Below are 88,202 nucleotides of genomic sequence, written 5' to 3'. Positions count from 1 at the left end.
GGGTACCCCTTGGGGTTTTTTGGGCGGTTTGGGCCGGGGTTCGGGGGGGGGCGGGGGGGGGGGCCGCCCGGGGGGGGGGGGGGGTTGGCGGGGGGGGGGGGGGGGGGGGGGGGGGGGGGGGGGCCCCCCCCCCCCCCCCCCCCCGTCGCCGTTCGGGCCCGGACCAACTGTCAGCTCCCGGACATCACTACCGGCGGGTTGTGGATAACCCGCCGAATCCTGTGGACAACGCTGGATAGCAGCCTGGCCACCTGTGGACAACGATCCACCGAGAGCAGGGAAGTGGTCACGATTCGTCAACATGAGTCGTACCGCGTTGCCCCGGCCCACCCTGCTGCCCGGCCTGCACCGCCTCTGGCGCGACAGGCACACCCTGCAACTCGGCGTCGGTCCCGGGCCCGCCGTGCTGCTGGAGCTGGCCAATCCCCGGGCCGCAGGTCTGCTCGACCTGCTCGACGGCAGCCGTAGCGAGCGGCAGGTGCTTGCCCACGCGGCCAGCGCCCGGGTCACCGCCGACGATGCCCGTACCCTGCTTGCCACTCTGCGCGCCGCGGGCCTGCTGGTGCCCGCGCACAGCCTGCTCCCCCGCGACCTGGCCGGCCCGCTCAGAGCGCGGCTCGCCGCCGAGGCGGGAGCGCTGGCCCTGGCCGCGGCCCGACTGCCCGGCACGCCCGCCCAGGTGCTGCGACGCCGACGAACCGCCCGGGTGCTGCTCACCGGCCCCGGTGCGCTCGGCGCGGCACTGGCCGTGGCGCTTGCCCAGTCCGGTGTCGGGCAGGTGATCCCGCACCTCAGCGGCCCGGTACGCCCCGTCGACCTGGTCGGCACCGGCATCACGGCCGCCGAACTGGGCGACCCGCTCGCCCCGGCGGTACGGGCCGCGATCGGCAGGGCGGCACCGAGCACCGGCACCCGCCCAGGCCGGGCCGCCCGCGTCGACCTGGTGATCCAGCTCGGCACCGACCGTCCTCCGGCCCTGCTCGCCGCCGGTCTCGCCCAGCGTCGCCAGCCGCACCTGTTGGTCACCCTGCGCGAGGGCGTACCGGTCGTCGGGCCACTCGTCCGCCCACCCGCCGGGCCCTGCCTGCACTGCGTCGAGTTGCACAGGGCCGACCGCGACCCGGCGTGGCCCCGGCTCGCCGCCCAGCTCGCCGCCGTCGCGCCGGCCCCCGCCGGTGCGACAGGCACGCTGCTCGCGGCGACCGGCTACGCGCTCGCCGAGGCGCTCACGCAGCTCGACGGCGGCAGTCCGGAGACCCTCGGCGGCGCGATGGAGATCGTCGGTGCCGGCCGGTTCCGCCGTCGGGGGTGGCCACCACATCCCGCGTGCGGGTGCTCGGAACGCCGGGTGAGTGCACCAGCCCGGCCGCACGGCAGCAGCGGAGCCCTCCGGTCGGTAACAATGACCGGGTGACCGACATCCCACGCCGGGCCGTGTCCCGGACCGCCAAGCTCGCCGCTCTGCCGCTCGGCTTCGCCGGCCGGACCGTCCTCGGCATGGGAAAGCGTGTCACCGGGCTCGCCTCCGACGTGATCTCCGCAGAGATCCAGCAACGCACCGCCGAGCAGTTGTTCAGCGTCCTGGGCCAGCTCAAGGGCGGTGCGATGAAGTTCGGCCAGGCGCTGTCGGTGTTCGAGGCGGCCCTTCCCGAGGAGATCGCGGCACCGTACCGCCAGGCGTTGACCAAGCTCCAGGAGGCGGCGCCGCCGCTTCCGGCGGCCAGCGTGCACAAGGTGCTGGCCGAGCAGCTCGGCCCCGACTGGCGGGACCGGTTCGTCGAGTTCGACGACACCCCGGCCGCCGCCGCCAGCATCGGCCAGGTGCACCGGGCGCGGTGGCGGGAACCGGGCTACGACGCATCGGGTGCGCCGCACGGCCGCGACGTGGCCGTCAAGATCCAGTATCCGGGTGCCGGCGACGCGCTCCTGGCCGACCTCAAGCAGCTCTCCCGGCTGGGCGGGATGTTCCGGGCCATCCAGCCCGGCCTGGACGTGAAGCCGCTCCTGGTCGAGCTCCGCGAACGGATCACCGAGGAGTTGGACTACGAGCTGGAGGCCGAGTCGCAGCGCGCCTTCGCCGCCGCGTACGCCGACGACCCGGAGATCTACATCCCGGCGGTGGTCCACGCGGCACCCCGGGTGCTGGTCACCGAATGGGTGACGGGCACCCCGCTTGCCGACATCATCCGGGAGGGCACCGAGGAACAGCGGGACGAGGCGGGCCGGCTGATGGCCACCCTGCACCTCTCCGCGCCGCAGCGGGCCGGGCTCCTGCACGCCGACCCGCACCCGGGGAACTTCCGGCTGCTGCCCGACGGCCGGCTCGGGGTGATCGACTTCGGCGCGGTGGCCCGGATGCCGGAGGGCACGCCGGAGCCGATCGGCCGCATCGCCGCGCTGGCCCTGCGCAACGACGCCGCAGGGGTGGTGCAGGGGCTGCGGTCCGAGGGCTTCATCGGCGCCACCGACGACATCGACGCCGAGGGGGTCCTCGAGTTCATCCGGCCGATGCTGGAGCCCATCGCCACCGACGGGTTCCGCTTCACCCGGGCGTGGCTGCGCGGCGAGGCTGCCCGTCTGGCCAGCCCCCGCTCCCCCACGTACCAGCTGAGTCGGCAGCTCAACCTGCCGCCGTCGTACCTGCTCATCCACCGGGTGACCCTCGGGTCGATCGGGGTGCTCTGCCAGTTGGAGGCGAAGGCCCCGTACCGGGGCATCCTGGAGCGCTGGCTGCCCGGCTTCGCACCGGTGGCCTGAACGTCACGAAGGGCGGGTGCCGGTCGGCACCCGCCCTTCCTCGTGGGGTGGTACTAGAGAACGCCCAGGTCGCGTGCCGACTGGTTACGGCTGTTCATGGCGACGGTACGGGCGGATCGGGTTGCCTCAGTGCTCGTGGTGGTACGACCGGCCTGAGGCCGGCGCATTCGAGCCCGGGACAACGCTTCGTGGAGTAGTTGCATCTCGAAGGCTCCAGTCGGGACGTTCAACATCGTCTTCTCACTAACTGCCTGTGTGCCACAGGCGTCGTTGGTACGGAACGGGAACATGTCAGGCTGCCAGCCGGACCGCGCCACGCACCTCGGACAGCCCACTGGCTGCCAGGCGCGCCTCGGCCTCGACCCGGAGCGCGGCGTCACGGGCGACGTCCTCCTTGCGCGGGCGGCCACGGGGCCGCTTGCGCGGGACGACCGCGCCACGCTCGAAGATCTCGCCGCCCCAGACGCCCCACGGCTCCGCTCGCTCCACCGCCCCGGCCAGGCACTCGACGCGCAGCGGGCAGTCCCCGCAGAGCGACTTGGCCAGCTCGAGCTCGGCAGGCGAGTCGGAGAACCACAGGTCGGGGTCGAACTTCCGGCAGGGCAGGTTCGCCTCCAGCTCGACGCTCACATCGAGGGGGGCCAACGCCAGACTCATCTCCCGGTCACCTCTCTCTCACTTCGATCTCGTGGATCGCATTCCGACGTACTTCGGCGGGGCAAAAAACTGAGGCCGCGGATCCCGGTAAGCGGGTTCCGCGGCCTCGAGGTGAGCCGGTGTCTGATGATCAGACCGGTTTACCTCGAGGTGGAACGCCGCGGACATCCGTGCGCTTCTTGACGCCATTGATGTCCATGCCCGTGATGCCACTGGTCCCGTTGACTCCGGTGGGCGCGACGGCCAGGGTCAGCTCGGCCTGAACCTGGTGCACCTGCGGAACCGACGGTCGTGCGGCCGCGAGGGCCACCCGGACAGCCGACAGCGGAGCGTGGACAGACGGCATCGCCGTCAGACGCTCATAGGTGAAGATCTCCACGGTGGCCACCTCCCTCACGTTCCTCGAATCGACTGGACCAACCCCCGTGAGCAGCCGGAATGGCGCCGCTCGCGTGGTGTGTCCTGAGGCTATTCCTCGCCTGGGGGCGAGGGCAAACGAATTTACGACTGGATTTCGAAAGTTTTCTCCGGGCAGACGTCGTCCACCCCGGCGCCTCCCACGAGCGCCAGCACCGACTCCCCGTACAGCCCCAACTTGCGTGGGCCGATACCGGCGATGGCGATCAACTCCTCCGGCCGGCCGGGACGCCGCTCGGCCAGCGCGGTGAGCGTGGCGTCGGTGAAGACCACGTACGCCGGAACCTTCTGCGCCCCGGCCACCCGCTGCCGCCACTCGCGAAGCCGTTCGTGCAGCTCATCGTCGATGTCGGAGGGACAGGTCGGACATCGGCCCAGTTTGCGGTCGGGGCCGGCGAGCAGGGTGGCGCCGCAGATCCGGCAGGACACGATCTGCGTCCGGCGCCGTTCGGGACGGCGGGCCGGACCAGTGCCGGCGGCCGCCCGCTCGGTGCCGCCGGAGCGGTCGAGCTGGGGCAGGAACCGCGACGGCCGCCGGGCCCGCCCACCCGGCGAGCGCGCGGCGGCGTACGACAGCCACAGCCACTGCCGGGCCCGGGTGATCCCCACGTAGAGCAGCCGGCGTTCCTCCTCTACCTGCTCGACGGTCTTGGCGTACGTGGTGGGGAGGGTGCCCTCGGCGAGACCGACCAGGAATACCGCGTCCCACTCCAGCCCCTTGGCCGAGTGCAGCGACGCAAGCGTCACCCCGTCCACGGTCGGCACGTGCTGCTGGGCGGCGCGGTTGGCCAACTCCTCGGTGAAGTCGGTGAGGGTGACCTGGCGCTCCACCGAGGCGGCCTCGCCGATCGGCACCACCTCGGGGGTTGCCGCGTACTCCTCGGCGAGCTGGACCAGCGCGGCCAGCGCCTCCCAGCGTTCGCGGGCCGCGCCGCCGGCCGGGGGCGCGTCCGGGGACCATCCGACGGCGGTGAGCGCCTCGACGACGGCGGTCGGCAGCGGCGTTTCCCCCGGGATCGAGCGGGTGGCGGAGCGCAGCGCGACCATCGCCTGGCGTACCTCGGCCCGCTCGAAGAAGCGCTCCGCGCCCTGCACCACGTACGGCACCTCGGCCTCGGTGAGCGCCTTCTCGTACGCCTCGGACTGCGCGTTGACCCGGAACAGCACGGCGATCTCCTTCGCCGGCGTGCCCGCGTCGATCAGGGACCGGCAGCGTGCGGCCACGGCGTTCGCCTCGGCCGGCTCGTCGGTGAAGATCCGCAGGTCCGGTTCCGGTCCCGGCGGGCGCTGGCCGCTCAACTCCAGGCGCAGCCGCGCCTCGGTGCCCCGGGCCTGGGAGATCACCGCGTTGGCCAGGCCCACCACCTGCGGCGTGGAGCGGTAGTCGCGGACCAGCCGGACCACTGTGGCGTTGCGGTGCCGGCGCGGGAAGTCGACCAGGTACGACGAGGTCGCCCCGGTGAACGAGTAGATGGTCTGGCTGGCGTCGCCGACCACTGTGAGGTCGTTGCGGCCGCCCAGCCAGGCGTGGAGCAACCGCTGCTGGAGCGGGTTGACGTCCTGGTACTCGTCGACCACGAAGTGCCGGTACTGGCCCCGGACCTGCTCGGCGACGTCCGGGTGCTCCTCGACGCCCCACACGGCGGCGCGCAGCATGTCCTCGAAGTCGATCACGCCGTTGGAGCGCTTGAGCTGCTCGTACGCGGTGAACACGTCGGCCACCTTCGCCGGCTCGTGCGGCGTGTCGCGCAGCGCCCGTGCCGCCGCCACCACGTACTCCCCCGGTTCGACGAGCGACGACTTGGCCCATTCGATCTCACCGGCGAGGTCCCGGGCGGCGGCCCGGTCGGTACGCAGACCGACCCGGGCGGCCGCGAGGGTGACCAGCCGCACCTTGCTGTCCAGTAGCTCGGGCATGGCGCGGCCGGCCAGCAGCCGGGGGGCGAAGTACCGCACCTGGCGCAGCGCGGCGGCGTGGAACGTCCGCGCCTGCACGCCCCGGACCCCGAGCAGCGAGATCCGGTGTCGCATCTCGGCGGCGGCCCGGGCGGTGAAGGTGACCGCGAGCACGTGCCGGGGGGAGATCTCGCCGGAGAGCGCCCGGTGGGCGATCCGGGAGGTGATCGCGCGGGTCTTGCCGGTGCCGGCGCCGGCAAGGATGCAGACCGGGCCGGCGGGTGCGGTCACCGCGGCGCGCTGCTCCGGGTCCAGCCCGGCGAGCACCTGTTCCGACGCTGAGTGAACCACCACAACCAGGAATCATCTCAGCTCCTCCGGACGTTGCAGCGAACAGCCTCGGCTTGATCCGCAAGCCGGCGGTCAGAGGAGTTGGAGGATCCGACCATGCTGACGATGTATTCCACCCCCTGGTGCGGCTACTGCCACCGGTTGAAGTCGCAGCTCGACCGGGAGGGCATCGGGTACGAGGTGGTCGACATCGAGCAGGACCCGAAGGCCGCGGAGTTCGTGATGAGCGTCAACGGCGGCAACCAGACGGTGCCGACGCTGCGCTTCGCCGACGGCAGCGCCCTGACCAACCCCTCGATCACCCAGGTCAAGCAGCACCTGGAGACCCTCACCGCCTGACCGGCCGGTTCACCCTCGACGAGCGGCCGCCCCCACCCGGGGCGGCCGCTCGTCGTGTCCGGCGCCGGTCAGGGCGGGGGTGGCCGGCGAAGGCCGGTGGCCACCGGCGTGTCGGCGTCCTCGGCGGGGCGTCGGGGCGCGGGCAGGGTCGGCGGTGTGGGCGGGCGGGCACCCGTCGGGGCGCTCAGGTGCCGGCCCCGCCACAGGTAGCCGCCGGCGGCGAGGGTGGCCACCCCGATCAGCGCGAACAGCATCCGGTAGTCCAGGAGGCCGACGAGCAGGGCGCCCGCGCCGATGGAGAACGCCTGCGGCCCGCTGATCACCGCCTCGGTGGCGGCGGCGACCCGACCGACCAGCCCGGGTGGGCTACGCCGCTGGATCAGCGTGTGCAGACCCACCATGGTCAGCGGCAGCGACACGCCTGCCAGCAGCACCGCCACGAACCCGAGGCGGAGGTCGGGGTACGCGAGCGCGAGCGCGGCCGGCCCGAAGAGCGCGACCCCTGTGGCGAGCGTGCCGACCTCCCCGAGCCGTCGGACCACCGCCGGTGAGCAGAGCCCGCCCAGTAGGCCACCCACTCCCTGCACGGTGACCAGCACGCCGACGAACGCGGCGTCACGGCCCAGCCCCTGGTCGACGTAGGCGAAGATGAGCGACTCGCTGAGACCCATCGCCAGCGATCCCAGCCCGTACCCGAACAGGGCCCGGCGCAGGGCCGGCTCACCGGCCAGGTGCCGCAGCCCGGCGCCCAGCTCGGCCGGCCAGCGCAGGCGCACCGTCGGCGGTGGGGGCTGCGGGGTGGGCAGCGCGCTCACCACCGCGGCAGCGGTCAGGAAGCCGACCATGCCGATCGCGGCCAGCGCCCAGCCGCCGATCGCCGCGTAGAGCGCCGCCCCGGCCAGCGGACCGATCAGCCGCAGACCCTGGCGTACGGTCTGGAGCAGCCCGTTCGCCTCGGCCAGCAGCTCCACCGGGACCAGTTGCCGGATCAGCCCGCTGAGCGCCGCGCTGAGCGTGATGTACGACAGGCCGTACAGCGCGGCCACCAGGTAGACGACCCAGACGTCACCGGCGTCCCGGACGGTGAACAGCGGGGTGAGCAGCACCGCGGTGACCAGGTTCGCGGCCACGAAGAACTGTCGGCGCGGGTAGCGGTCGACGAACCAGCCGACCAGGGGCGCCAGCGTCATGGGCGCGATGACGGCGAAGATCGTGGCGCCGGCGAGCCCGTCGGAGCCGGTGAGGTCCTTGACCCAGATGGCGAGCGCGAGCAGCAGGATCGACTCGGCGGTCATGCTGGCCAGCAGGCCGACGAAGAGCAGGCGGAAGTCGGGTCGGCGCAGGACGGTGCGCATGGAGTCCCTCCGGCGGGATGGCGCGCCCGGGGTGGGCGGGGTCGACGGACTGCGACCGGGGGTCCGTCGTGCTCCGGCGTACCCGTGGTCCATTTTTCGCGAGACACGCCCCCGCCGGAACCTCCGACGCCGGCCGCGCCGTCCATACTGACCGTGGGGGCCGAATTTCATACAGTTACCGTCGCGTCTGCGTCGGTCGACGGGAAAGAGGACACCGTGCCTCCTGCCGCACCCAGCCCGATCCTGCGTCGTCGCCGGTTGGGCGTCGAGTTGCGCCGCCTGCGCGAGACCGCGGGCCTCACCGGTGACCAGGTCATCGAGCGGATCGGTTGGGCCTCCGCGTCCAAACTGTCCCGACTGGAGAACGGGCGCAGTCGTCCGGACCCGCAGGACGTGGGCGTCCTTCTCGACCTCTATGGTGCCGACGCGGCGCTGCGCGAGGAGCTGCTCGGGATCACCGGCGAGGCCGGCGACATGCGGGGCTGGTTGAAGAACTTCCCGGTGATGACCCTGCAACAGCGCAGCTGGGCGGAGCTGGAGGCGGGCTGCGCGGAGATCTCCGAGTACAACCCCGTGCTGGTGCCCGGGCTGTTGCAGACGCCCGGGTACGCCCAGGTGCGGATCGTCTCGGCCCGCCGGGTCGGCGCCGGGGCGGGCGAACCGGAGCCCGGCGACGAACCCGAGACCGAGGTGCAGGCGCGGTTGGCCCGCCAGTCGCTGCTGACCCGGGAGCCCGACGCTCCGCGCTACACCGCGGTGCTGGAGGAGGCGGCCCTCGGTCGCCGCGCGGGGCCGCCCGAGGTGCTGCACGAGCAGCTGCTCCAGCTCTGCGATCTGGCCCTCCTGCCCAACGTGACGCTGCACGTGCTGCTGCGGGACACCCAGATCGGCGATTGGTACCTTCCGCCGACCGCGTTCTCCCTCTATCGGTTCGCCGATCCGCTCGATCCGGAGACGCTGGCCATCGAAGGGGGCTTCACCGACGTCATGTCGTCCGAGGCAATCGCTCTAAATCGCTATAAAGTGGTGTTCGAGTGGTTATGCACGGCGGCACTTAACGAATCGGACACCCTCTCCTGGCTGATCGAGGCGACGGGACGGCTGACCGAGGCGGCGCCTCCATCCACAGTGGCGTTCGGCCCGGCAACGGCGCCGGCTCAACGCCGCCGAGCTGCGGGGCGGCTGACGGATCGGTGATCCACGGGGGACCTCCGTCGGGGCGTGCGGCACCACTCGTCCCATCGGATCGGTTCACACCAGGAGCAGAACCATGAACGACATCCGCAACACGCCGTCCGTCTCCGCGCACTCGTTCGCGGACGCCCCGTGGCGTACCAGCACACGGAGCCAGACCTCCAACTGCGTCGAGGTCGCCCCGCTGGGCACCGGCCCGTCGGCGGTCGCGCTGCGCGACAGCAAGGACCGGGGTGGTCCGGTGCTGCTGTTCAACCGGGCAGGCTGGCTCGGCTTCATCAGCGGAGCCAAGAAGGGCCAGTTCGATCTGAGCTGATCCGGTGACCGCAGCGGGGCCGTCGGCGAATCGCCGGCGGCCCCGCTGTCGTACGCGGGGCCAACCCCGCTGAGCAGCCATCGGTTGATCGGACGAGGCTCGAAACCAATAGGCGCGTTTCAGTTGCTGAGATGAATACGCGGCGTAACATGGGCTCTCGGGTACGTGGAACTTCCACACTGGCTCATCGCGGTTCATCCGGAGACCCTCATGCGGTTCCTGATCGTTCGCACCGACATCCGCGCCTTCGCCGACGGGGACCTCGCCGCCGCCTGGGCGGACGGCCACCGCCTCCGCGACGAGACGACCCAGCCTGAGCCGCGCCGGCAGATCGTGCACGCCGAGGACCGGGACGCGGCGTTACTGCTGGCCCGCGCGCTCGCCACCGTCGGCGCGGTCCGCGCCGGCCGGCAACGCGTCAAGGTCCTGCCGCTCAGCGAGCCCCGCACCGCCTTCCGACACAGACCGGGCCGCACCGGCCCCTGACCCACCAGACGTCCGTCGTGGTCGGATCGGCTCCCCCGCCGTGTTCCTTGCCTTCGACCACGACGGCCCGTGTTCCCGGCCCGTGACCGCCGCGGCAACGGCGGCCACGGGTCGGGACCGTGCTCACCGGTCGCCGTCCACCCAGCCGTCCAGCCAGCGGTGGATGAGGAACAACGCGATCGACGACGCTGGCGGCAGGATCAGCCGGGCCCCGTCGCCGACGTCGACGGTCCGCCCGGCCAGCGCCGCCCCGATCTCCCGGCGGGAGAACCACCGGGCGTACGCGATCTCCGAGGGGTCGACCCGGACCGGGTCCTCCGGGTCTGCGGTGGCCAGGAAACCCAACATCAGCGAGCCGGGGAACGGCCACGCCTGGCTGCCCGCGTACCCGATCCGCTCGACGGCGATGCCCACCTCCTCGCGGACCTCGCGCAGCACCGCGGCCTCCGCCGACTCCCCCGGCTCCACGTAGCCGGCAAGGCAGGAGTAACGCCTACCACCCGGGGTGCCCGGCCAGCCGGCGTTGTTGCCGAGCAGGCAGCGACCGTCCGGCCCGTCGACCCCGTCGTGCACCAGCACGATCATCGCCGGGTCGGTACGCGGCCAGATCCGCCCGCCGTTGCGGTCCACCCGGGACCAACCAGCCTCGTCCATCGCCGTCGGAGCGCCGGTGCTCGCCGAGTAGCCGTGCCTGGTGTGCCAGTTCACGAGCGCCAACGCGGTGGTGAAGATGCCCGCCTCCCGGTCGGCGAGCAGGTGCCCCACCTCGCGCAGGTTCACCGCCCGGGTGCCGGGCAACGCCGGCAGCGGCGCGTCGACCGCGAAGACCGGCACCCCGTCCGGCTCGACGCCGAGGAACATCGCCATCGCCTCGGACCCGGCCGGCACGTCCGCCGCGCCGAACAGCACGAGCGTCGGAGGCGACGCGCCGGCACGGGCCAGCGTCCGCCCCTCGTTGGTCGAGTCGAGCAGCAGGATCCGCCCCCGCAACCAGGCCTCGGTCAGCCACTGCGAGTCGCCCCGCCGGTGCGCGGCCCGGTCCAGTGTCGACCGGGCCAGGGGTGGCGCCGCCTCCCCGCTCACGGCAGCGACTCGGTACGGATCGTGGTCAGCGCGGACAGCCCCGGGGTGACCCGCTCGGCGTCACCCAGCACCACGAGCGCGGCCCGGGACGGCGCCAGGTAGCGGGCCGCCGCCTCCGCGACGTCGTCGATGCTCGCCTTGGCCAACCTCGACGCGTACTCGGCGAGGAAGTCCAGGCGCAGCCCGTTGCCGGCGTACGCGCTGGTCAGCGCGGCGAGCCCGGCCTGGGTGGACATGCCGAGCTGGAGGGTGCCGAGGGCGTACTGGCGTGCCTGCTCAAGCTCCTCGGGCTTGGGCGGCAGCGATGCCAACCGGCCCAGCTCGTACGTCGTCTCCAGCAACGCCGGGCCGGTGACCTCGGTCGCCACGTCGGCGCCGGCGACCAGCACCGACCCGGCCACCGAATGCTCGATCAGCGAGTGCGGCCCGTACGTGTAGCCCTTGTCCTCGCGGATGTTCTCCACCCAGCGGGAGGAGAAGTAGCCGCCGAAGATCAGGTTGGCCAGTTGCAGCGGGGCGTGGTCGGGATCGGTGCGCGACACGGCCGGCAGCGCGACACGCAGCGAGGACTGCACCGAGCCGGGCCTGTCGACAAGCAGCAGCGGCCCCGGCTCCAGCGGCGGTGTCGGCGGCAGCTCGGCCGTACGCCCGGCACCGGTCCACCCGGCGAGCGCCCGCTCGGCGGCGTCCAGCGCCTTCTCCGGCTGCACGTCGCCGACGAGCACCAACTGCGCGCCGGTCGGGTGCACCCGCTCGGCGTGCAGGGTACGCAGCGCGGCCGGCCGGACCGCGCGGATCTGGTTGGGCTCGGGGGTCTGCGTCGCGTACGGGTGCCGGCCGTAGATCCGCTTCAGCAGCGCCTCGCGGGCCAGGTGCGCCGGCTGGCTCTGCGCCACCTGGATCCGGTCGACCAGCCGGTCCCGTTCGGTGGTCACCTCGTCGGTCGGGTAACTCGCGCCTGTCAACACCTCGGCCAGCAGCTCCAGCATCCGGTCCAGGCCGGTGACCAGGCCGGCGCCGGAGAGCATCAGCCGGTCCGGGTCGACGCCCGCGGAGAGCCCGCCGCCCACCTTCTGCAACTCGGCGGCGATCTGCACGCTTGTCATCGACCCGGTGCCGGAGAGCATGGTCTGCGAGAGCATCGCACCGCGGGCCAGGTTCGCCCGGCCGAACGGGATCCAGAGACGCAGCTCGACAAGGGGCACGGCGGGCCGGCGTACCGCGATCACGGTGAGGCCGTTGCGCAGCGTGCGTTCGGCCTGCTTCGGCACCTTGAGCTTGCGGTTGGGGCCGAGCGCGGGCAGCGTACGCGGAGCGGTGGTGGTCGTCGCGCTCATCGGGCACCTCCGGGGATGACCTCGACCACGGCGCGGCGCTCCGGTCGCAGGGCGGCGGCGGCGATCTGGACCTGTTCCTCGGTGACCTCGCCGACCAGCTTCGGCAGGTCGTTGAGCAGGCCAGGCTCGCCGCGTTGCTGTTCCAGTACGGCCATCCGCAACGCCCGGCCGAGCACCGCATCGGTGTCGCGCAGCAGGTGGGTGGCCATCCGGGCCTGGGTACGGGCCAGCTCGCCGTCGGTCAGGCCGTCGGTGGCCAGCCGGTCCAGTTCCTCGTCGAGGGTGCGCAGCACCTTGTCCACGTCGCCGCCGGGCGGCAGGTGCGCCTGGAGCAGCAGCGCGGTGGGGTCCCGCACGTCGAACGGGTCACCCATGAAACCGAGGTAACCGCCGAGGCTTGTCACCGAGCGGTCGCGCTGGACGAGCCGCTCGACGAGCCGCGACGCGTCGCCGTCGGTGAGCACCTCGGCGAGCACCACGTACGGCAGGTACCCGGCGAAGTCGGTGATCGGGTCGGGCACCCGCCAGGCCCCGGCGACCGCCGGCAGCGGCGCCAGCTTGTCGGTGTACGAGGTGCGCCGCTCGGCGGTCAGGTCGGGCTCGGTGAAGTCGGGTCGTTTCGGCGCGGGGCGGGCCGGCACGTCGCCGAAGTGTCGGGTGACCAGTTCGGTGGCCTCGGCCACGTCGATGTCACCGCTGACGGCCAGGACGGCGTTGCCGCTGGCGTAGTAGTGGCGGAAGAAGTCCGCAGCGTCGGCGACAGTCGCCGACTCCAGATCGTCGAAGGAGCCGTAGCCGTCGTGCGCGTTGGGGAAAGTGTCGAACATGACAGGCGGCAGCGTCAGCCACGGAAACCCGCCGTACGGGCGGTTGAGCACGTTGACCCGGATCTCCTCCTTGACCACGTCGACCTGGTTGCGCAGGGTCTCCTCGGTCAGTCGGGGCCCGCGCATCCGGTCGGCCTCCAGGAACAGCGCGCGTTCCAGCGCGTTGCTCGGCAGCGTCTCGAAGTAGTCGGTGTAGTCCAGGTGGGTGGAGCCGTTGAAGGTGCCGCCGGCGCCCTGCACGTGCCGGAAGTGGGCAAGCTTCTCCAGGTTCTCCGAGCCCTGGAACATCAGGTGCTCGAAGAGGTGGGCGAAGCCCGTACGCCCCTCCGGCTCGGAACGGATGCCGACGTCGTAGACGACCGCCACCCCGATGACCGGAGCACTGCGATCGGGGGTGAGAACCACCCGCAGGCCGTTGTCGAGGGTGAACCGCTCGACCGGGTACTTCGTCGCTGGAATTCTGGATCTCCGCGCCGCCACGGGACTGACCCTAGCGCGTCGGAACTCGCGCCACCGGCGACCTCCACGGAGCCGCCGCCACCGCGGTGGATTGGCGTCCGCGACCGGCGGGAAGCCTGCGGTACGGGGACAATGGGCGGATGAAGCGAGAGGTACGCCTGATGCGGTTGACCGGGGCGCGCGCGAACGGCGCGGCGGCGACAGGCGCGCGCGTCGCGGGCGCGGAGGCTGTCGGCGCGCGGGCTGCGGGCGCCGCGTCGCTCGGTGCGCTCGCCGTGGGGGCGCTTGCCTTCGGGGCCGTCGCCGTCGGGGCGCTGGCCATCGGGCGGCTGGCGATCCGCCAGGCGATCGTGCGGGAGCTGCGTGTCGGCCGGTTGGAGATCGACGAACTGGTGGTGCACAACCGCTCCACCACCGAGGAATGACCCGGCCCATTTAGGCGGGTGGGCTCGTCACCTGAGGCGTACTGCGCCTGCGCGATCTCCCGCAGGCTCGCGCCAGGCGTGGACGAGGGGCAGCACCTCGGCGCCGGCGCCTACTTGGTCGCCGTCTCCGAAGGTGGGCAGGAACCATAAGAAGCTCATCGATCAAGTCGCCCCGCCTGCCCTAGCGAACAGGTAGGAAATACCGACATATCTGAGACGCGCCTTCCCGGCATGTGGATGGGTCTTGACGCTGGCCCTGGCCTGGCCCACTCTTCCTACCAACTAAGTAGGAATACTGCGGATTGGATGGACGATGAGACGGCTTCCCTTGCGCCGGCTGGTCACCCTGGCCACCCTCACCGCCCTCGGCGCGGCGACCCTGGGCAGCACCGCCGCGTGCGGCGACGACAGCGACGGTTCGGGCGGCAGCTCCGGTCCGGTCACGCTGCGCCTCGGGTACTTCCCCAACATCACCCACGCCCCGGCGGTCGTCGGCGTCGAAAAGGGCATCTTCGCCGAGAAGCTCGGCAGCAACGTCAAGCTGGACCCGAAGACCTTCAACGCCGGCCCGGCCGCCATCGAGGCCGTCTTCTCCGGCGCGCTCGACGCCACCTACATCGGTCCGAACCCGACAGTGAACGCGTTCTCCAAGTCCAAGGGCGAGGCCGTCCGGGTCGTCTCCGGCGCGGCGTCCGGCGGCGTGGCCCTGGTGGTCAAGCCGGGCATCACCGGCGTCCAGGACCTGAAGGGCAAGAAGATCGCCACCCCGCAGCTGGGCAACACCCAGGACGTGGCGATCCGCTACTGGCTCAAGCAGCAGGGGCTCACCACCACCAAGGAGGGCGGCGGCGACGTCAAGATCGTCCCGCAGGAGAACGCCCAGACGGTGGAGACGTTCAACAGCGGCGCGATCGACGGCGCCTGGGTGCCCGAGCCGTTCGTGTCCCGCCTGGTCAACGCCGGCGGCAAGGTGCTCGTCGACGAGCGCGACCTGTGGCCGGACAAGAAGTTCGTCATCACCAACCTGCTGGTCAGCACCAAGTTCCTCAAGGCGCACCCGGACGTCGTGCAGAAGCTGGTCGACGGCCAGGTCGCCGCGAACGAGTTCGTCAACAGCAAGCCCGACGAGGCCCAGCAGGCGATCTCCGACGCCATCGGCAAGATCACCGGCAAGCCGCTCGACCTGAAGCTGATCAAGCAGGCGTGGCCGACGCTGGAGTTCACCAACGACCCGATCGCCACCTCGCTCAAGGCCGGCCTCGACCACGCCGTCGAGGTGGGGCTCACCGAACCGGTCGACCTCAAGGGCCTGTACGACCTGAAGTACCTCAACACCGCGCTCAAGGCGGCCGGCAAGCCCGAGGTCACCCAACCATGACGTCGACCACGACGACGCCGCAGAGCGCGACCACCGCGGTCGCGCTCTCCGGCGTGACAAAGGTGTACGGACGCGGGGCGAACGCCGTACTGGCCCTGGACGGGGTGTCCCTGAACGTCGCGCCGGGCGAGTTCGTCTGCCTGGTCGGCGCCTCCGGCTGCGGCAAGAGCACACTGCTCAACCTGGTCGCCGGGCTGGACCGGCCCAGCGGCGGACAGATCGCCCTGGCCGGCGACGCCAACCCCGGGCTGATGTTCCAGGAGCCGGCGCTGTTCCCCTGGCTGACCGTCGACGGCAACGTGGAGGTGCCCCTCAAGCTTCGCGGGCTGCCCCGGGCCGAACGACGCGAGCGGGTCGCCGAACTGCTGCGGACCGTGCACCTCGGCGACTTCGGCCGCAAACGCCCGCACGAGCTGTCCGGTGGCATGCGGCAACGTGTCGCGCTCGCCCGCACCCTGGCCCTGGACACCCCGGTGCTGCTGATGGACGAACCGTTCGGCGCGCTCGACGCGATGACCCGCGACATCCTGCACGACGAGCTGGAACGGATCTGGTCCGAGCGCAAACTCTCGGTGCTCTTCGTCACGCACAACGTCCGCGAGGCCGCGCGGCTGGCCGACCGGATCATCCTGCTCTCCAGCCGCCCCGGCCGGATCATCTACTCCGCCGAGGTGGACATCCCACGCCCGCGACGGATCGACTCCCCCGAGGTCGCCGCCATCGCCGCCGAGGTCACCGAACGGCTCCGCACGGAGGTGGGCCGCCATGGCCAGTGACACCCTCACCAGCGCGGCGCGTACCGACGCGCAGATCTCCGGCCTCGACGCCCTGGAGATCGCCGGCCGGGACAAGGAGGTCTCCCGGGGCGCGCGGTTCTGGGCAGCGACCTGGCCGAAGCTCGCGGCGCTGGCCATCGCCATCCTGGCCTGGCAGCTGGTCGTCTGGTCGGGGTGGAAACCGCCGTACTCGCTGCCAGGGCCACTGGAGGTCGGCCGCGAGCTGGCGGCCCAGGCCCAGGGACCGCAACTCTGGGAGGGTCTGCTCACCACGCTTCGTCGGGCCGCCGTCGGGTACGTCTTCTCGGTCGCGGTGGGCCTGCTCCTGGGCCTCGCCGTGGCCCGGTCCACCGTCCTGCGGGCCGCCATCGGCTCGATGATCACCGCGTTGCAGACCATGCCCTCGATCGCCTGGTTCCCCCTGGCCATCCTGCTGTTCGAGCTGAGCGAGAAGGCCATCTTCTTCGTGGTGGTGCTCGGCGCCGCACCGTCCATCGCGAACGGGGTGATCTCCGGGGTGGACTACGTACCGCCGCTGCTGCTGCGCGCCGGACGCAACCTCGGTGCCCGAGGGCTCAACCTTTACCGGTACGTCATCGCTCCGGCCGCCCTCCCGGCGATCGTCGCCGGGCTCAAGCAGGGATGGGCGTTCTCCTGGCGCAGCCTGATGGCCGGTGAGCTGATCGTCGTCGGGATCTCGCAGACCTCGCTCGGGGCGCAGCTCACCTACTCCCGCGAACTGTCCGACGCGCCCTGGTTGCTCTCCACGATGATCGTCATCCTGGTGCTCGGCCTCGTCGTGGATGCCGCGTTCGGGGCTGCCGACAAGGCGATCCGGCGGCGCTGGGGCGTACTGGACCAGGCTGGTCAGTGACGTGTACGTCTCCGCGCGCAGCGACTACGCGCTCCGGGCCATGCTCGCCGTCGCCGCCGCCAGTGAGGGCGACGGCGACGGCGGTGCCGGCGAGCTGGTGAAGGCGGCCAGCCTGGCCGAGGTGCAGGAGATCCCGCTCAGCTTCCTCCAGGGCATCCTGCTCGACCTGCGCCGCGCCGGACTGCTGCACAGCCACCGTGGCGCCGAGGGCGGGTACGCATTGACCCGACCAGCCGCGGAGATCACTGTCGGGGACGTGCTGCGGGCGGTGGGCGGCTCGCTGACCACAGTGCGCGGCCTGCCGGCCGAGCGGGCCGGCTACCACGGGGTGGCCGCCGGGCTCACCGACGTCTGGCTGGCGGTGCACGGGGCGATAGCCACAGTCGTCGACAGCACGAGCCTGACCGACCTGCTCACCCGCGACCCGAGCGGCCACGCCCGCAGCACGCCCTGAAGGACCGCGAGATCGAGCACGATCCTTGGGCGAGGCGGAGGCAACGACAGGCGGAGGCGGTGTGGTCGGGCTGGTGCCCCGCCGGCCCGACCACACCTCGTACCGATCCTGACCGGGCCTGCCCCTCCGCCGGCACCGGTCGGCCGGTCGCTGCTCAGCCCCGGTGTGCGACGGTCGGGCCGGAGCCCGGGTCGCCGGGGCTGCGCAGCTCCACCAGACCGGCGGGAGCGTTACCCGCCGGGGTGGCATGCCAGGGTGCGAAGGCCGCAACCATGGCGAGCAACAACCCGGCGAGCGCGACGGCGACCACCAGGATCAGTTCGCGCAGCGCCCCCGAGCCGGCTTCGCCCGCCATGGTCACCCCTCCCGTGCCGGGCCCCCCGCCCGGCTGCCCCCGTTGGCCAGCTTCGGCCACCCGGGGTGCGGGCGCAGTCGGCCAGCCGACCGCACCGAGGCTGATTACCGACTCGGATGTGCAGTCGGGCGGTTTGACCCGACCGGCCACAGCGTCGTCTCCGCACGCCGATTCATCGCTCCTGGCGACAGACCGGGACCAGGGTCGGCGCCGCCACCCTGCCCGTCGCCTTTGCTCTGCTTCAACGGACGCAACACCATCCGTCCGCTATCCGGACAGTGCCCGTTGCGTGGGTTGAAGCAGAGCAAAGGGAGTCACGAGGGTCGGTGCCCGCGGCTTGGCCGCCTGTGCGACCGCCGCCGCGTCCCAGACAGACGAAACCGACCCGCCCCGCCGAGGCGGAACGGGTCGGTCGAAGTGCGGAAGATCAGACGGTACGGGGGCGGCGCGGGCGGCGGGACCGACCCGACGCGCGGTGCGCGGGCCGGGCGGCACCGTCGACGGCCGAGCCACCGGAGGCACGTACTCGACCGGCAGCCACCGGCGGCGCGGCGATCGTCACGGGCACACCTGACGGCTCGCGGGCACCTGTCACCCGGGCCAACGCGCCGTCGCCCGGGCGCACCTGGACCGACTCCGGCCGGATGCCGGCGACGGCCATCAGCCGCGACACGTCCCGGCGCTGCTCGGGCAGGACCAGGGTGACCACGCTGCCGGACTCGCCGGCCCGGGCGGTACGCCCACCCCGGTGCAGATAGTCCTTCGCCTCGGTCGGCGGGTCCACGTTGACCACCATGTCCAGGCCGTCCACGTGGATGCCCCGGGCGGCGACGTCGGTGGCGACCAGGGCGGTCACCTGGCCGTTGCGGAACTGCTCGAGGATGCGGGTGCGCTGCGGCTGGGACTTGCCGCCGTGCAGCGCGGCCGCGCGTACACCCTTGGCGAGCAACTGGCGCGCGAGCCGGTCGGCGCGGTGCTTGGTGCCCATGAACAGGATGGTGCGGCCCTCGCGGGCGGCGATCCGGGTCAGCGCGTCGGGCTTGTCGACCGCGTCGACGTGCAGCACGTGGTGGGTCATCGCGGTGACCGTTGCGGTGCCCGGGTCGACCGAGTGGGTGACCGGGTTGCTCAGGAAGCGGCGGACCAGCCGGTCCACGCCACCGTCGAGGGTGGCGGAGAAGAGCATCCGCTGCCCCTGCGGCGCGACCTGCTCCAGCAGCTTGGTCACCTGCGGCAGGAAGCCCATGTCGGCCATCTGGTCGGCCTCGTCCAGCACGGTGATCTCGACCTGGTCGAGCCGGGCGTCGCCACGGTTGATCAGGTCGTGCAGCCGGCCGGGGGTCGCCACGACGACCTCGGCGCCGGCGCGCAGCGCGTCCGCCTGGCGCTGCAACGACAGGCCGCCGACGACTGTGGCGCAGCGCAGCCCGACGGCGCGGGCGTACGGGGCGAGCGCGGTGGTGACCTGCTGGGCCAGCTCACGGGTAGGCACCAGCACCAGGGCCAGCGGACGGCCCGGGCGGGCCTTGCGGCCGGCGGTGCGGGAGAGCAGCGGAAGCCCGAAGGCGAGCGTCTTGCCCGAGCCGGTGCGGCCCCGGCCGAGCACGTCGCGGCCGGCGAGCGAGTCGGGCAGCGTCGCCGACTGGATCGGGAACGGCTCGGTGATGCCCTGCGCGGTCAGCGCGGTGAGCAGCGCCGGTGCCAGCCCGGTATGAGCGAAAGAAGGAATAACTGTGGTCATGCGGAAGCCTTCCTCGACGCGGCACGTGTCGAGGGAGGGCGCCGAGATCGGCGCTGTCACCGGCGGCCAGAGGCAGCCAGGACTCACAAGCACGAACCGATTGGAGTACAGGCCGGCCCGCCGCCGGGCCGCCGCCTGCGGAGGCAGGCGGCGGCGGGGCGGGCCGGTCCCGTCACCGTCACACCCGGAGGGCGCGACAGGTAATGCTGACCGATCCGAAGATCAGAGCGGGCGGATGTTCTCCGCCTGCGGGCCCTTCTGGCCCTGGGTCACCTCGAACTCGACCCGCTGGTTCTCGTCCAGGCTCCGGTAGCCGGAGGACTGGATCGCCGAGAAGTGGGCGAAGACGTCAGCGCCGCCGCCGTCCGGGGTGATGAAGCCGAAGCCCTTGTCAGCGTTGAACCACTTCACGGTGCCAATAGCCATGTGTTTCGTCTCCTTGACGGAACGTCGGACGCGCACTTGTTGCGCGCCCGAAGAGGAGCGCTCCGCGCGGGAATGCGCGAATCGCCTGTCGCTTCTGGTCGCCCCGCCCGGAGAACTCCGGACACAACAAAGAGCGCCTGGGGCCACAATCCCGCCAGGCGCACACAGAGTCTCTGGTAACCAAAACTGCAACCCGATCAACCTACCACGGTTTTCCCGCCAGCGGTCAAGCTTGGGCGGAATCTTCGGGCAACTGGGCGATCATGGCGGTGAGCCCGGCCACATCCAGCAGGTCGGTGGGGCGCACCGTCGCCCCGTCGCGGACGTAGTGGAACGCCGCGCCCACCCGGTCGACAGGCACCCCGGCCAGCTCCGCCCAGGCCAGTCGGTACACGGCCAACTGCACCGCCGCCACCTGCGCCGCCGGGCCGGTGGGCTGCCGACCCGTCTTCCAGTCGACCACGTCGAACCGACCACCAGGCCTGGCGAAGACCGCGTCCATCCGGCCCCGGACCACCACCCCGGCGATCACCGTGGCGAACGGCACCTCCACCTCCACCGGTGCCCGGTCGGCCCACTCGCTGGCCAGGAAGCGCTCCTGAAGCTCCACAAGCGCCTCGTCCGGTGCCGCGTCCGCGTCCGCCGCGCCGGGCAGCTCGTCCAGATCGAGCAGCCGGTCGGCCCCGAAGCGCTGCTCCAGCCACGCGTGGAAGGCGGTGCCCCGACGGGCGTACGGGTTGGGTTCGGCGGGCACCGGACGGCGCAGCGTACGCGCCAGGGCCGCCGGGTCGTTGCGCAACGCGACGAGCTGGGTGACGCTCAACTGCCCCGGCAGGGCCACCTCTACCGCGCCGGAGAGCCGGGTCAGCTCGGCCCGCTCGGCGAGCAGCAGATCAGCTTCGCGCTGCCAGCGCGCCACCTCCGGATCGGGCTCCGGCTCCGTCGCTGCGACCACCGGCCCGACCGGCCCGACAGCCACCGCAGCCGGGCCGTCGGTCATCAGGCGGCGGACCAACCCGGCCGCCTCGGCCAGCGCCGGCCGTCGACCGCCCAACGGGTCGGCCGGCCACTCCGCGCGGAGCACCACCTCGGCCGTCGGGTTGGTGGCGTCCGGGGTGGGCTCGGGCGCCCACACGTCGACCAGGTGCCCCGGGCCGCCGTCCAGGCAGGCGTCGTACACCTCGCGCAGGAAGACCGACGGCCCGCGCGGCCGCTTCGTGCCCTCCCCCCACCAGTAGCCCGAGCAGAGCAGCAGCCGGCGCGGGCGGGTGACCGCCACGTACGTCAGCCGGCGTTCCTCCCGCTCGTCGTGCGCCCGCCACGCGTCGGTGAAGTCGGTGACCGCCCGGGCCACGGCCCGCTGGTCCCCCGCCTCGTCGAGCATCAGCTCCGGCAGGCCGTCGGCGTCGCCGCGCAGCGGGAACGGCAGCACACCCAGCCCGCCCAGCCAGTGATCGGAGTTGCGCGCCGGCCCCGGCCACGACCCGCGGCACAGCCCGGCGACCGCCACCACGTCCCATTCCAGGCCCTTCGCGGCGTGCGCGGTCACCACCTGGACCGCGCCCTCGACCACCTCGACCTCGCCGGGGGTCAGGCCGCGTTCCTCGTCCTCGGCGGCGGCCAGGTAGGACAGGAAGCCGGACAGGGTGGCGCCCGGCGTCTCGCCGCTGAAGCGGGCCGCCACGTCACCGAGGGCGTCCAGGTGGCCCCGGGCCAGGCCGGCGTCACCCGCGCCGTCCCGGCCGGCCCGCACCGCCACCTCCACGTCCAGGCCGATGGTCCGCTCGATGTCCGCGATCAGGTCCGGTAGCGCCTGGTCCAGCCGGTAGCGCAGCAGCGCCAACTCCATGCCGTACGCGCGCAGCCGCGCGAACCCCTCCGCCGAGTACGCCTGCGCCGGCCCCAGATCAGCAAGCGCCTCCACCAGGGTGGCCTCGTCCAACAGGTCGGGGGTGATCTCCGGGGTCTCGTCGGCGGCCACCTGCCGGCGGGCGTTGGCGATGGCCCGGGCCCGCCGGTGCAGCGCCACCAGATCCCGTGGCCCGATCCGCCAACGGGCGCCGGTGAGCAGCCGCAGCAGCGCGGCGCCGTCGGTCGGGTCGGCCAACACCCGCAGCGTGCACACCACGTCGCGGACCTCGGGAGTGTCCAGCAGGCCGCCCAACCCGACGACCTCCACGGGCAGGCCCCGCTCCCGCAGCGCCGATTCGATCGCCGGTATCTGGCTGCGGACCCGGACCAGCACGGCAGTCGTCGGTCGCTGCGCCACAGGGATGTGCTCGGGCGCCGCGCCGGGCATCCGGGCCGCGCCACGCCAGGCCGCGAGCACGCTGTCGGCGATCCAGGCCGCCTCGTCGGCGTACGTGGGCAGCAGCGCGCAGTGCACAGTGCCGCCCGCCGCCCCGCCGGGACTGCGGTGCGGGATCGGGTCCAGGACGGTGAGCGCCGAGCGCAGCTCCGGCACCCGGGCTCCGGCTGCGCGCAACGGGGTGGACAGCGCGTTCGCCACCCGGAGGATCTCGGGGCGGTTACGCCAGCTCGTGGTGAGCCCCAGCGCCCGCGCCGGCTGACCGTCGGACCGCGCGAACTCGGTGGGGAACCGTTCCAGTGTGCCCGCGCTGGCCCCCCGCCAGCCGTAGATGGACTGGCACGGATCACCCACCGCCGTCACCGGGTGCCCGCCACCGAACAACGCGTTGAGCAGCACCACCTGGGCGTGGCTGGTGTCCTGGTACTCGTCGAGCAGCACCACCCGGAACCGGTCCCGCTCGATCTCGCCCACCGCCGGATGGTCCCGGGCCACCCGCGCCGCCCGCGCGAGCTGGTCGGCGAAGTCCATCGCCTCGAAGTCCAACTTGCGCTTGGCGTACGCCCGCACCAGCGGCAGCAGGCGCAGCCGGGTCTGTTGCAGGGCGAGGGCCTTACGCACGTCGGCGTACACCCGGCCCGGCCGCGACTGCACCTCGGCGAAGAACCGGCCCGTCCACGCCGCCAGCTCGTCCGGGGCGACCAGGTGCTCGTCCAACTCCCCGGCGAGCGCCAGCACCGCGTCGGTGATGGTGCTCGGCATCCGGTCCACCTCGGACATGTCACCGTCGTAGTTGCGCACCAGCAGGTCGACCAACTGCCAGCGGGACGCCTCGGTGAGCAGCCGGGTGGACGGTTCGTAGCCGGCCCGCAGACCGTGCTCGGTGACGATCCGCCCGGCGTACGAGTGGTAGGTGGAGACGGTGGGCTCGCCGGCGAGCGGGTCGTCAAGCGGGTCGCGGCCCTGCCTGCCGAGTCGGCGGATCAGCTGGTCGAGCCGTGTACGCACCCGGTGGGCCAGCTCGCCGGCGGCCTTACGGGTGAAGGTCAGCCCGAGGATCTGCTCCGGCCGCACGTACGAGTTGGCGACCAGCCAGACCACCCGTGCGGCCATCGTCTCGGTCTTGCCGGAGCCGGCACCGGCCACCACCAGCAGCGGCTCCACCGGGGCGGCGATGATCGCGGCCTGCTCCCGGGTGGGTGCCGGCAGCCGCAGGAGTTTCGCCAGCTCGACAGGGGTGTACCGGGGGCCGGAGTCGGCGAGCCGGGGCGTCGGCGCGGGGCCGGCGCCGAACAGGGTGGGCTGGGTCACGGTGTCGCCTCGACTCCTGACACCGGCTCACTCCTCGCCCTCGGTGGCGCGTCGGACGGTCGGCGGCTCGACGACCTGGCGCCCCTGCCCGGAGACCGGGCAGCTGGTGCGCACCGGGCAGACCCGGCACTTCGAATTGGCCACCGCGGCGAAGGTGGCAGCGGCCATCGTATCGGCGGTGCGCCGGACCAGCGCGGTCGCCCAGCCGGCCGCCGGGCCTTCGCCCGCCGCCGGCTGGTTCTGCTCCCGGGCGTCCTTCGCGGACGTGCCGAGCTGCACCAGCGCCGCGCCTCCGGACTCGTCACCGAACTCGGCGAACGCGCCCGCCTCCACCGCCGCCTGGTAGGCGCCGAGCTGCGGGTGCTCGGCCAGCTCACTGCCGGTGACCGCCGTGGACTTGCCGGTCTTCAGGTCGATCACCACGAGCCGGCCGGCCTCGTCGACCTCCAGCCGGTCGACGCGGCCGGTCAGGTCGACCGGGCGGTGCGGGTCGTCCAGCCGGACGGCGAACTCGTGCTCGATGGCGAGCAGCCGGCGCGGGTTGGTGGCCAGCCAGCGCAGCAGCTTGTCGACCATCGCCTCGGCGCGTTCCCGTTCGGGGCCGGCCATCCAGCGGGCGGCCAACTCGATCGCGTCGAAGCGGGCGGCCACGTAGTCGAGCAACGCGCCCCGGTCGGCGCTGGCGTCCTCGGCGAGCATCGCGGCCGCGTGCACCAGGTTGCCCACGCCCTGCGCGGTGCTGGTCGGGCCGCTGCCGCCGTGCCGCTCCAGCAGCCAGCGCAGGCTGCACCGCAGCGCGCTCTCCATCGCCGACGGGGTGACGCGTACCGCCTCGCCGTCGTCGACGAGGGGCCTGTCGTCGGAGAGCGCCCGCAGCCCCCACCAGTCGTCCGGGTGCGCGCCGGGCACACCGGCGGCGGCGAGGCGGGCCAGTTCGGTCGCCGCCGCGCGCCGCCGGCTCGCCGGCACTGCCGGGTCGGTGATGGCGGTACGCAGTTCGGCGACAAGCGCCGGCAGGGTGAGCGCCCGGGGTGGTCGGGTCACCGGCAGCGCGCCGGGGGTGTCCGGCTCCTCGTCGCCGTCCTCGCCCGCCACCACGCCCTCGCCGGACGAGGGACCGTCGAGCGGGTCACCGGAGGGCGGGCCGGTACGCGGGCCGGGCGGAGGGGCGGCCGGCGGAGCGGGTGGCGCGGCAGGGGCCAGCTCGTGCAGGAACCGGCTCGGCTGCTCCTCGTGGTCGTCGCCGCCTACCGCCGCCGACGCCACCGCGCTGACCAGCAGGCGGTGCCGCGCCCGGCTGACGGCGACGTGGAAGAGGCGGCGTTCCTCGTCCAGCAACGCCGAGGTCTGACCCACCACGTTCGCCGCTGCCGCCCCGCCCACGGACCGGCCGGTCAGCACGTCGACCAGCCGCTCCGAGCCGAGCAGGCTGCCGCGCAGCCGCAGGTCGGGCCAGATGCCCTCCTGCACACCGGCCACCGCGACGAGGTCCCATTCCAGGCCCTTCGCCGCGTGCGCGGTGAGCAGCCGCACCGCCGCGCCCCGGTCGGCGGTCGGTGCGATGGTGTCGGCCGGCAGGTCCTGGGCGAGCACGTGGTCGAGGAAGACCTCGGTACGGGCACCGGGCAGCCGGTCGGTGAAGCGCGCCGCCGCGTCGAAGAGCACAAGTACCGCGTCCAGGTCCCGGTCGGCCGCCTCGGCGCGCCTGCGCCGGGCCAGGTCCCCCTCGCCTGCCGCCGGCCGCCCCTGGGCGATCGCGCCGGCCCAGCGTTCGGCGAGGGCACTGGCGTCCCAGACCTCCCAGAGCACCGTCTCGGCTGTCGCGCCGGGCTGGGCTGCCGCGTCCCGGGCGGTGGCGAGCAGCCCGGCGACCGCCTGCGCGGGCTCCGCCCACCGCCTGTCGATGCCGGCCAGCTCCGTCGGGTCGCGCAGCGCCTCGACGATCAGCTCACCGGAGGGGCGCCGGTCACCGCCGGCCAGCGCCAGGGCGCGCAGACCCTGCCGCAGCCGCCGCTCGGCGAGCGGGTCCGCACCGCCGAGGGGCGAGTGCAGCAACGCGACGGCCGCCTCCTCGTCCAGGTGCTCCGGCTCCAGGGCGCAGCGCAGCAGGAGCAGCAGCGGCGCCACCGCCGGTTGCAGGTGCAGCGGCAGGTCCTCGCCGTGCACCACTGTGGGTACGCCGGCAGCGTGCAACGCCCGTTGCAGGGTGGGCAGCTGCAACGCGGTGGACCGCACCAGTACCGCCATCCGCGACCAGGGCACACCGTCGAGCAGGTGGGCGGAGCGCAGCGCGTGGGCAAGCCAGGCGGCCTCGCTCGTCGCCGAACGGAACGTGTGCACCTCGACCACACCTGGCGGCGCGTCCGGCAGCGGGTGCAGCCGGCGGTGCGCCGCCGGGCCGCGCAGCCGACGACCCAGCCGGGCGATCGCGGCGAGCAACTCCGGTCCGGCCCGGTACGACGTGCTGAGCAGCACCTGCGCCGCCGGCGCACCGGACGCGGTCCGGAACCGGTGCGGGAAACTGCCCACCGCCGCCGGGTCGGCGCCCCGGAACGCGTACGTGGACGAATCGGGGTCGGCGAAGGCGACAAGCGAGGTGCCCCCGCCGGCGATCACCGAGAGCAGCTCCAGTTGGGCGGGGTCGGTGTCGGCCAGCTCGTCGACGTACACGTGGGCGAGGCGGCGACGCTCGGCGGCCAGCAGCTCCTCGTCGTCGCGCAGCAGACCGGTGGCCGCCCGGACCAGCTCGGCCGGGTCGTACGCGATCGAGCCCCGGTTGCTGACGTCGCGCAGCGCGAGCACTGCCACGTACTCCCGCAGGAAGCGGGCGGCGGCCGGCCAGTCGTCGCGGCCGAGTTTCTCGCCCAGCCGGGCCAGGTCGACCGGGCCGACGCCGCGTTCGGCGGCCCGCATGAGCAGGTCGCGCAACTGGCCGGCAAAGGCCCGGGTGCGCAGGGCCGGACGCAGGTCGTCCGGCCAGCCGACCGGGTCGTCGTCGGGCTCCTCGCCCACCACGTCCAGCAGCTCCCGGATGATCAGATCCTGCTCGGGGCCGGTGAGCAGGCGCGGCGACGGCTCGCCCCGCTCGGCGGCGGCCCGGCGGAGCAGCCCGAAGGCGTACGCCGGGAAGGTGCGCACGAGCGGCTCCCGCAGCACCCGGTGGCCGTCCTGCGCCACCCGGGCCTCGATGCGTTGGCGCAGCGCGGTGGCGCCCCGGCGGCCGAAGGTCAGCACCAGGACGCGTTCGGGGTCGACGCCCTCGCGGACCCGGGCGGCGACGGCCTCGACCAGCGTGCTCGTCTTGCCGGTGCCGGGGCCGCCGAGCACCAGCATCGGCCCGTCCGTGTGGCCGACGACCTCGGCCTGCACGGGGTCGGCCCGCCAACCGGCGGGACCGGTCCCGGAAGACGCGCCGCTGCCGGCGGCCACTACGGACCGCCGCACCAACCGGTACGCCTGCATCAGCTCATCCCATCAAACCGGTACGACACTCACCCACCCCAACCTCACCGCATCCAGCTCTGTCGATCATGACGTTGGCGGCGCGACACGCCGGGCGCGGTGCCGTCAACCTCATGATCGACGGGGAGGACGCAGGGCCGTGTTCAGGTCAGGGCGGACTCCAGCGCGTCCAGGGCCGCCGGGACGGACGGTGCCACGGTCAGGAGGCCGAGGCCCGCTGGTTTGAGGAAGTGCTCGTCGGTGAGGGTGGCGAGCCAGTCCAGCAGCGGGCGGTAGAAGCCGTCGGCGTCGACGAGCACCATCGGCTTGCGGTGCAGGGTGAGGGTGGCGGTCGTCCACACCTCGAACAGCTCGTCGAGCGTGCCCAGCCCGCCGGGCAGGGTGAGGAACGCGTCCGACTTCTCGATCATCAACGTCTTGCGGCTGGCCATCGAGTCGGTGACCAGCAGTTCGTCCGAGGCGAGGTCGGCGACCTCCAGGTCGACGAGCGACTGCGGGATCACGCCCAGGGTGCGCCCACCGGCGGCCCGGGCGCCGTCCGCGAGCGCGCCCATCATGCCGACGCAGCCACCGCCGCTCACCAGCGTGTGACCGCGTCGGGCCAGCTCCGCGCCGGTCTCGGTGGCCAGATCCAGGAAGCGCTGGTCGAGGGTACGGGAGGAGGCGCAGAAGACGCAGATCGCCGCCATCAGCCCTCCCGCGGGTGGTCGACGGTCTGCTCGGCGGCGGCCTGCTGGTCGGCCCCGGTGCGGGCGACCGCCTCGTCGCGGACCGCGTCCTGCTCCACGGAGAGCGCCGCCTCGGACTCGACGATGTGCCGGACGGCCGCGTTGACGTCGTCGGTGAGGCAGATCAGGTCCAGGTCGACCGGGCCGATCTTGCCGTCGGCGGCCATCGTGTCGCGCAGCCAGTCGAGCAACCCCTGCCAGTACGCGACACCCATCAGCACGACCGGGAACCGGGTCACCTTGCCGGTCTGCACAAGCGTGAGCGCCTCGAACAGTTCGTCCATGGTGCCGAAGCCGCCGGGCAGCACGACGAACGCCTGCGCGTACTTGACGAACATCGTCTTGCGGGCGAAGAAGTAGCGGAAGTCGATGGCCAGGTCGACCCAGTCGTTTATGCCCTGCTCGAACGGCAGCTCGATGCCGAGCCCGACGGAGAGCCCGCCGGCCTCGGTGGCACCCCGGTTGGCGGCCTCCATCACGCCCGGCCCACCCCCGGTGATCACGGCATAGCCGGCCCGGGCCAGTGCCCCGCCCACCTGCTCGGCGAGTCGGCACTCGGCGGTGTCCGGGCCGCTGCGGGCGGAGCCGAAGACACTGACCGCCGGCGGCAGGTCGGCGAGGGTGTCGAAGCCCTCGACGAACTCGGAGAGGATGCGTAGCGCCCGCCAGGCGTCCCTGGTCTTCCAGTCGCCGCGTCCCCGCGAATCCAGCAGTCGCTGGTCGGCGGTGCTGCTCGGGATCGCCCCTCGCCGCAGCGTCACCGCGCCCCGGTGCCGCTCCTTCGCTGGGCCGCGGCTGGCCTCCCGCCCGTTGCTGTCGCTCATGGAGCAACCGTAGTGCTCCACCAGGTGCTTGCCGGGTCGGGTCGCGGACGCTGAGAAATAAGTCCCGATCAAGGGCAACTATTCGGCTCGCTCGTACGTCTTACTATTCACATACCGGGTATGCCCCGGCGCGCGCCTTCGGGGGAGGAGACAGCGTGATCAGCAACAGCGAGATGATCCGGATCCGTCGCCAGATGCAGCGACGGATCCGAGATGTGGTGGCCGAACGCCGCCGCACCCGCCAGCAGGACCCGATCCCCCTGCTCGCCCCTCCCCCACCCGGAGCCGATCAAGAGGTTTGCGTCGCCGACAACGGGCCCGGCTGACGCAAACCTCTTGATCACCGGCGCGAACGGGCGGCCGGGGGGGTGCGGGGGTGGGGGTTAGGCCGGGGCCAGCCAGCGGTGCAGGGTTGCCGCGCCGTCGCGGATCTTGCTGATCTCGACGTGCTCGTCCGGGTGGTGGGCCAGGTTGGGGTCGCCCGGGCCGAAGTTCAGCGCGGGGATTCCCATGGCCGCGAAGCGGGCCACGTCCGTCCAGCCGAGCTTGCCGATCGGCGCCGCGCCGACCGCCGCCAGGAACTCCTTCGCCGGGGCGGCCTCCAGCCCGGGCGGGGCACCGGCCACCGAATCCGTCACCACCACCTCGAAGCCGTCGAACACCTCGCGCAGGTGCGCCTCCGCCTCGGCGGGCGTGCGGTCCGGGGCGAACCGGTAGTTGACCTCGACCTCACAGCGGTCCGGGACCACGTTGCCGGCGACCCCACCGTTGATGCGCACCGCGTTCATGCCCTCGCGGTAGTCGCAACCGTCGATGGTGACCCGGCGGGCCTCGTACGTCTGAAGGCGCCGCAGCACCTCACCTGCCGCGTGGATGGCGTTCACCCCGTGCCAGGAGCGCGCTGAGTGGGCCCGTACCCCGGTCGTGGTGACCACCGAACGCATGGTGCCCTGGCAACCCGCCTCGACGATGCCGTACGTCGGCTCCAGCAGCACCGCGAAGTCCGCCTCGAGCCACTCCGGGAACGCCTGGGCGACCAGGTTCAACCCGTTGTACCGCGACTCGATCTCCTCCGCCTCGTAGAAGAAGTACGTCACGTCGTACCGCGGGTTCGGCAGGGTCACCGCCAGGTGCAGGGCGTACGCGGTGCCCGACTTCATGTCCGAGGTGCCGCAGCCGTACATCAGGTCGCCGCGCATGGTCGACGGGAAGTTGTTGTTGAGCGGCACGGTGTCCAGGTGCCCGGCCAGCACGACGCGCTGCGACCGACCGAGGTCGGTACGCGCCATCACCGTGTTGCCGTGCCGGTGGGTGCTCAGGTGCGGTACACCGCGCAGGACCTCCTCGACACAGTCGGCGATCGCCTTCTCGTTGAGGGACACGGACTCGATGTCGACGAGAGCGCGGGTCAGCGCCACCGGATCGGCGAGGACCTCGGGGGTCAGCGGGTTCTCCATGGTTCGCACGGTACCTTCAGGTCTGTCAGCGCGAGGAGTGAGCTGAGGCCGGCGCGGCCCAGACCGAGAGGTGTAACAGTGACGTCCGCAGATTCCGCCTGGGGCATCGGCCTGGCCACGGTGACGGCAGACGGGCAGGTGCTCGACACCTGGTACCCGACCGGCAAGCTGGGCCTGGGCGAGCTGCCCCTGGTCGCCGGTGAGGGCGAGTCGGACGTGCTCGACCTGCCGCCGGGTGCGCTCGGCGACCGGGCGCTGCCCGGCCTGCGTACCGTCCAGGTCGTCACCGTGATCGGCTCGCTCGACGACCCGATCAAGGACGCCCCCGACGCGTACCTCCGGTTGCACCTGCTCTCGCATCGCCTGGTCCGACCCAACCAGCTCAACCTGGACGGCATCTTCGGCAAGCTCGCCAACGTGGCCTGGACGTCCGCCGGGCCGTGCCCGCCGGAGCGGGTGGACGAGCTGCGGGTGATCGAGCGCGCGGCCGGCCGGCACCTGGCGGTGTACGGGGTGGACAAGTTCCCCCGGATGACCGACTACGTGGTGCCCTCGGGTGTGCGGATCGCCGACGCGGACCGGGTGCGGCTCGGCGCCCACCTGGCCGCCGGCACCACTGTGATGCACGAGGGCTTCGTGAACTTCAACGCCGGCACGAGCGGCACCTCGATGGTCGAGGGGCGCATCGTGCAGGGCGTGCTTGTCGGCGACGGCTCCGACGTCGGCGGCGGCGCCTCGATCATGGGCACGCTCTCCGGTGGCGGCACCGAGAAGGTGAGCATCGGCGAGCGCAGCCTGATCGGTGCGAACGCGGGTGTCGGCATCTCCCTCGGCGACGACTGCGTGGTCGAGGCGGGCTGCTACATCACCGCCGCCTCGAAGATCACCCTGCCGGACGGCCGGGTCGTCAAGGCGCGGGAGCTGTCCGGCGTCGACGGCCTGTTGTTCTGGCGCAACTCGGTCACCGGCGCGCTGGAGGCGAAGCCGCGCACCGGCCGGGGCATCGAACTGAACGCCGCCCTGCACGCCAACGACTGACCCACCCCTTCCGGGTCCGCGGCACTGCGCCGCGGACCCGGAAGGGGTACGCCGAGCGTTGATATCGGTGGGGACGCATTGACTGCGGCCAGTAATGCATACCTGGTATGCAAAAAAGACGGCCAAAATATGACGGACCTGCCAACTCGCGGCGTGCCGGCCGGCATCATCGACCTGGTGACCTCCATGAAGGACAAGATGCTCGCCGGTGAGCCCTACCTCGCCGACGATCCCGAGATCATCGCTGACCAGGACCGGGCCGCCCGCCTGATGGAACGCTTCAACACCAGCCCGGCAGCCGATCCGCCGGCTCGACTCGCCGCACTGCGGGACCTCCTCGGCGAGCTGGGCGAGGACACCTGGATCCGCCCACCGTTCTACTGCGACTACGGCTGGCAGATCCGCATCGGCCCGCGCACCTTCGTCAACTACAACGCCGTCTTCCTCGACGTCGCCCGGATCACCCTCGGCGCGGACGTCCAGGTCGGCCCGAACGTACAGCTGCTCACCCCGACGCACCCGGTGGAACCCGCGCCTCGGCGCGACAAGTGGGAGGCCGCCAGACCGATCACCATCGGCGACAATGTGTGGCTCGGCGGCGGCGCGATCGTGCTGGCGGGAGTGACGATCGGCGCGAACACCGTCGTGGGCGCCGGAGCGGTGGTCACCCGCGACCTACCCGCAAACGTGGTAGCGGTCGGCAACCCGGCCCGACCGGTCCGCGAACTCGACTAGGAGGACAGCATGGGCACCATCCACATCGACCTGTTCGCGACACTCGACCTGGTCGCCCAGGCACCGGGCGGCCCGGAGGAGGACCCGGAAGGCTTCCCGTACGGAGGTTGGCAGGCGCCCCTGTTCGACGAGACGGGCGGCCAACAGGTCGAACAGGGCATGCGGGGCATGGACGCGCTGCTCCTGGGCCGCAGGACCTACGACATCTTCGCCGGATACTGGCCGCACCAGGTCGACGGCATCGACGGCGGCATAGCCACCCTGTTCAACAGCATCCCGAAGTACGTCGCGTCACGCGGCAACCCGGACCTGGACTGGGCCGGCTCGACGCAACTCGGACCCGACCTGGTGAGCGACGTGGCCGCCCTGCGGGACAGGCACGAGCACATCCACGTGATCGGCAGCCTGAACCTGGTGCAGACCCTCCTGCACGAGCGCCTCTTCGACAGGCTCAACCTGTGGATCTTTCCCATCGTGCTCGGCGTCGGCAAGAAGGTGTTCGACGGCGGCGCGGTGCCGAGCAACCTGACACTGCTGGAACCACCCGCCACCTCGGGCAGGGGTGCGGTGCTCCTGCGGTACGGGCTCGCCGAGGGAACGCCCACCACCGGGGACATGAGTCGCGAGGACCGGGGCGTCACGGGGTGAATCACCCGGACGGTCGGGTCAGGGCGGCGGCGGTTCGGAGAGGCGAAGCACCAGGTCGGCGCGGTCGGCGGTGGGGGTGATCAGGGCCGCGTTCGACTCGTCGCTGCCCAACGCCCAGGCCCGCGCCTGCTCCGGTGACCGCCCGAACGCCTCGTGCCGAGCGGTCAGCCGCCGCTGCCGCACCTCGGCGTCCAGGTCGAGGAACCACGCCTCGTGCAGCAGCGACCGGATCTCCTGCCAGGGGAAGTCCGGAAGCAGCAGATAGTTGCCCTCGGTCACCACCAGCCGGACCGAGGGCGGCACCTCGATCGCCCCGGCCACCGGGTCCTCCAGCTCCCGCCGGAACTCCGGCGCGTACACCGAGGTCGGCTCCAGGCGGCGGAGCCGGCGCAGCAGCGAGACGTACCCGTTGGCGTCGAAGGTGTCCACCGCGCCCTTGCGGTCCGCGCGGCCGAGCCGGACCAGCTGCGACTGGGCCAGGTGGAAGCCGTCCATCGGCACCAGCCGGGCGGCCGGCCCCACCTCGGCCACGATCAGCTCGGCGAGGGTGGACTTGCCGGCACCAGGCGCACCGGCGATGCCGAGCAGTTGTCGCGAACCCGCCTCGGCCAGCGCCGACGCCCGCGCCACCACCTCGTCGACGGACAGCACCCGAGCGGGAGGCATCAGCCCAGGACCGGGGTGCTGATGGTGAAGCGCGCCTGAACGGCCGCCTGCACGGTCTGCGGCTGCGGATCCAACTCCAGCTCCGGTGGCGCGTCACCCCCGGCGAACGCCGCGCGGGCGAACATCGGCCGGTCGGCCGGGCCTGCGTCGGCCAGCTCGATCAGCGCGGTGACCTGGGCACCGAGCGCCTCCGCGTACTCCCGGGCCCGCAGCAGGGCGTCGCCGATCGCGGCGTGCCGTGCCTCGCGGTGCGCGGGGCTGTCCGGATGCAGCTCCCACCACGGACCGGCCACCTCGACCTGATCCTGGTCGGCCAGCCGGAGCATCAGCTCGCCGAGCGCGGTGAAGTCGGTGACGGTGACAGTGGTGGTGACGCTGCCGTGCCAGGCGACCACCCGCTCGCCCGAACGCCGGGTTTCCGGGCCCACCCGCAGGTCACCCGTCTCCCGCCGGACCACCACCGGCCCGGCGCCCTCCAACAGCACCCGCACGGCGGCGGCCCGCTCGGCCAGCCGGGTCAACGTGACCTCCCGGTCCCGATCACGAGCCGTCGCGGTGACCGCGAAGCGCGCCAGCTCGGGCGGCACCTCCCGGTACGCCTCGCCGCGCACCTGCACCACCGGGCCGTCCACCGCCATGCCCTCAGCCTAGTCAGCAGTCGGGCGTCGCGCCGCGTAGCAGACGGTGTCGGCACCGACGCGCAGCCCGGTCAGGTGACCGCCGGCCACCCCCAGACCGCACAGCCAGGACACCTCGGCAGCGTGGTCACCGTCGAGGGGGAACCGCCTCTCGTACGCGTCGAACCGGCGGTCGCGCAGCGCCATCCGGGAGGCCCGCGCCTCGTCGTACCGCGCCGTGAGCGCCGGCCCGTCACCGGCGTGCAGCGCGGCGGCCAAGTCGTCCAGGAACGCGGTGACCTCGTTCAGCTCCCGCAGCACCCGCTGCCGGTTGCCGAGCAGCATGTTCGCGGTCCGGTCGGCCGGAGTCCCGGCGACCCGGGTGCCGTCGGAGAAGCTGCCCGCGGCGAGCGCCAGTATCGCGTCGCGCAGCGGTGCACGCTGCACGGCGCCGGCCAGCGCGCCGGCGAGCAGGTGCGGCACGTGCGAGGCGAGTGCGGCGGCCGAGTCGTGCTCCGCCGGGGACATCGGCACCACCCGGGCCTCGAAGAGGTCCACCAGCAGCCCGGCCAGCCAGCGGAACGCGGCAGTGGCCGGCCCGGGCGCGGGACAGAGCACCCAGGCGGCGCCGGTCAGCAGATCCGGCCCCGCGGCCGTCAGGCCCGCCCGGTCGGTGCCGGCCATCGGGTGCCCCGGCACGAACCGGTCCGTCAGGCCGCGTGTGGCGGCGAAGGCCGCCACCTCCTCCTTGGTGCTGCCGACGTCGGTCAGCACGCAACGCTCACCGGTCATCGCCGCCACCTCGACAAGCGTGGCCGGCAAGGTGGGCAACGGCCCGCACAGGAACACCACGTCCCGGTCGGCCACCGCCTCGACAAGCAGATCCGGAACGGGTACGCCCATCAGGCGGGCCCGTCGCCTGGTGTCCTCGTCCGGATCCCACCCGGTCACGTCGACGCCCGAGGCGTGCATCCGGAGCAGCACCGAACCACCGATCAGGCCGGTGCCGACCACCGCCGCCCGTACCCGTACACCGGGGCCGTCCACCATCCGCACACCTCGACGTTCCTGCTGGGGTGCGGGGCCGACGGCCCCGACCAGGTCCGGCGCCGAGGATATCCCCCGGCGCCGGCCCGGACGCCTGTCAGTCCTCGACGGCCATCGCGTCGTCGCGCCACGCGACGAACGGGATCACCGGATCGTTGTTGATGTACTGCCAGGGCCAGTTGGTCACCTGGTCGCCGATCATCTCGAACTGGCCGGCGGCGGAGCGCAGGTCCCCCACCTTCGAAAAGCCCATGGCGAAGGTGTTGTGGACGCTCGCCCAGCCCGGCCGGCGCCGGTAGTCCGGGTGGCGTACCGAGTGGTCCGCCGCGGCGTTGATCTCCGCCCGGAGCGCGTCGTCGTCCAGGTACTCCTCGTCCTCGCCGACGGGCAGGTCCAGCCACTTCTCCAGGTGGGCGACGACGACCAGGTGCCCCAGCGGCGAGCCGGCCGGCGACTTCGCCACCGCCTCCCGGGCGAAGTCGAACATCTCCTCGTGGCTGCCGAACCACTTGTGGCAGCGGTACTGGAGCATCTGCTCGTGCGCGATCCGGTGCCACGGGTGCCGGGTGACGACGTCGGCAAAGCGCCGGTCCGCCTCCTCCCGGTCCACCTGCCGCCCCCGCGCCGAGGTGACGAGGAAGGTACGCGCGGTGGTGTCGTCCGGGTCACGGTCGGCCACCTCGTCCAGGGAGTTCTCGGCGAGCCGCAGCCGTCGCCAGAACTCCTTGAACTGATCCTGGCTCACCTGCGAGGCCCGGGCGCTGCTGCGGGCCTCCCAGGCCCAGTAGACCGCGTGCGCCCCCCGCACCAGCACCGGCAGCGTCGACCGGGGTTCGGCCTCGACCCACTCGCCGATCCAGTCCTGCAGGCCGTCGGTGTTGGCGAGCACCGAGACGTAGAAGGCGTGGTCGTTCGGGTCGGTCACCGGGGTCAGGAGATCACGGATGGTGCCCCAGTCCCGACGCTCAACGGCCTCCCGCAGCGCCCGCGCGGTCGGGTCGCCCTCCGCCGGATCCACGATCAACGTGGGACCGGCCACCTGCCTGTTGTTACGCCGGAACGGCCACATGCCGCGTTTCCTCTCACCCCGTCGAAGACCCGGCAGATCGTAGATCTTGCCAAGGCCGGTCCGGAAGGGGGTTGTCCACTTCTGATCACCGTCGTACGGTCCGCTGCGCTGCCCGCCGTCTCGATGCGGGCTAACAGCGGGAGGAAATGAAATGTCCGCGACATACCGGGCCCTCGCCTCGGTGGTCATGTTGATCGGCTTCTACGTCGTCGCGCTCCTACAGCTCGCCGCCGTGGTCGCGCTCGGGGTCTGGCTGTACGGCCACACCAACGGGCTCGTCACCGGGAAGCTGCTGCTGCCCCTGGTCGTCGCGCTGGGCGCGGTGGCCGCCGGGCTGTGGCGCGCGATCCGTACGAAGAACGAGCCGGCGCCCGGCCTGGTCCTCACCGAGCGCGAGGCGCCGGACCTGTGGGCCACCGTGCGGGAGCTGGCCACCGCGGTCGGCACCCGCGCCCCCGACGAGATCCGGCTGGTGCCCGAGGTGAACGCGGCGGTCGCCGAGCAGAGCCGGTTCCTCGGCCTGGTCGGCGGGCGGCGCACCCTGTATGTCGGACTGCCGCTGCTCCAGGCGATGCGGATGGACCAGCTGCGTTCGGTGCTCGCCCACGAGCTGGGCCACTACTCCGGCAAGCACACCCGCCTCGGCGGCGTGGCGTACCGGGGTCGACTGGCCATCGCGGAGACGCTGGACCGGATCAGCCCGCGCAACCCGATCGGCTGGGTCTTCAAGGGGTACTCGAAGCTCTACCTGAGGGTGGACAACGCCGCGTCGCGGCGGCAGGAGTTGGAGGCCGACCGCTCCTCGGTGCTGCTGGCCGGGCACGACGCCGCCACCTCCGCCCTGCGGACGCTGCCGGCGCTCGGCGCCGCCTGGGGCTTCTACATGCGCCGGTACGTCGAGCCGGGCTGGTCCGCAGGGCTGGCGCCGGACGACCTCTTCGGCGGCTTCGGCCAGCTGCTGCGGGCCCGCCGGGACGAGTTGGCCGAGCTGCGGAAGAACGCCCCCGACCGGGAGCCGTCGCCGTGGGACACCCACCCACCGATCGGCGTCCGCGTCGCCGCGATGGTGGACCTGCCGGCGGGGACTGTCGCCTCGGACGAACGACCTGCCGCGCTGCTGCTCGCCGACATCGACGGCGCCGGCCGGCAGTTGCAGGGCGTCGTGGTCGAGCACGGCAGCCGCGAGGTGCTGCCCTGGCCGCAGTTCACCGCCTCGTCGGTGGCGGCAATGGTGCAGCAGCAGGCGGACGGCATCTACCGGGCCGCAGGGCGGTTCACGGGCGTCGCCGGGCCGGGCCTCACGACAGTGCTGGAGCTGGTCAGCTCCGGCCGGCTCGGCGAGTTCGCCGAGCAGTTCTTCGGCGACGCGACCCGCAAGGAGGCGGCCGCCCGGTTCGCCGGGCCGATGGAGACGCTGCTGGACAACGCGGCAGTCCGCTCCGGTCGGGCCCACTGGCAGCTCTCCTGGTCCGGCCCGGCCCGGCTCGTCGGCCCGGACGGGCAGCCGTGGGACCTCGCCGAGATCGCCAAACTGGCCGTCGCGCCGCAGACCCTTGACGTTGCGCTGGCCCGCCTGGCCGAGCTGGGTGTCGATCCGTCCGGCGCGACGGTGGTGGAGGAGCGGGTCTCCGGGCGGGACGCCGACCTGATCGGCGCGCTGGCCAACATCAAGATCGACGGTAGGGAGCACGACGTGCTCATCCTCGACCGGGGGCTGGTCCTGATCGCCGACCCCGGCAAGGCGAGCCAGGGCGAGAAGCGGCTGCGCGCGCTTGTCGACTCGGTCCCGATCGCAGAGCTGGCAACCACACACACGTTCCTGCCGTACGAGGAGGTCGCCTCCGTGAACGTCAAGCGGGAGGTGCCGTTGAAGGCGGAACTGACCCTGCACGACGGCCGGGTGATCGCCGTGCAGGAGCTGATGTCCAGCGAACTGCTGGAGAAGCAGAGCCGGAACACCCTGCTGCGGGTCTTCGCCCGGATCAGCGACTGACGCGGCCGGGCGGTCGACCCCCACGGGTCGGCCGCCCGGAAGGGCGGTCAGACCTCGGCGAGGCGGGCTGCGACCTCGGCGACGTGTGCGTCGGACTCGGTGAGCGCGACCCGGACGTGCCGGCCGGCGGTGGGGCCGTAGAAGACGCCGGCGGCGACCAGGATGCCCCGTCGGGCCAGCCAGTCGACCGTCTCCCAGCAGTCCTCGTCGCGGGTGAGCCAGAGGTAGAGACCGGCCTCCGAGTGCTCGACCGTGAACCCGGCGCCGGTGAACGCGGCCGTCAGCACCTCACGGCGGGCCCGGTAACGCTCCCGCTGCTCGTCGGCGTGTCGCTCGTCCCGCAGGGCGGCCACCATCGCCGCCTGCACCGGGGCGGGCACGATCATGCCGGCGTGCTTGCGGACCTTCAGCAGCTCGGCCACGAGCGCCGGGTCGCCGGCCACGAACCCGGCCCGGTAGCCGGCCAGGTTGGACCGCTTGGACAGCGAGTGCACGGCGAGCACACCGTCGTACGAGCCGCCGCAGACCTGCGGAGACAGCACCGACACCGGCTCCGCCGACCAGCCCAGCGGCAGGTAGCACTCGTCGCTGGCGACCACCGCGCCCCGTTCCCGGGCCCAGTCGACCACCTTGCGCAGGTGCGCCGCGGGCAGCACCCGACCCGTCGGGTTGCCCGGCGAGTTGACCCAGACCAGGCGTACCCGGGAGGTCGGCCCGACCGCGGTGAGCGAGTCGGCCCGTACGACCGTGGCGCCGGCCAGCCGTGCCCCGTCCTCGTACGTGGGGTACGCGACCGACGGCACGACGACCACGTCACCGGGGCCGATGCCGAGCAGCGTCGGCAGCCAGGCCACCAGCTCCTTCGAGCCGATGGTCGGCAGCACACCGAGACCGTCGACGCCGGCGCCGCAGGCACGGGCGACCCAGGCGGCGATCGCGTCGCGCAGCACCGGGGTGCCGGCGGTCAGCGGATAGCCGGGAGCGTCGGACGCGTCAGCGAGCGCCTGGCGGATCACCTCGGGCACCGGGTCGACAGGCGTACCCATGGAGAGGTTGATCAGGCCCCCCGGATGCGCCGCGGCCACAGCGGCCGCGGCGTCCAGGGAGTCCCAGGTGAACTCGGGCAGCCGCGACGAGACCGGCGCGGACCGGGTCAGTGGCCCTCGCCGCGCGGCGGCTGCGCGGCGACGAAGGTCGCGTCCTTCTCGACCTTGCCGATCTTCGAGGCGCCCCCGGGCGAGCCCAGGTCCTCGAAGAACTCGTAGTTGGCGCCGGTGTAGTCCTTCCACTGCTCGGGGACGTCGTCCTCGTAGAAGATCGCCTCCACCGGGCAGACGGGCTCACAGGCACCACAGTCGACGCACTCGTCGGGGTGGATGTAGAGCATCCGGTTGCCCTCGTAAATGCAGTCGACCGGGCACTCCTCGATGCATGCCTTGTCGAGCACATCCACGCACGGCTCGGCGATGATGTAGGTCACCGGTCTTCTCCTCCGCAAGACACGCCGCGATCACCGCGACGGTAAGAGCCTAGTATCTCGCCGGGGAGGGGGTCGATCGTGCTCCGACAGCAGGATGTGGGACACCGAATCGTGGTCCGCCGGATTGTGGGGATTCGCGAAGGCCGCCCGCTGTTCTCCGACGCCCTCGGCGAGCTGGTGGAGCTGAGCGAGACTCATCTCACGTTGGCCACCGCGCAGGGTCCGCTACGGGTTCCGGTGGCGCAGGTGCACCGGGCCAAACGGGTACCGCCGACCCGCCGGCCGACCGCCGCCGCCGTGGTGGCGCTGGAACGCGCCGCCGACGAGGCCTGGCCGGCGCCCACCCGCGGCCGCCTCGGCGACTGGCTGCTGAGATCGGCCGAGGGCTGGACCGGACGCGCCAACTCGGCGTTGCCGGTCGGCGATCCGGACCGCCCGCTGCCGGCCGCCGTGGACGCGGTCGAGCGCTGGTACGCCGAGCAGGGCCAGCCTGCGATGATCAACACACCGCTGCCGCTCGCCGCGCCCGTCGGCGCCGAACTGGACGACCGGGGCTGGGGCAGCCGGCCGCCCACACTGGTCCAGACCACACCCCTGCCCCTACCCGCCGCCGCCGACCCCTCCGCCGGCGTGGCCGTCGAGCTGGTCTCGGTGCCGAGCGAGGAGTGGCTGGCAGTTGCCGCCGGCCGCAAGGGCGGCCTCCCGGACGCCGCCCGGCACGTACTCACCGCCGTGGAGCAGGTCCGCTTCGCCCATGTGTACGCCGACGGCACGCTTGTGGCCACCGGCCGGGGAACGGTGACCGGTGAAGGCCGCTGGCTCGGGCTCAGCCTGATCGAGGTGGTGCCCGCCGCCCGCCGGCAGGGGTTGGCCCGACGGGTGATCCACGCGCTTGCCGACTGGGGCGTGTCGGCAGGGGCCACGCACGCCTTCCTCCAGGTGGAACAGCGCAACACGGCGGCGGTGGCGCTCTACCGCACCCTCGGCTTCACCACCCACCACACCTACCTGACCCGGGTCGCCCCGCACTAACCGCCCACCCCGCCCCCGCCCCCGCCCCCGCCGATCTTGCACTTTCTGTCCCGACGCAAGGGGCGAATCCACCCATGTCGGCGACCGAAAGTGCAAGATCGGCGGGGGCGGGGGCGGGGGCGGGGTTGGAGGTTAGCGGCGGACCACTCGGCGGGGCTTGGCGGTTTTGACCTCGGCGTACCGCTTGAGCTGCTGCGACCGGTAGTCCCGGCCGAGCGCGGTGAGCACCAGGTACCCGACCAGGATTCCCGCGCCCGTGGCGAGCAGGTAGAGCCAGATCTGGGCGAAGAACGTGCCCGCGCCGGCGCCGAACGGGTTGTCGCCCACCAGCAGCGGCCCGACCAGGACGGTCAGCGCCATGGCGATCCCCACCACCAGGGCCAGGTCGGCCGACCAGGCGGACAGTGGCCGGCGGCTGCCCCAGCGGAAGGCGACCACGGCCAGGATCAGACCGATCACCACGAACATCGCCAGCGACACCCGGTCGGCGGCGGTGTCGTCACCGTCGAAGCCGAGTTTGATGATCAGCCGGGCGGCCACGTTCGCCGCGAACAACGCTCCCGTGAGCACCCCTACGTCACGCCACCGTCTGTCCATCGCACGACCTCCTGCCGTACGCCCCATCGCGGGGCCGCATCCCTGGCAGGAATATCTACCACCCGCACCTGTGTGGCGTCATCAGCCGAGAAGGGCCGGCGGTGGGGTGAGGATCTGCCGGAAACCCATCACCGCGAAGGTCATCGCGCCGGCCACGATCATGGCCAGGCCTACCCAGTTGTCCCCGGCCAGCAGCAGGTCGCCCTCGGAGGTCCGGATGGCGGCCACCGCCATCAGGGCGAACCACGGCACGGCCGGCAGCGCCACCGCCCACCGCCGGCCCACCGCCTCGTGCGCGAACCAGCTCAGCACGATGTTGGCGCCGACGGCGAGCAGCACCGACACGCCGATCAGCTGACCGCCGACGCGGACCGTGGCGAGCAGCAGCTCCAGCACCCCGGTCAGCACACCTGCCACCACGACGACCACCGCGCCGGCAACCCGCAGACCCAGGTCCAGCAGACGCGGGGGCGGCCCCGCCTCCGGCGGGGTGCCCTGGTCCTGCACGACCGACATCGGCGCGGCGGGCAGGGTCACCGGAGGCCGGCTGCCGCGACCGGGCGGCGGTCGGTGGCGGATTCGTCGGGAAGCCCGGCGAACAGGTCGTCCTCCCAGCCGTACGGGCCGGAGCCCGGTCCCTTCGCACCGACCGCCAGGGTGAAGAACTCCACGCCCATGAACTCGCCACCGAAGTTGCCGGCGATCGAGTAGAGCCAGGAGGTGGCCGGGATCTGGGTGGCGTGCGCCCGCATCGCGGCCTCCTTGGCGGTGTGCTGGTCGGTGCCGTCGATCCGGGCGGCGATCTCGGCGTCCGGGGTGCCGAAGGGCAGCTCGGCGAGGTCGCGGATGCCGGCGAACGGGTTGTCCGAGGATTCGGCGAAGTGCTCCAGGCCGGCCTCCAGCACGCTGAGCGGCATGGCCGTCCAGTAGACCTTGGCCGGGGCGCAACCCTCGACGGCGGCCAGCTCGACCGCGCGCATCGCCACCCGGTGCGCCTGGATGTGGTCGGGGTGGCCGTAGAAACCGTTGGGGTCGTACGTGACAAGCACCTGCGGGCGTACCTCCCGCATGATCTCCACCAGGTGCCCGGCGGCCTCGTCGAGGTCGGCCTGCCAGAAGGCGCGGGGGTGCTCGTTGGTCGCGAGCCCCATCATCCCCGAGTCGCGGTAGCGGCCCGCACCCCCGAGGAAGCGGTGGTCGCTGACGCCGAGCGCCGCGCAGGCGGCGGCCAGCTCACCGATCCGGTACCCGCCGAGCTGGTCCGCCTCGGCGGCGGCGAGCTGGGCCAGCGCCGGTACGTGGATCTCGCCCTCCTCGCCGAGGGTGCAGGTCACGAGTGTCACGTGCGCGCCGGTGGCGGCGTAGTGGGCCATCGTCGAGCCGGTGCCGATGGACTCGTCGTCCGGGTGCGCGTGGACCAGCAGCAGGCGGCGATCGGGCAGCGTCGTCACGACGGTCACTCTAACCGGCGGTTCGGCCCTGCCGGCGCTGACGCGTCCGCCCAGGTCGGCCACATCACCCTCGCCACCGCTCTACGATTTGGCGGTGGACTTCCCGGAGCTGGCCGCCCGTACCCGCCGGTTCACCCACGGTGCGCCGCGCGCCGTCGCCGTGGCGGAGGACGGCTCCCGGGTGATCTTCCTGCGTTCCGCAGGTCCGGAGGATCCGGCGGACGCCCTGTGGCAGCTGCACGTGGCCACCGGCGAGGAGCAGCTGGTGGCGGACCCGGCGACAGTGCTGGACGGGGGCGGCGACCCCCGGGCGCTCTCCCCCGGCGAACGCGCGTTACGCGAACGGCTGCGGCTCAACGCCGGGGGCATCGGGTCGTACGCGCTCGACGCCGCCGGCCGGGTGGCGGTGTTCGCGCTGGCCGGGCGGCTCTTCCGGGCCGACCTGGTGCACGGCGACGTGGTGGAGGTGGCAGCCGTCGGCCCGGTGCTCGACCCCCGTCCGGACCCGACCGGGCACCGACTGGCGTACGTGACGGACGCGGCCGAGGGTGTCCGCCGGGGCGAGCTGCGGGTGATCGAGGCCGACGGCACCGACACCCTGCTGGCCGGCGAGGACGCCGGGGTGAGCTGGGGCCTGGCCGAGCACATCGCGGCGGAGGAGTTCGGCAGGTACCGGGGCTACTGGTGGGCGCCGGACGGGCGCATGGTGCTCGCCGCCCGGGTGGACGAGTCCCGGCTGGAACGGTGGCACCTGCACGACCCGGCCGACCCGGCGAGCCCTCCGACCGCTGTGGCGTACCCCCGGGCGGGCGGGCCGAACGCGGAGGTCAGCCTGCACCTGCTCGATCTGGACGACGGCTGGGTCGACGTGCACTGGGACCGGGAGACGTACCCGTACCTGACCGGGGTGAGCTGGGGCGAGGGCAGCCCCCTGATCACCGTGCTGCGCAGGTCGCAGCAGCACGGGCTGGTGCTCGCCGTGGACCCGCGTACCGGTGAGACGCAGGTGCACGCCGAGCTGGCCGATCCGCGGTGGGTCGAGCCGATCGCCGGCACCCCGGCGCACCTGCCGGACGGTCGGGTGCTGGTCGGCGGGGAGCTGGCCCACGACGGGTACGACGCGCGCTGCCTGTTCGCCGACGGCACCCTGCTCACGCCGCCGTCGCTGTACGTACGGCGGGTGGTGGGTCGGCTGCCGGCCGACTCCGGCCCGGCGGACCTGCTGGTCGAGGCGAGCGACGGCGAGCCGAGCGAGCGGCACCTGTTCCGGGTGCGGACCACCATCGGCGGCGGGGTGGACGCTCGCCGGATCACCACCGACTCGGGTTGGCACACCGCCGCAGTGGGCGGGGACGTGCTGGTCATCGGGGTCGCCTCGTTGGACCACGCCGGCGTGCGGTGGACGGTGCGGCGCGGCGACCGGGAGGTGGCCGAGCTGCGGTCGCTGGCGGCGCCCCCTCCGTACTCGCCGCTGCCGCTGCTGGAGCGGGTCACCGATCGGCGGTTGCCGGCGGCGGTGCTGTACCCGGACAACCACGTCACGGGCCGGCGACTGCCTGTGCTGCTGGACATCTACGGCGGGCCGGGCCACCAGGAGGTGGTGACCGCCCGCGCGGCCTGGCTGGAGCGGCAGTGGTGGGCCGACGCCGGGTTCGCGGTGGTCACCATCGACAACCGGGGTACGCCGGGAGTGGCCCCGTCGTTCGAGAAGGCGATCCACCGGCGGGTCGCCGACGTGATCCTCACCGACCAGATCGACGCGCTTACCGCGCTGGCCGGCAAGCATCCCGACCTGGACCTGGAGCGGGTGGGGGTGCGCGGCTGGTCGTTCGGCGGGTGGCTGGCCGGGTTGGCGGTGCTCCGGCACCCGGAGCTGTTCAGGTGTGGCATCGCCGGCGCCCCGGTGACCGACTGGGCGCTGTACGACACCGCGTACACCGAGCGTTATCTCGGCCTGCCGGAGGACGGCATGGACGTGTACGCGCACCACTCGCTGATCGAGCTGGCCGCCGAACCGGTCACCGTCCCGGAGCAGGCCCGCCCGCTGCTGCTGGTGCACGGCATGGCCGACGACAACGTGGTGGCCGCGCACACGCTGCGGCTCTCGGCGGCGCTGCTGAGCACCGGCCGCCCGCACGCGGTGCTGCCGCTGACCGGCGCCACCCACATGGCCGCGAACGGCACCGCCGAACGACTGCTCCCCCTGGAACTGGACTTCCTGCGTACGCACCTGGGGTGAGCGGCACGAGCCCTGCATCGAAAGGGCGCCAGGGATCCAGCTAGGGCTTTGAGCGCGCGCGAACGCTCAGGTCGAGGCGCTCAGGGGCGTGCGTCGTACCGGGTCCGGGCTTCGAAGACGCGGTCCATGTGCGTCTCGGCCCAGTTCTTGATCGCGATCATGACCGGGAACAGTTCGTGGCCGAGCGGGGTGAGTTCGTAGTCGACGCGGACCGGTACCGAGGCGGTGACCGTGCGGGTGACCAGGCCGTCGCGTTCCAGGGTGCGCAGGGTCTGGGTGAGCATCTTCTGGCTGACGCCGGCGACGCGTCGGGCGAGTTCACCGTGCCGCTGTGGGCCGTCGACGAGCGCTGGGATCACCAACGCGACCCACTTGTCGGTGAGCCTGCTCAGCAGCTCACGTGTCGGGCACTGGTCCAGGTATGCGTCGTAGTCGCGTTTGGCCTGCTCACGGCGTTGCGCCGCACTCGTCGTCGTCGCCATGCTGTCTCCTCCAGGTGCCCTAGGCACTTCAAGGTACCTACTTACCGACAGTGCCGACTACTCGTACGGTCGTGGTGATCACGAAATCCCACGAAGGAGACGACGATGCGCGCAGTCAGCTATGCGGAGTTCGGAGGGCCTGAGGTCCTGCACGTGGCCGAGGTGCCGGTGCCCGAGCCCGGGCCGGGACAGGTCCGGGTGCGGGTCGCGGCGTCGGCCGTCCACCCGGTCGATCTGGTGATCCGCTCCGGTCGGTTCCCCGCCCCGTTGCCGACCGGTCTGCCGTACACGCCCGGCTGGGACGTTGCCGGCAGCGTCGACGCGGTCGGCCCGTCGGTCGAGGAGTTCACGATCGGCGACGAGGTCATCGGCTTCTCGCCGTGGCTGCAGACCACCGTCGGCGCCCACGCCGAGTACGTGGTCCTCGACGCCGCCTGGCTGACCTCCGCGCCCGCCGGCGTCCCCGCCACCGAGGCGGCGACGCTGCCGACAAGCGGCCTCGCCGCCGCCCAGGCCCTCGACCTGCTCGCGCTCCCCGCGGGTTCGACAGTGCTCGTCACAGGTGCCGCCGGGCAGGTAGGCGGGTTCGTCCTGGCGCTGGCCCGGGCGACCGGTCTGCACGCCACGGGACTCGCCGGACCGGACGACAGTAAGTTCGTCGAGTCGCTGGGCGCGGCGTTCCTGTCGCGCGCCGACGACCCGACGGGAACGTTCGACGCGGTCGTCGACCTGGCTGTGATCGGCTCCTCGCTGCTGGACCTCGTCCGGGACGGCGGCGGCCACGTGGCCGCGTCACCTCCGCTTCGCCTGGAGCCGGTGCGGGGAATCCGGACCTTCGCGCTGGACGTGCTACCGGACGGATCCCGGCTGAGTGAACTGGTCACACTCGTCACCAGCGGAGACATCCCGCTCCGGGTAGCCGACGTGTACTCCTTCGCCGACGCGGCGGCCGCCCACGACAGGCTGGCCCGAGGCGGCGTACGGGGTGGCGTGGTGCTCGTCCCCTGACGGTCTCACCGCTCGGCGGCTACCACACGTCGCCGGCACAGTCCTTCACTCACCGGCCGTGCGGTCGTACGCCCGGCCGCCGCTAGCATCGTCGGCATGGCGACGCGGCTCGTGCAGATCAACATGAAGGCTCACAACGACGCCGCGCTCGGCGGTTTCTGGGCGCAGGTGCTCGGCTGGGAGGTCTCCAGCGAGGGGCCGGGCGTGACGAACCTCGAACCCGAGGGCTTCGTCTACCCCGACCCCGTCGCCGTCTGCATCGACCTCGTCGCCTACCCGGACCCGAAGACTGTCAAGAACCGGGTGCACGTCGACCTCGCCACCACCTCGGCGGCCCACCAGGCGGAGCTCGTCACGCACCTGAAGGATCTCGGCGCAACAGTCGCCGACGTGGGCCAGGGCGATGTCCCGTGGACGGTCATGGCCGACCCGGAGGGCAACGAGTTCTGCGTACTGGACTGGCGGGACACGGCCCACGACACCGGTCCGATCGCCTCGGTGGTGGTCGACTGCGCGGACCCGCGGGCCATGGCCCGTTTCTGGGGCGAGGCCACGGACTGGACGGTGCACAAGGTGACCGACGACAGCGCGCTGCTGCGCTCCGCCACCGGCGTCGGCCCCTATCTTCAGTTCCTCCGCACGCCCGATGTGAAGACCGGGTGGAACCGCGTCCACCTCGACGTGCGCCCCTACCCGGGCGACGACCTGAAGGCGGAGGCGGCCAGGCTGGAGTCTCTCGGCGCCACGGTCATCGACCTGGGCGGCGAGATCTCGTGGATGGTTCTCGCCGACCCGGAGGGCAACGAGTTCTGCCTCCTGACCCCGGCCTGACCCGCACGCTCACGTCACGCCGGCTCGATGGGCAGCCACAGTTCGCAGGTCGCGGTGCTGAAGTCCTCGGCGCGTTCGAGGATGGCGACCATCGAGGGGCCCGGCCGCAGTCGCCACGGGTTGGAGGGGAACCACTCGCTGGCGGTCGCCGCCCAGGTGTTCTGCAATGCCTGGGGATGCGGTCCGGAGGTACGGAAGACCGCCCACTGGCCCGCCGGCACGTCGATGGCGTCCAGGTCGTCGGGGACCTGGGTGTCCCGGGAGACCGCCACCCCGTGCAGGTAGGTCAGTTCGCTGCCCTCGGTGGCCTCGGCGTCGACGTCGTCGCTGACCTGGAGCAGCCCGCCGGGTTCGGTTTCGCTGAGGGCCTTGAGCCGACGATGCTCCTGCGGTGGCAGTCCGGCGATGTGCTGCTGGATGTGCGGGTTGACGCCCCGGTGGATGAGTGGGACCCGGGCGGCGTGTCCGACGAGCCGGAACGCGGGGCGGTCGACGATACGGGTGTCCATGGGGGTGCTCCCTTCGACGGTCAGGCGGAACCTGAGCTGCGGTTGTGTGCGAAGGGGGCCTCCGTCGCGGCGTACGTCACCGGGGCTGGCGCCGTGGACGGCCCGGAACGCCCGTCCGAACGCCTCGGTCGAGCCGTATCCGTGCCGGACGGCGATGCCGAGCAGATCGTCCTCGCCCCGAACGACGTCGGCGGCGGCGACTGTCATGCGGCGTCGGCGCACGTACTCGGACAGCGTCATCCCGGCCAACGACGAGAACATCCGGCGCAGGTGGTACTCGGTGGTGCCGAGCGTCCTGGCCACTCCGTTGACGTCGAACTCCTCGGTGAGGTGCTCTTCGATCTGGTCGACGAGCTTGTTGAGCGCCGCGATCACGAGGCCTCCCTTCGACGTCAAGCCTGGCCGAAGGACCCTGCCCCGCACCCGACCGTAGCGGTCCGATCCGATCAGGTCCCCGGGCTCCCGGACGACGACAGGGGTCCCCTCCCGACGGCGTTGTCGGGAGGGGACCCCTGTCTGTCTGCGGTGTGCCTTACGGCTTGACGTGCGCGTTGACGAACGACGGGTAGCCGAAGACGCTGGAGATGAAGATCCCGCCGGCCTTGGACCCGTGCACGTTGTAGGCCACGTCGACGTACATCGGAACGACAGGCGCGTGCTCCTTCATGATCCGCTCGTCGAGCTTGGCCCACTCCGGGCCCTGCTCGGCCGGGGCCAGCGCCAGGATGCGATCCATCTCGGCGTTGACTGCCGGGTCGTTGAAGTAGGACTGGTTGCTGTTGCCCTCGGCCTTGATGGTGCGGCCGTCGTAGAGCACAGGCAGGATCGACGCTCCGCTCGGCCAGTCCGCCGCCCAGTTACCGATGTACAGGTCCCAGGGGTTGTTCTTCTTCTTGACCTCGTCGAGCTTCGCGTCGTCCGAGATGTTCCGGACGGTGATCTTGAAGCCGGCCCGCTCCAGGTTGGCCTTGAGCTGGGCACCCTGCTGCTGCTCGGTCGTGTTGTCGGCGACACCGAGGACCAGCTCCGGCGTCTTGCCGCCGAGCAGTTCCTTGGCCTTGGCGACGTCGCCGTTCGCCCCGGCCGGGTACGCCTCGTACGCCTTGTAGCCGATGGTGGCCGGCGGCATCAGCGTGGTCAGCGGCGCGGCGACGGTTTGCCCGCCGAGCGCCTTGATCATGCCTTCCCGGTCGATGGCGTAGTTGAGCGCCTGACGCACCTTCAGGTCGGTGACCCGCTGGTTGTTGATGACGAGCTGGTTGGCGCTGGGGGTCGGCGAGAGGAGCGTCCGCGACTTGAGGGCGGTGTCCCCGGCGACCCTGGCGACAAGCGAGGCGGGCACGGCGTTGAAGGCGAGCGCGCTCTGGTCGGCGCCGTTGTCGGCGATCACCCGGTTGTTGGCGGCGTCCGCGGTCGGGCCGAAGGTCCAGACGAACTGGTCCGGGTACTGGTGCCGGACCGGGTCGGTGTTCGGGTCCCAGTTGGGGTTGCGCTCCAGGGTGATCTGCACGCCCACCTGGTTCTTGGCGACCTTGTACGGGCCGGACGAGAACGGCTGCTTGTCCACGTTGATGCCTGTGTCCTTGTCCGCGGGCAGCGGCGCGGTGGTCGGCAGCGAGGCCGCGAACGGCAGGTCACAACGGGGCTTGGCGAACTCGAAGCGCAACGTCTTGGCGTCCGGCGTGGAGAGGCCCGGCGGAAGCGACGTCTTGTTCTTCTTGAAGTCCCACTTGGTGTCGAACTGCGCGGTGTCGGCCAGCCACTCCTGGATGTAGGTCGGGCCGCCGGAGAGGTCCGGGTCGAAGGACCTGGCGATGCCGTACGCGATCTCCTTGGAGGTGATCGGCCGGCCGTCCTCGAACTTCACCCCGTCCTTGATGGTGAATTCCCAGACCTTGCAGTCGTTGTTGACGTTCTTGCCCGGAGTCTCGGCCAGGTCGCCGACGAGGACCAGGCCGCCCTTGCCGTCGTCCTTCCAGGTGGTCAGGTAGCGGGACCAGAGCGGGTTGGCCATCAGACCGGCGAACGAGTACGTCCGCTGCGGGTCGAGGTGGGAGATCGGCGTCTCCCGGATGACGGTGAAGGTGCCGCCCTTGTGCGCCCCGCTCACCTCGGCGGCCGGGCCCTGCGAGTCCTTGGGGTCGGTCGCGATGACCCCGGTCTGCTTGCGCTCGGTGTCCACTGTGGTGCCCTCGCCCGTGTTCTTCGAGCACGCACCCAGTGCCACCACCAGAGCTATCGCGCCGCCTGCGGCGGCCACCACGCGTGGTCTCATGAAGTACCCCCTTCACCCATGTGCCGTGCGGTTTCGTCGGGGCGAGAACCGCCGACGTCCCGAGGATCGTAAGGAAGAAAACCTACGAGTTGTGTAACAGTTGTCGATAAATTTCGCCATCGACAGGTGCGCCGGTCACCCGGCGGGTCAGCGCAGCCGCACCCGTGGGTCGATGGCCGCGTAGAGCAGGTCCACCAGCACGTTCGCCAACACCACGAAGACGGCGGCGATCAGCACCGTGGCCATGATCGTGGGTAGGTCACCCGAGCGCACGGCGTCCACCGCCGTACGCCCCAACCCCTGGATGCCGAACGTCGTCTCGGTGATCACCGTGCCACCGAGCGCCCCGCCCACGTCCAGACCGGCGATGGTCACCACCGGGGTGATCGCCGCGCGCAGCGCGTGCCGCCCGTACACCTTGGGTTTGGCCAGGCCCTTGGCCCGCGCGGTGCGGACGAAGTCCTCGGACAGCGTCTCCAACATCTGCGCCCGGGACAGCCGGGCGTAGATGGCCGAGAAGAGGAAGGCCAGCGCCACCCAGGCGAGCACCAGCCCGCTGGCCCACTTCGCCGGGTTGTCGAAGATCGAGGTGTAGCTCGGCACCGGCAGCCAACGCAGGTTGTAGACGAAGATCAGTAGCAGCACCGCGCCGACGAAGTAGAGCTGCAACGAGGCTCCGGTGAGCGAGAAGCCGATGGCGGCGCGGTCCAGCCAGGTGCCCCGACGCAGCGCGGAGACCATGCCGAGCCCCACGCCGAGCAGCAGCCACAGGATCGCCGCCGGGATGACGATGCTCAGCGTCACCGGCAGCACCCGGGCGATGGTGTCCGAGACGGCCTCGTTCGTGACGTACGACCAGCCCAGGCACGGCGCGTCGCACCTGCCGCCCTGGGCGCTGCCCAGGTCGCGTCCGGTGACGATGCCCTTCATGTAGCCGGCGTACTGACTGATCAGCGGATCGTTCAGACCAAGGTCGTCGCGGACCCGCTCCAGCCGCTCCGGGTTGCAGTTCTTCGAGCAGATGCTGGTGACCGGGTCACGCGGCAGTGCGAAGAACATCAGGAACGTCAGCACACTCACCGCGAACAGGGTCAGCGTGGCGGAGAAGAGTCGCTTGAGTAGAAATCGCGCCATGATTTGACCCCTACCGGGACGACTTCGGGTCGAGCGCGTCTCGCAACGCGTCACCGAAGAGGTTGAAGGCGAACACCAGCGCGAAGATCGTGATGCCCGGGAAGAACACGTACGCCGAGTCGGTCTGGAGGAAGTTCAGACTGCGGTAGATCATCCGGCCGAAGCTCGGCGTCTCGTCGCTCAGGCCGACGCCGATGAACGACAGGGCGGCCTCGCTGGTGATGAACTGTGGCACCGCCAGGGAGAACGACACCAGGATCGGCGCCCAGATGTTCGGCAGCAACTGCCGGAAGATGATGTGCCCCAGCCCGGCCCCGCTGGCCTTCGCCGCCTCCACGAACTCCCGCTCGCGCAGCGCGATCACCTGCCCGCGGACCAGGCGGGCCGTGCTGGTCCAGCCGAAGATGGCGAAGACGCCGATCAGCACACCCACGCCGAAGGCCGCCGACACCTGCCCCCGCTCGCCGTAGAAGCGCAGCGTGACAGTGGGGGTGAGCGCCAGCGCGATGATCAGGAAGGGCATGGCGAGCGTCAGGTCGGTGATCCAGTTGATCACCGCATCGAGCCAGCCGCCGAGGTAGCCGGCGAGCGCGCCGAGCACGACACCGATCGTCGCGGTGATCAACGCGGCGGCGAACGCGATGAACAGCGAGGTCCGCAGCCCGTACACCAACCGGATGAAGATGTCCCGGCCGAGCCCGGGCTCCACGCCGAACCAGTGGTCCCCGCTGACACCACCCGCGTAGCCCAGCGGCATCCCGAAACCGTCGAGCAGGTTCTGGAACTGCTCTCGCGGGCCGATCCCGTAGACCATCTCGATCAGCGGGGCGGACAACCCCAACACCATGAAGAAGACCAGGAGTACGCCGCTGACCAGAGCCGTCCGGTCGCGACGCAGCCGCAGCCAGGCGAGCTGACCGGGCGAGCGACCGACGACCCCCTTGGTCGCGGGCTCGCCCACGCCGTCGCCGGACTCGATCTCGGCAAGCGCCACACCCTCCACCGGAGACAGGCTCACGGCGACACCTCCTCGACCTGGGTGACCGACCCCTCGACCTCGGGGCTCGTGCCGGCTGCTCCCTCTTCCGGGAAGTGACACGCGGTGGCCTGTCTGCCCCCGTCGCGCGGGACCAGCGCCGGCTCCTCGGTGGCGCAGACGTCCTGCGCCTTCCAGCAGCGGGTGCGGAACCGGCACCCCGACGGCGGGTCCAGCGGGGTGGGCACGTCACCGGCCAGCCGGATCCGGCCCGCCGGGCCGAGCTTGGTGACGTCCGGGATCGCCGAGAGCAACGCCCGTGTGTACGGGTGCTGCGGCCGCTCGTAGATGTCCGCCCGGTCGCCGATCTCCACGATCCGGCCCAGGTACATGACCGCGACCCGCTGGCAGAAGTGCCGCACCACGGCCAGGTCGTGCGCGATGAACACGAAGGCCAGGCCGAGCTCCCGTTGCAGGTCGCGCAGCAGGTTGACGACCTGCGCCTGGATCGAGACGTCAAGCGCGGACACCGGCTCGTCGGCGACGATCAGCTTGGGCCGCAGGGCCAGCGCGCGGGCGATGCCGATGCGCTGGCGCTGCCCGCCGGAGAACTCGTGCGGGTACCTGTTGTAGTGCTCCGGGTTCAACCCGACCAGCTCCAGCAGCTCCTGCACCCGCGCCTTGATCCCACCCGGCGGCTTGATCCCGTTGACCTGCAACGGCATCGCAACGATCCGACCCACCGTGTGCCGGGGGTTCAACGAGGCGTACGGGTCCTGGAAGATGATCTGAAGGTCCTGACGCAGCGGGCGCAGCTCCCGGCGACCGGCGTGGGTGATGTCCCGACCGCCGAACTCGATGGTGCCGGCCGTCGGCTCCAGCAGCCGCACCAGCATCCGACCGGTGGTGGTCTTGCCGCAGCCCGACTCCCCCACCAGACCCAGCGTCTCGCCCGGTCGCACGTCGAAGTCGAGCCCGTCGACCGCCCGCACGAGGCCCGCGCCGCGCAGCCCCTGACGTACCGGGAAGTGCTTCGTCAGCCCGCGTACCCGCAGCAGTGGTTCGTCGGTCATCGGGCCACCCCCACGGATGCGACGTCCTCGGCGTAGCGCTCGGCGCGCTCCTCGGCGCTCAGGTGACAGGCGACCAGGTGACCGTCCGCGCCGGCGGGTCGCAGCTCGGGCACCTCGGTGCGGGACCGGTCGCCGTTGCGGTCCGCGTAGCGGCAGCGCGGGTGGAAGGCGCAGCCCGGCGGCAGGTTGATCAGGCTGGGCGGGTTGCCGGGAATCGGCACCAGGTCCGCGTCCGCGTCGCCGTGCAGCGACGGCACGCTGGAGAGCAACCCCCAGGTGTACGGATGCTGCGGCGAGCGGAGCACCTGCTCGACGCTTCCCCGCTCGACGGCACGTCCGCCGTACATCACCAGGACGTCGTCGGCGACCTGGCCGACCACGCCGAGGTCGTGGGTGATCAGGATGATCGCGGAGTGGAACTCGGCCTGGAGGTCGGCGAGCAGGTCCAGGATCTGCGCCTGCACGGTGACGTCAAGCGCGGTGGTCGGCTCGTCGGCGATCAGCAGCGACGGGTCGTTGACGAGCGACATCGCGATCATCGCCCGCTGGCGCATGCCGCCGGAGAACTCGTGCGGGTACTGGTCGAACCGGCGGGCCGGCTGCGGGATGCCCACCCGGTCCAGCATGTCCACCGCCCGCTGGCGGGCCTCACGCCGGTCGGCCCTCGGGTGGTGCACCCGGTACGCCTCGGCGATCTGCCGGCCGACCGTGTAGTAGGGGTGCAGGGCGGAGAGCGGGTCCTGGAAGATCATCGCCATGTCCCGGCCGCGCAGCCGGCGTACCTCCTCGTCGCCGAGGCCGACCACCTGCCGGCCACCGACGGAGATCTCGCCGGTGACTGTGGTCCGCTTGGGATCGTGCAGGCCGAGGATGGCGAGCGAGGTGACGCTCTTGCCGGAACCGGACTCGCCGACGATGCCGAGGGTGCGCCCCCTGTCGACGGCGAAGGACACCCCGTCGACCGCGCGCACCACGCCGTCCTCGGTGTCGAACCGGACCCGCAGGTCACTCACCCGCAGGTAGGCGTCCTCGTCGGAGCGCTGCGCCGGCACGGCGGGTCGGTCGTCCGGTTCCCCGGACGGCGACGGTTCCGAGCTGTCCACGGCCACCTCCCTCAGTGACGAAGGGAACTTACAGGAAAGTCCCGAGGGTGAAAATAAGCTACAAAGTCGGCACGTGTCAGCGGGGCCGAGCGTAACGAGTCGGCATCGGCCCTGAACACCCCTCACCTCGGGCATTCATGGCCTTGAGCGCACGTCAGGTGCGATCATTGGCCGAGCACTCAGCAGAGGATTCCCCCTGGCACGAGGTGGAGGTGACGATGACCGCGGCGGTGTTCAACCACGAAGGCCCGTGGACCGAAGAGGAGTACCTCGCCCTCGGCGAGACGCAGCAACGCGTCGAACTCTTCGACGGGAGCCTCCACGTGACCCCAGCCCCCACCCCCCGACACCAGAACATCTCCGGTGAACTGCGCGCGGCCCTACGGGCTCCGGCTCGCGAGGCCGGTCTGCACGTGTTGGAAGCCGTGAACGTCCGACTCAGGCCAGGCCGGATTCCCATCCCCGACCTCGTGGTCACCGGCCCGATCGACTTCGACGAACTCAACGTCGAAGCGGGTGACGTGCGGTTGGTGTGCGAGATCATCTCGGCGAGCAACGCATCCACCGACAAGGTGCTCAAGATGCATTACTACGCCTCCGCCGGGATCGAGTGGTACCTGCTGGTGGAGCAGGCGAATGGCACGCTGCACCTCTACCGTCGGCAGGGCAGCCACTACACCGAGCAGTCCGTGACCAGGCCGGGCGACCTGCTCGTGCTGACCGAGCCGGTGAAGGCCACCATCCGGCCGGAAGATCTGCTCCCCTGACGGGTGTCGGTCGACTGGCCTAGGGTCGGTCGCATGACCGAGTTCGACGCGGCCAGCGCCGCCGTCCAGGCCGCTCTCGACGCGGGGGCGCGGTACGCCGACGCGCGGGTGATGCACCGCCGCTACGAGTCGATGACGGCGCGCAACGGCGACGTGGAGGAGCTGACCCAGGACGAGAGCATCGGCCTCGGAGTCCGGGCGCTGGTCGGGGCGAGTTGGGGCTTCCACGCCGTACCCGATGTGTCGGACGCCGCCGCCCGCGACGCCGGCCGGCGCGCGACACGGACGGCCATGGCGAGCGCACGCGTGCCCGGCCCGGCGGTCGACCTGGTGCCGGTCGAGGCGGTGACGGCGAGCTGGGCCTCCGGCTGCCAGATCGACCCGCTCGGGGTTCCGCTGTCCGACAAGGGCGATCTGCTGGTCGGCGCGACCCGCACGATGACCGAGCACGGCGCTGACCTGGCCGAGGGCCTGTACCAGATCTGGGACACCGCCAAATGGTTCGTCTCCAGCGAGGGGCACCGGATCGACCAGCGGATCCGCGAGTGCGGCGGCGGCATCTCGGCCACCTCCATCGGCGACGGCGAGACGCAGCGGCGCTCCTGGCCCAGCTACCGGGGGCAGTACGGCACCACCGGATGGGAGCTTGTCGAGTCGCTCGACCTGGCCGCGCACGCCGCGCAGATCGCCGAGGAGTCCCGGGCGCTGCTCACCGCGCCGCCCTGCCCGGCCGGCGAGACCGACCTGATCCTCGGCGGCGAGCAGTTGGCCCTTCAGATCCACGAGTCGGTCGGGCACGCCATCGAACTGGACCGGATCCTCGGGTGGGAGGCCGCGTTCGCCGGCACGTCCTGGCTGGACCTGGCCCAGCTCGGCTCGCTGCGCTACGGCTCCGACCTGATGAACATCACAATCGACCCGACCATCCCGGGCGCGCTGGGCAGCTTCGGCTTCGACGACGAAGGCTCCCCCGCGGTCAAGCGGGACGCGGTCCGCGACGGTCGCTGGGTGGGTGTGCTCGCCGGCCGCGACTCGGCGGCCATGGCAAGCCTCGACTACGGCGGCAGCGTACGGGCCGACGGGTGGGCCCGGCTGCCGATGGTGCGGATGACGAACGTCGGCCTGGAACCCGGCCCGCACACCTTGGAGGAGATCATCGCGGCGACCGACGACGGTGTGCTGATGGACCTCAACCGGTCCTGGTCGATCGACGACAAGCGGCTCAACTTCCAGTTCGGCTGCGAGGTCGGTTGGGAGATCAAGAAGGGCCGGCGGGGGCGGATGCTGCGCAATCCCACGTACACCGGGATCGGGCCGCTGTTCTGGCGCTCGATGGACATGCTCTCCGGCGAGACGGTGCCCTGGGGCACCCCGAACTGCGGCAAGGGCCAGCCCGGCCAGATCGGGCACACCGGCCATCCAGCGGCGCCGGCCCGCTTCCGCAACGTCCGGGTGGGGGTCTCAGCGTGAGCGCGAGCGGACCTGGTGAGCTGGAGTTGGCCGGGCAGGTCGTCGAGCTGGTCCGGCGGCTCGGTGGGCCGGGCGCGCAGGCCGAGGCGGTGGTGACCCGGGCCGATCTGGCGCTTACCCGGTTCGCCAACTCGGCCATCCACCAGAACGTCTCCGAGTCGACAGTCGGTGTCCGGCTGCGGCTGTACCTGGACGGGCGGACCGCCGCCGGCAGCGGCAGCGTGGTGACCTCCGACGGGCTGCGCGCGCTGGTCGAGCGCACCCTGGCCGCCGCCCGACTCGGCCCGCTCGACCCGGCCTGGCCGGGGCTGGCGCCGCCCACGCCCGTGCCTGTGGCGCCGCCCGTCGACGAGGCGACCGCGTACGCCGAGCCGGATCAGCGGGCCGACCGGGTGGGCGCGTTCGTGGCCGCCACCGGGGGCCTGAGCACCGCCGGTTACTGCCGTACCGCGCACCGGTCGTCGGCGTTCGCCAACTCGGCCGGCCACTCGGCGTACGGCCGCTCCGCGGACGCCGCGATGGACGGCATCGCCCGCCGCGACGGCGCGGACGGGGTGGCACGGCGTTACGCCGACCGGCTGTCCGACCTCGACGGCGCCGAGCTGGGCGCGCACGCCGCCGCGAAGGCGCAGGCGGCGGTCGACCCGGTCGAACTGCCGCCGGGGCGGTACGAGGTGGTGTTCGAGCCGGCCGCCGTGGCGGACCTGTTGCAGAACCTGTCCTGGTACGGCTTCAACGGCAAGCGGTACGTCGAGCGGCAGTCCTTCGCCGAGCCGGGCGTGGCCCAGTTCGACAGGTCGGTGACCCTGGTGGACGACCCGTTGGGCGCGTCGGGGCTCCCGTTCGACGCCGAGGGCACCGGTCGGCGGGCACTGACCCTGGTCGAGGCGGGCACCACCCGCGCGGTGGCGCACGACCGGCGCACGGCCGTCGAGGCGGGTGCGGAGTCCACCGGGCACGCCGTCGCCGGTGGCGCCACCTGGGGTCCGATGGCCCACAACCTGCGCCTGTCCGGCGCGGTGGCTGGTCCGGTAAGCGCGGCGGGCCGGAGCACCACAGGCGCGGCGGCCGGCGCGGTCGGCGACGCGGACACCGCCGCGCTGGTCGCCGGGGTACGCCGGGGGCTGCTGGTGAGCGATCTCTGGTACACGAGGGTGCTCGACCCGAAGAGCCTGGTGATCACGGGGTTGACCCGCAACGGGGTCTGGCTGATCGAGGACGGCGCTGTCGTACGGGCGGTCCGTGACCTGCGGTTCACCGAGTCGTACCCCCGGGCGCTCGGGCCGGGCGCGGTGCTCGGGCTGGGCGCGCGGCCGGTGCTCCAACCGGACCGGGTGGACGGTGCTTGGTGGGCCGCGCCCCCGGTGCGGCTGGCGTCCTGGCACTTCACCGGGGGTGCCTCCGGGTGAGCCGGCCGGGCGGACAGTGACGTTCTTAACAACGGGCCATCGATCGGCGTGCCAGGGCTTTTCCGCAGGCCGGACACACGGGACACTCCCTTGCGCGGACGGCTCGGGAAGATCGGCGTAACGTGTGTCACTTAGCTGCGTCGGTCGATCCGGCGTGGTCGTTGGTGTGCGCATGACGTGGCAGCGGGTGCGGGTTCGCCGGTCCGCGTGCCGACCGGAGAAAGTTCAGCCCGCCCGTACGGGCCCGTCGAGGAGACGACTCGAATGACTTCAACGGCAACGAGGCCGCGGGGAGCGCGGGCGCGCGCCGCCATCGCGGCGAAGACGTTGCGTACCGACCGCTGGTGGTTCGCCCCGCTGATCACGGTGATCGGGCTCAGCGCCTGGGTCGCGTACGCGACGGTCCGGGTCTTCATGCACGACTTCTACTGGGTCGCGGATTACCACTACCTGACCCCGTTCTACTCGCCCTGCGTCACGGAGCGGTGCATCGAGGGCGCCTCGCACTTCGGCCGGTTCCTGCCCGGCTGGTGGATCATCCCGGACGCCGCGCTGACCCTGCCGTTCCTGCTGCTGTTCCGGCTCACCTGCTACTACTACCGCAAGGCGTACTACCGGTCGTTCTGGCTGTCCCCGCCGGCCTGCGCCGTGCCGGACGGGCACAAGGAGTACAGCGGTGAGACGCGTTTCCCGCTGCTCGGGCAGAACCTGCACCGCTACTTCTTCTACGCCGCCGCGATCATCTCGCTGATCAACACCTGGGACGCGATCCTCGCCTTCCACTCGCCGAAGGGCTTCGGCTTCGGGCTGGGCAACGTCATCCTCGTGCTCAACGTGGTGATGCTCTGGGCGTACACGATCTCCTGCCACTCCTGCCGGCACATCATCGGCGGTCGGCTCAAGCACTTCTCCAAGCACCCGGTGCGGTACAAGGCCTGGACGTTCGTCTCGGCGTTGAACGTCCGGCACATGCAGCTCGCCTGGATCACCCTCGGCACCCTGGCGCTCGCCGACTTCTACATCATGGCGCTCGCGGCCGGCTGGTTCTCCGACCTGCGGTTCATCAACTAAAGGGCCCCTGACATGACCACTACCACTCGCATCGAACGACACCACTACGACGTCGTCGTCATCGGGGCCGGCGGCGCCGGTCTGCGCGCGGCGATCGAGGCCCGGCTCGCCGGCAAGAAGACCGCGATCATCTCCAAGTCGCTGTTCGGCAAGGCGCACACGGTGATGGCCGAGGGCGGCGCCGCAGCCGCGATGGGCAACGTGAACAGCCGGGACAACTGGCAGGTGCACTTCCGCGACACGATGCGCGGCGGCAAGTTCCTGAACAACTTCCGGATGGCCGAGCTGCACGCGAAGGAGTCGCCGCAGCGGATCTGGGAGCTGGAGACGTACGGTGCGCTCTTCGACCGCACCAAGGACGGCAAGATCTCCCAGCGCAACTTCGGTGGCCACGAGTACCCGCGCCTGGCGCACGTGGGCGACCGGACGGGCCTGGAGCTGATCCGCACCCTCCAGCAGAAGATCGTCTCGCTCCAGCAGGAGGACCACCGGGAGTTCGGCTCGTACGACGCCCGGATCAAGGTGTTCTCCGAGACGACGATCACCGAGCTGCTGCTCGACGGTGACCGGGTCGCCGGGGCGTTCGGCTACTACCGGGAGTCGGGCGAGTTCATCCTCTTCGAGGCGCCGGCGGTCGTGTTGGCCACCGGTGGCGTCGGACGCTCCTACAAGGTCACCTCGAACTCGTGGGAGTACACCGGGGACGGGCACGCGTTGGCGCTGCGCGCCGGGGCAACGCTGATCAACATGGAGTTCCTCCAGTTCCACCCGACCGGCATGGTCTGGCCGCCGTCGGTGAAGGGCATCCTGGTCACCGAGTCGGTGCGCGGTGACGGTGGCGTCCTGAAGAACTCCGAGGGCAAGCGGTTCATGTTCGACTACGTCCCCGACGTCTTCCGCAAGCAGTACGCGGAGACCGAGGAGGAGGCGGACCGCTGGTACACCGACCCGGACAACAACAGGCGTCCGCCGGAGCTGCTGCCCCGCGACGAGGTCGCCCGCGCGATCAACAGCGAGGTCAAGGCCGGTCGGGGCTCCCCCGCCGGTGGTGTCTTCCTGGACATCGCGAGCCGGCGTTCGGCCGACGAGATCCGCCGCCGGCTGCCGTCGATGTACCACCAGTTCAAGGAGCTGGCCGACGTCGACATCACGGCCGAGCCGATGGAGGTCGGGCCGACCTGCCACTACGTGATGGGCGGCGTCGAGGTGGACCCGGACTCGGGTGCCGCCTTCGGCCACGTACGCGGGCTGTTCGCCGCCGGTGAGGTCTCCGGCGGTATGCACGGCTCCAACCGGCTGGGCGGCAACTCCCTGTCCGACCTGCTGGTCTTCGGCAAGCGAGCGGGCGGGCACGCGGCGAGCTACGCCGACGGGCTGGCCGCCCGGCCGAAGGTGGCCGTGGACGCGGTCGAGGCCGCCGTGGAGACCGCTCTGGCGCCGTTGCAGCGCGACACCGGCGAGAGCCCGTACACCCTCCAGCAGGACCTCCAGGCGGTCATGGGCGATCTGGTCGGCATCATCCGGCGCGAGGGCGAGTTGGCCGACGCGCTGGTCCGCCTCGCCGAGCTGCGCGAGCGGGTCGCCAAGGTGAGCGCGGTCGGTGGCCGGCGCTACAACCCGGGCTGGCACCTCGCCCTGGACCTGCGCAACATGCTCGTGGTCTCGGAGTGCACCGCGAAGGCGGCGCTGGAGCGGCAGGAGTCGCGCGGCGGGCACACCCGGGAGGACTACCCGGCGATGGAGCCGAAGTGGCGGCAGGTCAACCTGGTCTGCTCGCTGGACGGCGACACCGTACGGCTGACCCGCAAGCCGCTGCCGAAGATGCGACCGGAGCTGATCGGCCTCTTCGACCGGGCCGAGCTGGCCAAGTACCTCACCGACGAGGAGCTCGCCGACTTCGACGCTCTCGTCGCCGACGCTGGAGAGGCGGACAACCGATGAGCGCGAAGCGTCAGTTCCGGATCTGGCGGGGCGACGAGAGCGGCGGCGACCTGCAGGACTACATGGTCGAGGTGAACGAGGGCGAGGTCGTCCTCGACGTCATCCACCGCCTGCAGGCCACCGATGCGCCCGACCTGGCCTGCCGGTGGAACTGCAAGGCCGGCAAGTGCGGCTCCTGCTCCATGGAGATCAACGGCAAGCCGCGGTTGGGTTGCATGACCCGGATGTCGACCTTCGGTGAGGACGAGACCGTCACGGTCACCCCGCTGCGCACCTTCCCGGTCATCCGGGACCTGGTCACCGACGTCTCGTTCAACTACGAGAAGGCACGGGAGACGCCCGCGTTCGCCCCGCCGGCGGACGTCGCCCCTGGTGACTACCGGATGCAGCAGGTCGACGTGGAGCGCTCGCAGGAGTTCCGCAAGTGCATCGAGTGCTTCCTGTGCCAGACCGTGTGCCACGTGATCCGTGACCACGACGAGAACAAGCAGGCGTTCTCCGGGCCGCGGTACTTCATCCGGGCGGCCGAGCTGGACATGCACCCGCTGGACACCCGGACCGACCGCAAGGAGTACGCGCAGGCCGAACAGGGCCTCGGATTCTGCAACATCACCAAGTGCTGCACCGAGGTCTGCCCGGAGCACATCAAGATCACCGACAACGGGATCATCCCCATGAAGGAACGGGTCGTCGACCGCAGGTACGATCCCCTTGTGTGGCTTGGTAGCAAGATCTTCCGGCGGGGCGAGACGCCCCAGACCAGCGTGACCACCGCCCGTCAGGGCTCGGCGACGTCGTCGGGCGCGACCCGGGGCGGGGTCCACTCGCACGCGGGTGGCTCCCACGACCCCCGGGCCGAGGCGCAGGCACAGAGCGGCGTCAACTGGGATCGGGAGGTGCCCCACCCGACGGCTCCGGCGGTCGACGACCGGGGCAGGCTGCCGCTGACCGAGCTCACCTTCGACCGGGCCGCCGCGCCGTCGCCGTTCGGCGACGACGTGACCTTCCCGCTGCCTCCGGAGCACTTGAACTTCGCCCACCCGGAGCAGGACGACAAGCACTGATCACCCGAACGACAACGGGGGCCGCGGCACCAGCCGCGGCCCCCGTCCCGTTCCGGGAGGTCAGCGCTTTTTCAGGTGGGGGCGGAGGGCCGCGACGATGGGGGCGTCGGCGGGGAGCCAGGTGACCGAGCCCAACTCGTCGGCGGTGAGCCAGCGCAGCGCCTCGTGCTCCAGGGCCTGCGGTTCGTCAGTACCGACCAGGCGGGCCGCGTACACCTTGAGCACGGAGCGTCCGTGGGCCATCCGCACGTTGCGGCCGACCCGGTCGCCGATCTCGACGCGTACGGCAAGCTCCTCGGCGCACTCCCGGATCAGCGCCTCGGTCTCGCCCTCCCCCGGCTCGACCTTTCCGCCGGGGAACTCCCACATGCCCGCCACCTCGGGTGGGGCGGAACGCGCACAGGCGAGCACCCGCCCGTCCCGGATGATCGCCGCTCCCACGATCACCTTCAGGTCCCGTCGTTCGGTCTGCCCGCCGCCATTCGCCCGTTCGGTCCGCACGGGCGTCCAGGGTGCCAGATCAATCGGCGGTTTGGGTACCGTAACCGGCCGCTAGGCCAGGAGAACCCGGAAGTGTGGGCGTGGACACCCCTTCCGAGCGACGACAGACTAGAGGGCACCGACAAGGCACGGGATGGCGACGATTTGGCCACAAGCCGGCAACGACGCTTGGGGGGTGCGGTGATGCGCGTGCTGTTCAACAGCCGGTCCAAGCACGACTACCTTTCCGACGCGTTGACCTTGCTATCTGGTTGGACGCGGGAAGGCGAGCAGATCCGCCGGACTCTGGTGATCGACGATACCCAACACGCGGCGCTCACCGAACGCGTGAAGGTGGTCGCCGACGCGCTGCACCTGCGCCCCGAGATCAGTCGGCGGTCCGACAGCACCCAGATTCGCGTCGGGCACGGCAACGGGGAGCCGCTGACCGAGGGCGAGGTCCTGCTGGCCGCCCGCATCGAGGACGCGTACCGGGCGGTCACCGAGTCCTGAGTTTCCTGAGTTTCCTGAGTTGGTTGCTGAGATGTACAGGTTTCGCGAAAGGCGCCTGGGGTACCAATCTCGTGCGGGAGCAGACAACCGCCCCCATACCGGAGATACCCCTCTGATATAGCGCATTTCAGGAGCTGACATGACCACGCCCACGCAGAATCGCGCCAACGACCACGTCGAGCACGCCGGCCAGCACGACGTACGCCGCGTCCACCGCCACGGCGACGAGACCAAGCCGTCCTGGAAGACCACCGAGCTGGCCGTGTACGTGCTGGCCGTGATCGGCGTGCTGATCGCCTCGAACGCCGTCGGCGACGGCGCCGCGGACAACGGCGCCGACTACTTTGCCGCCGACAAGGCGTGGTGGTACATCACCCTGCTGACCATCGGTTACCTGGTGAGCCGCGGTCTGGCCAAGTCGGGCAGCCGCAGCGCGAGCCACGACCCCCGCAACGACCACTGACGTACCGCCGCTCCCTCGAAGCCCCGCGCTTCCCGCTCTCCGGCGGGTGGCGCGGGGCTTTCCCATCACCGCCGGCGTCCGCGAGTTCGTCCGCGCCGCGGCAGGCGCGAACCCCGATGAGGTACGGCGACCGGCTGGCGCCGGTTTCCTAACCTGGTTCGCATGGCGAACATCGCGTACGACCGCAAGGAGCAGGTCCAGCAGATCCAGAGCGGGCTGCTCGACGGTGAGCAGATCATCGCCGTCTACGACGCCGTCGGCACCGGCACCGGCTTCATCGGGCTGACCGACCGGCGCGTCATCATCCAGGACCGCTCGTTCGTCGGGAAGCGCTTCGCGATCACCAGCATCCCGTACTCGAAGATCACCAGCGTGAGCGTGGTCAGCAACAAGTCGTGGGGAGGCTCGTTCTTCTCCACCGGCGCCATCGCCATCCACGTCGGCACGCACACCTACGAGGTGGAGTTCCGTGGCGCGCAGAAGAGCCACCACGTGCACAACGTGATCCTGCACCACATCTCCTGACCGTACGACAGCTGAGGGCCCGGCCGGCGTAAATGCCTTGCCGGGCCCCGGCCGTCTCTGGTGTCCTCGGTCGACAGCCGCGCGAAGGGAGCAGCCGCCATGCCAGACACGACGAAGTCCCCCGAAACCATCGTCATCCGATCCGAGGAATCGAGACTTCGTGAGCAGATCTGCTCCCCTGACCACGGCGCGGTCACGCGCCACTGACACCAACCCCGGAGGCCGCTGATGTCGGTCTTCGACGATCCCGGCCTCTTCGGCCGGCTGTGGGCCGCCGACTACGACATCGGCAACCCCGACCCGACGTACGCTGTGGCCTTCCTGGCCGACCTGGCCGACGGCGGTCCGGTCCTCGAACTGGCGATCGGCACCGGCCGTGTCGCGTTGCCCCTTGCCGAACGCGGGCTCACCGTGCACGGCGTGGAGGCGTCCGAGGAGATGATCGCGCAGATGCGGGCGAAACCGGGTGGTGACCAGATCCCGGTGGTCGTCGGCGACATGGCGGACGTACCTGTGGAGGGTGAGTTCCGGCTCGCCTACCTGGTCTTCAACACGCTGTTCAACCTGGTGGACGCCGAGCGGCAGGCGGATTGTTTCCGCAACGTCGCGCGGGTGCTGTCACCGGGCGGAGCGTTCGTCATCGAGACGTTCGTGCCGGACCCGCGTAGCTTCGACTCGGACGAGCGGGTGCAGGTGTGGGCCGTCACGGAGGACTCCGCGACGATCCGACTGCATCAGTACGACAGGCCTGCGCAGCGGTTCATCAGGCAGACGATCACGTTCGACAGCGCGGGTGTCCACCTGAAGCCGTTCGCCATGCGGTACGCCTGGCCGCACCAGATCGACGAGATGGCGCAGCAGGCGGGGCTCCGGCTCACCGAGCGGTACGCCGACTGGCACCGACGGCCGTTCACCGCCGACAGCCCGTCGCACATCTCCGTCTACCGCGTCCACTAGCGGAGTGATCGACTCGGGTTCCGGAGACTCGGGTGTCATCGCCACGATGGCACCCCGACCTCAGGAACCCGAGTCGATCTCCCGCCGCCCGAAGGGTGAGATGCCATGAGCAGACGGGCCATCCAGGCGATCCTGGCCGTGTCGGTCGTTCTGATGGTGACCGGCATCATCCTCAAGGTGACCGGGGACGGCGGCGCCGACACCGCTGGCGGGGCAGCGGTGTCGCTCGCCTCGGTGGGTTCGATCGTGGCCGCCATCGGCTCGTCCTTCCGGGCCTCCCGTGACGGCGACAGCCGGGACCGGAAGTCCGGCTGAGGCCCGGCCCCGTACCGCTTGAAGCGGAATCTGCTGAGAGCAGCCTCCGCTGGCCCGCGACGGGCCACGTCAGGTCGACTGGGGGCATGTCGTCGAATCCGGTCCGCTTCCCGCGCACCTCGCCGTACTGGCCGGTGGTGAGTCACCCGCTGCTGCGGCGGGTCCTGCCCGGGTTGGCGGTGTCCGCGCTCGGTGACGGCATGGCCGTGGTTGCGGTTATCTGGCTCGCCGTCGAACTCGCCCCGTCCGGTCAGCGTGAAACCTGGATCGCGCTGGCCGTGGCGGCGTACACCCTGCCCAGCGCGGCCGGGACGGTCCTCTTCGCAAGGCTGCTGCGCGGCCGCGGCAGTCCCTGATCGCCGAACTGCTGCCGCAGCGCCACCACCTGCCGGCCAACGCGGTGCTCGGCACCATCGGAGGGTTCGCCACAATCGTCGGTCCGCCACTGGCGGCATCCTGATCGGCTGGGTCGGGGCGGTGTGGGTCATCGCCATCGACGCCGCCACCTTCGCCGCGCTGGCACTGACGTACCGCCTCGCCCTGCCTCCCGCAGGCAGCGTCGACGGGTACGAGCGCGGCGCCTCGCGTACCGCCGGTTTCGCCGTCATCCGCCGCAACCCCGCGCTGCTGGGTCTCCTGGTGCTGAGTCTGTGGTTCTTCTTCCTCTTCGGACCGGTGTACGTGGCCATGCCGATCCACATCGCCGACGACCTGCACGCGTCCGCGACACTGCTCGGCGCCTACTACACGCGTTCGGCATCGGCGGTCTCACCGGAGGCCTCATCGCCGGGTACCTTCGTCGCTGGCCGCTGCGCGCCACCACCATCGGCATCGTCGTCGCGTTCGGCGTCGCGATGCTGCCCCTTGGCCTGGGCGCACCGATCGGGGTGTCGTGGCCGGCGTTCGCCCTGGCGGGCCTCATCTGGGCGCCGTACATGTCGACGTCGATGGCGCTGTTCCAGAGCAGCGCGTCCGTCGCGCAACTCCCGGCGGTGCTTGCCGCGAACGGCGCCGTCCTCGTGCTGGCGGTGCCGCTGGGGACGATGCTCGGCGGCCCGCTCGTCGGTGCCCTCGGCGCACGCCCGACGCTGCTGCTCTGCGCGGCGGCGATCGTGGCGCTCGGCCTGGTCGCCGGGGGATCGCGCTCTCCCGGCGGAGCACGCGACCCTCCGGCGACCCGGCCCCCACAGAGGTCGGTGTCAGTCGCTGATGCGGGCGTCGTCCGGCGCCGGCCGGCCGCGTTCGATCGCCTCGGCGATCCGCTTGATCCGGCGCAGACGGGCGTCCCAGGTGGCGCCGACCGCCGACAACTGGGCGACCGCGCGGGCGAGTTGCGCCTCGTCGACCTGGTAGTGCCGCTCGCGGCCGGCCGGCTCGGCGTGGATGAGCCCGACCCGGTCCAGGACCGCCAGGTGCTTCGAGACGGCCTGGCGGGTGACGGGTAACCGCCTGCTCAGCGACGTCGCGGTGCCCGGCCCATCGGACAGAAGAAGATCGATCATCGTACGCCGGGTCGGGTCGCCGATCGCCGACCACAGCTCATCGTCGACGGCAGTGCTCATGCGGCGGCGACCAGCCGCGCGACGTACGCGCCCAGCTTCGGCATGTAGTGGTCCCAGCCGTTCACGTGGTCCCGGTACTGCTCCTCGAGGACGGCGATCTCCCAGCCCATCTCGCGGAACCCGGTCTCGGTCATCCGTACCTGGGTGCCCGCGCCGCTCGGCGTGAGGTCGAAGGTGACGAGCAGCGACTGCCCCCTGCGATCCGCGTCGGTGTAGCACCACCGGAAGGAGAACCGCCTCGGCGGGTCGACCTCGACGACGGCGAGCGCGACTGTCGTCGTCTCACCGGTGTCGCCGTTGCGCCACACCAGCTCGCCGGGTGCGCCCGCGACCGACTCGAACCGCGCGTCGTCGGGCCACCACTCCCGCATGTGCTCGGGTCGACTGACCACCTCGAAGACGACCTCGGGAGACGCGTCGACATGGATGTCCCGTTCGATGGTTCCCTGTTCCATGACCACAACCTTTCGCAACCTTTGGTTGCACTGAACCTACGACACTCGGGCGTGATTCGCAACCTTGCGTTGCGCCTCCCGGTGTTTGTCGGACCCGGCGCGCAGAATGCCTGCCATGTCTGAGCCAGCTCCGCACCGGCACCACGTCATCGACTACGTCGAGCTTCCGGTGACCGACATCGCCGAGGCCAAGCGCTTCTACGCCGACGCGTTCGGCTGGGAGTTCACCGACTACGGGCCCGGTTATGCAGGCATCCGCAGCCCGCACGGCGACGCCGCGCCCGAGGTGGGTGGCCTCCGTCTGGACCAGAACATCCGGAGGGGCGGCCCGCTCGTGCTGCTCTACTCCGACGATCTGGACCAGTCGGCGCAGGCCGTGAAGGACGCCGGCGGCCAGGTGACGAACGGGCCGTACGAGTTCCCGGGCGGGAGGCGATTCCACTTCACCGACCCCAGCGGCAACGAGCTGGGCGCCTGGGCGGAGCAGTAGCTGCCTGCCAGCCCGGCCGGTCCCACCGGTCGACGCGTTGGTCGACGAACGCGTGACGAGCGGCAGCGGACGACGCGGCTACGATTCTGACGTGGTAGCGACCAGCGGTGTCACGGATGCGGAGCGGTTACGCCGCATCGAGGCGGTGACCGACGCGACGCTGTCCCGGCTCGATGTCGCCGACCTCTTCGACGAGCTGCTCGACCGGGTCCGCGAACTGCTGCACGTCGACACCGCCGCCATCCTGCTTCTGGACGTGCACGCCCGACAACTCGTGGCCACCGCCGCCAAGGGGTTGGAAGAGGAGGTCCGGCAGGCCTTCCGGGTCTCGATCGGCCAGGGCTTCGCCGGCCGGATCGCCCTCACCCGCCAGCCGGTGATCATCGAGTACGTCACCGCCGACAAGGTGGTCAACCCGCTCCTACTGGAGAACGGGGTCCGATCCCTGCTCGGCGTACCGGTCTTCACGCGCGGTGAACTCATCGGCGTCCTGCACGTCGGGACCCTCACCCCGCGCAGGTTCGCCGCGGACGACGTCCGGCTGCTCGAACTGGTCGCCGACCGGATCGGCGTGGCAAGCCAGGCCCGGGCTCACAGCCTGAACCAGAACGCCGCCCTGGCCCTGCAACGAAGTCTGCTCCCCACCGAGTTGCCCAGGGCGCCGAATCTGGAGATGGCCGCCCGGTACGTTCCCGGTCACGTCTCCGGCGTCGGCGGCGACTGGTACGACGTCTTCACCCTCCCATCCGGATGGCTGGGAGTGGTCGTCGGTGACGTGTCGGGGCACGGGTTGCAGTCGGCTGTGGTGATGGGGCGGATCCGAAGTGCCCTGCGCGCGTACGCCCTGGTCTCGGACGACCCGGCGGAGGCGCTGACCCTCCTCGACCGGAAGGTCAACCACTTCGAGACCGGCAGCCTCAGCACCGCGATGTACGCGATGATCTCCCCGGACGGCGCGACCATCCGCATCTCCCTGGCCGGGCACCTGAGCCCCGTGCTGGTTGCGCCATCGCAGCCCGCCCGGCTGCTCGCCGTGCAGGTCGACCCACCGCTGGGCATCGGCTACCGGACGCCGCAGCGGCGCAGCACAACTGTGGACTTTCCGCCCGGCGCGGTCCTCGTCGGCTACACCGACGGGCTCGTCGAACGCCGCGGCGAACTGATCGACACCGGTTTCGCCCGTCTGACGTCCGCGGTTCCCCTCGCCTCTCCCGACACCGTCTGCGCCACAGTCATGACGGCCCTGGACACCGAGAACCCCAACGATGACGTCGCCCTGCTTGTCATCCGTCGAACAGCCCCGGACCCGACCGACCAGGTCAGCTGACCGTCACAGCCGCCGGGCACGCAGCACGGCGGTCAGCATCGGCAGGGTGAACTCGCCGTCGGCGGTTTCGGGCCTGCTGCCGAGGAAATCGCGGATCCGGCCCAGTACGGCTTCCCGGTCCGGCTCTCCCATGACCAGCAGGCCTGCCCGCGTCGCGAGTGTCGCGACGAGGGAGTCGGCGGTGCGGAGCTGCCCGTGCGGGAACTCGACATGCGTCGGAGAGTTGAACCGGGCGACCATGCCGGCGCCCGGTACCAGCATGTCCGCCGTCGCCGCGCGCCAACTGCTCACCGTATCACGGGGGCCGATGGCCGCGCTTCCGCTGACCCGTTGAAGGTCGGCGATCCAGTCGATCCGGTCGTCCAGGACGTTCCACAGCCCGGCCAGGACACCTCCGGGCGCGAGGACCCGGGCGATCTCCGGCCCCGCGACGGCCATGTCGAACCAGTGCATCGCGTTGCCGGCCAGTACGGCGTCGACTGACGCCTCAGGCAACGGGATCGCCTCAGCACTGCCCGGCAGGGCACGGACGGCCGGCAGCGCGTGGCGCAGCTCGGCGAGCATCGCCGGATCGGGTTCGACAGCGACAACCTCCGCACCCAGCGCGACAAGCGTTGCGGACAGTTTGCCGGTGCCGGCCCCGAGGTCGAGCACCCGAGGACCGGGCGCCGGCTCGAGCGCCCACCGCACCGCGTCCTGCGCGTAGTCCGGGCGGTGCTCGGCGTACGCGGTCGCCGCCGCACCGAACGAGGAGCTGAGCAGGATCCGGTCGTCCACGCGCTCACCCTACGTCGAGCACCACTGTGGTAGGTGCCCGACGCGAACGGTTCCGCTGGAGAGCGTCAGGATCAGGGACAGCCTCGCCGACTTCTGCGAGACGCACCACTCCCGCCTGCCCCACCAGTACTGGCAGGACCCCATCCCCCGGGCTCGTGAGTACCTGCGCCAGCACACCCCGCCCTGGGTGTAGTTCAGCCCTCCAACGCGCGGGCAGCGACAGCGGCCGGCGCGTGGCAGGCTCCCCGAGCATGATCGATGAATTCGCGAAGGAGTACCTGCACAGCGACCTGCGAGAGATGCGCGAAGCGCTGCTCTGGAAACTCGACGGACTGTCCGAGTACGACATCCGCCGTCCCCTGACCTCGACCGGAACCAACCTTCTCGGCCTGGTCAAACACCTGTCGATATGGGAGGCCACCTACTTCGGCGAGGTCTTCGACCGACCCTTCCCCGAAGCGCTTCCCCGGTGGGACGACGACGCCCTGCGGCAGGGTCTGGACATGTGGGCGACCGAGCAGGAGACGCGCGAGGACATCATCGACAGCTACCGTCGCGTGTGGCAGCACTCGGACGCCACGATCACGGCCCTCGCCATCGACGCACCCGGCCGCGCGCCCTGGTGGCCGCAGCCCGATGTGAAGCTGTTCGCCATCCTGGTCCACATGCTCATCGAGACCAGCCGGCACGTCGGGCACGCCGACATCCTGCGCGAACAGCTGGACGGATCGACCGGGACGATAGCCAGGAGGGCACCCGCCGAACACGACGCGGCCTTCTGGGAGGCCCGACGCGCAACCATCGAGCGAGCCGCCAGAGCCGCCGACCCCAGCACTGCCTGACAGCGCAGACGGCCGGACTCAGACGTTGAAGCGGAACTCCATCGGGTTCCGCCGTCACAGAGCGGCCTCATAACTCAGGGCACCCACTGCCGCCGGGGGCCACCGTCGACTAAAATGAACATTGGTTCACCAAAAGGAGGCGATGGGGTGAGAACGCCGGAACAGAATCAGGCCCTGAGGGCCGCGACGCGCGAATCGATCGAGCTCGCCGCCGTCCGAGCCTTCGCTCGACACGGTTACGCTGCATCAAACATCCGACAAATCGCCGAAGAAGCCTCGCTCAGCATCGGATCGATCTACCGACACCACGCGAGCAAGGAAGCCCTCTTCGAAGCGCTGCTCGAGCGCGCCTTGACCGGTCTCGCCGCAGCAGCCGGCGGACTCTCGAGAGATGGCGATCCGCTCGCACTGGCCCGCGGATTCACCCGCGCGTTCCTCACCGACCTCGCGAGCGACCACGGCCCAGCCGAGTTCTACCGGGTGATCAACCAGGGGTTTCTGACGGATACGCCGCCGGGCACTGCCGCACGGCTGGCGGTTGGCCAACAGGCGCTGTGGAACGCTTTCGCCGACCTGGTGCGGCGGGGCCAAGCCTCGGGACAGTTCGCGGCAGGCGACCCCGTTCAATTGACCGCGTACTACTTCGCGATGCTGTCCGGCATCGCGACCTTGCGCCTGGTCAGCGAGAAGACACCGATCGATTCAGGCGTCGACATCGCGCTGCGCCTGCTGAGCGCGGAGGGACGTCCATGATCGAGATCAAACGCGGTGACGAGCTCGGCGAGAATTCCCGCCGAGACATTGCCCGAGTCCTCGTCAACGGGTTCGCCGAAGACTTCGAGTACTTTTCAACAGACCCGGAGGTCCTCACAGACGCGTTCGCGCACATGATCATCCTCAAGCGCTTCTACGCGGCGCTCGTCGATGGCCAACCCGCAGGGATTGCCAGCGTTACCGAGGGGGATCAGGAATGCTTTGCACCTTCCCGCCGTGAAATGCAACGTGCACTGGGTCGCTGGCACGGACTGTTCAGCTATGTGATCGTCAGGAGCCAGTTCCTCGGGGCATTCGACGGTGCACGGCACGGCCTCGCGGAGATAGGCTTCGTGACCACCGCGCCGCAGCACCAGGGAAAGGGCGTGGCGACGGCCCTCATGAACCGCGTGCTGCAGCTGCCCTACGACGAGTTCGTGCTTCGCGAGATCAAGGACACGAACACGCCAGCGCTGGCCCTCTACCGCAAGCTCGGATTCCGGGAGTCGCACACGCGCCCGATGAAGTTCGCCAAGCGTGCGGGCTTCTCTGCGTACGTATCGATGAGTCTCAGGACCGGTGAGTAGCGCGAGGGTGCGGCGGGCGCGCCTGACCGCGGTCAGACGTTGAAGCGGAACTCCACCACGTCGCCGTCCTGCATGACGTACTCCTTGCCCTCGATGCGGACCTTGCCCGCCGCCTTGGCCGCCGCCATCGAACCGGCCGCGACCAGGTCGTCGTAGGAGACCACCTCGGCCTTGATGAAGCCGCGCTGGAAATCGCTGTGGATGACACCCGCGGCCTCCGGCGCGGTCGCGCCGACCGGGACGGTCCAGGCGCGTGCTTCCTTGGGGCCGGCCGTGAGGTACGTCTGGAGGCCGAGCGTGCGGAAGCCGACGCGGACGAGCTGGTTGAGGCCGGGCTCGTTCTGCCCGATCGACTCCAGCAGCTCGCGGGCCTCGTCCTCGGGCAGGTCCACCAGCTCAGACTCGATCTTGGCGTCCATGAAGACGGCCTCGGCCGGGGCGACCAGGGCGCGCAGCTCGTCGAGGAACGTCTCGTTGGCCAGTTCGGCCTCGTCGACGTTGAAGACGTACAGGAACGGCTTGGTGGTGAGCAGGTGCAGCTCGCGCAGGTGCTCCAGCTCGATTTTCGCGGCGGCGGCCCCGGAGTACAGGGTGGTGCCGCCGTCGAGCACCTCGATGGCGGCCTTCGCGGCGGCGACCGCGGCGAGGCGGTCCTTGCGGAGCTTCGCCTCCTTCTCCAGCCGGGGCAGCGCCTTGTCAAGCGTCTGCAGGTCGGCGAGGATCAGCTCGGTGTTGATCGTCTCGATGTCGTCGGCCGGGGAGACCTTGCCGTCGACGTGCACCACGTTCGGGTCGGAGAAGGCGCGGACGACCTGGCAGATCGCCGAGGCGTCGCGAATGTTGGCCAGGAAGGCGTTGCCCCGGCCCTGCCCCTTCGACGCGCCACGCACCAGACCGGCGATGTCGACGAACGACACAGGGGCGGGCAGCACCTTCTGCGACGAGAAGATCTCGGCCAGCTTGCCCAGCCGCTCGTCGGGCAGCCCGACCACGCCGACGTTTGGCTCGATGGTGGCGAACGGGTAGTTCGCCGCCAGCACGTCGTTCTTGGTCAACGCGTTGAAAAGCGTGCTCTTGCCGACGTTGGGCAGGCCGACGATGCCGATGGTGAGACTCACGACGGGCCAGCTTACGCCGGTCCCGACCGGGCCGGTCCAGGCGGCTCCGATTCCACCGGGCCGGACGCCGGCCCTGGTCACGACTCGACGGATCCCGACGCTGGAATCCCGTTGCTACCCTCTCTGTGTCGCGTGCGACGTGAGGGGGCGTTGTGGACCAGCTGACCGAGTTCGACAGGCTGTTCCAGCAGACCCGACAGGCACTGGCGTCGATGCGTTCCACCGGGCAGGTCCCCGACGGCCTGGACGTCGAGCCGGCACGGGGCACCGGCTCCGCGGCGGGCGGTCAGGTCGAGGTCGTTGCGGTCGGCCAACGCGTCGAGTCGGTGACGGTTGACCCGCGCGCCCTGCGGATGGGCGCCGAGATGCTCGGCGAGCAGATCACCCTGGCGGTAAACGCCGCGCTGGACGACCTGCGCCTTGCCGCAGGTGAGGCTACGGACGCGCCGGCGGTGGACCCGGTGGCGCTGGGCCAGCAGCTCGACGAGTTGCAGAACGAGTCGGTGCGCAGCATGGCGGCGATGACCGACGCGCTCACCGACGCGGTGCGGCGCATCCAGCAGGCAGCGAGGTGATGGCATGCGCGAGGACCTACAGGTGCACCCGCCCGCGCTGCGGCAGGGCGGCGGCCACCTGACGACTGTGGCCGAGCAGCTCGCCGCGCAGTGGGAGGCGCTCCGCGCACGGACGGCGTCGATGGGCGACATCTTCGGCGACGACGACGTCGGCGGCCTGATCGGCATGTCGTACCAGGTGGCCGAGGAGATCGCGGCCGAGTGCCTCGGGTCGGTCGTCGAAGGGCTGCGCGGCTTCGGTGACGGGCTGAGCCTGATGGCCGACCAGTACGACCTGGTGGAGCAGGACAACGACGCCCAGTTCACGACGATGAGCTGGTAGGCGGATCGATGGGAATCATGCTGCCCGGCGAACTCGCCGGCCTGCTGAACGAGCTGGGCTACACCTGGCCCAAGTCGGACGAGACGAAGATGTTCGAACTCGGTCAGATGTGGATGGAGATGGCCGAGTCGCTGAACAACGCGGCGGCGGAGGGTACGGCTGCCGCGCAGCGGGTGCTGGACGGCAACCAGGGCGACGCGCTCGCCGCGTTCCAGCAGCGCTGGGAGTCGGGCGGCTCGGCGATATCGGTGCTCCGCGACGGCGGCACCGGCGCGCAGATGGTGGCCGCGACGCTGTTCGTGTGCGCGCTGATCGTCCTCGCCCTGAAGATCAACGTGATCGTCCAGCTGATCATCCTGCTGGTGCAGATCATCCAGGCGCTCGCGACGGCCGCGCCGACGTTCGGCGCCTCGCTGCTGGAGATCCCCGTCTTCAAGAAGCTCACCGACATCGTCCTGAACATGCTGATCGACCAGGCCATCGGGGTGGTACTGGGATGACCTCTTCCCTGCCGGAGCTGTATGTCGGCGTCGACGTGGAGGCGGACGGGCCGATCCCCGGGCCGTACAGCATGATCTCGCTGGGCATGGCCGTGGCCGGGCGTCCGGACCTGACGTTCTACACCGAGCTGCGGCCCATCTCCGACGAGTTCGTGCCGGCCGCGCTGGCCGTGTCGGGTCTGGACCGGGACCGCCTGCTGCGCGAGGCGCCGACCGCCCCCGAGGCGATGGCATCGGCGGCGGCCTGGGTCAACGGGCTCCGCCGGATCGGTCGTCCGGTCTTCCTCGCCGCGCCCGCCGTCTGGGACGGCATGTTTCTGCACTGGTACTTCGTACGTTTCGTCGGCCACAGCCCGTTCGGCGCCACCGGGTCAGGAGTGGATCTGCGCAGCTACTGGATGGGGTTGACCGGCAGCGAGTGGGTCCAGACCCGCAAGGGCAAGATCAAGCACGAGCTGGGTCTGCAGGACGTGCCACACACCCACCACGCCGGCGAGGACGCCGCCGAGCTGGCGCAGGTCTTCGACGCCGTACTGCGCCGCCGGCAGTCGGGCGGGCCACGATGACCGGCCGTCGGCGGGACCTGCCGGACGGCGCCACCACTGCCGCCCGGGGCATCGTGGCGCAGGCCGCCCGGAGCATGATGCGGCGGGCCGACGACGTGGCGGGCGAGGCCGCCGAGACGGCGACCACCCGTGCCGCCCGCCAGATACCGCAGGGCTTCACCGAACGGCAGTGGACCCGCTTCGCCCGGGGCGCCCGGCAGACCCAACGGCAGGCCGGGCTGCCCGACGGGGACCTGGTCGCCCACGGCAGTCGGGTGAAGGGCACCGCCCGCCCGGACTCCGACATCGACGTGGCGCTCATCGTCGACGACAAGACCTTCTTCGACCTCGCCGAACGCTCCCTGTCCCGGGCGCCGGACGGCACCCGGCTGCGCAAGACGATGCTGCGCCGGATCAACGAGAACGGTCAGCTCGCCAGCTTCGATTTGGGCACCGACTTCACCCACCTGCGGCGCGAACTGATGGACACGCACGTACCGCACAAGGTGCAGTTCTCCGTGCTGCGCCGGGGCGGCAAGTTTGACAACGGCCCGTTCCTCCCGCTCGATTGAGCGGATTCGCATCTGGCAAGGTGGCAGACGTGCAGACGACGTTGCAGTTCCTCATCATGGTCGACGGCCCGCTCACGGCGGCGGAGCTGCTCGACCTGGTCCGCACCCGCCTGCCCGGCGCGGTGCCCTACCGCCGGGACTCGGTGGACGTCCGAGGCAACCTGCTGGAGATCAACCCCAACGAGGACGCCAACCCGCAGCTCGCCGCCACCGACGAGGACGACTACCTCTACTTCCGGTGGCGGGTGGAGCTGACTCCGATGGACCGGACGGTCGACGAGGCACACCAGATCGCCCTCGCCCGGGAGCTGCTGCGGGCGATCGAGGGACCACAGGTGCGGGCGACCGTGTGCGCCGCGTTCGAGGACCGGGTCTGACCCGCGCTCAGCCGAGCAGGCGGGGAGCGATGACCGCCTCCCGCACACTGCCGTCCGCGCCGCGGCTCACCTCGTACGCCGAGACGCCCTCGCGGTCCGCGATCGCCTCGACCAGTTGGGTGCCCCGGTAGACGAGGCCGACACCGTCGTCGGTGCAGTGGCTGGTGGGCAGCGTCCCGTCGCCGACCAGCTCGTGCATCAGCGGCCGCCGCTGGGCCTCGCTGTCGTAGTGCACCCCGTTGCCGTACGGCAGCCAGGCCAGCCCCTCCGTGAAGCCGCGCAGTCGGGGGCCGAAGCTGTCGGTGGCGCCGCCCACGTGCCAGCAGATCGAGCCGGCGGAGACGCCGGCCAGCACCACGCCGGCCTGCCAGCACTCGTGCAGGATCTCGTCGAGCCCGTGCACCCGCCAGACTGCCACGAGATTGGCCACGCTGCCGCCGCCCACCCAGACGACGTCCTGGGCGAGCAGGTGGGCGCGGACGTCGTCCACGTTCGGCATCGGGAAGAGGGCGAGGTGCGACAGCCGGAACCGGGTGTCGGCGAACGCGCCGTACACGGCTGTCAACGAGGTGGGCTGGTCGCCGACGGCCTGCCCGAGGTAGCACACCCGGGGCTGCTCCCCGGCCTGGGCCAGCTCCGCCGCCAGCTCGAAGACCGGGCTGGGACGCATGTCGTACGGCCCTCGGTCGCCCCGGAAGAAGCCCATGCTGGTGGCGATGATCGTCGGGTCGCTGGCGGGCATTCGTCGTCTCCTTCGTCGGTGCTGACGGCGTCCATCCTGCCGCAGCCCACACCCGGGCCGAGGGTGACGCCGCTCAGCAGGCCCGGCGCTGGCGGGGCACCACCACGGCGTCGGCCGGCAGCCCGTCGACGGGCGACTCACCCGCGGGCAGCTGCGCGGCTGCGGCGCGCGGCAGGGTGAACCGCTCGGGCGCGGCCGGACCGGCCGCGGTCGACTCCCGGAGCATCCACAGCACCTCGTCAGTCGTCCAGCCGAGGCTCGGGCGACGGGCAATCTCCCGGAGCAGTCGCCTGCCGACGCGGGTGTCGTCGTCGTAGAACCTCATGCACCAGTGGTGCGTCCACATGCCGAGCGCCCGCAGACCGGCGTCGTCGAGCGAGTGGGCCAGACGACCGCAGGCGGTGTCGGCGAATGGCCGCTCGATGTCGCCCGCCCGGTCCCGTTCGAGGGCACCGACCGCGGCCGGCCCGACGGCCCGCATCCGGCGGTAGAAGGACTGGGCCACCGCCCGGGGCAGCGGCGGGAACGCGCCAGGTGTCGACACCGCCGCCCGACCCGCCACGCTCGCCATCGCCGCACCCCTTCTTGAATTGGTGGCCGGACATTACCCGGGACGACTGACACTTCCGGGCGGAAACCTCCCCCGGATCAAGGGGTTCGCGGCACCGGAGACCCCGTCGTGACGCAGACCTCCTGATCACCGTGGCGGGAACCGGCCGCGGAGGTGGGAGGGTGGCGAGGCAGAGCAGAGGAGACAGCGATGACCACCCTGGCCCGGGTGCCCGACTCACTCACCGGGCAGCTCGTCACGCCCGGCGACCGTCGGTACGCGCAGCTGCGCTCGACGTACACGACCACCGCCTCACCGGCCGCCGTCCTGCTGCCGAAGACCACCGCGCAGGTGGCCGACGCGATCCGCTACGCCCGGGAGCAGCGGCTGCCGATCGCCGTCCGCAGCGGCGGGCACGGCCTGTCCGGCGTCTCCTCCAACAACGGTGGCCTGGTCATCGACCTGTCCATGCTCAACCGGGTGCGGGTGCTCGACGGGCGCGCCGGCCTGGTCCGGGTCGAGGCGGGCGCCCGCTGGGCGAACGTCGCGAAGGCGCTGGCCCCGTACGGCCTGGTGATCAGCTCGGGCGACCACGGCGGCGTGGGAGTCGGCGGCCTCGCCACCGGCGGTGGTGTCGGCTGGCTGGTCCGCGCCCACGGACTCACCATCGACCGCGTCCGCGCGGTGGAGGTGGTGCTCGCGGACGGGACGCTGGTACGCGCCGACGCCCAGCACGAGCCGGACCTGTTCTGGCTGGTCCGGGGCGCCGGTGCGGGGGCGGGGATCGTGGTGGCGTTCGAGATCGAGGCCGTCGAGCAGCGCAACGTCGGGGTGGCGCAGCTCGTCGTCAAGGCACACCCGGACGGCCGGACCCTCCGCGAGTGGGCGAGTTGTCTGGCGCAGGCCCCCCGGGAGCTGTCCGCGGCCGTCGTGCTGTTCGCCCAGGGGCGCTCGGCGCTGATGTCCGTCACCGCAGTGGTCGCCGCCGAGAGCCTGCGCCGGGTCCGCCCCGTGGTGGAGCCGCTGCTGGCCATCGGCAAGTTGCTCGAACACCGGACCGACCTGCTGCCCTACCCGACGTTGGTGCCTACCGCGCACCTGCATTCGAACGTCGGACAGCAGCGGGGCACGACCACGAACGGCCTGTTCAGCGCGCTGGACGATGGCGGAGCACGGGCGTTGATGCGGGCGGTGACCGGGCCGGGCCGGGCGGTGCTCCAGCTCCGCTCGCTGGGCGGGGCGGTGAACGACGTCGCCGCGGACGCGACGGCGTACCCGCACCGGCACCAGGATGTCCTGGTCGTGGCCTCGGTGTTCCCGCCGCAGGGCGACGCGGCGTTGGACACCGCCTGGCGGGGCGCCGCAGGTCGGGCCGACGGCTCGTACGTCAATTTCGAGAGCCGGCCGGACCCGGCGGCGTTCGCCCGGATCTACCCGGGCGAGACGGGCGCGCGGGTGCGGCGGCTCTGGCGACGGTACGACCCGGACGGCGTGTTCCGCTCGCCCCTGCTGACGGCGCGACCCCAACGGTCGGGACAGCAGGTACGGTCCGGCCGGCAGGCGCGATCCGGTCAGCCGCACCGGCGTCGCCGCTGAGCCTCGCCCGCCTGGCGGTACGCGCCGGGGGTTGGCCCACACCCAGGTCCGATTCCCGCCAGCCGACGGTCGGGTGAGCGGGGCATCATCGGTGACGTGGAGATGGACTTCGAGCGGTGCTACCGGGCCGTGGACAGCCGTGACCAGCGGTTCGACGGCTGGTTCTACACAGGCGTGACGTCCACCGGGATCTACTGCCGGCCGTCCTGCCCGGCGACCACACCCAAGCGGCAGAACGTCCGGTTCTTCCCGTCCGCGGCGGCGGCGCAGGGTGCCGGGCTACGCGCCTGCCGCCGCTGCCGGCCCGATGCCGCACCCGGCTCGCCGGAGTGGGACGTCCGCGCCGACGTGGTCGGCCGGGCGATGCGGCTGATCGCCGACGGGGTCGTCGACCGGGGCGGCGTACCGGGGCTGGCGGCCCGACTCGGCTACACCGAGCGGCACCTGCACCGGATGCTGCGCGCCGAGATGGGCGCCGGACCGCTCGCGTTGGCCCGTGCCCAGCGGGCGCAGACAGCCCGGATCCTGATCGAGACGACCGGACTCGGGATGGCCGAGATCGCGTTCGCTGCGGGTTTCGGCAGTGTGCGGCAGTTCAACGACACGGTCCGCGAGGTGTACGCGAGCGCCCCGTCCGAGCTGCGCGCGGCCCGTGGCCGGCAGCAGGCCCCACCCGGCGCGGGGACCATCTCGCTCCGCCTGGCGTACCGGCCGCCGCTGCACGCCCGGGCGCTGCTGGACTTCCTCGCGCTGCGGGCGCTGCCGGGCGTGGAGGAGGTCCGCGACGGGACGTACCACAGGGGGTTGCGGTTGCCGCACGGCGTCGGACAGGTGGCCCTGACCCCGGCGGACGGGTACGTGGCGGCGACGCTGCGCCTGGCCGACCTGCGCGACCTGGCGCCGGCGGTGGCCCGCTGCCGCCGGCTGCTCGACCTGGACGCGGACCCGGTGGCCGTCGACGGGACGCTGGCCGCAGACCCGGCGCTGGCGCCGGTGGTGGCGGCGGAGCCCGGAATCCGGGCCCCCCGGGCGGTGGACGGCTTCGAGATGGCAGTCCGAGCCGTGATCGGCCAGCAGATTTCGGTGACAGCGGCAAGAACGACACTGACCCGTCTACTGAAGCACGTTGATCATGAAGTTGCCGCAGGGGATGCCTCCATGTCGGGACAACAACTTCATGATCGACGCGTCGAGGGCCGGGGCGACCTGCGGGGGTTCCTGAGCGCGGAGGAACTGTTGTCGGTGCCGGACGCCGGATTCGGAATGCCGGCGGGGCGGCGGGAGACCCTGCGGGCGTTGGCCCGGGCGGTGGTGGACGGGTCGGTCGACCTGGCGCCGGGGGGCGACCGGGAGGAGACCGTACGGCGGCTGCTGACCCTGCCCGGCATCGGCCCGTGGACGGCCGGCTACCTGGCCATGCGCGCCCTCGGCGACCCGGACGTCTTCCTCGGCACCGACCTCGCCGTCAGGCGCGGCGCGGCGAGCCTCGGCCTGCCGGACGACCCCACGACCCTCGACGCGTACGCCGACCGCTGGCGCCCCTGGCGGTCCTACGCCACCATCAGACTCTGGAGAGCGGCATGAGCATCGACAGCACCGTTGTGAACACCCCGGCCGGCCCACTGAGCATCCTCGCCGGCCCGGACGGCGACGTGCGGGCGGCCGGCTTCACCCCGGACCCGGCGGCACTGCTGCCCCTGGTCCACCCGACGCTGCGGGCACCCCTGCGGCGGCGGGACGACCTCGGCCCGATCAGCACGGCCGTCGAGTCCTACCTGGACGGCGACCTGGCCGCTATCGACGCGGTGCCGGTACGGCAGCACACAAGCGGCGCGTTCATGGCACACGCCTGGCAGGTGCTGCGCGAGGTGCCCCCGGGCACCCCTGTCACCTACACCGGGTACGCGGCGCTGGCCGGTCGACCGCCGGCGGTGCGGGCCGCCGCGGCCGCCTGCGCCCGTAACGCCGCCGCGCTCTTCGTGCCCTGTCACCGGGTGCTGCGTACCGACGGGACGCTCGGCGGCTACCGCTGGGGGTTGGACGTGAAGACGTGGCTTCTCGGTCACGAGCGACGGCTGACAGCAAGCTGACACAGGCATCGACAGGTATTGACGCTACCGTCGGATAGTGCCTGCGGAGAACGACGGCGACCCGGCCGCCCGGGTCGCCGCGGGTCCCCACCCGGTGCACAACCTCTGGCGGCTGCGCCGCTACCTGCGCCCGTACGCCGTCGAGTTCGCCTGGCTGCTCGTCGCGGGTCTCGCCGGCACGGCGGCCGGGATCGCCGTACCCCTTGTGGTGCAGCGGGTGGTCGACGGCCCGGTGGCCGGGCGCGAGCCCGGTGCGCTGGTCCAGCTCGCCGGTCTGGCGCTGCTGCTCGGCGTGGTCGAGGCGGTGCTCATCTTCATCCGCAGGTGGGTGCAGTCCTCGTCGGCGGTCGGCATGGAGGCGGCCCTGCGCGCCGACGTGTACGCCCACCTGCAACTGTTGCCGGCGAGCTTCCACGACCGCTGGCAGTCCGGCCAGTTGCTCTCCCGGATCACAAGCGACCTGTCGGTGATCCGCCGGTTCCTCTCGTTCGGCGTGTTCTTCCTGCTGCTCAACGTCACCACCTACGTGGTGGTCGTGGCGCTGCTCGTGCATCTGCACCCGGCGCTCGGGCTGCTCGTCGCGGCCAGCGGGGTGCCGCTGCTGCTGATCAGCCGTCGGTTCGGAAGGCACTACCACACGGCGTCGCGCCGGATGCAGGACCAGCAGGGCGACGTGGCGACAGTGGTCGAGGAGACCGCGCAGGGGCTGCGCACCATGAAGGCGTACGGCCGGGGGCCCGAGCTGGCCGCCCGCTTCGCCGGTGGGGCGCGGACGCTGCACGACACAGGCGTGGGCAAGGGCCGGCTGCTGGCCAACACCTCGGCGCTGCTCGACCTGGTGCCTAACGTGACCCTGGGCGTGGTGCTGGTCGCCGGGGCTGCCGCCGCCGCGCGGGGCGCGCTCACCATCGGCGAGCTTGTCGCGTTCGTGAGTCTGCAACTGATGCTCATCTGGCCTGTGCAGTCGCTGGGTTGGATCATCGCCAACGGCCAGGAGGCCGCCACCGCGGCCGACCGCATCCAGGAGGTCCTGGACACCCCGCCGCAGATCGTGGACGCCCCCGACGCGCTGGCGCTTCCCCGCGACGCGGTGGTCGGCCGACTCCGCTTCGAGAGGGTCTCGTTCCGCTACCCGGGCGCCACCGCCCCGGTCCTGCGCGAGGTCGACCTGACCATCGAGCCGGGCGAGACCGTGGCACTGGTAGGCGCCACCGGCTGCGGCAAGAGCACCCTGCTCTCCCTGGTGCCCCGGCTGCACGAGGTGACCGGGGGCCGAATCACCCTGGACGGGCACGACCTGCGCGACCTGCGGCTGGACTCGCTGCGGCGGCTGGTCGGGATGGCGTTCGAGGAGCCGACGCTATTCTCCATGTCGGTCCGCGAGAACCTCACGCTGGGACGCCCGGACGCCGACGACGACGAGGTACGCGCCGCGCTCGCGCTGGCGCAGGCGGAGTTCGCGTACGACCTGCCGTGGGGGTTGGCCACCAGGGTGGGTGAGCAGGGGCTGTCCCTCTCCGGAGGGCAGCGGCAGCGGCTGGCGTTGGCGCGCGCCGTGCTCGGCCGTCCGGCGTTGCTGGTGCTTGACGACCCGCTGTCCGCCCTCGACGTGCACACCGAGGCGCTTGTCGAGGCGGCTCTGCGGCGGGTCCTGCGCAGCAGCACCGCGCTGCTTGTCGTACACCGCCCGTCGACCATCGCGCTCGCCGACCGGGTCGCCCTGCTGGCCGGCGGACGGATCACGGCGATCGGCAGGCACTCCGACCTGCTGGCCACGGTGCCCGCGTACCGGGCCCTGCTCGCCGCCGAACCACCGTCCGGGGAGCCACCGCCGGCCGCGTCCACGCCGGACGGATGGGGCCTGGTGCGCTCGTGACGCAGGAGGCCGACCCGCCACCCGCTGAAGAACCGGAGCTGACCCGGTGGCGCGGCACCGCCACCGACCCGGAGGCCGACCGGAGCCGCGCCGAGGACAGCAGCCCGGAGGCGGTGACACGGCTGCGCCGCCTCAGCCGCACCCTGCTGGGCGACCTGCTACGCCCACACCGGCGCCGGCTCGTCGCCGCCGTCGCTCTGCTGCTGGCGCAGAACGCCGCCGCCATGGCCGGCCCGTACCTGGTGATGGTCGGCATCGACAGGGGCATCGCGCCGCTGCGGGACGGGGACGCCGTCCCGCTGGCCGCCGTCGCGGGAGCGTTCGCCGCCGCAGCCGTCGGCGAGTACGCGGCCCGCCGGGGCTTTCTGACCCTCTCCGCCCGGATCGGCCAGGCCGTCCTGCTGGACCTGCGGCAGCGCGTGTTCGGGCACTTCCTGGGGCTGTCGGTGGGCTTCCACGAGCGGTACACGTCAGGCCGCATGGTCTCCCGGCTCACCAGCGACCTGGACTCGATCGCCGAACTCGTCAACGGCGGCATCGACAGCCTGGTGCTGGCCGCCCTGTCGATCCTCTCGGTGGCCGCCATCCTGCTCTGGCTGGACCTGCCGCTGGCCGCGGTGACACTGCTCGCGTTCCCGTTCCTGTTCCTGCTCTCCCGCTGGTTCGCCAGGGCGTCGGCAAGCGCGTACCGGCGGACCCGCGAGGCTGTCGCGCTGGTCATCGTGCACTTCGTCGAGTCGATGCGGGGCATCCGGGCGGTGCAGGCGTTCCGACGGGAGCCCCGCAACCAGCGGATCTTCGTGGCGCTCGGCGACGAGTACCGGCAGACCAGCCTGCACACGTTCCGGCTGATCGCCACCTACTCCCCCGCGATCAAGCTGATCGGCAACGTCACAGTGGCGGTGGTGCTCTGCTACGGCGGCTGGCGTGTGCTCGGCGGACGGACCGAGGTCGGTGTGCTCGCCGCGTTCCTGCTCTACCTGCGCCGCTTCTTCGAGCCGATGCAGGAGCTGAGCCAGTTCTACAACGCGCTCCAGTCGGCCACCGCCGCGCTGGAGAAGCTGGCAGGTGTCCTCGACGAACGGCCCGCCGTCGCCGAGCCGGCCCGGCCGGTGCCGCTGCCGACCGGCCCCGGTCGCGGCGAGCTGGCCTTCCGGGCGGTCTCCTTCGGCTACCGCCCGGACACCCCGATCCTCGACGGGCTGGACCTGACAGTGCCGGCCGGGCAGACCGTGGCGCTGATCGGCCCGACAGGCGCCGGCAAGTCGACGATCGCCAAGCTGGTCGCCCGCTTCCACGACCCGGACACCGGCACGATCCGCCTCGACGGGGTCGACCTGCGCGACGTGGCCGACGCCGACCTGCGCCGCGCGGTGGTGCTGGTGACCCAGGAGAACCACCTGTTCAGCGGGAGCGTGGCGGAGAACATCAGGTTCGGCCGGCCCGGCGCCGACGACGACGCCGTGCGGGCCGCCGCCCGCGCCATCGGCGCGCACGAGTTCATCGCCGCGCTCCCCGACGGGTACGCCACGCAGGTGCACAGGCGCGGCGGCCGACTCTCCGCCGGGCAGCGGCAGCTCGTCGCGTTCGCGCGGGCGTTCCTCGCCGACCCGACAGTGCTGATCCTGGACGAGGCGACGTCGTCGCTGGACGTGCCCACCGAGCGGCTGGTCCAGCGGGCGCTCGGCACCATCCTGCGCGACCGCACCGCCCTGGTGATCGCCCACCGACTCTCCACCGTGGAGACCGCCGACCGGGTCCTCGTCGTCGACGGCGGCCGGATCGTCGAGGACGGCCCGCCCGCCGTGCTGGCCGAGGCGGAAGGCCGGTACGCGGCCCTGCACCGCCAGTGGCGCGACTCGCTTGTCTGACCCGGCGATGCGCAACTGCGTGGCCCGGCCCCCTGGTGATGCCTACGATCGCAGGATGACCGACACGGCGAGAACGGCCCGCGCCGGTGTCCCCGACCGTCCGACCCTGGACGGGCTCGAGGAGACCTGGGCGCGCCGCTGGCAGGAGGAGGGCACGTACGCGTTCGACCGCGCGAAGCAGCGGGCCGACGTGTACGCCATCGACACCCCGCCGCCGACCGTATCGGGCGAGCTGCACATGGGGCACGTCTTCTCGTACACGCACACCGACACCGTCGCGCGGTACCAGCGGATGCGCGGCAAGGCGGTGTTCTACCCGATGGGCTGGGACGACAACGGTCTGCCCACCGAGCGTCGCGTGCAGAACGTGTACGGGGTGCGCTGCGATCCCGCGTTGCCGTACGACCCGGTGTGGCGGCCACCGGCGACGCCTGTCGACGACGCGGCACGCCGCGACCCCACACCGCTGTCGCGGCGCAACTTCATCGAGCTGTGCGAGCGGCTGACGGTCGCCGACGAGCAGGCCTTCGAGGCGCTGTGGCGGCGGCTCGGGCTGTCCGTGGACTGGTCCCTGACGTACACGACTATCGGTCGGGTGGCCCGGGCGACAAGCCAGCGGGCGTTCGTGCGCAACCTGCTGCGCGGCGAGGCGTACCAGGCGGAGGCGCCGACGTTGTGGGACGTCGGGTTCGCCACCGCTGTCGCGCAGGCGGAGCTGGAGGACCGGGAACGGCCCGGCGCGTACCACCAGTTGCGGTTCACCACTCCCGACGGGCGCGCGGTGCTCATCGACACCACCCGACCGGAGCTGCTGCCGGCCTGCGTGGCGCTTGTCTGCCACCCGGACGACGAGCGGTACGCCGACCTGGTGGGCGGCACGGTGCGCAGCCCGCTGTTCGGTGTGGAGGTCCCTGTGCACGCCCATCCGCTCGCCGACCCGGCCAAGGGCACAGGCATCGCGATGGTCTGCACGTTCGGCGACCTCGCCGACGTGACCTGGTGGCGTGAGCTGCGACTGGACACCAGGGTGGTGATCGGTCGGGACGGCCGTCTGCTGCCCGAGCCGCCGGCCGGGGTGCCGGCCCAGCCGTACGCGGCGCTGGCCGGGCAGACAGTCAACGCGGCCCGCCGCGAGATCGTCGGGATGCTTGCCGAGGCGGGCGACCTGATCGGCGAACCGCGCCCGATCACCCACCCGGTCAAGTTCTACGAGCGGGGCGACCGGCCACTGGAGATCGTCTCGACCCGGCAGTGGTACCTGCGCAACGGCGGCAGGGACGCCGACCTGCGGGCGACGCTGCTGGCCCGGGGCGGGGAGCTGCACTGGGTGCCGGCGCACATGAAGCACCGCTACGACAACTGGGTGGGCGGCCTGACCGGGGACTGGCTGGTCAGCAGGCAGCGCTTCTTCGGGGTGCCGGTGCCTGTGTGGTACCGGCTCGACGACACTGGCGAGCCGGACTGGTCCCACCCTCTCACGCCTGACGAGACGGCGCTCCCGGTCGACCCGTCCAGCGACCCGGCGCCCGGCTACGACGAGTCCGAGCGCGGCCTGCCGGGTGGCTTCATCGGCGACCCCGACGTGCTGGACACCTGGGCCACCTCGTCGCTGACCCCGCAGATCGTCGGCGGCTGGGAGACCGACCCGGACCTGTTCGCGCGGGTCTTCCCGATGGACCTCCGCCCGCAGGGGCAGGAGATCATCCGGACCTGGCTCTTCGACACCGTGATCCGGTCGCACTTTGAGCACGGGGTGCTGCCCTGGCGGGACACCGTGCTGTCCGGCTGGATCCTCGACCCCGACCACAAGAAGATGGCCAAGTCCAAGGGGAACGTGGTGACCCCGCTGGCACTGCTGGAGCAGCACGGCTCGGACGCCATGCGCTACTGGGCGGCCAGCGGCAAACCCGGCACGGACCTGGCGTTCGACCCGGCCCAGATCAAGGTCGGCCGGCGGTTGGCCACCAAGCTGCTCAACGCGTCCAGGTTCGCGCTCGGGTTGGGTGCCGCCGACGCGCTGCGCACCCCGGCGACGGCCCCGCTGGACCGGGCCATGCTCGCCGAGCTGTCCACCGTCGTCACGGCGGCCGGCGCCGCCTTCGACGCGTACGACCACACGACCGCGTTGCAGGTGACCGAGGCGTTCTTCTGGCGGTTCTGCGACGACTACATCGAGCTGGTCAAGGAACGCGCGTACGGCGCCGGAGCGGCTGCCGACTCGGCACGGGCGGCGCTGGCGTCGGCGCTGTCGGTGCAGTTGCGACTGTTCGCCCCGGTGCTGCCGTACGTCACCGAGGAGGTCTGGTCGTGGTGGCGGTACGGCTCGGTGCACCGGGCGCCGTGGCCCACCACGCACGAGGTGGCCCGCACGATCGAGGGGACGGGTGAGCCGGCGCTGCTGCGGCTCGCCGGTGACGCGTTGAGCCAGGTGCGACGGGCCAAGTCGGAGCGGAAGCTGTCGATGAAGGCCGAGGTGCCGCTGGCCGAGGCGCTCGGCCCGGCGGCGCTGCTGGAGCAGCTCACCCTGGTCGCCGACGACCTGCGGGCGGCCGGCCGGATCGGCAAGCTCGACCTGCTGCCGGACCGCACCCCGGAACTCGTCATCGCCTGCGCCTTCTGACGACCGCCGTCCGCCGCCGCCCACCCCCCGGGGCGGCGGCGGACGGGGAGTCACCAGCCGCGCAGGAACCGCAGGCCGAGCAGGATCGCGACCACGGCGGGCCCGACCAACAGGGTGATCGCCTGGAGCCGGTACGGCATCCGGTGCCGGGTCAGCTCAACCGCGTTGCCCAGCACTATCGCCCCGGCCAGCATCATGAACGCACCCCACCAACCGGTCTCCAGGTGGATCAGCTCCACCCGGATCAGCAGCAGGGTGAGGCCGAGCAGCGCGCCGGTGAGCGCGAGCAGCGCCACCGCCCGGTGCAGGCCGCGGGCCAGCGGATGGGCCGCCCGCCAGCCGTACGTGCCGGCCACCGCCAGGCAGGGCAGCACCACGAGCAGCGGCCATCCCCGACTCATCACGCCGAACATCAGCAGCGCGCCCACCGCGAACACCAGGGTACCCACGCAGGCGATGACGTACCCGGCGAAGGCCCGACCGCCACGGCGGGCCAGCAGCGGGCCGCCGCTGGCGGCGATCAACGCGGCCGGGATCAGGATGAAACCCGCCCACCAGTGGAACCGTCCGCTGCCCTGGGCGGCCGTCGCGACCGTGGCGCTGGCCAGCCCGGCGACCGCCAGGCTTGTCAACCAGGGCCGGCTGCTCCGGGAGTACGGGTCAGACAAGGACATCCGCTCCGCTTCGACGCTCACGCCCACCAGCCTGGCCCGGGGTGGCCCCGCCGGTCCATCCGGCCAGCCCTACCGTCCGAGGGTGGCTGGCCGGACCAGCGGCCCGCACGGTCAGCTCGTCTCGCCGGCCACGCTGAACGACCGCAGACGGTCGATTGCCAGCACTGTGAAGCCGACGCTCACCAGCGCGGTCATCACCGCCGCCACAGGCACCGACACGCTGGTCTCCAGCAGCCCGCTGGGGGCGAGCCGGTCGGCGAGGGCGATCACGTACTGCTGGATGGAGAGCACCTTGGTGCCGCTGACGAAGTTGCCCAGCAGCCCCTCCCAGATCAGCACGTAGACCAGGCCGAGCAGCACCGGCCGGCGGGTCACGAGGCTCAGGGCGAGGAACAACGCCGAGTACGCCA

The 88,202-nt window shown here is 71.7% G+C and carries 89 protein-coding genes (1 of these 89 cut by a window edge); 49 read left to right on the top strand and 40 right to left on the bottom strand.

Features of this window, described 5'->3' with window-relative positions:
- Positions 1-301 precede the first annotated feature (301 nt).
- Positions 302-1,414 carry a TOMM precursor leader peptide-binding protein gene (locus tag ACFY1S_RS12190; protein ID WP_387115947.1) on the top strand — a complete coding sequence of 371 codons (1,113 nt, stop codon included), beginning with the start codon at positions 302-304 and terminating at the stop codon, positions 1,412-1,414.
- Complete coding sequence (locus ACFY1S_RS12185) at positions 1,411-2,757, top strand: ABC1 kinase family protein (RefSeq protein ID WP_387115944.1); 1,347 nt, start codon at positions 1,411-1,413, stop codon at positions 2,755-2,757. The genes ACFY1S_RS12190 and ACFY1S_RS12185 overlap by 4 nt, the downstream gene beginning before the upstream one ends.
- 291 nt (positions 2,758-3,048) lie before the next feature.
- On the opposite strand, the gene ACFY1S_RS12180 is transcribed toward ACFY1S_RS12185, so the two are convergent.
- The 3 genes from ACFY1S_RS12180 to ACFY1S_RS12170 form a co-directional block, all read right to left on the bottom strand.
- On the bottom strand, positions 3,049-3,414 hold the full coding sequence (locus ACFY1S_RS12180; RefSeq protein WP_139582271.1) for a WhiB family transcriptional regulator: 366 nt from the start codon (positions 3,412-3,414) through the stop codon (positions 3,049-3,051).
- 130 nt (positions 3,415-3,544) lie between these two features.
- Positions 3,545-3,793, bottom strand: coding sequence for a hypothetical protein (locus tag ACFY1S_RS12175; protein ID WP_364375070.1), 249 nt, complete (start codon positions 3,791-3,793; stop codon positions 3,545-3,547).
- A 122-nt stretch (positions 3,794-3,915) separates the two neighbouring features.
- Positions 3,916-6,081 carry an ATP-dependent DNA helicase UvrD2 gene (locus tag ACFY1S_RS12170; protein WP_387115939.1) on the bottom strand — a complete coding sequence of 722 codons (2,166 nt, stop codon included), beginning with the start codon at positions 6,079-6,081 and terminating at the stop codon, positions 3,916-3,918.
- Between the two features lie 93 nt (positions 6,082-6,174).
- Between ACFY1S_RS12170 and ACFY1S_RS12165 the strand changes: the two genes are divergently transcribed.
- Complete coding sequence (locus tag ACFY1S_RS12165; protein ID WP_139582276.1) at positions 6,175-6,417, top strand: mycoredoxin; 243 nt, start codon at positions 6,175-6,177, stop codon at positions 6,415-6,417.
- A 68-nt stretch (positions 6,418-6,485) separates the two neighbouring features.
- Here ACFY1S_RS12165 and ACFY1S_RS12160 read toward each other — a convergent pair whose 3' ends face one another.
- A complete protein-coding gene (locus ACFY1S_RS12160; RefSeq protein ID WP_387115936.1) occupies positions 6,486-7,865 on the bottom strand; it encodes an MFS transporter in 1,380 nt (459 codons plus the stop codon).
- Positions 7,866-7,988: 123 nt separating this feature from the next.
- Here ACFY1S_RS12160 and ACFY1S_RS12155 point away from each other — a divergent pair, with 123 nt between their 5' ends.
- From ACFY1S_RS12155 to ACFY1S_RS12145, 3 genes are all read left to right on the top strand, one after another.
- Positions 7,989-8,969 (top strand): helix-turn-helix domain-containing protein, encoded by a 981-nt coding sequence (locus tag ACFY1S_RS12155; protein WP_387115933.1) that lies wholly within the window; start codon positions 7,989-7,991, stop codon positions 8,967-8,969.
- Positions 8,970-9,042: 73 nt separating this feature from the next.
- Positions 9,043-9,282: a DUF397 domain-containing protein gene (locus ACFY1S_RS12150; RefSeq protein ID WP_387115930.1), complete on the top strand. Its 240-nt coding sequence runs from the start codon at positions 9,043-9,045 to the stop codon at positions 9,280-9,282.
- A 210-nt stretch (positions 9,283-9,492) separates the two neighbouring features.
- Entirely contained in the window at positions 9,493-9,768 is a 276-nt protein-coding gene (locus tag ACFY1S_RS12145; RefSeq protein ID WP_387116068.1) for a hypothetical protein, read from the top strand.
- Positions 9,769-9,891: 123 nt separating this feature from the next.
- Here ACFY1S_RS12145 and nudC read toward each other — a convergent pair whose 3' ends face one another.
- Genes nudC through ACFY1S_RS12130 form a run of 3 tightly spaced genes read right to left on the bottom strand, consistent with a single transcriptional unit; the run spans position 9,892 to position 13,495 of the window.
- On the bottom strand, positions 9,892-10,851 hold the full coding sequence (gene nudC, locus ACFY1S_RS12140) for an NAD(+) diphosphatase (RefSeq protein WP_387115927.1): 960 nt from the start codon (positions 10,849-10,851) through the stop codon (positions 9,892-9,894).
- On the bottom strand, positions 10,848-12,188 hold the full coding sequence (locus ACFY1S_RS12135; protein ID WP_387115925.1) for a M16 family metallopeptidase: 1,341 nt from the start codon (positions 12,186-12,188) through the stop codon (positions 10,848-10,850). The genes nudC and ACFY1S_RS12135 overlap by 4 nt, the downstream gene beginning before the upstream one ends.
- A complete protein-coding gene (locus tag ACFY1S_RS12130) occupies positions 12,185-13,495 on the bottom strand; it encodes a M16 family metallopeptidase (protein WP_387115922.1) in 1,311 nt (436 codons plus the stop codon). Before ACFY1S_RS12130 ends, ACFY1S_RS12135 begins: the two co-directional genes overlap by 4 nt.
- A gap of 119 nt (positions 13,496-13,614) precedes the next feature.
- Here ACFY1S_RS12130 and ACFY1S_RS12125 point away from each other — a divergent pair, with 119 nt between their 5' ends.
- The 5 genes from ACFY1S_RS12125 to ACFY1S_RS12105 all read left to right on the top strand — a co-directional run bounded on the left by ACFY1S_RS12125 (position 13,615) and on the right by ACFY1S_RS12105 (position 17,381).
- The gene (locus tag ACFY1S_RS12125; RefSeq protein WP_364375095.1) at positions 13,615-13,899 is read left to right on the top strand and encodes a hypothetical protein; all 285 of its coding nucleotides are present in this window, start codon (positions 13,615-13,617) and stop codon (positions 13,897-13,899) included.
- Between the two features lie 313 nt (positions 13,900-14,212).
- Positions 14,213-15,277 carry an ABC transporter substrate-binding protein gene (locus ACFY1S_RS12120; protein WP_387115919.1) on the top strand — a complete coding sequence of 355 codons (1,065 nt, stop codon included), beginning with the start codon at positions 14,213-14,215 and terminating at the stop codon, positions 15,275-15,277.
- Positions 15,274-16,053, top strand: coding sequence for an ABC transporter ATP-binding protein (locus ACFY1S_RS12115; RefSeq protein WP_387115916.1), 780 nt, complete (start codon positions 15,274-15,276; stop codon positions 16,051-16,053). Before ACFY1S_RS12120 ends, ACFY1S_RS12115 begins: the two co-directional genes overlap by 4 nt.
- Positions 16,043-16,927: an ABC transporter permease gene (locus tag ACFY1S_RS12110; protein ID WP_387115913.1), complete on the top strand. Its 885-nt coding sequence runs from the start codon at positions 16,043-16,045 to the stop codon at positions 16,925-16,927. The genes ACFY1S_RS12115 and ACFY1S_RS12110 overlap by 11 nt, the downstream gene beginning before the upstream one ends.
- A gap of 1 nt (position 16,928) precedes the next feature.
- Positions 16,929-17,381, top strand: coding sequence for an Rrf2 family transcriptional regulator (locus tag ACFY1S_RS12105; RefSeq protein WP_357984205.1), 453 nt, complete (start codon positions 16,929-16,931; stop codon positions 17,379-17,381).
- Positions 17,382-17,535: 154 nt separating this feature from the next.
- On the opposite strand, the gene ACFY1S_RS12100 is transcribed toward ACFY1S_RS12105, so the two are convergent.
- The 7 genes from ACFY1S_RS12100 to ACFY1S_RS12070 all read right to left on the bottom strand — a co-directional run bounded on the left by ACFY1S_RS12100 (position 17,536) and on the right by ACFY1S_RS12070 (position 28,536).
- Entirely contained in the window at positions 17,536-17,736 is a 201-nt protein-coding gene (locus ACFY1S_RS12100) for a hypothetical protein (RefSeq protein WP_357984202.1), read from the bottom strand.
- Positions 17,737-18,163: 427 nt separating this feature from the next.
- Positions 18,164-19,477 (bottom strand): DEAD/DEAH box helicase, encoded by a 1,314-nt coding sequence (locus ACFY1S_RS12095; RefSeq protein ID WP_387115909.1) that lies wholly within the window; start codon positions 19,475-19,477, stop codon positions 18,164-18,166.
- A gap of 222 nt (positions 19,478-19,699) precedes the next feature.
- On the bottom strand, positions 19,700-19,903 hold the full coding sequence (locus tag ACFY1S_RS12090) for a cold-shock protein (protein ID WP_007464836.1): 204 nt from the start codon (positions 19,901-19,903) through the stop codon (positions 19,700-19,702).
- Positions 19,904-20,129: 226 nt separating this feature from the next.
- Positions 20,130-23,522, bottom strand: a complete 3,393-nt coding sequence (locus tag ACFY1S_RS12085) for an ATP-dependent helicase (RefSeq protein ID WP_387115906.1) — start codon at positions 23,520-23,522, stop codon at positions 20,130-20,132.
- A gap of 27 nt (positions 23,523-23,549) precedes the next feature.
- Positions 23,550-26,984 carry an ATP-dependent helicase gene (locus ACFY1S_RS12080; protein ID WP_387115903.1) on the bottom strand — a complete coding sequence of 1,145 codons (3,435 nt, stop codon included), beginning with the start codon at positions 26,982-26,984 and terminating at the stop codon, positions 23,550-23,552.
- A 143-nt stretch (positions 26,985-27,127) separates the two neighbouring features.
- Positions 27,128-27,673: a TIGR00730 family Rossman fold protein gene (locus tag ACFY1S_RS12075; RefSeq protein ID WP_357988040.1), complete on the bottom strand. Its 546-nt coding sequence runs from the start codon at positions 27,671-27,673 to the stop codon at positions 27,128-27,130.
- Positions 27,673-28,536: a TIGR00730 family Rossman fold protein gene (locus tag ACFY1S_RS12070; protein WP_387115899.1), complete on the bottom strand. Its 864-nt coding sequence runs from the start codon at positions 28,534-28,536 to the stop codon at positions 27,673-27,675. The genes ACFY1S_RS12075 and ACFY1S_RS12070 overlap by 1 nt, the downstream gene beginning before the upstream one ends.
- A 155-nt stretch (positions 28,537-28,691) precedes the next feature.
- Between ACFY1S_RS12070 and ACFY1S_RS12065 the strand changes: the two genes are divergently transcribed.
- The gene (locus ACFY1S_RS12065; protein WP_167517367.1) at positions 28,692-28,862 is read left to right on the top strand and encodes a hypothetical protein; all 171 of its coding nucleotides are present in this window, start codon (positions 28,692-28,694) and stop codon (positions 28,860-28,862) included.
- Between the two features lie 57 nt (positions 28,863-28,919).
- On the opposite strand, the gene dapE is transcribed toward ACFY1S_RS12065, so the two are convergent.
- Positions 28,920-29,993 (bottom strand): succinyl-diaminopimelate desuccinylase, encoded by a 1,074-nt coding sequence (dapE, locus tag ACFY1S_RS12060; protein ID WP_387115895.1) that lies wholly within the window; start codon positions 29,991-29,993, stop codon positions 28,920-28,922.
- A gap of 78 nt (positions 29,994-30,071) precedes the next feature.
- Between dapE and dapD the strand changes: the two genes are divergently transcribed.
- The 3 genes from dapD (at position 30,072) to ACFY1S_RS12045 (ending at position 32,414) form a co-directional block, all read left to right on the top strand.
- Positions 30,072-31,031 (top strand): 2,3,4,5-tetrahydropyridine-2,6-dicarboxylate N-succinyltransferase, encoded by a 960-nt coding sequence (gene dapD, locus ACFY1S_RS12055; protein WP_387115892.1) that lies wholly within the window; start codon positions 30,072-30,074, stop codon positions 31,029-31,031.
- 177 nt (positions 31,032-31,208) lie between these two features.
- Positions 31,209-31,766 carry a sugar O-acetyltransferase gene (locus ACFY1S_RS12050; protein WP_387115889.1) on the top strand — a complete coding sequence of 186 codons (558 nt, stop codon included), beginning with the start codon at positions 31,209-31,211 and terminating at the stop codon, positions 31,764-31,766.
- Between the two features lie 9 nt (positions 31,767-31,775).
- Positions 31,776-32,414, top strand: a complete 639-nt coding sequence (locus ACFY1S_RS12045; protein ID WP_387115886.1) for a dihydrofolate reductase family protein — start codon at positions 31,776-31,778, stop codon at positions 32,412-32,414.
- A gap of 18 nt (positions 32,415-32,432) precedes the next feature.
- Here ACFY1S_RS12045 and ACFY1S_RS12040 read toward each other — a convergent pair whose 3' ends face one another.
- The 4 genes from ACFY1S_RS12040 to ACFY1S_RS12025 all read right to left on the bottom strand — a co-directional run bounded on the left by ACFY1S_RS12040 (position 32,433) and on the right by ACFY1S_RS12025 (position 35,813).
- Entirely contained in the window at positions 32,433-33,080 is a 648-nt protein-coding gene (locus ACFY1S_RS12040) for a nucleoside/nucleotide kinase family protein (protein ID WP_387115883.1), read from the bottom strand.
- On the bottom strand, positions 33,080-33,718 hold the full coding sequence (locus ACFY1S_RS12035) for an SIMPL domain-containing protein (protein ID WP_387115880.1): 639 nt from the start codon (positions 33,716-33,718) through the stop codon (positions 33,080-33,082). The genes ACFY1S_RS12040 and ACFY1S_RS12035 overlap by 1 nt, the downstream gene beginning before the upstream one ends.
- Positions 33,719-33,727: 9 nt before the next feature.
- Positions 33,728-34,747, bottom strand: a complete 1,020-nt coding sequence (locus tag ACFY1S_RS12030) for a prephenate dehydrogenase (RefSeq protein WP_387115877.1) — start codon at positions 34,745-34,747, stop codon at positions 33,728-33,730.
- A 94-nt stretch (positions 34,748-34,841) separates the two neighbouring features.
- A complete protein-coding gene (locus tag ACFY1S_RS12025) occupies positions 34,842-35,813 on the bottom strand; it encodes a DUF4034 domain-containing protein (protein WP_387115874.1) in 972 nt (323 codons plus the stop codon).
- 151 nt (positions 35,814-35,964) lie between these two features.
- On the opposite strand from ACFY1S_RS12025, the gene ACFY1S_RS12020 reads away from it, so the two are divergent.
- On the top strand, positions 35,965-37,806 hold the full coding sequence (locus ACFY1S_RS12020; protein ID WP_387115871.1) for a M48 family metallopeptidase: 1,842 nt from the start codon (positions 35,965-35,967) through the stop codon (positions 37,804-37,806).
- Positions 37,807-37,853: 47 nt separating this feature from the next.
- Here ACFY1S_RS12020 and dapC read toward each other — a convergent pair whose 3' ends face one another.
- Both dapC and fdxA read right to left on the bottom strand, forming a co-directional pair.
- Complete coding sequence (dapC, locus tag ACFY1S_RS12015; RefSeq protein WP_387116065.1) at positions 37,854-38,963, bottom strand: succinyldiaminopimelate transaminase; 1,110 nt, start codon at positions 38,961-38,963, stop codon at positions 37,854-37,856.
- The gene (gene fdxA, locus ACFY1S_RS12010) at positions 38,960-39,286 is read right to left on the bottom strand and encodes a ferredoxin (RefSeq protein ID WP_007464872.1); all 327 of its coding nucleotides are present in this window, start codon (positions 39,284-39,286) and stop codon (positions 38,960-38,962) included. The genes dapC and fdxA overlap by 4 nt, the downstream gene beginning before the upstream one ends.
- Positions 39,287-39,364: 78 nt before the next feature.
- On the opposite strand from fdxA, the gene ACFY1S_RS12005 reads away from it, so the two are divergent.
- Positions 39,365-40,318, top strand: a complete 954-nt coding sequence (locus ACFY1S_RS12005) for a GNAT family N-acetyltransferase (RefSeq protein WP_387115868.1) — start codon at positions 39,365-39,367, stop codon at positions 40,316-40,318.
- A 132-nt stretch (positions 40,319-40,450) separates the two neighbouring features.
- Here ACFY1S_RS12005 and ACFY1S_RS12000 read toward each other — a convergent pair whose 3' ends face one another.
- From ACFY1S_RS12000 to mshB, 3 genes are all read right to left on the bottom strand, one after another.
- Positions 40,451-40,915, bottom strand: coding sequence for a hypothetical protein (locus ACFY1S_RS12000; protein ID WP_387115865.1), 465 nt, complete (start codon positions 40,913-40,915; stop codon positions 40,451-40,453).
- 81 nt (positions 40,916-40,996) lie between these two features.
- The gene (locus ACFY1S_RS11995) at positions 40,997-41,431 is read right to left on the bottom strand and encodes a hypothetical protein (RefSeq protein WP_387116062.1); all 435 of its coding nucleotides are present in this window, start codon (positions 41,429-41,431) and stop codon (positions 40,997-40,999) included.
- Between the two features lie 17 nt (positions 41,432-41,448).
- Entirely contained in the window at positions 41,449-42,375 is a 927-nt protein-coding gene (gene mshB / locus ACFY1S_RS11990) for an N-acetyl-1-D-myo-inositol-2-amino-2-deoxy-alpha-D-glucopyranoside deacetylase (RefSeq protein ID WP_364375164.1), read from the bottom strand.
- Between the two features lie 85 nt (positions 42,376-42,460).
- On the opposite strand from mshB, the gene ACFY1S_RS11985 reads away from it, so the two are divergent.
- Positions 42,461-44,605, top strand: a complete 2,145-nt coding sequence (locus tag ACFY1S_RS11985; RefSeq protein WP_387115862.1) for a prolyl oligopeptidase family serine peptidase — start codon at positions 42,461-42,463, stop codon at positions 44,603-44,605.
- Between the two features lie 80 nt (positions 44,606-44,685).
- On the opposite strand, the gene ACFY1S_RS11980 is transcribed toward ACFY1S_RS11985, so the two are convergent.
- On the bottom strand, positions 44,686-45,087 hold the full coding sequence (locus tag ACFY1S_RS11980; RefSeq protein WP_387115859.1) for a winged helix-turn-helix transcriptional regulator: 402 nt from the start codon (positions 45,085-45,087) through the stop codon (positions 44,686-44,688).
- A 105-nt stretch (positions 45,088-45,192) separates the two neighbouring features.
- Between ACFY1S_RS11980 and ACFY1S_RS11975 the strand changes: the two genes are divergently transcribed.
- Together ACFY1S_RS11975 and ACFY1S_RS11970 are read left to right on the top strand one after the other, a co-directional pair.
- Positions 45,193-46,095, top strand: coding sequence for an NADP-dependent oxidoreductase (locus tag ACFY1S_RS11975; RefSeq protein ID WP_387115856.1), 903 nt, complete (start codon positions 45,193-45,195; stop codon positions 46,093-46,095).
- Positions 46,096-46,191: 96 nt separating this feature from the next.
- The gene (locus tag ACFY1S_RS11970) at positions 46,192-46,926 is read left to right on the top strand and encodes a VOC family protein (protein WP_387115853.1); all 735 of its coding nucleotides are present in this window, start codon (positions 46,192-46,194) and stop codon (positions 46,924-46,926) included.
- 14 nt (positions 46,927-46,940) lie between these two features.
- Here ACFY1S_RS11970 and ACFY1S_RS11965 read toward each other — a convergent pair whose 3' ends face one another.
- From ACFY1S_RS11965 to ACFY1S_RS11940, 6 genes are all read right to left on the bottom strand, one after another.
- Positions 46,941-47,810: a GyrI-like domain-containing protein gene (locus tag ACFY1S_RS11965; RefSeq protein WP_387115850.1), complete on the bottom strand. Its 870-nt coding sequence runs from the start codon at positions 47,808-47,810 to the stop codon at positions 46,941-46,943.
- Positions 47,811-47,967: 157 nt separating this feature from the next.
- Positions 47,968-49,710: an ABC transporter substrate-binding protein gene (locus ACFY1S_RS11960; protein WP_387115847.1), complete on the bottom strand. Its 1,743-nt coding sequence runs from the start codon at positions 49,708-49,710 to the stop codon at positions 47,968-47,970.
- A gap of 147 nt (positions 49,711-49,857) precedes the next feature.
- Positions 49,858-50,844 carry an ABC transporter permease gene (locus tag ACFY1S_RS11955; RefSeq protein WP_387115844.1) on the bottom strand — a complete coding sequence of 329 codons (987 nt, stop codon included), beginning with the start codon at positions 50,842-50,844 and terminating at the stop codon, positions 49,858-49,860.
- Positions 50,845-50,854: 10 nt separating this feature from the next.
- Positions 50,855-51,862, bottom strand: a complete 1,008-nt coding sequence (locus tag ACFY1S_RS11950; RefSeq protein ID WP_364375188.1) for an ABC transporter permease — start codon at positions 51,860-51,862, stop codon at positions 50,855-50,857.
- On the bottom strand, positions 51,859-52,893 hold the full coding sequence (locus ACFY1S_RS11945) for an ABC transporter ATP-binding protein (protein WP_387115841.1): 1,035 nt from the start codon (positions 52,891-52,893) through the stop codon (positions 51,859-51,861). The genes ACFY1S_RS11950 and ACFY1S_RS11945 overlap by 4 nt, the downstream gene beginning before the upstream one ends.
- Positions 52,890-53,945 (bottom strand): ABC transporter ATP-binding protein, encoded by a 1,056-nt coding sequence (locus ACFY1S_RS11940; protein WP_387116059.1) that lies wholly within the window; start codon positions 53,943-53,945, stop codon positions 52,890-52,892. The genes ACFY1S_RS11945 and ACFY1S_RS11940 overlap by 4 nt, the downstream gene beginning before the upstream one ends.
- Before the next feature lie 269 nt (positions 53,946-54,214).
- On the opposite strand from ACFY1S_RS11940, the gene ACFY1S_RS11935 reads away from it, so the two are divergent.
- The 6 genes from ACFY1S_RS11935 (at position 54,215) to ACFY1S_RS11910 (ending at position 61,718) form a co-directional block, all read left to right on the top strand.
- The gene (locus tag ACFY1S_RS11935; RefSeq protein WP_387115838.1) at positions 54,215-54,763 is read left to right on the top strand and encodes a Uma2 family endonuclease; all 549 of its coding nucleotides are present in this window, start codon (positions 54,215-54,217) and stop codon (positions 54,761-54,763) included.
- 33 nt (positions 54,764-54,796) lie between these two features.
- Complete coding sequence (locus tag ACFY1S_RS11930; protein ID WP_387115835.1) at positions 54,797-56,233, top strand: TldD/PmbA family protein; 1,437 nt, start codon at positions 54,797-54,799, stop codon at positions 56,231-56,233.
- Entirely contained in the window at positions 56,230-57,642 is a 1,413-nt protein-coding gene (locus tag ACFY1S_RS11925; RefSeq protein WP_387115831.1) for a TldD/PmbA family protein, read from the top strand. Before ACFY1S_RS11930 ends, ACFY1S_RS11925 begins: the two co-directional genes overlap by 4 nt.
- A gap of 264 nt (positions 57,643-57,906) precedes the next feature.
- A complete protein-coding gene (locus ACFY1S_RS11920) occupies positions 57,907-58,713 on the top strand; it encodes a hypothetical protein (protein ID WP_387115827.1) in 807 nt (268 codons plus the stop codon).
- Between the two features lie 12 nt (positions 58,714-58,725).
- On the top strand, positions 58,726-60,654 hold the full coding sequence (locus tag ACFY1S_RS11915) for a fumarate reductase/succinate dehydrogenase flavoprotein subunit (protein WP_357988123.1): 1,929 nt from the start codon (positions 58,726-58,728) through the stop codon (positions 60,652-60,654).
- Positions 60,651-61,718 (top strand): succinate dehydrogenase/fumarate reductase iron-sulfur subunit, encoded by a 1,068-nt coding sequence (locus ACFY1S_RS11910; RefSeq protein ID WP_357988126.1) that lies wholly within the window; start codon positions 60,651-60,653, stop codon positions 61,716-61,718. Before ACFY1S_RS11915 ends, ACFY1S_RS11910 begins: the two co-directional genes overlap by 4 nt.
- 60 nt (positions 61,719-61,778) lie before the next feature.
- Here the strand turns inward: ACFY1S_RS11910 and ACFY1S_RS11905 are convergent, their stop codons facing one another.
- Positions 61,779-62,219: a (deoxy)nucleoside triphosphate pyrophosphohydrolase gene (locus tag ACFY1S_RS11905; protein WP_387115823.1), complete on the bottom strand. Its 441-nt coding sequence runs from the start codon at positions 62,217-62,219 to the stop codon at positions 61,779-61,781.
- A 183-nt stretch (positions 62,220-62,402) separates the two neighbouring features.
- Here ACFY1S_RS11905 and ACFY1S_RS11900 point away from each other — a divergent pair, with 183 nt between their 5' ends.
- The 6 genes from ACFY1S_RS11900 to ACFY1S_RS11875 all read left to right on the top strand — a co-directional run bounded on the left by ACFY1S_RS11900 (position 62,403) and on the right by ACFY1S_RS11875 (position 65,327).
- Complete coding sequence (locus tag ACFY1S_RS11900; protein ID WP_139585519.1) at positions 62,403-62,711, top strand: 4a-hydroxytetrahydrobiopterin dehydratase; 309 nt, start codon at positions 62,403-62,405, stop codon at positions 62,709-62,711.
- Between the two features lie 139 nt (positions 62,712-62,850).
- Complete coding sequence (locus ACFY1S_RS11895) at positions 62,851-63,174, top strand: hypothetical protein (protein WP_387115819.1); 324 nt, start codon at positions 62,851-62,853, stop codon at positions 63,172-63,174.
- Positions 63,175-63,336: 162 nt separating this feature from the next.
- Positions 63,337-63,699, top strand: a complete 363-nt coding sequence (locus tag ACFY1S_RS11890) for a PH domain-containing protein (RefSeq protein WP_139585517.1) — start codon at positions 63,337-63,339, stop codon at positions 63,697-63,699.
- Between the two features lie 228 nt (positions 63,700-63,927).
- Entirely contained in the window at positions 63,928-64,656 is a 729-nt protein-coding gene (locus tag ACFY1S_RS11885) for a class I SAM-dependent methyltransferase (RefSeq protein ID WP_387115815.1), read from the top strand.
- 105 nt (positions 64,657-64,761) lie between these two features.
- Positions 64,762-64,971 (top strand): hypothetical protein, encoded by a 210-nt coding sequence (locus tag ACFY1S_RS11880; protein ID WP_387115813.1) that lies wholly within the window; start codon positions 64,762-64,764, stop codon positions 64,969-64,971.
- A gap of 86 nt (positions 64,972-65,057) precedes the next feature.
- Positions 65,058-65,327 (top strand): hypothetical protein, encoded by a 270-nt coding sequence (locus ACFY1S_RS11875; RefSeq protein WP_387115810.1) that lies wholly within the window; start codon positions 65,058-65,060, stop codon positions 65,325-65,327.
- 843 nt (positions 65,328-66,170) lie between these two features.
- Here ACFY1S_RS11875 and ACFY1S_RS11870 read toward each other — a convergent pair.
- Both ACFY1S_RS11870 and ACFY1S_RS11865 read right to left on the bottom strand, forming a co-directional pair.
- A complete protein-coding gene (locus tag ACFY1S_RS11870; RefSeq protein WP_387115806.1) occupies positions 66,171-66,533 on the bottom strand; it encodes an ArsR/SmtB family transcription factor in 363 nt (120 codons plus the stop codon).
- A complete protein-coding gene (locus tag ACFY1S_RS11865; protein ID WP_387115803.1) occupies positions 66,530-66,988 on the bottom strand; it encodes an SRPBCC domain-containing protein in 459 nt (152 codons plus the stop codon). The genes ACFY1S_RS11870 and ACFY1S_RS11865 overlap by 4 nt, the downstream gene beginning before the upstream one ends.
- A gap of 115 nt (positions 66,989-67,103) precedes the next feature.
- On the opposite strand from ACFY1S_RS11865, the gene ACFY1S_RS11860 reads away from it, so the two are divergent.
- Entirely contained in the window at positions 67,104-67,478 is a 375-nt protein-coding gene (locus ACFY1S_RS11860) for a VOC family protein (RefSeq protein WP_387115800.1), read from the top strand.
- A gap of 91 nt (positions 67,479-67,569) precedes the next feature.
- Positions 67,570-68,805, top strand: coding sequence for a PP2C family protein-serine/threonine phosphatase (locus ACFY1S_RS11855; RefSeq protein ID WP_387115797.1), 1,236 nt, complete (start codon positions 67,570-67,572; stop codon positions 68,803-68,805).
- Between the two features lie 3 nt (positions 68,806-68,808).
- On the opposite strand, the gene ACFY1S_RS11850 is transcribed toward ACFY1S_RS11855, so the two are convergent.
- Positions 68,809-69,582, bottom strand: coding sequence for a class I SAM-dependent methyltransferase (locus ACFY1S_RS11850; protein WP_387115794.1), 774 nt, complete (start codon positions 69,580-69,582; stop codon positions 68,809-68,811).
- A gap of 251 nt (positions 69,583-69,833) precedes the next feature.
- On the opposite strand from ACFY1S_RS11850, the gene ACFY1S_RS11845 reads away from it, so the two are divergent.
- The 3 genes from ACFY1S_RS11845 (at position 69,834) to ACFY1S_RS11835 (ending at position 71,764) form a co-directional block, all read left to right on the top strand.
- Positions 69,834-70,424, top strand: coding sequence for a DinB family protein (locus tag ACFY1S_RS11845; RefSeq protein ID WP_387115791.1), 591 nt, complete (start codon positions 69,834-69,836; stop codon positions 70,422-70,424).
- A 147-nt stretch (positions 70,425-70,571) separates the two neighbouring features.
- Positions 70,572-71,177, top strand: a complete 606-nt coding sequence (locus tag ACFY1S_RS11840; RefSeq protein ID WP_387115788.1) for a TetR/AcrR family transcriptional regulator — start codon at positions 70,572-70,574, stop codon at positions 71,175-71,177.
- Positions 71,174-71,764: a GNAT family N-acetyltransferase gene (locus ACFY1S_RS11835; protein ID WP_387115785.1), complete on the top strand. Its 591-nt coding sequence runs from the start codon at positions 71,174-71,176 to the stop codon at positions 71,762-71,764. Before ACFY1S_RS11840 ends, ACFY1S_RS11835 begins: the two co-directional genes overlap by 4 nt.
- Before the next feature lie 32 nt (positions 71,765-71,796).
- Here ACFY1S_RS11835 and ychF read toward each other — a convergent pair whose 3' ends face one another.
- The gene (gene ychF, locus ACFY1S_RS11830; RefSeq protein ID WP_364375241.1) at positions 71,797-72,882 is read right to left on the bottom strand and encodes a redox-regulated ATPase YchF; all 1,086 of its coding nucleotides are present in this window, start codon (positions 72,880-72,882) and stop codon (positions 71,797-71,799) included.
- 152 nt (positions 72,883-73,034) lie between these two features.
- Between ychF and ACFY1S_RS11825 the strand changes: the two genes are divergently transcribed.
- The 6 genes from ACFY1S_RS11825 to ACFY1S_RS11800 are packed head-to-tail and all read left to right on the top strand — an operon-like array spanning position 73,035 to position 75,773.
- Positions 73,035-73,457 carry a YbaB/EbfC family nucleoid-associated protein gene (locus tag ACFY1S_RS11825; protein ID WP_387115781.1) on the top strand — a complete coding sequence of 141 codons (423 nt, stop codon included), beginning with the start codon at positions 73,035-73,037 and terminating at the stop codon, positions 73,455-73,457.
- 4 nt (positions 73,458-73,461) lie between these two features.
- On the top strand, positions 73,462-73,779 hold the full coding sequence (locus ACFY1S_RS11820; protein ID WP_364375247.1) for a hypothetical protein: 318 nt from the start codon (positions 73,462-73,464) through the stop codon (positions 73,777-73,779).
- Between the two features lie 8 nt (positions 73,780-73,787).
- Positions 73,788-74,279 (top strand): hypothetical protein, encoded by a 492-nt coding sequence (locus ACFY1S_RS11815; RefSeq protein ID WP_387115776.1) that lies wholly within the window; start codon positions 73,788-73,790, stop codon positions 74,277-74,279.
- Positions 74,276-74,845: an exonuclease gene (locus ACFY1S_RS11810; RefSeq protein WP_387115774.1), complete on the top strand. Its 570-nt coding sequence runs from the start codon at positions 74,276-74,278 to the stop codon at positions 74,843-74,845. The genes ACFY1S_RS11815 and ACFY1S_RS11810 overlap by 4 nt, the downstream gene beginning before the upstream one ends.
- Positions 74,842-75,396, top strand: a complete 555-nt coding sequence (locus ACFY1S_RS11805; RefSeq protein ID WP_387115771.1) for a nucleotidyltransferase domain-containing protein — start codon at positions 74,842-74,844, stop codon at positions 75,394-75,396. The genes ACFY1S_RS11810 and ACFY1S_RS11805 overlap by 4 nt, the downstream gene beginning before the upstream one ends.
- A 29-nt stretch (positions 75,397-75,425) precedes the next feature.
- Positions 75,426-75,773: a hypothetical protein gene (locus ACFY1S_RS11800; protein WP_387115768.1), complete on the top strand. Its 348-nt coding sequence runs from the start codon at positions 75,426-75,428 to the stop codon at positions 75,771-75,773.
- A 7-nt stretch (positions 75,774-75,780) separates the two neighbouring features.
- Here the strand turns inward: ACFY1S_RS11800 and ACFY1S_RS11795 are convergent, their stop codons facing one another.
- Both ACFY1S_RS11795 and ACFY1S_RS11790 read right to left on the bottom strand, forming a co-directional pair.
- Entirely contained in the window at positions 75,781-76,515 is a 735-nt protein-coding gene (locus ACFY1S_RS11795; protein WP_387115766.1) for a Type 1 glutamine amidotransferase-like domain-containing protein, read from the bottom strand.
- A 73-nt stretch (positions 76,516-76,588) separates the two neighbouring features.
- A complete protein-coding gene (locus ACFY1S_RS11790; RefSeq protein WP_387115763.1) occupies positions 76,589-77,086 on the bottom strand; it encodes a hypothetical protein in 498 nt (165 codons plus the stop codon).
- Between the two features lie 189 nt (positions 77,087-77,275).
- Here ACFY1S_RS11790 and ACFY1S_RS11785 point away from each other — a divergent pair, with 189 nt between their 5' ends.
- The 6 genes from ACFY1S_RS11785 to valS all read left to right on the top strand — a co-directional run bounded on the left by ACFY1S_RS11785 (position 77,276) and on the right by valS (position 87,118).
- Entirely contained in the window at positions 77,276-78,661 is a 1,386-nt protein-coding gene (locus ACFY1S_RS11785) for an FAD-binding oxidoreductase (RefSeq protein WP_387115760.1), read from the top strand.
- Between the two features lie 96 nt (positions 78,662-78,757).
- Entirely contained in the window at positions 78,758-80,245 is a 1,488-nt protein-coding gene (locus ACFY1S_RS11780; RefSeq protein ID WP_387115757.1) for a DNA-3-methyladenine glycosylase 2 family protein, read from the top strand.
- Positions 80,242-80,751: a methylated-DNA--[protein]-cysteine S-methyltransferase gene (locus tag ACFY1S_RS11775; RefSeq protein ID WP_387115754.1), complete on the top strand. Its 510-nt coding sequence runs from the start codon at positions 80,242-80,244 to the stop codon at positions 80,749-80,751. The genes ACFY1S_RS11780 and ACFY1S_RS11775 overlap by 4 nt, the downstream gene beginning before the upstream one ends.
- Positions 80,752-80,788: 37 nt before the next feature.
- Positions 80,789-82,627: an ABC transporter ATP-binding protein gene (locus tag ACFY1S_RS11770; protein ID WP_387115751.1), complete on the top strand. Its 1,839-nt coding sequence runs from the start codon at positions 80,789-80,791 to the stop codon at positions 82,625-82,627.
- On the top strand, positions 82,606-84,498 hold the full coding sequence (locus ACFY1S_RS11765) for an ABC transporter ATP-binding protein (RefSeq protein ID WP_387115748.1): 1,893 nt from the start codon (positions 82,606-82,608) through the stop codon (positions 84,496-84,498). Before ACFY1S_RS11770 ends, ACFY1S_RS11765 begins: the two co-directional genes overlap by 22 nt.
- Before the next feature lie 55 nt (positions 84,499-84,553).
- Entirely contained in the window at positions 84,554-87,118 is a 2,565-nt protein-coding gene (gene valS / locus ACFY1S_RS11760) for a valine--tRNA ligase (RefSeq protein WP_387115745.1), read from the top strand.
- A 50-nt stretch (positions 87,119-87,168) separates the two neighbouring features.
- Here the strand turns inward: valS and ACFY1S_RS11755 are convergent, their stop codons facing one another.
- Positions 87,169-87,813 (bottom strand): hypothetical protein, encoded by a 645-nt coding sequence (locus tag ACFY1S_RS11755; protein ID WP_387115742.1) that lies wholly within the window; start codon positions 87,811-87,813, stop codon positions 87,169-87,171.
- Positions 87,814-87,903: 90 nt separating this feature from the next.
- Positions 87,904-88,202: the final stretch of an ABC transporter permease subunit gene (locus ACFY1S_RS11750; RefSeq protein WP_364375285.1), read on the bottom strand. Its footprint extends 412 nt past the window's final position; 299 of the gene's 711 nt are visible here — the last part of the coding sequence; its start codon lies off the right edge, out of view; its stop codon occupies positions 87,904-87,906.

This window comes from Micromonospora sp. NPDC000663, from assembly GCF_042898105.1.
GTDB lineage: Bacteria > Actinomycetota > Actinomycetes > Mycobacteriales > Micromonosporaceae > Micromonospora.
The sequence above is the reverse complement of the archived record's forward strand: the minus strand, read 5'-3'. Positions and strand labels throughout refer to the sequence as shown.

Excerpts from the sequence above, each read along its gene's own strand:
- ACFY1S_RS12190 (WP_387115947.1), top strand. The coding sequence starts at position 302 with ATGAGTCGTACCGCGTTGCCCCGGCCCACCCTGCTGCCCGGCCTGCAC.
- ACFY1S_RS12180 (WP_139582271.1), bottom strand. The coding sequence starts at position 3,414 with ATGAGTCTGGCGTTGGCCCCCCTCGATGTGAGCGTCGAGCTGGAGGCG.
- ACFY1S_RS12165 (WP_139582276.1), top strand. The coding sequence starts at position 6,175 with ATGCTGACGATGTATTCCACCCCCTGGTGCGGCTACTGCCACCGGTTG.
- ACFY1S_RS12160 (WP_387115936.1), bottom strand. The coding sequence starts at position 7,865 with ATGGACCACGGGTACGCCGGAGCACGACGGACCCCCGGTCGCAGTCCG.
- ACFY1S_RS12150 (WP_387115930.1), top strand. The coding sequence starts at position 9,043 with ATGAACGACATCCGCAACACGCCGTCCGTCTCCGCGCACTCGTTCGCG.
- ACFY1S_RS12145 (WP_387116068.1), top strand. The coding sequence starts at position 9,493 with ATGCGGTTCCTGATCGTTCGCACCGACATCCGCGCCTTCGCCGACGGG.
- ACFY1S_RS12135 (WP_387115925.1), bottom strand. The coding sequence starts at position 12,188 with ATGAGCGCGACGACCACCACCGCTCCGCGTACGCTGCCCGCGCTCGGC.
- ACFY1S_RS12125 (WP_364375095.1), top strand. The coding sequence starts at position 13,615 with ATGAAGCGAGAGGTACGCCTGATGCGGTTGACCGGGGCGCGCGCGAAC.
- ACFY1S_RS12120 (WP_387115919.1), top strand. The coding sequence starts at position 14,213 with ATGAGACGGCTTCCCTTGCGCCGGCTGGTCACCCTGGCCACCCTCACC.
- ACFY1S_RS12115 (WP_387115916.1), top strand. The coding sequence starts at position 15,274 with ATGACGTCGACCACGACGACGCCGCAGAGCGCGACCACCGCGGTCGCG.
- ACFY1S_RS12110 (WP_387115913.1), top strand. The coding sequence starts at position 16,043 with ATGGCCAGTGACACCCTCACCAGCGCGGCGCGTACCGACGCGCAGATC.
- ACFY1S_RS12100 (WP_357984202.1), bottom strand. The coding sequence starts at position 17,736 with ATGGCGGGCGAAGCCGGCTCGGGGGCGCTGCGCGAACTGATCCTGGTG.
- ACFY1S_RS12095 (WP_387115909.1), bottom strand. The coding sequence starts at position 19,477 with ATGACCACAGTTATTCCTTCTTTCGCTCATACCGGGCTGGCACCGGCG.
- ACFY1S_RS12090 (WP_007464836.1), bottom strand. The coding sequence starts at position 19,903 with ATGGCTATTGGCACCGTGAAGTGGTTCAACGCTGACAAGGGCTTCGGC.
- ACFY1S_RS12080 (WP_387115903.1), bottom strand. The coding sequence starts at position 26,984 with ATGCAGGCGTACCGGTTGGTGCGGCGGTCCGTAGTGGCCGCCGGCAGC.
- ACFY1S_RS12075 (WP_357988040.1), bottom strand. The coding sequence starts at position 27,673 with ATGGCGGCGATCTGCGTCTTCTGCGCCTCCTCCCGTACCCTCGACCAG.
- ACFY1S_RS12070 (WP_387115899.1), bottom strand. The coding sequence starts at position 28,536 with ATGAGCGACAGCAACGGGCGGGAGGCCAGCCGCGGCCCAGCGAAGGAG.
- dapE (WP_387115895.1), bottom strand. The coding sequence starts at position 29,993 with ATGGAGAACCCGCTGACCCCCGAGGTCCTCGCCGATCCGGTGGCGCTG.
- ACFY1S_RS12045 (WP_387115886.1), top strand. The coding sequence starts at position 31,776 with ATGGGCACCATCCACATCGACCTGTTCGCGACACTCGACCTGGTCGCC.
- ACFY1S_RS12040 (WP_387115883.1), bottom strand. The coding sequence starts at position 33,080 with ATGCCTCCCGCTCGGGTGCTGTCCGTCGACGAGGTGGTGGCGCGGGCG.
- ACFY1S_RS12035 (WP_387115880.1), bottom strand. The coding sequence starts at position 33,718 with ATGGCGGTGGACGGCCCGGTGGTGCAGGTGCGCGGCGAGGCGTACCGG.
- ACFY1S_RS12030 (WP_387115877.1), bottom strand. The coding sequence starts at position 34,747 with ATGGTGGACGGCCCCGGTGTACGGGTACGGGCGGCGGTGGTCGGCACC.
- ACFY1S_RS12025 (WP_387115874.1), bottom strand. The coding sequence starts at position 35,813 with ATGTGGCCGTTCCGGCGTAACAACAGGCAGGTGGCCGGTCCCACGTTG.
- ACFY1S_RS12020 (WP_387115871.1), top strand. The coding sequence starts at position 35,965 with ATGTCCGCGACATACCGGGCCCTCGCCTCGGTGGTCATGTTGATCGGC.
- ACFY1S_RS12000 (WP_387115865.1), bottom strand. The coding sequence starts at position 40,915 with ATGGACAGACGGTGGCGTGACGTAGGGGTGCTCACGGGAGCGTTGTTC.
- ACFY1S_RS11995 (WP_387116062.1), bottom strand. The coding sequence starts at position 41,431 with ATGTCGGTCGTGCAGGACCAGGGCACCCCGCCGGAGGCGGGGCCGCCC.
- ACFY1S_RS11980 (WP_387115859.1), bottom strand. The coding sequence starts at position 45,087 with ATGGCGACGACGACGAGTGCGGCGCAACGCCGTGAGCAGGCCAAACGC.
- ACFY1S_RS11975 (WP_387115856.1), top strand. The coding sequence starts at position 45,193 with ATGCGCGCAGTCAGCTATGCGGAGTTCGGAGGGCCTGAGGTCCTGCAC.
- ACFY1S_RS11970 (WP_387115853.1), top strand. The coding sequence starts at position 46,192 with ATGGCGACGCGGCTCGTGCAGATCAACATGAAGGCTCACAACGACGCC.
- ACFY1S_RS11960 (WP_387115847.1), bottom strand. The coding sequence starts at position 49,710 with ATGAGACCACGCGTGGTGGCCGCCGCAGGCGGCGCGATAGCTCTGGTG.
- ACFY1S_RS11955 (WP_387115844.1), bottom strand. The coding sequence starts at position 50,844 with ATGGCGCGATTTCTACTCAAGCGACTCTTCTCCGCCACGCTGACCCTG.
- ACFY1S_RS11945 (WP_387115841.1), bottom strand. The coding sequence starts at position 52,893 with ATGACCGACGAACCACTGCTGCGGGTACGCGGGCTGACGAAGCACTTC.
- ACFY1S_RS11935 (WP_387115838.1), top strand. The coding sequence starts at position 54,215 with ATGACCGCGGCGGTGTTCAACCACGAAGGCCCGTGGACCGAAGAGGAG.
- ACFY1S_RS11930 (WP_387115835.1), top strand. The coding sequence starts at position 54,797 with ATGACCGAGTTCGACGCGGCCAGCGCCGCCGTCCAGGCCGCTCTCGAC.
- ACFY1S_RS11920 (WP_387115827.1), top strand. The coding sequence starts at position 57,907 with ATGACTTCAACGGCAACGAGGCCGCGGGGAGCGCGGGCGCGCGCCGCC.
- ACFY1S_RS11915 (WP_357988123.1), top strand. The coding sequence starts at position 58,726 with ATGACCACTACCACTCGCATCGAACGACACCACTACGACGTCGTCGTC.
- ACFY1S_RS11910 (WP_357988126.1), top strand. The coding sequence starts at position 60,651 with ATGAGCGCGAAGCGTCAGTTCCGGATCTGGCGGGGCGACGAGAGCGGC.
- ACFY1S_RS11900 (WP_139585519.1), top strand. The coding sequence starts at position 62,403 with ATGCGCGTGCTGTTCAACAGCCGGTCCAAGCACGACTACCTTTCCGAC.
- ACFY1S_RS11895 (WP_387115819.1), top strand. The coding sequence starts at position 62,851 with ATGACCACGCCCACGCAGAATCGCGCCAACGACCACGTCGAGCACGCC.
- ACFY1S_RS11890 (WP_139585517.1), top strand. The coding sequence starts at position 63,337 with ATGGCGAACATCGCGTACGACCGCAAGGAGCAGGTCCAGCAGATCCAG.
- ACFY1S_RS11885 (WP_387115815.1), top strand. The coding sequence starts at position 63,928 with ATGTCGGTCTTCGACGATCCCGGCCTCTTCGGCCGGCTGTGGGCCGCC.
- ACFY1S_RS11880 (WP_387115813.1), top strand. The coding sequence starts at position 64,762 with ATGAGCAGACGGGCCATCCAGGCGATCCTGGCCGTGTCGGTCGTTCTG.
- ACFY1S_RS11875 (WP_387115810.1), top strand. The coding sequence starts at position 65,058 with ATGTCGTCGAATCCGGTCCGCTTCCCGCGCACCTCGCCGTACTGGCCG.
- ACFY1S_RS11870 (WP_387115806.1), bottom strand. The coding sequence starts at position 66,533 with ATGAGCACTGCCGTCGACGATGAGCTGTGGTCGGCGATCGGCGACCCG.
- ACFY1S_RS11865 (WP_387115803.1), bottom strand. The coding sequence starts at position 66,988 with ATGGAACAGGGAACCATCGAACGGGACATCCATGTCGACGCGTCTCCC.
- ACFY1S_RS11860 (WP_387115800.1), top strand. The coding sequence starts at position 67,104 with ATGTCTGAGCCAGCTCCGCACCGGCACCACGTCATCGACTACGTCGAG.
- ACFY1S_RS11845 (WP_387115791.1), top strand. The coding sequence starts at position 69,834 with ATGATCGATGAATTCGCGAAGGAGTACCTGCACAGCGACCTGCGAGAG.
- ACFY1S_RS11835 (WP_387115785.1), top strand. The coding sequence starts at position 71,174 with ATGATCGAGATCAAACGCGGTGACGAGCTCGGCGAGAATTCCCGCCGA.
- ACFY1S_RS11820 (WP_364375247.1), top strand. The coding sequence starts at position 73,462 with ATGCGCGAGGACCTACAGGTGCACCCGCCCGCGCTGCGGCAGGGCGGC.
- ACFY1S_RS11815 (WP_387115776.1), top strand. The coding sequence starts at position 73,788 with ATGGGAATCATGCTGCCCGGCGAACTCGCCGGCCTGCTGAACGAGCTG.
- ACFY1S_RS11810 (WP_387115774.1), top strand. The coding sequence starts at position 74,276 with ATGACCTCTTCCCTGCCGGAGCTGTATGTCGGCGTCGACGTGGAGGCG.
- ACFY1S_RS11805 (WP_387115771.1), top strand. The coding sequence starts at position 74,842 with ATGACCGGCCGTCGGCGGGACCTGCCGGACGGCGCCACCACTGCCGCC.
- ACFY1S_RS11795 (WP_387115766.1), bottom strand. The coding sequence starts at position 76,515 with ATGCCCGCCAGCGACCCGACGATCATCGCCACCAGCATGGGCTTCTTC.
- ACFY1S_RS11790 (WP_387115763.1), bottom strand. The coding sequence starts at position 77,086 with ATGGCGAGCGTGGCGGGTCGGGCGGCGGTGTCGACACCTGGCGCGTTC.
- ACFY1S_RS11785 (WP_387115760.1), top strand. The coding sequence starts at position 77,276 with ATGACCACCCTGGCCCGGGTGCCCGACTCACTCACCGGGCAGCTCGTC.
- ACFY1S_RS11775 (WP_387115754.1), top strand. The coding sequence starts at position 80,242 with ATGAGCATCGACAGCACCGTTGTGAACACCCCGGCCGGCCCACTGAGC.
- ACFY1S_RS11765 (WP_387115748.1), top strand. The coding sequence starts at position 82,606 with ATGGGGCCTGGTGCGCTCGTGACGCAGGAGGCCGACCCGCCACCCGCT.
- valS (WP_387115745.1), top strand. The coding sequence starts at position 84,554 with ATGACCGACACGGCGAGAACGGCCCGCGCCGGTGTCCCCGACCGTCCG.